This window comes from Pseudoalteromonas carrageenovora IAM 12662 (genome assembly GCF_900239935.1).
Classification (GTDB): domain Bacteria; phylum Pseudomonadota; class Gammaproteobacteria; order Enterobacterales; family Alteromonadaceae; genus Pseudoalteromonas; species Pseudoalteromonas carrageenovora.
The window spans coordinates 2,599,876-2,715,218 of record NZ_LT965928.1; the positions used below are offsets into that span (position 1 = coordinate 2,599,876).

101 protein-coding genes and 1 other annotated feature (2 of these 102 only partly in view) are annotated in these 115,343 nt (G+C 40.6%); of the genes, 20 read left to right on the forward strand and 81 right to left on the reverse strand.

Going from position 1 to position 115,343, the window contains the following annotated elements; all coding sequences use genetic code 11:
- Positions 1-300, forward strand: the 3' portion of a protein-coding gene (locus ALFOR1_RS11775; protein ID WP_058548498.1) for an SUI1 family translation initiation factor. It extends 30 nt beyond the left edge of the window; the window shows 300 of its 330 coding nt (coding positions 31-330); its start codon lies beyond the left edge, outside the window; the stop codon is at positions 298-300.
- A 131-nt stretch (positions 301-431) separates the two neighbouring features.
- Here the strand turns inward: ALFOR1_RS11775 and ALFOR1_RS11780 are convergent, their stop codons facing one another.
- A complete protein-coding gene (locus tag ALFOR1_RS11780) occupies positions 432-3,446 on the reverse strand; it encodes a bifunctional diguanylate cyclase/phosphodiesterase (RefSeq protein WP_104643086.1) in 3,015 nt (1,004 codons plus the stop codon).
- Positions 3,447-3,645: 199 nt separating this feature from the next.
- Positions 3,646-3,763 (forward strand) — a sequence feature (Phe leader region).
- Positions 3,764-3,807: 44 nt separating this feature from the next.
- Between ALFOR1_RS11780 and ALFOR1_RS11785 the strand changes: the two genes are divergently transcribed.
- Complete coding sequence (locus ALFOR1_RS11785; protein ID WP_058548500.1) at positions 3,808-4,965, forward strand: chorismate mutase; 1,158 nt, start codon at positions 3,808-3,810, stop codon at positions 4,963-4,965.
- Between the two features lie 70 nt (positions 4,966-5,035).
- Here the strand turns inward: ALFOR1_RS11785 and tyrA are convergent, their stop codons facing one another.
- The 6 genes from tyrA to ffh all read right to left on the reverse strand — a co-directional run bounded on the left by tyrA (position 5,036) and on the right by ffh (position 10,107).
- Positions 5,036-6,169 carry a bifunctional chorismate mutase/prephenate dehydrogenase gene (gene tyrA, locus ALFOR1_RS11790; RefSeq protein ID WP_058548727.1) on the reverse strand — a complete coding sequence of 378 codons (1,134 nt, stop codon included), beginning with the start codon at positions 6,167-6,169 and terminating at the stop codon, positions 5,036-5,038.
- A gap of 345 nt (positions 6,170-6,514) precedes the next feature.
- Positions 6,515-6,874, reverse strand: a complete 360-nt coding sequence (gene rplS, locus ALFOR1_RS11795; protein ID WP_058548501.1) for a 50S ribosomal protein L19 — start codon at positions 6,872-6,874, stop codon at positions 6,515-6,517.
- Positions 6,875-6,907: 33 nt separating this feature from the next.
- Positions 6,908-7,675 (reverse strand): tRNA (guanosine(37)-N1)-methyltransferase TrmD, encoded by a 768-nt coding sequence (trmD, locus tag ALFOR1_RS11800; protein ID WP_058548502.1) that lies wholly within the window; start codon positions 7,673-7,675, stop codon positions 6,908-6,910.
- Positions 7,675-8,211, reverse strand: a complete 537-nt coding sequence (rimM, locus tag ALFOR1_RS11805; RefSeq protein ID WP_058548503.1) for a ribosome maturation factor RimM — start codon at positions 8,209-8,211, stop codon at positions 7,675-7,677. Before rimM ends, trmD begins: the two co-directional genes overlap by 1 nt.
- A 17-nt stretch (positions 8,212-8,228) precedes the next feature.
- Positions 8,229-8,477 carry a 30S ribosomal protein S16 gene (gene rpsP, locus ALFOR1_RS11810; protein ID WP_058548504.1) on the reverse strand — a complete coding sequence of 83 codons (249 nt, stop codon included), beginning with the start codon at positions 8,475-8,477 and terminating at the stop codon, positions 8,229-8,231.
- Positions 8,478-8,727: 250 nt separating this feature from the next.
- Positions 8,728-10,107 (reverse strand): signal recognition particle protein, encoded by a 1,380-nt coding sequence (gene ffh, locus ALFOR1_RS11815; protein ID WP_058548505.1) that lies wholly within the window; start codon positions 10,105-10,107, stop codon positions 8,728-8,730.
- Positions 10,108-10,358: 251 nt separating this feature from the next.
- Here ffh and ALFOR1_RS11820 point away from each other — a divergent pair, with 251 nt between their 5' ends.
- Both ALFOR1_RS11820 and ALFOR1_RS11825 read left to right on the forward strand, forming a co-directional pair.
- A complete protein-coding gene (locus ALFOR1_RS11820; protein WP_058548506.1) occupies positions 10,359-11,165 on the forward strand; it encodes a cytochrome C assembly family protein in 807 nt (268 codons plus the stop codon).
- Positions 11,166-11,226: 61 nt separating this feature from the next.
- The gene (locus ALFOR1_RS11825) at positions 11,227-12,495 is read left to right on the forward strand and encodes an HlyC/CorC family transporter (RefSeq protein WP_131692458.1); all 1,269 of its coding nucleotides are present in this window, start codon (positions 11,227-11,229) and stop codon (positions 12,493-12,495) included.
- A gap of 48 nt (positions 12,496-12,543) precedes the next feature.
- Here ALFOR1_RS11825 and ALFOR1_RS11830 read toward each other — a convergent pair whose 3' ends face one another.
- Positions 12,544-13,155 (reverse strand): transglycosylase SLT domain-containing protein, encoded by a 612-nt coding sequence (locus ALFOR1_RS11830; protein WP_058548507.1) that lies wholly within the window; start codon positions 13,153-13,155, stop codon positions 12,544-12,546.
- 138 nt (positions 13,156-13,293) lie between these two features.
- Positions 13,294-14,868 carry a glutamate--cysteine ligase gene (gene gshA / locus ALFOR1_RS11835; RefSeq protein ID WP_104643661.1) on the reverse strand — a complete coding sequence of 525 codons (1,575 nt, stop codon included), beginning with the start codon at positions 14,866-14,868 and terminating at the stop codon, positions 13,294-13,296.
- A gap of 461 nt (positions 14,869-15,329) precedes the next feature.
- Between gshA and ALFOR1_RS11840 the strand changes: the two genes are divergently transcribed.
- The gene (locus ALFOR1_RS11840) at positions 15,330-16,877 is read left to right on the forward strand and encodes a methyl-accepting chemotaxis protein (RefSeq protein WP_104643662.1); all 1,548 of its coding nucleotides are present in this window, start codon (positions 15,330-15,332) and stop codon (positions 16,875-16,877) included.
- Between the two features lie 45 nt (positions 16,878-16,922).
- On the opposite strand, the gene clpB is transcribed toward ALFOR1_RS11840, so the two are convergent.
- The 3 genes from clpB to rluD all read right to left on the reverse strand — a co-directional run bounded on the left by clpB (position 16,923) and on the right by rluD (position 21,305).
- Positions 16,923-19,499 carry an ATP-dependent chaperone ClpB gene (gene clpB, locus ALFOR1_RS11845; protein WP_104643087.1) on the reverse strand — a complete coding sequence of 859 codons (2,577 nt, stop codon included), beginning with the start codon at positions 19,497-19,499 and terminating at the stop codon, positions 16,923-16,925.
- Between the two features lie 97 nt (positions 19,500-19,596).
- Positions 19,597-20,328, reverse strand: coding sequence for a peptidoglycan editing factor PgeF (pgeF, locus tag ALFOR1_RS11850; protein WP_104643088.1), 732 nt, complete (start codon positions 20,326-20,328; stop codon positions 19,597-19,599).
- Positions 20,328-21,305: a 23S rRNA pseudouridine(1911/1915/1917) synthase RluD gene (rluD, locus tag ALFOR1_RS11855; RefSeq protein WP_104643089.1), complete on the reverse strand. Its 978-nt coding sequence runs from the start codon at positions 21,303-21,305 to the stop codon at positions 20,328-20,330. The genes pgeF and rluD overlap by 1 nt, the downstream gene beginning before the upstream one ends.
- A 141-nt stretch (positions 21,306-21,446) precedes the next feature.
- On the opposite strand from rluD, the gene ALFOR1_RS11860 reads away from it, so the two are divergent.
- Positions 21,447-22,211: an outer membrane protein assembly factor BamD gene (locus tag ALFOR1_RS11860; protein WP_058548511.1), complete on the forward strand. Its 765-nt coding sequence runs from the start codon at positions 21,447-21,449 to the stop codon at positions 22,209-22,211.
- 208 nt (positions 22,212-22,419) lie between these two features.
- Here ALFOR1_RS11860 and glnB read toward each other — a convergent pair whose 3' ends face one another.
- Positions 22,420-22,758 carry a nitrogen regulatory protein P-II gene (gene glnB / locus ALFOR1_RS11865; protein ID WP_058548512.1) on the reverse strand — a complete coding sequence of 113 codons (339 nt, stop codon included), beginning with the start codon at positions 22,756-22,758 and terminating at the stop codon, positions 22,420-22,422.
- Between the two features lie 158 nt (positions 22,759-22,916).
- Here glnB and ALFOR1_RS11870 point away from each other — a divergent pair, with 158 nt between their 5' ends.
- Positions 22,917-23,468 carry a GspH/FimT family pseudopilin gene (locus ALFOR1_RS11870; protein WP_058548513.1) on the forward strand — a complete coding sequence of 184 codons (552 nt, stop codon included), beginning with the start codon at positions 22,917-22,919 and terminating at the stop codon, positions 23,466-23,468.
- Between the two features lie 79 nt (positions 23,469-23,547).
- Complete coding sequence (locus ALFOR1_RS11875) at positions 23,548-24,078, forward strand: GspH/FimT family pseudopilin (protein ID WP_058548514.1); 531 nt, start codon at positions 23,548-23,550, stop codon at positions 24,076-24,078.
- A 1-nt stretch (position 24,079) separates the two neighbouring features.
- Here ALFOR1_RS11875 and ALFOR1_RS11880 read toward each other — a convergent pair whose 3' ends face one another.
- From ALFOR1_RS11880 to murJ, 13 genes are all read right to left on the reverse strand, one after another.
- A complete protein-coding gene (locus tag ALFOR1_RS11880; protein WP_058548515.1) occupies positions 24,080-24,502 on the reverse strand; it encodes a type IV pilin protein in 423 nt (140 codons plus the stop codon).
- A 9-nt stretch (positions 24,503-24,511) separates the two neighbouring features.
- Positions 24,512-27,733, reverse strand: coding sequence for a PilC/PilY family type IV pilus protein (locus tag ALFOR1_RS11885; RefSeq protein WP_104643090.1), 3,222 nt, complete (start codon positions 27,731-27,733; stop codon positions 24,512-24,514).
- Position 27,734: 1 nt separating this feature from the next.
- Positions 27,735-28,238, reverse strand: coding sequence for a pilus assembly PilX family protein (locus ALFOR1_RS11890; RefSeq protein WP_104643091.1), 504 nt, complete (start codon positions 28,236-28,238; stop codon positions 27,735-27,737).
- Positions 28,226-29,209 carry a PilW family protein gene (locus ALFOR1_RS11895; protein WP_058548518.1) on the reverse strand — a complete coding sequence of 328 codons (984 nt, stop codon included), beginning with the start codon at positions 29,207-29,209 and terminating at the stop codon, positions 28,226-28,228. Before ALFOR1_RS11895 ends, ALFOR1_RS11890 begins: the two co-directional genes overlap by 13 nt.
- 1 nt (position 29,210) lies before the next feature.
- Positions 29,211-29,771: a type IV pilus modification protein PilV gene (pilV, locus tag ALFOR1_RS11900; protein WP_058548519.1), complete on the reverse strand. Its 561-nt coding sequence runs from the start codon at positions 29,769-29,771 to the stop codon at positions 29,211-29,213.
- A gap of 303 nt (positions 29,772-30,074) precedes the next feature.
- Complete coding sequence (locus ALFOR1_RS11905) at positions 30,075-30,779, reverse strand: LytR/AlgR family response regulator transcription factor (protein WP_104643092.1); 705 nt, start codon at positions 30,777-30,779, stop codon at positions 30,075-30,077.
- Positions 30,776-31,813, reverse strand: a complete 1,038-nt coding sequence (locus ALFOR1_RS11910) for a sensor histidine kinase (protein WP_104643093.1) — start codon at positions 31,811-31,813, stop codon at positions 30,776-30,778. Before ALFOR1_RS11910 ends, ALFOR1_RS11905 begins: the two co-directional genes overlap by 4 nt.
- Positions 31,814-31,853: 40 nt before the next feature.
- Entirely contained in the window at positions 31,854-32,783 is a 930-nt protein-coding gene (gene ispH / locus ALFOR1_RS11915; RefSeq protein WP_058548522.1) for a 4-hydroxy-3-methylbut-2-enyl diphosphate reductase, read from the reverse strand.
- A complete protein-coding gene (gene fkpB, locus ALFOR1_RS11920; protein WP_104643094.1) occupies positions 32,783-33,223 on the reverse strand; it encodes an FKBP-type peptidyl-prolyl cis-trans isomerase in 441 nt (146 codons plus the stop codon). Before fkpB ends, ispH begins: the two co-directional genes overlap by 1 nt.
- Positions 33,220-33,720 carry a signal peptidase II gene (gene lspA, locus ALFOR1_RS11925; RefSeq protein ID WP_058548524.1) on the reverse strand — a complete coding sequence of 167 codons (501 nt, stop codon included), beginning with the start codon at positions 33,718-33,720 and terminating at the stop codon, positions 33,220-33,222. The genes fkpB and lspA overlap by 4 nt, the downstream gene beginning before the upstream one ends.
- A gap of 12 nt (positions 33,721-33,732) precedes the next feature.
- Positions 33,733-36,561, reverse strand: a complete 2,829-nt coding sequence (gene ileS / locus ALFOR1_RS11930) for an isoleucine--tRNA ligase (RefSeq protein WP_104643095.1) — start codon at positions 36,559-36,561, stop codon at positions 33,733-33,735.
- A gap of 29 nt (positions 36,562-36,590) precedes the next feature.
- A complete protein-coding gene (gene ribF / locus ALFOR1_RS11935) occupies positions 36,591-37,517 on the reverse strand; it encodes a bifunctional riboflavin kinase/FAD synthetase (RefSeq protein WP_104643096.1) in 927 nt (308 codons plus the stop codon).
- An 82-nt stretch (positions 37,518-37,599) separates the two neighbouring features.
- On the reverse strand, positions 37,600-39,138 hold the full coding sequence (gene murJ / locus ALFOR1_RS11940) for a murein biosynthesis integral membrane protein MurJ (RefSeq protein ID WP_058548731.1): 1,539 nt from the start codon (positions 39,136-39,138) through the stop codon (positions 37,600-37,602).
- 294 nt (positions 39,139-39,432) lie between these two features.
- Between murJ and rpsT the strand changes: the two genes are divergently transcribed.
- Entirely contained in the window at positions 39,433-39,693 is a 261-nt protein-coding gene (rpsT, locus tag ALFOR1_RS11945; protein ID WP_002958225.1) for a 30S ribosomal protein S20, read from the forward strand.
- Positions 39,694-39,769: 76 nt separating this feature from the next.
- On the opposite strand, the gene ALFOR1_RS11950 is transcribed toward rpsT, so the two are convergent.
- Complete coding sequence (locus tag ALFOR1_RS11950; protein WP_058548527.1) at positions 39,770-40,153, reverse strand: response regulator; 384 nt, start codon at positions 40,151-40,153, stop codon at positions 39,770-39,772.
- A gap of 104 nt (positions 40,154-40,257) precedes the next feature.
- On the opposite strand from ALFOR1_RS11950, the gene ALFOR1_RS11955 reads away from it, so the two are divergent.
- The 3 genes from ALFOR1_RS11955 (at position 40,258) to smrA (ending at position 41,762) form a co-directional block, all read left to right on the forward strand.
- Entirely contained in the window at positions 40,258-40,701 is a 444-nt protein-coding gene (locus ALFOR1_RS11955; protein WP_104643097.1) for a hypothetical protein, read from the forward strand.
- 106 nt (positions 40,702-40,807) lie between these two features.
- Complete coding sequence (locus ALFOR1_RS11960; RefSeq protein ID WP_104643098.1) at positions 40,808-41,053, forward strand: hypothetical protein; 246 nt, start codon at positions 40,808-40,810, stop codon at positions 41,051-41,053.
- Between the two features lie 127 nt (positions 41,054-41,180).
- Complete coding sequence (smrA, locus tag ALFOR1_RS11965) at positions 41,181-41,762, forward strand: DNA endonuclease SmrA (RefSeq protein WP_104643099.1); 582 nt, start codon at positions 41,181-41,183, stop codon at positions 41,760-41,762.
- On the opposite strand, the gene ALFOR1_RS11970 is transcribed toward smrA, so the two are convergent.
- The gene (locus ALFOR1_RS11970; RefSeq protein WP_165491319.1) at positions 41,759-41,905 is read right to left on the reverse strand and encodes a hypothetical protein; all 147 of its coding nucleotides are present in this window, start codon (positions 41,903-41,905) and stop codon (positions 41,759-41,761) included. The genes smrA and ALFOR1_RS11970 overlap by 4 nt on opposite strands.
- A 96-nt stretch (positions 41,906-42,001) precedes the next feature.
- Positions 42,002-42,922: a 2-hydroxyacid dehydrogenase gene (locus ALFOR1_RS11975; protein ID WP_104643100.1), complete on the reverse strand. Its 921-nt coding sequence runs from the start codon at positions 42,920-42,922 to the stop codon at positions 42,002-42,004.
- Positions 42,923-43,051: 129 nt separating this feature from the next.
- On the opposite strand from ALFOR1_RS11975, the gene ALFOR1_RS11980 reads away from it, so the two are divergent.
- Positions 43,052-44,758, forward strand: a complete 1,707-nt coding sequence (locus ALFOR1_RS11980) for a GNAT family N-acyltransferase (protein WP_104643101.1) — start codon at positions 43,052-43,054, stop codon at positions 44,756-44,758.
- 35 nt (positions 44,759-44,793) lie between these two features.
- Here ALFOR1_RS11980 and dapE read toward each other — a convergent pair whose 3' ends face one another.
- Positions 44,794-45,981 carry a succinyl-diaminopimelate desuccinylase gene (gene dapE, locus ALFOR1_RS11985; protein ID WP_104643663.1) on the reverse strand — a complete coding sequence of 396 codons (1,188 nt, stop codon included), beginning with the start codon at positions 45,979-45,981 and terminating at the stop codon, positions 44,794-44,796.
- A 262-nt stretch (positions 45,982-46,243) separates the two neighbouring features.
- Between dapE and ALFOR1_RS11990 the strand changes: the two genes are divergently transcribed.
- Positions 46,244-46,897: an OmpW/AlkL family protein gene (locus ALFOR1_RS11990; RefSeq protein ID WP_058548533.1), complete on the forward strand. Its 654-nt coding sequence runs from the start codon at positions 46,244-46,246 to the stop codon at positions 46,895-46,897.
- Positions 46,898-46,927: 30 nt separating this feature from the next.
- Here the strand turns inward: ALFOR1_RS11990 and ALFOR1_RS11995 are convergent, their stop codons facing one another.
- The 31 genes from ALFOR1_RS11995 to ALFOR1_RS12145 form a co-directional block, all read right to left on the reverse strand.
- Positions 46,928-47,329: a DUF2802 domain-containing protein gene (locus ALFOR1_RS11995; RefSeq protein ID WP_104643102.1), complete on the reverse strand. Its 402-nt coding sequence runs from the start codon at positions 47,327-47,329 to the stop codon at positions 46,928-46,930.
- A gap of 17 nt (positions 47,330-47,346) precedes the next feature.
- On the reverse strand, positions 47,347-47,844 hold the full coding sequence (locus tag ALFOR1_RS12000) for a chemotaxis protein CheW (protein ID WP_058548535.1): 498 nt from the start codon (positions 47,842-47,844) through the stop codon (positions 47,347-47,349).
- A 24-nt stretch (positions 47,845-47,868) separates the two neighbouring features.
- Positions 47,869-48,651: a chemotaxis protein CheW gene (locus ALFOR1_RS12005; protein WP_104643103.1), complete on the reverse strand. Its 783-nt coding sequence runs from the start codon at positions 48,649-48,651 to the stop codon at positions 47,869-47,871.
- 3 nt (positions 48,652-48,654) lie between these two features.
- Positions 48,655-49,425: a ParA family protein gene (locus ALFOR1_RS12010; RefSeq protein ID WP_058548537.1), complete on the reverse strand. Its 771-nt coding sequence runs from the start codon at positions 49,423-49,425 to the stop codon at positions 48,655-48,657.
- A 12-nt stretch (positions 49,426-49,437) separates the two neighbouring features.
- Positions 49,438-50,397 (reverse strand): flagellar motor protein MotB, encoded by a 960-nt coding sequence (locus ALFOR1_RS12015; RefSeq protein ID WP_058548538.1) that lies wholly within the window; start codon positions 50,395-50,397, stop codon positions 49,438-49,440.
- Positions 50,398-50,399: 2 nt separating this feature from the next.
- Positions 50,400-51,164 carry a flagellar motor protein gene (locus ALFOR1_RS12020; RefSeq protein ID WP_104643104.1) on the reverse strand — a complete coding sequence of 255 codons (765 nt, stop codon included), beginning with the start codon at positions 51,162-51,164 and terminating at the stop codon, positions 50,400-50,402.
- A complete protein-coding gene (locus tag ALFOR1_RS12025; protein WP_104643105.1) occupies positions 51,157-52,305 on the reverse strand; it encodes a protein-glutamate methylesterase/protein-glutamine glutaminase in 1,149 nt (382 codons plus the stop codon). Before ALFOR1_RS12025 ends, ALFOR1_RS12020 begins: the two co-directional genes overlap by 8 nt.
- A 58-nt stretch (positions 52,306-52,363) precedes the next feature.
- Positions 52,364-54,586: a chemotaxis protein CheA gene (locus ALFOR1_RS12030; RefSeq protein ID WP_104643106.1), complete on the reverse strand. Its 2,223-nt coding sequence runs from the start codon at positions 54,584-54,586 to the stop codon at positions 52,364-52,366.
- 15 nt (positions 54,587-54,601) lie between these two features.
- Positions 54,602-55,369, reverse strand: coding sequence for a protein phosphatase CheZ (locus ALFOR1_RS12035; protein WP_058548733.1), 768 nt, complete (start codon positions 55,367-55,369; stop codon positions 54,602-54,604).
- 17 nt (positions 55,370-55,386) lie between these two features.
- Positions 55,387-55,770, reverse strand: coding sequence for a chemotaxis response regulator CheY (gene cheY / locus ALFOR1_RS12040; RefSeq protein WP_008132609.1), 384 nt, complete (start codon positions 55,768-55,770; stop codon positions 55,387-55,389).
- Positions 55,771-55,810: 40 nt separating this feature from the next.
- Positions 55,811-56,521, reverse strand: a complete 711-nt coding sequence (locus ALFOR1_RS12045; RefSeq protein ID WP_058548734.1) for an RNA polymerase sigma factor FliA — start codon at positions 56,519-56,521, stop codon at positions 55,811-55,813.
- A gap of 26 nt (positions 56,522-56,547) precedes the next feature.
- Positions 56,548-57,408, reverse strand: a complete 861-nt coding sequence (locus ALFOR1_RS12050; protein WP_104643107.1) for a MinD/ParA family ATP-binding protein — start codon at positions 57,406-57,408, stop codon at positions 56,548-56,550.
- Positions 57,401-58,885, reverse strand: coding sequence for a flagellar biosynthesis protein FlhF (flhF, locus tag ALFOR1_RS12055; RefSeq protein WP_104643108.1), 1,485 nt, complete (start codon positions 58,883-58,885; stop codon positions 57,401-57,403). The genes ALFOR1_RS12050 and flhF overlap by 8 nt, the downstream gene beginning before the upstream one ends.
- Positions 58,886-58,906: 21 nt before the next feature.
- Positions 58,907-61,018 (reverse strand): flagellar biosynthesis protein FlhA, encoded by a 2,112-nt coding sequence (gene flhA / locus ALFOR1_RS12060; protein ID WP_058548543.1) that lies wholly within the window; start codon positions 61,016-61,018, stop codon positions 58,907-58,909.
- 71 nt (positions 61,019-61,089) lie between these two features.
- A complete protein-coding gene (flhB, locus tag ALFOR1_RS12065) occupies positions 61,090-62,220 on the reverse strand; it encodes a flagellar biosynthesis protein FlhB (protein ID WP_058548544.1) in 1,131 nt (376 codons plus the stop codon).
- Positions 62,221-62,229: 9 nt separating this feature from the next.
- Entirely contained in the window at positions 62,230-63,009 is a 780-nt protein-coding gene (fliR, locus tag ALFOR1_RS12070) for a flagellar biosynthetic protein FliR (RefSeq protein WP_058548545.1), read from the reverse strand.
- Positions 63,010-63,011: 2 nt separating this feature from the next.
- The gene (gene fliQ / locus ALFOR1_RS12075) at positions 63,012-63,281 is read right to left on the reverse strand and encodes a flagellar biosynthesis protein FliQ (RefSeq protein ID WP_058548546.1); all 270 of its coding nucleotides are present in this window, start codon (positions 63,279-63,281) and stop codon (positions 63,012-63,014) included.
- A gap of 40 nt (positions 63,282-63,321) precedes the next feature.
- Positions 63,322-64,062 (reverse strand): flagellar type III secretion system pore protein FliP, encoded by a 741-nt coding sequence (gene fliP, locus ALFOR1_RS12080; protein ID WP_104643109.1) that lies wholly within the window; start codon positions 64,060-64,062, stop codon positions 63,322-63,324.
- A 4-nt stretch (positions 64,063-64,066) separates the two neighbouring features.
- Complete coding sequence (fliO, locus tag ALFOR1_RS12085; protein ID WP_058548548.1) at positions 64,067-64,450, reverse strand: flagellar biosynthetic protein FliO; 384 nt, start codon at positions 64,448-64,450, stop codon at positions 64,067-64,069.
- Positions 64,447-64,845, reverse strand: a complete 399-nt coding sequence (gene fliN / locus ALFOR1_RS12090) for a flagellar motor switch protein FliN (protein ID WP_058548549.1) — start codon at positions 64,843-64,845, stop codon at positions 64,447-64,449. Before fliN ends, fliO begins: the two co-directional genes overlap by 4 nt.
- 21 nt (positions 64,846-64,866) lie before the next feature.
- Positions 64,867-65,958, reverse strand: a complete 1,092-nt coding sequence (fliM, locus tag ALFOR1_RS12095) for a flagellar motor switch protein FliM (RefSeq protein WP_058548550.1) — start codon at positions 65,956-65,958, stop codon at positions 64,867-64,869.
- A gap of 9 nt (positions 65,959-65,967) precedes the next feature.
- Positions 65,968-66,495, reverse strand: coding sequence for a flagellar basal body-associated protein FliL (gene fliL, locus ALFOR1_RS12100; protein WP_058548551.1), 528 nt, complete (start codon positions 66,493-66,495; stop codon positions 65,968-65,970).
- A gap of 57 nt (positions 66,496-66,552) precedes the next feature.
- Positions 66,553-68,640 (reverse strand): flagellar hook-length control protein FliK, encoded by a 2,088-nt coding sequence (locus tag ALFOR1_RS12105; protein ID WP_104643110.1) that lies wholly within the window; start codon positions 68,638-68,640, stop codon positions 66,553-66,555.
- Between the two features lie 89 nt (positions 68,641-68,729).
- On the reverse strand, positions 68,730-69,176 hold the full coding sequence (fliJ, locus tag ALFOR1_RS12110; RefSeq protein WP_104643111.1) for a flagellar export protein FliJ: 447 nt from the start codon (positions 69,174-69,176) through the stop codon (positions 68,730-68,732).
- On the reverse strand, positions 69,176-70,510 hold the full coding sequence (fliI, locus tag ALFOR1_RS12115; protein ID WP_058548554.1) for a flagellar protein export ATPase FliI: 1,335 nt from the start codon (positions 70,508-70,510) through the stop codon (positions 69,176-69,178). Before fliI ends, fliJ begins: the two co-directional genes overlap by 1 nt.
- 18 nt (positions 70,511-70,528) lie before the next feature.
- Positions 70,529-71,335: a flagellar assembly protein FliH gene (gene fliH, locus ALFOR1_RS12120; protein ID WP_104643112.1), complete on the reverse strand. Its 807-nt coding sequence runs from the start codon at positions 71,333-71,335 to the stop codon at positions 70,529-70,531.
- Between the two features lie 3 nt (positions 71,336-71,338).
- A complete protein-coding gene (gene fliG, locus ALFOR1_RS12125) occupies positions 71,339-72,379 on the reverse strand; it encodes a flagellar motor switch protein FliG (RefSeq protein ID WP_058548556.1) in 1,041 nt (346 codons plus the stop codon).
- On the reverse strand, positions 72,372-74,087 hold the full coding sequence (gene fliF / locus ALFOR1_RS12130; RefSeq protein ID WP_058548557.1) for a flagellar basal-body MS-ring/collar protein FliF: 1,716 nt from the start codon (positions 74,085-74,087) through the stop codon (positions 72,372-72,374). Before fliF ends, fliG begins: the two co-directional genes overlap by 8 nt.
- 20 nt (positions 74,088-74,107) lie before the next feature.
- Entirely contained in the window at positions 74,108-74,440 is a 333-nt protein-coding gene (gene fliE, locus ALFOR1_RS12135) for a flagellar hook-basal body complex protein FliE (RefSeq protein ID WP_058548558.1), read from the reverse strand.
- A 157-nt stretch (positions 74,441-74,597) separates the two neighbouring features.
- The gene (locus tag ALFOR1_RS12140; protein ID WP_104643113.1) at positions 74,598-76,022 is read right to left on the reverse strand and encodes a sigma-54-dependent transcriptional regulator; all 1,425 of its coding nucleotides are present in this window, start codon (positions 76,020-76,022) and stop codon (positions 74,598-74,600) included.
- Positions 76,019-77,131, reverse strand: coding sequence for a sensor histidine kinase (locus ALFOR1_RS12145; protein WP_104643114.1), 1,113 nt, complete (start codon positions 77,129-77,131; stop codon positions 76,019-76,021). Before ALFOR1_RS12145 ends, ALFOR1_RS12140 begins: the two co-directional genes overlap by 4 nt.
- Positions 77,132-77,263: 132 nt before the next feature.
- Between ALFOR1_RS12145 and ALFOR1_RS12150 the strand changes: the two genes are divergently transcribed.
- A complete protein-coding gene (locus tag ALFOR1_RS12150; RefSeq protein ID WP_104643115.1) occupies positions 77,264-77,857 on the forward strand; it encodes a DNA-3-methyladenine glycosylase I in 594 nt (197 codons plus the stop codon).
- A gap of 90 nt (positions 77,858-77,947) precedes the next feature.
- On the opposite strand, the gene ALFOR1_RS12155 is transcribed toward ALFOR1_RS12150, so the two are convergent.
- Positions 77,948-78,121: a hypothetical protein gene (locus ALFOR1_RS12155; protein WP_158657445.1), complete on the reverse strand. Its 174-nt coding sequence runs from the start codon at positions 78,119-78,121 to the stop codon at positions 77,948-77,950.
- A 10-nt stretch (positions 78,122-78,131) separates the two neighbouring features.
- Complete coding sequence (locus ALFOR1_RS12160; RefSeq protein ID WP_104643116.1) at positions 78,132-79,568, reverse strand: sigma-54 dependent transcriptional regulator; 1,437 nt, start codon at positions 79,566-79,568, stop codon at positions 78,132-78,134.
- Positions 79,569-79,929: 361 nt separating this feature from the next.
- On the opposite strand from ALFOR1_RS12160, the gene fliS reads away from it, so the two are divergent.
- Together fliS and ALFOR1_RS12170 are read left to right on the forward strand one after the other, a co-directional pair.
- Positions 79,930-80,331, forward strand: coding sequence for a flagellar export chaperone FliS (fliS, locus tag ALFOR1_RS12165; protein WP_058548563.1), 402 nt, complete (start codon positions 79,930-79,932; stop codon positions 80,329-80,331).
- A 4-nt stretch (positions 80,332-80,335) separates the two neighbouring features.
- Entirely contained in the window at positions 80,336-80,632 is a 297-nt protein-coding gene (locus ALFOR1_RS12170; protein WP_104643117.1) for a hypothetical protein, read from the forward strand.
- Between the two features lie 72 nt (positions 80,633-80,704).
- Here the strand turns inward: ALFOR1_RS12170 and fliD are convergent, their stop codons facing one another.
- The 17 genes from fliD to ALFOR1_RS12255 form a co-directional block, all read right to left on the reverse strand.
- Positions 80,705-82,144, reverse strand: coding sequence for a flagellar filament capping protein FliD (gene fliD / locus ALFOR1_RS12175; RefSeq protein WP_104643118.1), 1,440 nt, complete (start codon positions 82,142-82,144; stop codon positions 80,705-80,707).
- 59 nt (positions 82,145-82,203) lie between these two features.
- Positions 82,204-82,638 carry a flagellar protein FlaG gene (locus ALFOR1_RS12180; RefSeq protein ID WP_104643119.1) on the reverse strand — a complete coding sequence of 145 codons (435 nt, stop codon included), beginning with the start codon at positions 82,636-82,638 and terminating at the stop codon, positions 82,204-82,206.
- Between the two features lie 167 nt (positions 82,639-82,805).
- Complete coding sequence (locus tag ALFOR1_RS12185; protein ID WP_104643120.1) at positions 82,806-84,212, reverse strand: flagellin; 1,407 nt, start codon at positions 84,210-84,212, stop codon at positions 82,806-82,808.
- A 306-nt stretch (positions 84,213-84,518) separates the two neighbouring features.
- Entirely contained in the window at positions 84,519-85,928 is a 1,410-nt protein-coding gene (locus ALFOR1_RS12190; protein ID WP_104643121.1) for a flagellin, read from the reverse strand.
- 275 nt (positions 85,929-86,203) lie between these two features.
- Positions 86,204-87,457 (reverse strand): flagellar hook-associated protein FlgL, encoded by a 1,254-nt coding sequence (gene flgL, locus ALFOR1_RS12195; protein WP_104643122.1) that lies wholly within the window; start codon positions 87,455-87,457, stop codon positions 86,204-86,206.
- A 2-nt stretch (positions 87,458-87,459) separates the two neighbouring features.
- Positions 87,460-89,472 (reverse strand): flagellar hook-associated protein FlgK, encoded by a 2,013-nt coding sequence (gene flgK / locus ALFOR1_RS12200; RefSeq protein ID WP_104643123.1) that lies wholly within the window; start codon positions 89,470-89,472, stop codon positions 87,460-87,462.
- Position 89,473: 1 nt separating this feature from the next.
- Positions 89,474-90,466, reverse strand: a complete 993-nt coding sequence (gene flgJ, locus ALFOR1_RS12205) for a flagellar assembly peptidoglycan hydrolase FlgJ (protein WP_058548571.1) — start codon at positions 90,464-90,466, stop codon at positions 89,474-89,476.
- 134 nt (positions 90,467-90,600) lie between these two features.
- The gene (locus ALFOR1_RS12210) at positions 90,601-91,695 is read right to left on the reverse strand and encodes a flagellar basal body P-ring protein FlgI (RefSeq protein WP_104643124.1); all 1,095 of its coding nucleotides are present in this window, start codon (positions 91,693-91,695) and stop codon (positions 90,601-90,603) included.
- A gap of 11 nt (positions 91,696-91,706) precedes the next feature.
- Positions 91,707-92,390: a flagellar basal body L-ring protein FlgH gene (gene flgH / locus ALFOR1_RS12215; RefSeq protein ID WP_104643125.1), complete on the reverse strand. Its 684-nt coding sequence runs from the start codon at positions 92,388-92,390 to the stop codon at positions 91,707-91,709.
- A 17-nt stretch (positions 92,391-92,407) separates the two neighbouring features.
- On the reverse strand, positions 92,408-93,196 hold the full coding sequence (flgG, locus tag ALFOR1_RS12220) for a flagellar basal-body rod protein FlgG (protein WP_002959420.1): 789 nt from the start codon (positions 93,194-93,196) through the stop codon (positions 92,408-92,410).
- A 21-nt stretch (positions 93,197-93,217) separates the two neighbouring features.
- A complete protein-coding gene (flgF, locus tag ALFOR1_RS12225) occupies positions 93,218-93,961 on the reverse strand; it encodes a flagellar basal-body rod protein FlgF (protein WP_104643126.1) in 744 nt (247 codons plus the stop codon).
- A gap of 142 nt (positions 93,962-94,103) precedes the next feature.
- Positions 94,104-95,474 (reverse strand): flagellar hook protein FlgE, encoded by a 1,371-nt coding sequence (gene flgE, locus ALFOR1_RS12230; RefSeq protein WP_058548575.1) that lies wholly within the window; start codon positions 95,472-95,474, stop codon positions 94,104-94,106.
- 59 nt (positions 95,475-95,533) lie between these two features.
- Positions 95,534-96,214 (reverse strand): flagellar hook assembly protein FlgD, encoded by a 681-nt coding sequence (locus ALFOR1_RS12235; protein ID WP_058548576.1) that lies wholly within the window; start codon positions 96,212-96,214, stop codon positions 95,534-95,536.
- Positions 96,215-96,227: 13 nt separating this feature from the next.
- Positions 96,228-96,659 carry a flagellar basal body rod protein FlgC gene (flgC, locus tag ALFOR1_RS12240; protein WP_058548577.1) on the reverse strand — a complete coding sequence of 144 codons (432 nt, stop codon included), beginning with the start codon at positions 96,657-96,659 and terminating at the stop codon, positions 96,228-96,230.
- Positions 96,660-96,664: 5 nt separating this feature from the next.
- Complete coding sequence (gene flgB, locus ALFOR1_RS12245) at positions 96,665-97,072, reverse strand: flagellar basal body rod protein FlgB (RefSeq protein ID WP_058548578.1); 408 nt, start codon at positions 97,070-97,072, stop codon at positions 96,665-96,667.
- A gap of 145 nt (positions 97,073-97,217) precedes the next feature.
- Positions 97,218-98,048 (reverse strand): CheR family methyltransferase, encoded by an 831-nt coding sequence (locus ALFOR1_RS12250; RefSeq protein WP_058548579.1) that lies wholly within the window; start codon positions 98,046-98,048, stop codon positions 97,218-97,220.
- 17 nt (positions 98,049-98,065) lie between these two features.
- Complete coding sequence (locus ALFOR1_RS12255) at positions 98,066-99,001, reverse strand: chemotaxis protein (RefSeq protein WP_058548580.1); 936 nt, start codon at positions 98,999-99,001, stop codon at positions 98,066-98,068.
- Positions 99,002-99,141: 140 nt separating this feature from the next.
- Here ALFOR1_RS12255 and flgA point away from each other — a divergent pair, with 140 nt between their 5' ends.
- From flgA to flgN, 3 genes are all read left to right on the forward strand, one after another.
- The gene (gene flgA / locus ALFOR1_RS12260; protein WP_058548581.1) at positions 99,142-99,849 is read left to right on the forward strand and encodes a flagellar basal body P-ring formation chaperone FlgA; all 708 of its coding nucleotides are present in this window, start codon (positions 99,142-99,144) and stop codon (positions 99,847-99,849) included.
- 76 nt (positions 99,850-99,925) lie between these two features.
- Positions 99,926-100,246: a flagellar biosynthesis anti-sigma factor FlgM gene (gene flgM, locus ALFOR1_RS12265; RefSeq protein ID WP_104643127.1), complete on the forward strand. Its 321-nt coding sequence runs from the start codon at positions 99,926-99,928 to the stop codon at positions 100,244-100,246.
- On the forward strand, positions 100,239-100,670 hold the full coding sequence (gene flgN, locus ALFOR1_RS12270; RefSeq protein WP_058548583.1) for a flagellar protein FlgN: 432 nt from the start codon (positions 100,239-100,241) through the stop codon (positions 100,668-100,670). The genes flgM and flgN overlap by 8 nt, the downstream gene beginning before the upstream one ends.
- A 404-nt stretch (positions 100,671-101,074) precedes the next feature.
- Here the strand turns inward: flgN and ALFOR1_RS12275 are convergent, their stop codons facing one another.
- A protein-coding gene (locus tag ALFOR1_RS12275; protein WP_104643128.1) for an Ig-like domain-containing protein crosses the window boundary here: on the reverse strand, positions 101,075-115,343 show its 3' portion. 2,069 nt of this gene lie beyond the right edge of the window; 14,269 of the gene's 16,338 nt are visible here — the last part of the coding sequence; the start codon falls outside the window, past its right edge — the gene reads right to left on this strand; it ends in the stop codon at positions 101,075-101,077.

A 115,343-nucleotide genomic window follows, 5' to 3' on the forward strand; every position in this document is an offset into this window, starting at 1 on the left:
AGTACAGGTCGAATTGACCAACCAAAACCTGAAAAAGAGCTAGATACTAAACTTTTTAAAGATGGCTCTGTACGTATAGAACGTCAAACAAAAGGGCGTAAAGGCAAAGGTGTCATGTTAGTGGTAGGTATTGACCCAAAAGAACACGATTTAAAAAAGTTAGCTAAAACCATTAAAAGCAAAATGGGCCAAGGCGGCGCAGTTAAAGAAGGCATTATTGAAGTACAAGGCGATGACCGAGATAAACTAAAAGCTATTTTAGAAGGGTTAAAGTTTAAAGTTAAAATTGCGGGTGGTTAACCCGCAATTTATTAGTTAGCCAAGCCCAAGTTTAACTATTTAACCTTATTACTTTTATAGCTACAAACTTTAGTAAATTCAGTGCAGTTAGCACTGAAAATAGCAGCTGAAATAGATTTACCATCTAAAGGCTAGTTAGTTACTTCACTTATTGAAAGCTCATTTAATTTTTCATATAAGTTAGGTAAGTCGTACTCAGGTATTGGCGGGCTATAATAATACCCTTGCACAATAAAGCAGTTGTTATTTTGTAAAAACTGCATTTGCTCTATCGTCTCAACACCTTCAGCAACAACATCTAGTTTTAACTTTTGCGCCATAGCAATAATAGCCGCAGTGATTTCCATATCATTTGTGTCATCTGGGATGTCTTTTACAAATGAACGGTCAATTTTGAGTATATCTACAGGGAAACGTTTTAAATAACTAAGTGATGAATAACCAGTACCAAAGTCATCAATAGAAATAGAAATACCTAATGCTTTAAGCTCGTGCAATTGCGTAATAGCCGCTTCAACATTGCCCATAAGCATACTTTCGGTCAGTTCTAAATGCAGGCGTTTTGCAGATACGCCTGAGCGAATTATCATTTTGCTCAATGTAGGAACCAAGTTTGAATCTTTAAACTGACGAGCAGATAAGTTAATTGAAATATTATTTTCAAGTCCCTGCTCACTTAGCCTAACAGCAAAGTCACAAGACTCCTGTAGCACCCACTCGCCTAACTCAACGATTAAACCTGTAGCCTCTGCGATTGGAATGAATTTATCTGGCGGAATTAATCCCTCAGTTGGGTGGAACCATCTTAATAATGCTTCATAGCCAATAACTTTTTGATTCCTGCTGTCTACCTGTGGCTGGTAGTGAACTACAAATTGCTTTTCTTTTAACGCTATACGTAATTCGTTTTCTATGAATAAGCGCTCATTAGCCGCAGCGTTTAACTCTTGGCTATAAAAGTGGTATGTATTACGACCCTTTGCTTTAGCCTCGTACATAGCTAAGTCAGCGTGTTTTAATAACTGGTCTTCCTCTAAACTATCGTACGGAGCCATAGTAATACCAATACTAGCGCTAACTATTACTTCGTTGTTACCAAGCTTAATAGGTATATTAAGTGTTTTTTGAATCGTATTTGCTACGTCACTTGCATGCTCTTGGCTTTCAATGCCACTGAGTAATACAGCAAACTCATCACCGCCTAAACGGGCAATAGTGTCTTCTGCCCTTAAGCGTTTTTTAAGCCTATTTGCAACTTCAATTAAAAGCTGATCACCAGCATCATGACCAAGCGTATCGTTAATTCGTTTAAATTCATCTAAATCAAAGTAAAATAGTGCAAATGCATAGTGTCCGCGCTCAGCGAGCGCCATTGATTTACGTAATTGCATTCTAAAAAAGGTTCTGTTTGCAAGGCCCGTTAAAGTATCAAAATAAGCAAGCTGCTCCATTTTTCGTTGGCTTTCTTTAACAAACGAAATATCTTGTGCTGATGCTACATAGCTTGTTATTTCTCCGCCGTCTTCACGAATTGGCGATACACTCAAAGATACCCAAATAGGTTCTTTGTTTAAGCCCTGAATTAGGGTATCTCCGCGCCAGTAATTGCGACTGCGTAAATCAATGTTTATATCATCAACTAAAATAGCCATTTCAGAGGCAATAATACTCAGTAAAGGCGCTCGATTGAAGTGGCTCTCTGGGTAGCCGGTCATTTCAAGCATTTTAGGGTTTACATACTCAATAACAAAATTTGCATCGGTTATAACCACACCAGTACCAGAGAACGCCACAGCTTTAGATAGGCGGTTTGCCGCTTTTTCTGCTATTTCTTTCTCTGTAATTCGCTGATTCAAGCCATCAATAAGTTTACGAATTTCAACTGTCATGTCTCTAAATGAGCCATTAAGTGTACCAATTTCGTCTTTATTTTCTGGCGGGAACTCAGTTAATAGCTGACCTTTACCAAATCCTGTTACTGCATGTACAAGCGTATGAATTCTGCGTAAAACTAACTGATATAACGCTTGATGTAATAGCAGCGCCACTAGAACAGCATAAAGGATAAATAAACCAAAAAATTTGAGCTTTAAATCTTGCAACGCAGAGAGCGTTGAAGAGCGCTTTTTATACACGCCGATATACCAATCTAAATCATCAATTTTTCTAATATTAATAATGTGAGCTTCATCATTCTTTTTAAACGAGTTGGCGTATTCGGGTAATTTAACTCTTATTACATCATCAATAATCGATTGTAGCTCTGGGTTTACCAACTCATTAGTGCTTAGTCCTTTGTTTTCACCAGCGTAATCTGCTAATAACGCAGGGTTTAAGTTAGGGTGCGCTAGTAACTGTCCTTTGCTATTAAATACAAGCAAGTGCTTTTCTTTATCGCCTACCGGTAAAAAAGAAATTAATTTATTTAAAGCAATATCACTACCAGTGACGCCTAAAAATTCGTTGTCTACATAAACAGGCACTAACAAGCTTATTACCCATTTATGCCATACCTTGTCGTAGTATACTTTTGACCAAGCAGGGCTTCGCTCAGTACCTAATTTACTTTTAATATATTTATAAGTAGAGCCATTTGTAACACTAAAATCAGCAGGTGCATTGAGTGCCCAATTAGGCGGAGATACACGAATAAAGTCATCATTTGTTATAAGGTAAAAGTTGAAAAAGTCATGTACAAGCGTTGGAGAAATAATACGCCAAAGCGTCTCTGAGTCATTAAACAGGCGTTTATAAAAAGGCGAGTAATTTTGCTGAGGTAAAAATGCAGCAGACAGACCATCAGCTGAAGCACTTCTGATCGTACCATCACTATTAAATTGTAGTTGCGATTTATTTTTTAAGTTAACAGATGAGTTTTCCTGAAAAAGCTGTTCAGTCACTACATTATTAGCTTGTTGGGCAATGTTTAATTTTGTTTGAATGCGTTCGTTAAACTGCTTAACCAATAAGTCTGTTGAGCTTTTTAAAACTTCATGTTCTTCAAAAACAAGCTGTTTTTCTTCTGACTTAAGCATTAAGGCAGCCGCACATACTCCTGCTATTAAACAAATAGCCGATATAAGCAGAGACAGTTTTACACTTAAAGAATTTAATCCAAAACGCGATGGCGGGCGTCTGTAAACCACGGGTCAACCTTAATTATTAATAATTGTTATTATTTGAACCAGTTAACGAAATATACCAGATCCACATTCATATTTATAAATTATTTGTGAACTTTTGATAAAAACCAATTTTGAGTAAATAAAATACACTCTGATGCGATTTAGAGGCGTATCTTTATTGACATTACTGGCAACTCTCCATACATTACCTACATGAACATATTTATCTCTCGCGCTTTTTTTTCTTTTTTTAGCTTCTTTATATAGAAGAGGCTTCCCTGTTTGTGAGATAAAATCAATCGAATAGTAAAGCCTCCCAACTGGGAGGCTTTTTTGTTTTTGCTGTTAAATAACAGCGTATTTTTGGAATGAGGAAACCAAAATGACAAACGATGTGTTAAACACACTCAGACACGACATTAATGAAATAGACTCTGACTTACTTGTGTTATTAGCAAAACGTCGCCGCATTAGCCATGGCGTAGTCGAATACAAAATTGCTAACAATAAGCCTATACGCGATGAAGCCCGCGAGCTCGCCCTATTAGAGAAGCTAATTGGTTATGGTAAGTCACTTGGTTTAGATGCTTATTACGTAAACAATGTTTTTCAGACCATTTTGGAAGACTCAGTATTACATCAGCAAGCAATGCTACAAAAAAATTTAAACCCAGATGCACTTAGCGAAACTCATCGTGTTACTTATCTTGGTGGCCAAGGCTCATACAGCCAGCTTGCTTGTCATAAGTACTTTAGTCGCCGCCCAGGAAAACTAATTGAAATTGGCTGTACTTCGTTTGATGAAATCACCGGTAAAGTAGAGAACGGTCAAGCCGACTTTGGTTTACTGCCAATTGAAAATACAAGCTCTGGTAGTATTAATGAAGTATTTGACTTGCTACAACATGCCCAAGTGTCTATCGTCGGTGAAGTGACTCACAGTGTAGAGCACTGCTTACTTGCCAATCCTGAGACGGAATTAGGCCAATTAACAAAAATATTTGCTCATCCTCAACCGTTTGCTCAGTGCAGTCGCTTTTTGCAAGGCTTAGGTGATTTACAACATGAAACATGTGACTCAACATCAAGCGCACTACAATCGGCGTTAAATACACCAAATAGTGCAGCCATTGGCTCAGCACAAGCTGGTAAAAACGTTGGCCTTGAGGTAATTAAGTCAAATCTTGCCAACCAAAGCGAAAACCACAGCCGCTTTATTGTTGTTGCGCGCAAACCTTTGCAAGTGTCTAACCAGATCCCAACTAAAACAAGCTTAATAATGTCAACTAAGCAACAAGCAGGTTCACTTGCTGATGCTTTAATGGTTTTTAAACAGCATCAAATTAACTTAGTAAAACTTGAATCGCGTCCTACTCCAGGCAATCCGTGGGAAGAAGTGTTTTATGTTGATTTAGAAGCAAACTTAGCTGATAGCCAAGTAAAAGAAGCGCTAGAAGAACTTAAAGAATACACACAGTATGTACGTGTTTTAGGCTGCTATCAGAGCGAGACATTACAAGCAGTTAGTGTTAACACTTAACCCCTCGCTTTATAACTAAAAAAGGGCCTGAACTGGCCCTTTTTTAGTTCATACAATTAAATTATAAAGGTTAGTCGAGTACTTTAGCGTCATTCGCTTTATTTAATAAGCTTCGGCTTTGCGTTAAAAAATGTGCCGTAGAATCTGAAAAATAAGATTTTGCATCAGCAAATGCATCTATAAGCGAAGTTTTATCGCCCGCCTTTAACTTTTCAAGCGTTTCAGCGAAAGTATCTTGATACTGTGCTAATAAGCTTTCTACGTCATCAAATTGCGCTAACATAATATCTGAGTAAAGCTCCGGTGATTGCGCAAACAAGCGGCCCACCATCATCAGCTCCAATTGGTATATAGGCGATGAACAACTACGTAGCTCTTCGAGTGTATGGCTTTGCTTAGCCAAAAACTGCCCATAGACAAATGTTGTTAAATGACGCATAACTTGAATAATTTGCATTGCTTCATCGTGCTTTTTAGCATCAAGTTCAACCAGCTGGCATCCCCATACTTGTAGTTGTTGTAATAACCCTTGAGCAGCTAAATGATCCCGCCCCTCACATACAACAACGGTTTGTTTAACCCAGTGAGAAATATCAGGTCCAAACATTGGGTGTAAACCAACTACCGGCCCACTATGCGCCGCTTTTAATGCTTTAATAGGTGATTGCTTCACCGACGTTATATCTACAAGCAAGCAGTCATCATCAAGTTTAGGCAATTTAGCGACTACGGAATCTAGTGCATTAATAGGCACGCTCACCATTACGAGTTTGGCACCTTTTAAAATACTTTGCGCCTCGTCTTGCTGATCTTTATCTAAGATTTTAACGTCGTAGCCAGAGCGAATAAACTGCTGCGCAAATAACTGCCCCATTGCGCCTTGGCCACCTACAATAACAATAGGTGAAAGCTGTGGCGCAGCACAAGCAAGTTTTGCTTGCTGATTTTGATAAGCCTCGCGCATCATACGTCTTAGTATATCTTCAACGAGATCAGGGCTTACATTTTGCTTGATAGCTTCTTGTCGTCTTGCTGCTAGCAGTGCGGCTTCGCGTTCAGGGGCATGTAAGGGCGCACCTGTTTGCTGTTTTACTTCGCCAATTTTTTGCGTAATGCTGTTACGTTTAGCTAGTAAAGCAACCAGCTGTGCGTCGCACTCGTCTATACCATCTCTTAACTGTGCTAAATCGCTAATGTCTGCCACGTTCATTTCACCTTAAAGCCAATATCGTAAATTTAAATTTACAAAAAAGTAAACTAATCAATACGATAAATACTAACAGGATCGCTTAACTGAGAAAAGGCTAATACTAAAATTTTACTGCGGCTGGGAGCCAATAACGGTGAGCGGTGAGCGGTGAGCGGTGAGCGGTGAGCGGTGAGCGGTGAGCGGTGAGCGGTGAGCGGTGAGCGGTGAGCGGTGAGCGGTGAGCGGTGAGCGGTGAGCGGTGAGCGGTGAGCGGTGAGCGGTGAAAATTATTCCAGAAACCAAAACGGGCTGCAACCCGAAGGATGCAACCCGTTTTTTTGCGTTGATAAACAGCGCGTATTAGTTAAGTTTTTCTCTAATACGTGCAGATTTACCAGAACGCTCACGTAGATAGTAAAGCTTAGCACGACGAACTGCACCGCGACGCTTAACTGTTACGCTATCAATAAGAGGGCTGTGCGTTTGGAATACACGCTCAACACCTTCACCGCTCGAAATTTTACGAACTGTGAATGCTGAGTGAAGACCACGGTTACGCTTAGCGATTACAACACCTTCAAAGGCCTGTAGACGCTCTTTAGCACCTTCTTTTACTTTTACCTGTACAACCACTGTATCACCAGGGCCGAATGTAGGTACGTCTGTTTTAAGCTGCTCATTTTCAAGCGCTTTAATAATATTTTGGTTTACTTTTGCCATTATGTTTCTCACTTTCCTAGGTGTAACTGTCTTCTAGCCACAAGCTTTTTGGTACTCTTGCTGAAATTGTGCGAGTAATACCGCTTGCTCCTCAGTCAGAGCTAGGTTATGCAACAAGTCAGGACGTCGTAACCAAGTTCTACCTAATGACTGCTTAAGCCGCCATTTTGCTATCTCTTGGTGGTTTCCGCTGAGTAATACAGCAGGCACCTGTTTGTCGTCCAATGTTTCTGGCCGTGTATAGTGAGGACAATCTAGCAAGCCATCCGAAAATGAATCTTGCTCTGCTGATTGGTTGTGACCTAATACACCAGGCACTAATCGCGCTACTGCGTCAATTAATGTCATGGCTGGTAGCTCACCACCACTCAAAATAAAATCACCAATTGACCATTCTTCGTCAACGTACGATTCTATTATTCTCTCGTCTATACCTTCATAGCGACCGGCAATTAAAATCAGTTTTTTAGAGTTTGCGAGTTCGCTCGCCCCTTGCTGATCTAATTTGCGCCCTTGCGGGGACATATAAATTACTTTAGCGCCATCACCAGCTGCCTGTTTGGCTTCGGTAATCGCTTTTTTTAATGGCTCAACCATCATTAACATACCCGGCCCGCCCCCGTAAGGACGGTCATCTACGGTTCTATGCTTATCTAAAGCGTAGTCTCGTGGATTAAAGCAGTTAAAATCAATTAAACCATTTTTTACTGCGCGACCAGTTACACCTTGGTGTGTAATAGCATCAAACATGTCAGGGAAAAGGCTTATCACCCCTACCCACAATGAACTAGTTTGAGTCATTAAAACCCAGGATCCCAGTCTACGGTAATTTCTCTTGCATCATGCTTAACTTCTTTGATAACTGAATCAGTTAAAAAAGGAATTAAACGCTCTGCCTGACCAAATGCGTCTTTACTGTTTGCTTTAACAACCAGTACGTCATTTGATCCTGTCTCCATCAGGTCATCAACAGTGCCTAAGCTATAACCTTTATCAGTTACAACCGACATGCCAATGAGATCTCGCCAATAAAACTCACCTTGCGGGAGTTCTGGTAATTGCGCTGAATCCATCGAAATTTCTGCATGGGTATAAGCCATTGCTTCGTCACGATCATTAATTTGCGCAAACTTGGCGATAAAGCCTTTGTTGTGGCGACGCCAGTCGACCACTTCTAAGGTCTGCCATTTACCTTGCTGCCCTATCAACCACGGGCTGAAATCGAAGATCCCTTGGGGATCATCAGTAAATGAATGTACCTTAAGCCAGCCCTTTATACCATATGGGGCACCGAGCTTTCCTACGACAATTATTGATGAGGTGTTCTCTTGACTCATGGTTACACTTACGCCTATTAAGCCGCTTTACGAGCGTCTTTTACTAACTTAGCTACGCGATCTGAAAGAGATGCGCCCTGACCTACCCAGTGATCAACACGTGGTAAATCTAAACGAATTTTTTCTTCTTGACCTGAAGCAATAGGGTTAAAAAAGCCTACTTTCTCGATGAAGCGACCGTCACGCGAGAAACGGCTATCCGCAACCACAATTTGATAGAAAGGGCGTTTTTTAGCGCCACCACGTTGCAAACGAATAGTTACCATACCGTCCTCTAAATAGATTGACTGTTTTCATTAATAAGATTTACTCCCCAGTATGGGGAGCTGGGGAATTGTACGAGTTTTTAGCAACAATGCAAGTAAGAAGTGATGCAAAATGGCAGATTAGTAGGTTAAACCGTGATCTGAGGAGGAAATCAAAGAGAACGCCCTGTTGTGCGCATAATTTATTCAACAAAAAAGGGCTATATAGCCCCTTTGTTATACATTATATAGCACTGTTTAAGTCGCAAGATTAAAATTTAGGGCCACCGCCACCCATCATTCCAGGTGGTAACATGCCTTTCATACCGCGCATCATTTTTTGCATGCCGCCTTTGCCTTTCATTTTTTTCATCATTTTTTGCATCTGCGTAAATTGTTTTAGCAACTTATTAATCTCTTGCACTTGAGTACCAGAGCCAGCTGCAATACGTTTTTTACGTGAGCCTTTAATAATTTCAGGGCGAGCACGCTCTTGTTTAGTCATAGAGCTGATAATAGCTTCCATTTGAACAAATGTCTTATCACCCATTTGGCCCTTAACAGCATCTGGTAAGTTAGCCATACCTGGTAATTTATCAAGCATCGACATCATACCGCCCATGTTTTTCATTTGCTTAAGTTGATCAGCAAAATCATCAAGGGTAAAGCCAGCTCCTTTAAATACTTTTTCAGCAACCTTAGCAGCTTGCTCTTTATCCACTTTCATCTCGACTTCTTCGATCAATGAAAGTACGTCACCCATTCCTAAAATACGTGACGCGATACGATCCGGATGAAAAGGCTCAAGTGCGTCAGTGCGCTCACCTACACCCATAAACTTAATAGGTTTGCCTGTAATGTGACGAATAGATAAGGCTGCACCACCTCGAGCATCACCATCGGTTTTTGTTAAAATCACACCGGTAAGTGGTAAGGCTTCATCAAAGGCTTTTGCTGTATTTGCCGCATCTTGACCTGTCATTGCATCAACTACAAATAAGGTTTCAATCGGGTTAATTGCTTTATGAAGGTCTTTAATTTCATCCATCATATCGCTATCAACATGCAAGCGGCCTGCGGTATCAACTAGCACCACATCAATAAATTTCTTTTTAGCATGTGAAATTGCAGCGGTTGCAATATCAACTGGCTTTTGAGAGATGTCACTTGGGAAAAAATCTACATCGACCTCGGTTGCAAGTGTTTCTAGCTGTTTAATTGCCGCTGGGCGGTAAACATCGGCACTTACTACTAGTACTGATTTCTTTTTTCTCTCTTTCAAAAATTTAGCAAGTTTAGCTACACTGGTGGTTTTACCCGCACCTTGTAAGCCGGCCATCATGACGACTGCTGGCGGTTGTGCATTTAGGCTTAGCTCTTCGTTAGCCTCACCCATTGCTTTTTCTAGCTCTTCACGCACTATTTTTATAAATACTTGACCAGGGCTTAGGCTTTTAGTTACCTCAACGCCCACTGCGCGTTCTTTAACTTGTTTTACAAACTCGCGAACAACTGGCAGTGCCACATCGGCTTCTAAAAATGCCATACGCACTTCGCGAAGTGTGTCTTTAATGTTGTCTTCAGTCAGACGGCCGCGGCCACTGATATTTTTTAAGGTTTTACCTAATCGTTCTTGGAGGTTCTCAAACATGTAACGGTTCCGATAAGACGTTTATATCAATCCTTTAAATACACTGTTAATTTGAGTTTTCAATTAACAAGGACTGACTTATTAAATTTCAATTAAAAGTAGTATACCGTATATGGCGCCTTACAATATAGTGTTCAAGTGCAGCTTGTTGAGTTTCTTTTTTTAAGGTCTATGCATTTGCTTTGCTATAAAATACAATGCCCATATAACAACAAGAATTATTTTGTCTCAAATTAAGTGGCCCAAGCACAATGCTGATTATTAGTTTAACTATTATTGCCAGTTTATTTTATGTGTTAGCAACGTCTCACGTGCTATCACGCCTGTTTCATCAACAAGGCCCTAGCCAAAAAGTAACGGTGATTTTAAGTACCGTAGCTATCGTGGCGCATATGCTGCTGTTGGTTAACTCTGTGTTTAGATCCGATGGGCAAGATTTAAGTATTGTTAATGTTGCTTTATTAACGTGCTGGGTGATTGTTGTTTCGGTAACCGCAGTGTCGTTAAAGTTCCCAGCTACGTTGTTACTACCGGTTGTTTATGGCTTTGGTGCACTCTTAACGATTGCCAGCTTGTTTATTCCGCATCATATTATGCTGCAAAGTATTAATATTGAAATTGGTTTAGTGACACATATTTCATTATCGTTACTCGCTTACTGTATTTTAATTATTGCTACTTTATATGGCGTACAATTTTACTTTATTGATAAACGTCTTAAACGTAAAGATTTAGCGATTGTACACAGCCACCTTCCGCCTTTAATGGTTGTAGAGCGCCAGCTTTATCAACTTCTTAATTTAGGCACTATCTTGCTTACATTTGCATTACTATCAGGGTTTGTATTTCTTGATGGCATGTTTGCTAAAGAGTTTATTCATAAAACAATTTTATCGTTAGTTGCATGGGCTATTTTTGCTGTTGTAGCAGTTGGCCACATGAAAAAAGGCTGGCGTGGTAAACCAGTGGTTGTTACGATCATGGTCGCTGCATTTGTCCTCACACTTGCTTATTTTGGCAGCCGTTTCATACAAGAAGTGATACTAAATAAGTTTTAACTTGACTCTGCTTGCTCACTCTAGCTTAATACGCATTGATTTATAAAAAAAGGATCCATCGTTGGACGACATATCGACAAGTACCCTGTTTATCATTTTAGGATTATTGGTACTTTTTTCTGCTTATTTTTCTGGTTCAGAAACCGGGATTATGTCAATCAATCGTATACGCTTGCGCCACCTTGCAAAAGAGGACCACCGTGCAGCGAAACGAGTCAGTAAACTTCTTAGCCGTCCAGATAGACTCATAGGCCTAATTTTAATTGGTAATAATCTAGTAAATATAGCTGCGGCCCAAGTTGCGACCATTATAGGTATTCGTCTTTATGGCGACTTAGGTATTGCTATTGCAACCGGTGTATTAACCTTAGTTGTACTTATATTTGCTGAAGTAACGCCTAAAACGCTTGCTGCTCTGTATCCTGAAAAAGTTGCTTTTCCGAGCTCTGTGATACTTAAAGGGTTACTTAAAATTCTTTTCCCGTTTGTTGTTATTGTTAACTGGATGACCAACGGTATATTAAGGTTATTTGGTATTAGTGCAGAACAAATTGATGAGCACAGCATGAGCAAAGAAGAGCTTAAAACTGTGGTAAATGAATCTGGTGCTTTATTACCTGCTCGCCATCAAAGTATGTTGACTTCAATTTTAGACTTAGAGCAAGTTACTGTTGAAGATATTATGATCCCACGAAATGAAATTGTGGCTATTGATATTAATGACGATTGGAAACTAATTAGTCGTCAATTAACTCACGCACAACATACACGTGTATTACTTTATAGAGACAACATAGATGATGCAGTTGGCTTTATTCACTCACGTGACGCGCTGCGTCTTCTTACTAAAGAGCAATTTGATAAACCTTCATTACTACGTGCAGTGCGCGAAATTTACTTTATTCCTGAAGGCACCTCGTTAAATACACAGCTACTTAAATTTCAGCAATCGAAAGAGCGCATTGGTTTAGTTGTAGACGAATATGGTGATATTCAGGGCTTAGTAACTCTTGAAGATATTTTAGAAGAAGTGGTTGGCGACTTCACTACTACACAAACTCGCACACCAAGTGAAGAAGTAACAACGCAAAGCGATGGCTCTTGCATTGTTGATGGTGGGGCAAACGTTCGCGATTTAAATAAAGAAATGGGTTGGGAATTTCCGCTTGATGGGCCTAAAACTCTCAGTGGTTTAATTGTGGAATACTTAGAAGATATTCCTGACGCTAATCTCAGTTTACGTATTGCAGGCTACCCTGTTGAAGTTCTTGAAGTAAAAGAGAACATGATAAAACAAGTAAAAATACAGCCTAATATGCGAACCAAATAAATTAAAAAAAGGAGTCAATTGACTCCTTTTTTTAATATCTACAAAAGCTTAACCAAATAATAAACGCTCAAACCAACCTTTATCTAGCTCTTCCTCACAGCGCTTTAACTGCACACCATAACGACTAGCGCGATGCTTAACTTTGTTAGCCACACTCATTAACCACTTCTTCTTTTTGTACGTGCCGCGCTTATATCCACCCCACCCTTCGTGATAATTAAGGTACTGTGCGTAAGCGTCCCACTTTGATATTTTGTTTACTTTGTGGGTTTTATAAACAAACCACGCCATAAAGTCGATTGCATCATCAAAGTCATCTCTATCTGCGCCATTGTTACCGGTTTCACGAATGTAGTCAGACCATGTCGGTGTTTTAGCTTGAGAATAGCCATACGCATCACTTGCACGGCCTGTAGGTATTATCCATAAAAAGTATTCCATTGGCGGCGCTGCATCATGCTTAAATGAGCTTTCTTGATACATCATGCTCATGAGTACATGTTTTGGTGATCCCCATTTTTCTTGAGCATCTTTTGCGTCAAAATACCAATCTGGCTTTTCTTCAAAAATCTTACATAAATCATTAGGCTGTTTGGGAGGAGCGGTAGCACACCCAGCTAAAGTGAGGGCAAGAGATAAAATAATTGCATTTTTTTTCATTTTTTTAATATCTCACTGAACTTTTTTAAAAAAGCGTGGGTCTGAGCTTATGAATGCAGCAGTACAGCATTGTTTCATCCCTGAAAAATATTTACGCAGCCACCTTGGGCTGCGTTTTTTTTAAACTTTAAAAAGTATTTACTTTTTAAAGTACGCATCTAAAAATGCAGTAAACGTTAAAGTGTCGGCGCTTTCAATTGCAGCTCTAGCTTCATTTGACACTATAACTTGCTGCTCAAGCCATGGCTTTAAAAACTCACTGTAATCGGTAGATTCATGACTTTGCTTATATTTATTAGCAAGTGCTAAAGCAAAATGCCCATTATCTAAGCCAGACTCTTTAAGCTGTGCTACATAACGCCCAGAATAAGTAAGCTCTGGATTATGAACCCACGTCGCCATGCGCTTAATAGTGTTTGAGTAATAATCAACACCATATGCAGTGTCCATCCACTTAGCAACATCAGCAAGCTGTGTGAATATTTCATCACCCCACGATTGCAAGCTACGAGAACCATTATTAAAATTAAGCATTAAACCTGCTTCTCTACCTTGGTTCACAACTGTATCAAGGTTTTCAGTACTGCGTGCTTGCTCTTTCCAATCCATTTCTGGTGAATCTTTTAATAAGCAGTACGTCAAAAATACATCTAAGAAGTGAATTTGCTCAAGATCAATACCTACTTCACTAAATGGATTAACATCTAAGGCACGAATTTCGACATACTCAATACCCGCTCTGAGTAAAGCATCTGTTGGTGTTTCACCACTTTTTGCATTACGTTTAGGACGAATTGGTGAATAAAACTCGTTTTCAATCTGTAATATATTTTTGTTTAGCTGCTTTGGCGTCTTACTAGTGTAGTCGTCAAGGTCGCCGTAAATATCTGAGGGTGTGTTGATTGCTTTTTTAAGACCTGCCACATACTCATCTAGTGAGTTGTACATAACACGTAATGATGACTGAGCGCTATTGGTATACCCTAAATTACCTAAACGAAGTGCTGTACCCACTTCTAAATAAAGCGTCCCTTTACCTAACTTTTTAAATGGTAAGTCAGTTTTTCGACCTTGTAAAAATGAGTTACATAGTGCAGGTGAAGCACCAAACATATAACTTATTAACCACAACTCACGTTTAAAATTACGAATTAGCGAAAGGTAACCATCTGAAATAAAATCTTGAAGGCTTGCATCGCTTTGTTTTAGTGTATGCAGCGACTGCCAAAGCGAGTCAGGAAATGAAATATTAAAATGCACACCAGCTATAGCTTGCATCATACTGCCATAACGGTTTTTTAAACCTTCACGGTACAGGGTTTTCATTTTACCCGTATTAGAATCACCAAACTGCGCAAGCACAATGTCGTCTTGGTGCTCGATAAAACACGGCATACTTATAGGCCAAAGTAATTCATCGCCCATTTTTTCAAGCGTAAACTTTTGCAGATCTTTTAATTGCTTGAGTGTTTGTGTAGAGGACTCACTAACTGGAGTAATAAATTCAAGTAGCGACTCTGAGAAATCAGTTGTGATATGTCCATTAGTTAACGCACTGCCCACCCCTTTTGGGTGACCTTTAGCTGAAATTACGCCATCGCTTTTAATTCTTAGCGACTCTCGCTCTATACCACGTTTAATGCCTTTAACTGCGTATTGGTGCTCATTTACAGATAACGCTTCAAGTGCGTTAGTTAAATCATGTGTTGTCAAAAAATCTTTCCTCGGGCCACGTGGCTTAATCATACGGTTATGGGGGCTAATTGCTTAGACTCAAGATTAAATTAATAAGAAGGGTGTAAATTATCAAAATTAATGAAATATTTACCCGGACCCTATATACGCTTGATATAACCAATATGATTAAATTAAGTCATAATCTTGCCACTGCTGTAGCTATTATACAAATGCTTAAGTGTATATTTACGCAAAAATTAAACTCATAAAACCTCTGTACTTATAAGTAGACCCAAACCAAGTAAAAAGAAGCACAAAATTCAGTTACCTTAATTTTAATTCGCACAGCCCAACAGCCTCTAGCCATTTTAAAATTTGATCTAGATCAATAAAAGCATTTATTTGAGTCGTTACGACTAACCAATTCTCTTCTTTTTTTGCTTTGTACCTACTAAGCAATATAATTGCGCCAACAGTAAAGGATGATAAAAAATATTATGCGCAATAATAAAAGCTTAAAAAATGAAGAAGTACATTTCGAACAATCGCAGGAGCTTGTCTCTACCACCGACCTAAGAGGGGTAGTCACATATGCGAACCAAGAATTTTGCTCAATTGCAGGGTACAGCGAACAGGAACTCATAGGTAAAAATCACAGTATTGTACGCCACCCTGATATGCCTAAAGCAGCTTTTAAAGAAATGTGGGAAACATTAAAGCAAGGCCATTCATGGCGAGGGATGGTAAAAAACCGTTGCAAAGATGGTCGTTATTACTGGGTAGATGCATTTGTAACGCCCATTTTTGCGCATGGCCAACTTATTGGTTACCAGTCGGTTAGAACAAAGCCCAGCGAAGAGCTAAAAAAGCGAGCACATTCACTTTATAATAAAATTAATGCAGGGAAATCAATATCAAGCATTCGTGAACACAGTCAGCTTCGACAGGTTATTAGTTTTATTTGCGCGTTAGTATGGCTTGTAGGTATTGCTATATTTGCCTCTATAAGTATGGCTTTAATCAGCTCATTAGTGTTTATAGTTGTTGTTGCCCTTAACTTTGATGAATTAATTACAACTCCTGCTATTTTACGAGAACAAAAAGCAAAAGCTGACTCTGTATCGCGTTATATATACAGTGGAAATACCCCTCACAGCGTCAGTGACTACAGAGAACAACTGCTTACTGCTAAATTACGCACCGTTTTAGGTCGCGTTAAAGACTCAACAGAAAGCTTCAACGGTATTGCAATTAATTTAGATGAGCAGTCAACCCTCACTGAAAAAGGAATTGCATCACAAGGTGAGCGTTTAGAGCAAATTGCATCAGCAATGACGCAAATGAGCTCTACAATTGGTGAAATATCAATTAATACCGCAGAAACTGCTGACAAGGTAAATTCAACACATCAAAGTTGTTCAGAAATAAAAGAACACATTGCTGATAATAGTTATATGGTTACTGATTTGGCTTCTCAAGTTGAACAGGCAGCTTCAACAGCAAGCAGTTTAGCTGATGAGGCTGATAAAATTGGGCAAGTTATGAGTGAAATTGAAGGTATTGCGGATCAAACTAACCTACTTGCACTTAATGCAGCCATTGAAGCTGCCAGAGCAGGTGAACATGGCCGTGGTTTTGCGGTTGTAGCTGATGAAGTAAGAACACTCTCCTCTCGAACTCAAAACGCAACAACTCAAATCCACAGCTCGATTAAAGAAATACAAGATACCTTATTCAACTGGTCAAAAGTAATGCAAAACACTAAAAACCAGGCTGATAACTGTGTTAATAAAACGGCGCAAACTCAGGTTGAGTTAGAGGGTATTTTTAATCAAATAAGTGAAATATCGCAATTAGCGATGCAAATATCTTCAGCTGCAGAAGAGCAGCAAATGGTGAGTAACGACATTAGTCATAACGTTACGCAAATTAAAAGCTTTAGTGATAACAATCTAAGTCTAAGCTTTAACGTAGCAACAGGTACAGCTGAACTTGTTGAGGGCTCTCGTAAAGTAAATGATTTACTGCTCACATTTAAAGTATAAAAAAAGCCGCTATATAAATAGCGGCTTTGTTTTATAGCTTAAAGGCTAACGATTCGCAAAAACTAAGCCTTCGTCATTTGCATCTATAGTGATAACACTACCTGATAAGTAATCTCCACTAAGTAGCTTTTGCGCTAATGGGTTTTCAATAGTTTGTTGAATTGCACGTTTTAGTGGACGCGCCCCATAAACAGGGTCAAATCCACTGGCTGCAATTCGCTCAAGCGCTGCATCACTTATTTCAAGTAAGTAACCCATTTCGGTTAAACGTTCACGAAGTTTCATCAACTGAATATCAGCAATTTCTTTTATGTGCTCGTTAGCTAATGGATGAAATACAACTGTTTCATCTATACGGTTAATAAATTCAGGCCTAAACTCGCTGATAAGCACATCCATCACTTTATTTTTGAGGGTTGCATAGTCGTTGTTGCCAGCCTGTTCTTGAATGATATCTGAGCCTAAGTTTGAGGTCATAATGATCACGGTATTTTTAAAATCAACTGTGCGGCCTTGCCCATCAGTTAAGCGTCCATCATCAAGTACTTGAAGTAAAATATTGAATACATCAGGATGTGCTTTTTCAATCTCATCAAGCAATATTACCGAGTATGGCTTACGACGAACGGCTTCGGTTAAATAACCTCCCTCCTCATAGCCTACATAACCAGGAGGTGCCCCTACGAGACGCGCTACTGAATGCTTTTCCATAAACTCAGACATATCAATGCGTACCATGGCATCTTCGGTATCAAACATAAAGCCTGCAAGCGCTTTTGTTAACTCTGTTTTACCAACACCTGTCGGGCCTAAAAATAAAAATGAGCCAATTGGGCGGTTAGGATCAGCAAGCCCCGCACGTGAGCGACGTATAGCATTTGCCACCGCTACAACGGCTTCGTCTTGTCCTATTACTTTACTATGAAGCTTATCTTCCATTTGAAGTAGCTTTTCACGCTCACCTTGAAGCATTCTTGATACAGGGATACCTGTCCAGCGTGAGAGTATTTCAGCTATTTCGTCTTCCCCTACTTGGTTTTTAAGTAAGGTCATTTCTTGCATTTCAGCTTGAGAAGCTAAATCGAGCTTACGCTCAAGCTCTGGAATACGCCCGTATTGCAATTCTGACATACGTTGTAAGTCGCTTGCTCTGCGTGCTACATCTAAGTCTAAGCGTGCTTGTTCGAGCTCAGCTTTAATAACTTGTGTGCCTTGCAGTGATGCTTTTTCTGCATTCCAAATTTCATCAAGCTCTCTGTACTGCGAATCAAGATCTGTGATCAACTCTTGCATTTCACTGCGGCGCTTTTGACTCGCTTCGTCCTTTTCTTTAGCAAGTGCATTATCTTCAAGTTTTAACTGAATAATTTTTCGCTCAAGCTTATCAAGCGATTCTGGTTTAGAGTCAATTTGCAAACGAATAGAAGAGCCGGCTTCATCTATTAAATCAATCGCTTTATCTGGCAATTGGCGGTCACTAATATAACGATGCGACAATTGCGCGGCAGCAACTATTGCAGGATCTGTAATTTCTACAGAATGATGCAACTCATAGCGCTCTTTTAAGCCACGTAAAATTGCGATGGTGTCTTCAACTGATGGCTCTTCAATTAATACTTTTTGAAAACGACGCTCAAGTGCTGCATCTTTTTCTATGTATTTGCGGTACTCATCAAGCGTAGTCGCCCCCACGCAATGTAGCTCGCCACGTGCTAGTGCAGGTTTTAGCATATTGCCCGCATCCATCGCACCGTCGCTTTTACCGGCACCTACAATAGTGTGTATTTCATCAATAAATAAGATGACTTGACCTTCTTCTTTAGCCAACTCGTTGAGAACTGATTTTAAACGCTCTTCAAATTCGCCACGGTATTTAGCACCTGCAACTAACGCCCCTAAATCTAGCGATAAAACACGTTTATTTTTTAATCCTTCAGGCACTTCACCATTAATAATACGTTGTGCTAGGCCTTCAGCAATTGCTGTTTTACCAACACCTGGCTCACCTATTAAAACAGGGTTATTTTTAGTACGTCGCTGAAGCACTTGAATAGTACGGCGAATTTCGTCATCTCGCCCTATTACAGGATCAAGCTTGCCCTGCTCGGCACGCTCAGTTAAGTCAATCGTAAATTTTTCGAGTGCTTGACGCGTTTCCTCAGCATTAGGATCATCAACCTTTTGCCCGCCTCGAATTGCTTTAATGGCATTTTCAATTTTTGTAGAAGTAATATTTAATGAGCGGAATATATCGCCAAGCGGCCCTTTATCATCACATGCTGCCAGTACAAATAGCTCACTCGAAATGTATTTATCTTTACGTTTTTGCGCATACTTGTCACATAAGTTAATAAGTGATGCCATGTTGTTTGACAACTGTACATCGCCTCCAACACCTTCGACTTTAAAGAGCTTTTCAATTTCTTGAGAAAGCTTAGTATTGAGCTCGTCAGCACTGACTCCTGTTTGCGCAAATAGCGCTCGCACACTTGAGCCACTTTGTTGTAGCAATGAATACATTAAGTGCACGGGCTCAATAAATTGATGGTCGCGACCAAGTGCTAAAGATTGCGCATCAGAAAGCGCAGATTGAAATTTGCTTGTAAATCTATCTAAACGCATGAGGGTTTACCTATTTAATAAACTAATTGTTTAATAAATGGGTATGTTAATAGAATTGTTCAAGGTGTGGGAATAAATATAATCACTAATGTACGCTTTACTTGCGCCAGATCAAACTTGCCATACGCCCTGTTTGACCATCGCGGCGATACGAAAAAAATTGCTCTTCTTGTAAAGCAGTACAGTGCTCACCGCCGCTAATATTTGTAACCCCTAACTGTTGTAACTGAATACGGGCTATGTGATAAATATCAGCAAGGTATTTTTTATTTTTTTGCAGCTCAAACGCATGAGTAAATAAAGCCGAATGTGCTTTAAATAAATTAAAAACCTCTTCACCTACTTCAAACTGAGTGGGTCCAATAGCAGGACCTAGCCAAGCATGAATTTTAATAGGGGTAGTTTTAAAATAGCTGAGGGTATTTTTAATAATCCCTCGTTCTAAACCACGCCAACCACCATGAATCGCCGCTATTTCTTCGCCATTTTCACTAGTAAGTAAAATGGGTAAGCAATCTGCGGTCATTATCGCTAAAGGCTGACTTTTAAGTCTTGTGAATAACGCATCGCCATCATGCAATTTACTAAAATCAAATCGCTCATCAACAACGATAACATCAGCACTATGTGTTTGATTTACCCATATAGCCGGGGCTGGCAGTTTTTTGGTGAGTAAAGCGCGATTTTGTAATACATGGTTTTTGTTATCACCAACATGAAGCCCCAAGTTCATATTTAAAAATGGCGCTTTTGATACACCGCCTTCACGTGTAGTACTGAGAGTATCTACACTATCAAGGCGTTGCCATGGAGCTGATAACAAATACATTATCTATCGATATCAGGGTTTGCTTTAGTATCTTCACGTAGAGCAACCGTCATAGCGACCATATCATCAGGAATAGGTGCCTGCCATGTCATCATTTCACCAGTAATTGGATGAGCAATGCTCAGTTTTACTGCATGCAGTGCTTGGCGTCTAAAGCTGCGAAGTAACTCAAATAACTCAGGTGTTGCACCTTTAGGTGGACGAGGGCGCCCGCCGTATGATTGATCGCCAATTAACGGATGGTTCAAGTGAGCCATGTGTACACGAATTTGGTGCGTGCGGCCTATTTCTAAGCGTAAACGTAAACGAGTGTGCGCACGAAACTTCTCAGCAACACGGTAGTGAGTAATCGCGGGTTTACCCATTTCATGTACTGCCATATGAGTACGCTGTGTAGGATGGCGGCCAATTGCTTTTTCAACCATACCACCAGCAGTCATGGTGCCATTACATAACGCTTCATATTCACGAGTGAAGTTTTCGCGCTTTTGTAGTGCTTTCACTAAATGTGTTTGAGCCTGAATCGTTTTAGCTACAACCATTAGGCCTGTAGTGTCTTTATCTAAACGATGGACAATACCCGCACGCGGCACATTTATGATTTCAGGATAGTAATGTAATAGTGCATTAAGCACTGTGCCATTTGGATTACCTGCACCTGGGTGTACCACTAATCCCATTGGTTTATTAATAACCAAAATATCATCATCTTCATAAACAATGTTTAATTTGATATCTTGTGCTTCGTATTCACGTGGTGCTTCAATTGTTGTTTCAACATTTACAACTTCACCACCTAGTAGCTTTTCGCGTGGTGTGTTGAAAATTTCACCGTCTACGGTGATTTTATCATCCAAAATCCACGTTTTTATACGAGAACGTGAATAATCAGGGAACAATTGTGCTAATACTTGGTCTAGACGTTTACCACCTAAGTCGGTAGGAACATCGGCTTGAAGAGAAATTTGCTCTGACATTAGTAACTTTACCCAATTTACCAGTGCAAGCTTTGCTCGACTGGGTTAGAATCGCTTTTAATAAAAGCATAATATAATACGCATAGTTTACTCGGTTTTACCGACTTGGCCTAGCCGAAGACATCGAAGGTAACAAATAAAATGATAAATAAAATAGGGAAACGTGCATTCGCCATTGTTTTTTCAGCTTCTGTACTTAGTTTAGGCGCATGTTCGTCTGCACCAGACCAAGAAGATATTCAACGTGTACCTAATAAATCTGCACACGCTCTATACGAAGATGCAAAAGAAACACTAGATTCTGGTTTATATGCTCGTGCAATTGAACTTTTAAGCGCTATAGATTCACGCTACCCGTTTGGCCCATTCTCTAAACAAGTACAAATGGATTTGGTATATGCACATTACCAATCAGGTAATACTGAACAAGCACTTGCAACAATCGATCGCTTTATTCGGTTAAACCCAAATCATAAAGATCTTGATTACATGTACTACATGCGTGGTTTAGTAAATATTAAAGCCGATAAAAATGCATTCCAAGAATACTTTGGCGTAGACAGAGCTGACCGTGACGCAAACCGTACACGTGTAGCGTTTACAGATTTATCTACTCTTGTTAAGCGTTTTCCAAAAAGCGATTACGCACCAGAGGCTAAACGCCGCTTAGTGTGGCTTTTAAACCGTATGGCGCGTTATGAGCTAAAAGTAGCAACTTACTATTACGAACGTGAAGCTTATTTAGCAGCCGCTAACCGAGGCAAGTATGTTGTAGAACATTATTCGCAAAGCAGTTACTTAGAGCCTGCTTTAGAAATGATGGAAAAGAGCTACGATAAACTTGGCTTAACAGAGCTAAGCGAACATGCTAAACAAACCAGAATGGTAAATAGCAGAAATAAATAAACAAAAAAGGCGCTTACTAAAGCGCCTTTTTCTATACCACATTGTCATTATACCAATCTGCTTATATGTGGGGTCTATTTAACGTCAAGAAAATTACGCTAGAACTAGGCAAAAGTTTTTTACCTAGTTGTTCTAAATAAAAAATTTTTAACAACGTTATAGTGCAATTTAATTCGTTAAATTGATCAAAGATTTATACAAGTTGGTATTAAATAGCTTCTTCATCTTCTTCAGCAGTACGAATACGGACAACACGCTCAACATCAGTCACGAAGATTTTACCGTCGCCAATTTTCCCCGTTTGCGCTGTTTTAACAATCACTTCAATTGCACGATCAACGTCTTCATCGCTTAGTACAATATCAAGTTTAACTTTAGGTAAAAAATCAACCATGTATTCTGCGCCGCGATAAAGCTCAGTATGCCCTTTTTGACGCCCAAAGCCTTTAACTTCACTAACAGTCATACCGGTAATACCCACGTCAGATAAGGCTTCGCGAACATCATCAAGCTTAAATGGTTTTATAATTGCTTCTATCTTTTTCATATTAATTACTTTTTAAAGCTTCAGTTGCCTCGATTTTAGACAATCAAGAAGCCCATAGCAAACAAAGCAATTGAATTTGATGATAAAACAATCAACCATGGTATAATTATTTTCATAAAAATAGCTATACTAAACTATTAGCAGTACATGAGATTAATATGAATAATAAGCAAAATGGATTCACCCTTTTAGAGCTTATGGTCACCGTTGCCATAGTCGGTATTATTGCATCAATCGCGCTTTGGAATAGCAGTGATATGCTTGAGGAAAACAGAGCGGAAAATTTTTTATTGGAATTAAAAAGAAATATTGCATATGCACGCTCACAAGCAGCAAGTACTGATGAAATAGTTGTTGTATGTCCTACAGGACAAGGTCGAATAAAAAACAATAAAGATACATTCAACTGCAACGCAAAGTGGGATGAGGATAAAATTATTGCTGTATTTATCGATGTAGATAATGACGGGCAATACAATAAAGCTACAGATACCTTACTTAGGGCAATGGAAGAAATATCAGACAACGATAAGTTATCGTTTGATGGTAACGATCGTCGCTTACGCTTTAACACCAGTGGTAGAATTACGACGAAGCCCGGAGACTTTATTTTTTGTCCTAATAGTACTAATGAAAATAATAAAGCATTAACCGTATCACAATCAGGTACAGCCTTTTACGTAGGCGATACAAACAAAACCTGCGGTTAAAAAACACACAGTTTATATTGTCATATTTTTATCATTTACTACACTGAGTTGATACATTTTAAAACTCAGGACTTCAAGGATGAGGGTAACAATATATAAAAATAAAGGTATGACACTACTCGAGCTGATGATTTCGTTAGCCATTGTGAGTATTATCAGTCAACTTTCAATGTGGTTTTATCCAGATTTTTTAGCAAATAATCGCTTAGATAACCACGTAAACCTTCTGCATAGAAACATTAATTACGGACGACTTTACGCTATTGAAAATGGAACCTATGTCACTCTTTGTGTTTTAAAAGACAACCAATGTAGTAAGGATGAGTGGGACGGGCAAATGTCGCTATTTATCGATAATGATAAATCAACCACCCTAGATGATGACGAGCTTCTGTTAAGTACATTTGAAGACGTTCATGATGCTGATAGCCTTGAATACCCTCGTAGCGCAATTACTTTTAGACCTGATGGTTCGTTGAATGGCTTTCAAAATGGGACTTTTATTTATTGCCCCAATAATGATAAAGCCAACCTGGAGGGGCTGGCTTTATCAGTAAGTCAAACTGGGCGTATCCGTATAAAATCAACAGATAAATGCCAGAAAAATTAAATTAACGCCCCCAGCAATATTCAACATCAGAATTACCTTTAGTGCCTTTAGCGCCTTTGTAACCGGTGTCTGTAATTGTAATTTGTTTACAGTCAGTATCCCCTTTTACAGCGCCAGCAATAGGTTTTGCGGTGATGGTGAATGTATTGTCGTCATCATCTACATCTATAGATAATTCAAAATGACCATTTTCGGTTTTATCTTGCAACCCTAAATCATCAAATGATTCTGTATATTCACGATTATCGACAAAGAATTGCTCCTCCCTGTTTGCTGCATCTAATAATGCAGCAGCAGCCTCAGCTCGTGATGCTCGCTTTACATACTCAGTGTAATTAGGCAACGCTACTGCTGCTAAAATACCGACAATAGCAACAGCAATCATTAGTTCAATTAGTGTAAAACCGCGAGTTAGTTTACTCATATATATTCCTTAATTACCCACTTCATCATTTTCTTCGCGTTTAAAGATATAGGTTTGCTGTGTTTTAAAACCAAATCCTACTGTATCAGAATCATTTACTAACTGTATTGTACCGTCCACAACCGTTAAGCCTGGGCCTACTACCTCTACAGGTTTCATAGGATTTTGCGCATCCTCACCTTTAATTCCAGGACCAATTAAATAAAATTGACTCTCCTGTGTTACTTCAATAGTTGGGTTGTCGTCGCACATGCCGTCGCCATTCCCATCAGCACATGACGGCCCCTCTCCAAAGTATAATTGAGGAGTATCAGGCACATCATAACTAGTTGTAAATTTCAAATCGTCATACACTTTGGTCCCATAGTGTAAGTGGAAAGCATATAACGAACCTCCACCGCCACTTAACGAGCACTGATTTTCAGTTGACGTGTCAGAAGATGGCGTAAAACTTGTAAAGTATGCTACCCCCCCTACCACTGTAGCTGCCGCTAATGATTTTTCACCCGAACCTAGCTCATACCGCCAGCCTTTAAATTTAGCTAAATCAACTTCTAAATCAACAAATTCATCAACATCATCTAATGCATTACCAAATGGGTCGCTATTCATTTGCATTAGATCCGTTGGCTTAATCGCTGTAGGCGAAGTAGTAAACGATTTAGTTACTGTATTTTCATCCCGGATCATAAATAACTGATCGTCTTCATTTGTACCGGTTGGTTTAGAGCGATTACCACTTCCAATCACAATTGCATCATAGGGTGTATCTAAACGAGTAATGACTGTTTCACCATTAATCGTTGTTTCACTTACTTTACTATAAAGCGTACGCGCTACTAGTGGTTGATAGAAAAAACGTCTATCCTGACTCGCTAATGAACTGCCTAACTCAGCAAGTTTAAAGTGTGTAAAATTACTTGTGCTACTACCAGGCATATCAATACGCCAAATATCTCCGCCAGTATCAGCTGCATATATTCTATCAATATAGCCATCGTAATCAGAATCTAATGTAGATACATTAGCTGCTATTGAGTGTTTTCCTTTAAAGCCATTCTCACTAGGCGTTAAAGCCCACACTTTTTTACCTGTTTCAGCTTCAACAATATAAATACCACGACCTACTGAATCTTCACTTCTTACAACAGCGTCTTTATTTGTATCATACCCTGCACCAAATACTAATAATGGTTTATCACCAAACGCTTTTATGTAAGCTATCTGTGGCTTTGACCACGTTTGTGCAAGCTCTGTAAAATCGCCTTTACCCCCTTCAATCGGATTATCCCATAATTTTTTTGGTTCATTAGGGTTTGTGATATCAAGCGCATAGTAGTTTCTCCCGCCACGTCGCATTCCTGCAAAGGCCCAAACATCGTCGCCATCGCTGGCATCAACAATACCATCGTTAACACCTTCATCATTTAAGCTTTTATCGCTAAAATAAACACTGATTGGGCCGTCCATACCATACACTTTACCAGTATCTTCGTTGCGTAAAGGCTGAATAATATCGTACAAGTCTGAAGGGATGAATGCCCAGCTTTCACTTACTTCGTTATTAGTATCGTCGTCTTTAAACATATGTAAAAAGCCGGCGTTAGTGCCAATAAGTATACGTATATCATCGTTACCGTAGTCTATGGCAACAGGTTTAGAGTGAAGAGGGTCGCCAAAAATATCGCTGCGTTGGTCTGTATTTGAACCATCGTTATCCTCGTCATCAACATCAATGCCCATAGCCCATTCAATATCTGAACTGGATAAGCTAATCGGGTTATTAGTTACTAAGTCTAAAATATCACTCACTATATTAGTGGTAAAATCTACAATATCGCCTTGTTTATCAGTGTAGAGGTTGCGCCTGTCTTCTGCTGGGGTACCTGTTAATGTAGCTAAATGGTAATTCACTCCACCTTGCGCTACTAAGTTACCATCGGCAGATTGGCCATCAGGTAACCAAAATGTTTTAGCATCGGTGTCAATTAAACCGTCAGAATCAAGCGCTGTATTATCTGCTGAGTCGACTATTTCACTGCCTGATACTTTTAATTTTTTTAAATTACCGCCCCATCTTGTGTTAGTTTCTGGGTAGAACATGGCAAAGTAAATAGCATCGCGGCTACGTGTTTGGTCTACGTTATTACTTGCTACTGAGGGAGATGAAAAGCTATCGTTTACTTCACGAATACGAGAAATTGCGCTATTTAGTGAGTTAGAGAGCTCATCGGGGGTACTTGCAGGTAAGTTTTCACCGCCACCTAAAGAGGCTGCACGCCTTAAAAGTTCCTGACCGCTTGCGCTCATACCCGAGCCAAAACCTATGGTATATAAGCGACCTGTTTCGTGAATATCGGGAGTAGAAGGGTATAAATCAACTGTTACATCACTTGTACCATGAATAATTTTAGCCATTTGGTGAAGGTAGCTGCTGTAGTAACTATCTGTATTCCAGTTTAGTCCTTCACCAAAGTATTTTTCATGCTCGGCACTAATTTGGCTATCACTGTCATTATCACCAGATGGGTCGCCATCAGTCATATAAATGATATTGATTGAATTATCACAGCGTATAGCTTCAGCATCGCTGTCTTCAAAAGGGGATATGTAAGTATATTGGTAGTTATCTTTTACTACATTTTCACACTCATATACCCATCCAGAACGTCGCCCTTTCCAAACCCAATCACATTCAACCTCTGTATACTGGCTACCGGTTCTTAATTCAGCGCTTGTATCGCGTTCAAGTGTGGTTGCTTCAAGACCATATTGAACTCCTTGTCCGGTAATATATAAATAGGCTTCCCATAAAGTCTCTGTAAGCGGGGTTCCGCCATCAGCTGGCAAAGCCGCTATGGAATTGCGTACTACTGAAGAGTCACTCCCAACACCGTTTACAATGTAGCCACCTGTAGTGCTCTTAAAACGCATTAAGCCAAAATCAATAGTGTCTTCGTTATCTGATACCACTTTATTCATTGCAAACTGGGCAGCTGCAAGTCGGCTATCCACACATAGGTTATACAATCCTAAAAAATTATTATAACCACAGTTATCTCCGTTTGAAGATGAAAAAGCCATACTTCCTGATGTATCAAAAATTAATAATACGCGGGGTTTTTCCTCTACATCAACATCATGGTTAACATACAGCTCTATATCTTCAGCAAAAGCAGATGCACTAAGCGTCAAACTAATTAATGAGGCAAGTATTTTGTTAAGTTTCATTTTAAATCCCCTTACTTGTGCTAGCCATTTCTTGAGCTACACCAGTCACTATGGTCAGTTCGTGCTTTGCTTTAGAGCCATACTTTATAGTGGTAGAGACTTGCAACATATTGCATGAAATACCTGCCGTAAAATTGAACCTGCGCGGGCATTCTAAATCAAGAGCGCCCTGATTGAGGTTAACCATTTTGCTTTTCATCTCATCGTGTTCGGCTATAACCATGCCTTCTGTACCAGCATCGGCCATAGTAGTGACTTCATCAGGCGATAAAAAAAACTGATTTGCAGCTCCCTTATTTGCCTCGTCAGAAATCATTCTTTGAACCTCTCCGATAAGCTCATTCTCAGCAACTTCTCGCTCTTGTGCAGCATTAGTAATTTTTATATCAATACTACTACTGCTCATTAAAGTAACCGCAATACCCGTTACTGCAATAACCATGATAAGAGCCGTAATTAGTACAACACCTTGTTGTTTAGCTCGTAGCTGTGTTAAATGCGCCATAAGTTGGCTCCTACATTATTCAATCGAATTGTGGTTGTGAACACTGTGCGTCTATAGTTATCGGTAAAGGAAAGCTCTCGCTTATCCTCATCTTCGCCCAAGGTGTATGTTTGATTTTTAATTGTCACTCCCGGATCTTCTTGTAACGACCTAATCAATAAAAATACTTGTACAGTTAAGATTCCTTTACGGTTTTCCCAATCTGTATGCTCCATATCATTAATACTTCTGTATGTATCAACTCGGCTATCACTATTTGTATCAAGACCAAAAACAAAGCGCATATTTTCAACGCCTTCCATTATAGTTTCGGTGGTAATATTGCCACCAACTAAGCGCTTTCTCATTAATGCCGGCACCTTGAGGCTTTTATTATTTACTGTATAAGTTTGCTCTGATAAGTAATAAACATGGTGGCTGTATGGCCATATAGATGCATTTACATTTATAGAGCCTGCACCTATTGCTCCACGTTTAAATTGAGCCTTTTCTTGCTCTGCTATAAAATAGTTTTCATCAGCTTGCGTATCACCTGCATCAAGCTGATTACCTTGTAAAAATTTTAACTGAATGATATCTGTATTTTTAATAGGGTTATTTGCACAGTTTAACTCTTTGGTAGAATCAGCCACTTTTGCATAAATAGTTCTAAAGTTACTCGCTGTCGCTAAATCAGGAAAGCTGCCGTTATTTAACCCCTCTGTACAATCAGCACTAGGGTTCGATAACGATGTTGTATTGGCTGATGTAAACGAATCATCATAATAAGTTCCCCAAAAGCCAATCTGTTCAATATCACGTTGCATTATATTTATGGCTAATCGACCTGACTCCTGAAGCTCACCAATGGTCATCGTATCCTTAGTGGTTACTTTCATTCCTATATAAGTGAACATGACGCCACCTAAAATTAGGCCACCTATAAATAACGAAATCATAACCTCTATAAGTGTAAAACCTTTTTGCTTCATGTTAGCTCCTAAGGTAAATGTAACTAGTTAAAACTACTAAGCGGCGTTTTTTATCCGCTGTACCACATTTTATAGCTGCGGTATCATCATTAGCGTTGAACTCCTGCCGTCCCTGCCATGAAACTATCACTTCTAAATTAAATGCCTTACCGCCTGAACCTGCCACAGCCGTTGGGGCTATACACACAGTTGCGTCGTCCAACGACCCCGTATTTTCACGCGCTCTGATTGCTCTTTTCCACTGTTCAAGATCTAATGCTGCAACCTGCGCTGCTGTACAAGTATTTGTAAAACACGTTTGCGAGGTAGATGTTGAAGTTTCACTATTAAATGTTTGCGTATATAGAGCGACTAATTGGGCGGTATCATTTGCACGAATACGCTGCACAATATCATTACCTAGCGCTACAGCAGCGGCTCGCTGCATAGAATCAAAGCTTGCTTGTTTAGCTTTTGCTTGAAGCGCTACGGCACCTAATAAACCAAAGCTTAAAATAATAAACGCAATGAGCACTTCAATTAAAGTGAAGCCTTTTTGTGTTTTAGTTTGAGGAGATTGCATAGTGAACCAAATAAAAAATTATCTGATTCTAAGTTTATGTCATTCTAACTTAGTTTCAATAATTACTAGGATAGGCGGTTAAATTTGTTGATAAACGGTTAATAAGCACTAAAGTCCATTTATCTTTAGAGGTTAAATTTACAGTCATATGATTGGAGTTTTAATAAGTCAGAGCCTATGTAATATAGTTGTTCTCATGAGTAGACGATATCGTAAGAACAGCTCCCAAAAACCCGGAGCTAGGAACCTCGTGCCGTTATCCACCTAGATTTAGCAAACCTCAATCCTAGATGATAATAGGCTCTAATTTAAAATCTTTTTTACTGTTTTTAGCTCTCGCCTGCTAACGGTTAAATGATCGTTGCAACCCATAAGCTCTACACTATGCAAACCTGGGCCATGAGTATTTAAAGATAAAAGTTTGCTTTTATTTACTAAGGTATTTCGGTGTATTCGTACCAATTGAGCTGGATACTGTGATTCCAGTTGCTTTAGGCTGGATTCAATAAATGCTTCCCCGCCTTCAAATACCATATTAGTGTACTTTTCTTGGGCATTAAAATAATAAACATTGTCAAGCTCAACACTTTTAATGGTTCCCCCTAATTGGTAACTAATTTTTGTTGATTGTTGTTTTTGCACATGCGCTTTATTCAAGCGCCCAACCTGCTCTAATACTTTTACTAATGATTGTTCTGTAACAGGTTTAACTAAATAACCTGCAGCACTTAGTTGCAGGGCATCAAGAGCATGCTCAGGGTGAGCGGTAATAAACACAACAGCTGGAGGTAAAGCTAAATTATTAAGCTCATTCGCAACCTGTAATCCATTTAAACCGGGCATATCAACGTCTAAAAATATTAAATCGGGGGTGTGCTTTTTAATGAGTAATAAGGCTTCATTGCCATTACCGGCTTCGCCTTTAATAACTATGCTTTTATCATGCGCTAGTAAACGAATTAAACGCATTCTTGCCAATGGTTCATCATCAACTATTAATACGTTCATAGACTACTCTCAGTATTATGTTTAGGAATAACTACTTTTACTCTAAATACATCATTTTTATTGGTGATGACAAGCTGAGCTTTATTTTTATAATAAATATTTAAGCGCTGACGAATATTATCAAGTGCCATGCCATTATTAGGCCGAGTTTGATTGTTAGTAATAGTGATGGGGTTAGTAACAATCATCGTTATATAACCGGTAGTAATATGCAGCTCAACATTAATAATTGCGCCACTTTCGCTTGTTTCAACTCCGTGACATACCGCATTTTCTATTAGCGGCTGCAGTGTTAAACATGGAATATGTAATATAGGAAGTTCATTCGGTATTTGCCAATCAACCTTTAAACGCTCTCCAAAGCGCCACGTTTCCAAGGCTACATATTGCTTACTCAGTGTTATTTCATCATTGAGTAATACACTTTTACCAGAGCGCATAGCTGCTTGAGATAAAGCTGCCAAGGCTAAAATAGCTTGCTCAGCGGCATCAGCATCATGATGAGTAAGTTCTGCTGCTGTATTTAAGCTGTTGTATAAAAAGTGAGGACGGATCCTAGCTTGTAAAGCGTCCAATTCCGCGCGAGAAAGTGCCTTCGTTTGCTGCTCTTTTTCAGTATAGATAAATAAAAACTGTACAAACAAAGCGGCTAATAAAAAAACTGTAAGGCAATTTCGCAATACAAAATAAATAAGGGTATCGGCTTTATTTATATCAAACGCAAAGTGAGAAAATAAAACACTATATATGCAGGTAAATAATAAAAACGAGGTAAAAAATAGCGTGAGCTGAAAAACGTCTGTTCGCTTTTGTAAAAAGCGCTTAAAAAGATACAGAGCTGAGGTGCTTGATAAAACAGTTAAGTGTAAAAATAAACTAATAACCCCAAGGCGTAACCAAATGTCACCTTGGGTATTTGGCGCAAACGCCAATACAACAGCTATAACTTGAGTAACAACTAGCGAGGCTAGCACCCCTCGCTCATTAAAAAGAGCTGAAAAAAGCAATGCATCAGATTGAAGCAACTTGCTCATGACAGCTCTCCTTGAAATCTAAATAATTAATTTATATAGATTAACGCAGCTCAACAGGAACGGCAAATACGATGTTTTCTTCTTCACCAGGGTTTTCTACTACCTGCTTGCCGCCAAGCTCTTTAAGGCGTGTTATTACTTGCTGTACAAGTACTTCTGGTGCAGATGCTCCAGCCGTAACACCAACAGACTTAGACTCTGAAACCCACTGCTCTTGTACATCAGTTGCATCATCAATTAAATAAGCCGTTGTGCCCATTTTATCTGCAAGTTCGCGCAAGCGATTAGAGTTAGAACTATTTTTAGCTCCAACAACTAAAAGCACATCAACTTTATCAGCTAAATCACGCACCGCATCTTGGCGGTTTTGTGTTGCATAACAAATATCGTCTTTTCGAGGGCCATCTATTGCAGGAAATTTCTCTCGTAGTGCGTCAATGACATCTGCCGTATCATCTACCGAAAGCGTTGTTTGGCTACAATAAAATAAGTTTTCGGCATTTTTTACATTGAGTGCAATAACGTCTTCCGCGGTTTCTACCAGGTAAATCCCGCCTTCATCGTTATCGTACTGCCCCATTGTACCCTCTACTTCAGGGTGTCCATGGTGCCCAATTAAAATACATTCAATACCCTTGCGGCTAGCGCGTGTAACTTCCATATGAACTTTAGTTACAAGCGGACATGTTGCATCAAATACTTTTAAGTCACGGCGTTTCGCCTCAGAGCGTACCGCTTGCGATACACCATGAGCACTAAAAATTACAATGCTGTCGTCAGGTACTTGATCAAGCTCTTCAACAAACACTGCGCCACGGCTTTTTAGCCCATCGACCACGTAGCGGTTATGTACCACTTCGTGACGAACATAAATTGGCTTTTCAAAAATATCTAAAGCACGCTCTACAATGCTGATTGCACGGTCAACGCCCGCACAAAAACCACGTGGGTTAGCTAATAAAATATCCATTAGCCTTCTACCTCAATAATATCTACTTCAAATGTTAGGCGCTGACCCGATAGCGGGTGGTTAAAATCGATAGTAACCGACTCCCCTTGCACTTCTCGAACAAGCCCAGGAAGTTCAGTACCATCAGGTTGTGTAAACGCAATGATAGCACCTACTTGAGCAGGTGTTTCTGGGCCAAACTTACTGCGGTCAACATAGTAAATATTATCTGGATTTGGCTGACCAAAAGCATCTTCAGGTTCTAATTCAAATGTTTTACTTTCACCAGCAGTTAACCCTAATAAACACTTTTCGAAGTTTGCCGTTAAGCTACCATCACCCATTGTTAATTTTGCAGGTTTGTTATGAACCTTTGTAGAGTCTGCGGCAGAGCCATCTTCTAACTTAATAGAAAAATGAAAAATAACTTGCGAGTTTTCACCAATTACAGCTTGGCTCATGCTTTATGCTCCTTAGGACTTTCGCCTGTAAAGGCATCAAATAATAATAACGCGGCACCAATACAAATAGCGCAATCAGCAATATTAAATACTGGAAAATGTGACTTATCGTAAAACACATGAATAAAGTCAATTACATAACCATAAGCTATACGGTCATATAAGTTACCTATTGCGCCTGCAAGTACTAACGCATAAGCACTGCACAATATTTTGTTGGTCGCTGGTAATCGCTTAAGCCACCAAACAAGTAACCCACTAATGGCAATAGCTATAAAGCTTAAAAACCAACGTTGCCAACCACCTGCTTCACTTAAAAAGCTGTAGGCTGCGCCATAGTTATGTACGTAAGTAATACTAAAAACAGGCAGTAAATTTATAGACTCTTGATAAGCCATGGTATTCACAACTAGTGTTTTACTGGCAAAGTCTATTACTAACAGTAATAGACTTAACCAAAGCCACACTAAACCACTTTTTTGGGCTAGTTTGCTCACTGAGTAAAGCTCCTAAGCGAATTGACGCTTTTCACCTTCGCCATCAACATTACTTACACAACGGCCACAAATTTCAGGATGAGCAGGATCAGTTCCTACATCGTCGCTATAGTGCCAACAACGCTCACACTTAGCTGCATCTGTTGCTGCAACACTAATGTATAAACCTTCAATTTCTGTTGCTTGCGTATCTGTTGGTTGGCTATCAACCTGCTTAACGTTTACTGCTGATGTTAACAATACAAAACGAAGCTCATCACCTAGTGAAGCAAGTGTGCTTGCAAGGTCTTTATCCGCAAATAAATTAACTGTTGCTTGTAGTGTTGCACCAATTACTTCTTCTTTACGTGCAGCTTCTAATAAGCGGTTAACTTCATCGCGTACATTTAAAATTGCTTGCCAATCATCGTTACTAAACTGACTGCTCGTTGGTGCTTGTAAGCCGTCATACCATACTGATGTAAATACGTAATCACTGCGCTCGCCTGGTAAGGCTTCCCAGATCTCTTGTGCTGTAAAGCTCATAATTGGCGCCATCCAGCGCGTCATAGCTTCTGCAATATGGTAAAGCGCAGTTTGACAAGAACGACGTGCATGGCTATCGCTTTTAGCTGTGTACTGACGGTCTTTAATTACATCTAAGTAAAATGAGCCAAGTTCACCGGTACAGAAGTTCATTAGCTTTTGCGTTACTAATAACATTTGGTAGCTATCGTAAGCGGCTAAAATCTCGTCTTGTAACTGTGCTGCACGGCCAACAATCCACTTATCAAGCTCAACCATGTCATCTACAGCAACTTGATCAGTTTTAGGATCAAAACCATTTAAGTTAGCTAATAAGTAACGGCTAGTGTTACGAATACGACGATAACGATCCGCAGAGCGTTTGAATATTTCATCAGACACAGTCATTTCTGCCGTGTAATCGGTAGAAGCAACCCACAAGCGTAAAATGTCAGCACCAAGCTTATTCATTACATTTTGCGGAGAGATAACATTACCCAGTGACTTAGACATTTTACGGCCGTTTTCATCAACGGTAAAACCATGCGTAAGTACTTGCTTATATGGTGCATGTCCATTAATCGCAACCGATGTCATCATTGACGACATAAACCAACCACGATGTTGATCAGAACCTTCAAGGTATAAGTCGGCTGGGCCAACTAAATCTTCACGTGCATCTACTACACATGCGTGCGACACACCTGAATCAAACCATACATCTAGCGTGTCTTGCACTTTCATGTATTGCTTAGCATCTTCTTCGCCAAGTAAAGTAGCTGGCTCTAGGTCATACCATGCTTGAATACCTGCCTTTTCAACAAGCTCTGCAGCTTGCTCGATAAGCTCTTGGGTATTTGGGTGTAAAGCACCGGTGTCTTTATCAACAAATAAAGCAATCGGCACACCCCATGTACGCTGACGCGAAATACACCAATCTGGACGGCCTTCAACCATGTTAGAAATACGGCTTTCGCCCCATTCCGGCAGCCACTGTGTATTTTTGATTTCTTTAAGAGAATCTTGACGTAAGTTAGCCTGATCCATACTTACAAACCACTGCGGTGTAGCACGGAAAATTATTGGCGTTTTGTGGCGCCAACAATGCGGGTAACTGTGGGTAAGTGCATGATGATGCACTAATGCACCACGCTCTTTTAGTACTTCAATTACACTCGCGTTTGCTTTAAATACATGCTGACCTGCAAATAACTCAGTCTCAGGTAAGTACACACCATTTGCGCCAACAGGGTTAGCGACTTCTAGGTTGTAATTTAAGCCTGCCACGAAATCTTCTTGGCCATGTCCTGGCGCTGTATGCACAACACCTGTACCTGAGTCAGTAGTAACGTGTTCAGCAACAATCACTGGTACACTAAAGTCATAAAAAGGATGCGCTACTTGCAAGTTTTCAAGTACAGCACCTTTTACGTAACCTAATACGTGGTAATGATCAAAACCAAAACGGTCCATTGCATCTTTAACAAGTTCTGAGCCTAAGATTAAACGCTGCTGTGCGCCTTCATCTTCAACTTGTACAAGCGCATATTCTAGATCGGCATGAACAGCAACAGCACGGTTTGCAGGAAGCGTCCATGGCGTTGTTGTCCAAATAACAGTTCCAACACTACCTTGGCCTTCATGGCCTTGGGCTAGGTCAAACGCATTTACTACTGCGTCTTGATCATCAAAAATAAAACGTACGTCAATTGCTGGCGACTGTTTATCTTGATATTCAACTTCTGCTTCTGCTAATGCAGAGCCACAATCTGTACACCAATGCACAGGCTTAGCGCCTTTGTGTAAGTGACCATTTTTAATAATACGACCAAGCACACGAATTGCATTCGCTTCAAAGTCAAAATTCATTGTTAAGTAAGGCTTATCCCAATCTGCAAATACGCCTAAACGTTTAAAATCAACCTTTTGGCCTTCAACTTGCTTTTTAGCATACGCACGACACTTTTCGCGAAACTCGCTCGCCGTCACTTTTACACCCGGCTTACCTACTTTTTTCTCAACCATTAACTCAATTGGTAAACCGTGACAGTCCCAACCAGGTACATAAGGCGAATCAAAGTCAGATAAAGTTTTAGACTTAACAATAATATCTTTTAAAATCTTGTTTACTGAGTGGCCTAAGTGGATGTCGCCATTTGCATACGGAGGGCCGTCATGCAAAATAAAGGTCTTTTTACCCTTTTTAGCGCTGCGAATTTGACCGTAAAGGTCGTCTTCATACCATGCTTTAAGCATTTTTGGTTCACGTTGTGCCAAATTGCCACGCATTGGAAACGGTGTTTCCGGTAAATTCAAAGTATGTTTATAGTCGCTCATTTATCCTACATTCCGTATCTATCGGCTGCCTAATTTAAACCAAAACACTGCTTAGCGGCGGCAACATCTGTTGCTATTTGCGCCGTGAGTTGTGTTAATGTCTCGAATTTTTTCTCGTCGCGGAGTTTTTGTATTAACTCCACGTGCATAAATTGTCCATAAATGTCTTGTGCAAAATCAAAAAGATGAACTTCTAGAAGTGCACGTGTTCCATTAAATGTGGGTTTGTTGCCTATATTTGCAACCCCAAAAATTTGTTTACCTGCAATTGTAGCTTGCACAGCAAACACACCATTAACAGGGCAAACTTGGCGTTTAAGCGCTATGTTTGCTGTTCTAAAACCAAGCTCACGGCCTCTTTTCCAGCCATGTATTACGCGCCCAGAGATAGCGTAGTTGTGGCCAAGCATAACTTTTGCACTGGCTAAATCACCAGCAGCTAATGCTTCACGAATCAATGTGCTGCTAACTCTAGCATTTAACTGGCGAAAACTCGCTGTGCTTTGCACATCCATTCCCGCCTGATTACCCATACTAACGAGTAAATCAAAATTGCCTTTGCGCTGCTGCCCAAATCTAAAATCATCACCTACTGTTAATGCTTTAACACCTAGTTTTTTTATAAGTATGTCGCTTACAAATTGTTCAGCTTGCATATTTGCAAATTGCTGATTAAAGCTAATACAAATTACACGTTCAATGCCTAAATCGCTCAACAAACGCAACTTATCACGTAATCGCGTAAGCCTTGCTGGGGCATTTTTTTTAGCAAAAAACTCTTGAGGCTGAGGTTCAAAAAGCATCACTGTACTTGGTAAGTTGTGCGCTTTAGCATCGGTTAGCAAACCTTTTAATACTTGCGAATGACCTAAGTGAACACCGTCAAAATTACCAATAGTCAGCACACACCCAAAGTGATGCGCTCGAATATTGTGTATACCTCTAATTAACTCCATGCCACCTAAAGCCTTTTTCAGCGAGTATTATTACGACTTATACCAAGGAAAAGCCACAAGGCTGCCGATTATAATCTTTTTTTTAGTTTGATTCAGTAATTGCTACACTTTTTATCGTATTTAGTCTTACGCCCATTAAAAAGAGCATTGCAAAGTAGCTAACTCCCGCTAATGCAACAAGAGCAATTAACAATATAACTTGCTGCATAAACGTCCATGAAGCCCAATAATAGTAACTACTTACATACCATGTAACACATCCCATAACTATACTTGCAACAATACACTTTATAGTGAAACGCAAACTCATAGAAGAAAACTGATAAACTTTTTCTTTTTTAAGCTGCCTGTAAAGTAAAAATGCATTACAACTGGCCGACATTGATGTAGCAAGGGCTAACCCTAAGTAACCTATAAAAGGGGCCAACATAATGTTAAACACCATATTTAGCACTAGGGTTATAATACCAATGCGTACAGGCGTTTTAGTATCTTGACGGGAATAAAAACCAGGCGCGAGCACTTTAATCAGCATAAAGCTAACTAACCCTACAGAGTAAGCAACAACACCTAAACTTACCGCTTTTACATGATCAACACTGTCTTCTTTAAAAGCACCATGATCGAATAGCACCGTAATTATAAGTGGGCTAATTATCATTAGGCCAACCATTGCTGGTATACCTAAAAATATTACAAAGCGCACACCCCAATCTAACGTATGCTGAAAATCGCTCAATTTTTTACTACTGTGCAATTTAGAGAGTGCGGGTAAAATAACCGTCGCAATACCTATTCCAAACAAACCAAGCGGAAACTCTATTAGCCTATCTGAGTAATAAAGCCATGCTATAGAGCCTGTCATTAATAGTGAGGCTATCATGGTATCTAGTAATAAATTAATTTGGCTTATCGATACGCCAAACAATGCAGGAAGCATAAGCTTACGAACTTTTTTAACATTTTCGTCTTGCCAAGCCCAACGCGGGCGCGCCAACATTTTTGCGCGATATAAAAACGGCAATTGAAATAACAATTGCACAATACCACCGACAAATACGCCTATAGCTAGAGCGTATGCACCAACACTAAACTTATCATGTAAAAAGATGGCGCAGCTGATTATTGATATATTAAGTAAAACGGGCGTAAAAGCAGCGACTGCAAAGCGGTTATAAACGTTCATTACTGCACCACTAAGCGCAACTAAGCTCACAAAAAATAAATACGGAAAAGTTAACTTTAATAACGAACTAGCAAGTTCAAATTTTTCAGCGTTTGGGCCACCCTGCCACCAATCTATAAACCAACCTGTACCAAATAAGGCCGCAATTACCGGTGAAGCAACGACACCAAATATGGTTACTATAAGTAAAATTGTACCGAGCGTACCGGCAGCTTGCGCCACAAAAAGTTTAACTTTGTCATCACCTTGTTGCTCTTTAATTTCACTAAGAACAGGTACAAACGCCTGTGCAAAGGCACCTTCGGCAAACAAACGTCGTAAAAAATTAGGAATACGGTTAGCAAATAAAAAAACATCGGCAGCGGCGCTGGCCCCTAATAAATTTGCAACTACTGCATCTCGTACTAGCCCTAATATACGTGAAATCATAGTCATACAACTCACAATCATACCTGAGCGAAATAAACCTTTTGACACCTTAAACCCACTTAAAAATCCCTAATATGGGCAATTATGCCACAGTCTTTTTTATAAATCGCTTTAAAGCACTAGGCTGGGAGTCTGTGCTTTGTTACAATATCGATATTAACTGCTAAAGCGGCAAATTGATGTTCGTTATAAGGAGCAGTTTTTCTTGGATTGTTAAATTTACATTGACATTCATGATAAAAACAGGCATATTCCACGGCCTTTAATTTAAGCTTTATTTAAGATTGTTAGGAGCAAACCTTGGCTAACATCAAGTCTGCAAAAAAACGCGCTATCACTAGCGAAAAAAACCGTCAGCACAACGCAAGCCGTCGTTCAATGATGCGCACTTACTTCAAAAAAGTAATTGTTGCTATTGAAGCTGGCGATAAAGAAGCTGCACAGCAAGCTTTTTCTGTTGCTACACCTATCCTAGACCGTTACGCAACTAAGGGTCTAATTCACAAAAACAAAGCAGCTCGTCATAAGAGCCGTATTGCCGCTAAAATTAAAGCGCTATAATTTGTTTTTGTAGAATATAAAAAACCGGCATTTGCCGGTTTTTTTTTTGCTTTAATTTTAACTGCACTTAACTTGCTTATGCATTTTCTAAATCTGGGTAAAACTTCTTCAACATTGCCGCTATTTTTTTAGGTGTAAATGGTTTTACAACAAACCCTTTAGCGCCTTTATCTATTGCATCCTTTACGTTATCAACACCTGAATGTGCAGATACCATCACCACATTTGTCTCTGGGCTTAATTCATTGATTTGCGAAATCAAATCTTTACCATCTCCATCTGGTAATTCAATATCTAAAAAAATCATATCGTAATTGGCAGCCTGACACTCACTAATACATTGCGAGGCCGTAGATGCTTCCTTTACATTGTCTATCCCTAAGTGCATGAGCGTTTGGCTCAAAAAACTACGCACCGTGCTAACGTCATCTACAATTAAAATTGATAGCTGCGTATTCATCTTTATTCCTCGTAGGCTATAAGCTAACTTTAAGTTATCATATTGATACATAAATTTATTCATTTAATTATAGAGACCTACGCCAAAAAGGCCAGATTTGCTTTATGTCTAAAACACCAAATAAACAATCACTGCTTGGTAAAGCACCAGCAAGAAAAAAAACACCCCAAAAAAGAAAGCCTCAGCCTTCAACCCAGCGTCCACAAACAAATAACGCAAATGCACAAACTCTCGATGATAAATGCAAACACACCAAACCTAAAAAAGGGTTATTTATAACACTTGCAGTTATAGCGGTGATTATTTTAGCGTTTCCAAAACCGACCTTACTCACCTATAAAAAATTAGGGATGGTAAGTGAAAGTATTTATTGGCCAGGTGTTTTTGGTAAAGGCGCAATGCTTATTGATTCAAACTTACACCCACAGCTTGATTCTAAGCGTAAATCCCTTTATTTATGCAGTGATTTACAAAAACCACAAAGCTGCCAAAAGTATCAAGTGATAGCTGACAATGGTTTATTTGCTGCAATAGGCAGTTACTTTTAGCATTAAAAAAACTAATCTGAAAATTTAAAATTACTTGGTTGAAAGGTGTGCAAAAGATCAACATAATGGCGCTCCTTTTTTCAACAACTGAACTATTGAAACGACCATGCTAAACGAGCTAGATTGGCTTTTAAACACGACACTACTTGCACTAGGTTTAGGTGCATTCTTTATTAACCAGATAACACTGCTGCGCATTGCCGCCATTAGTGCTTGTGGTTTGTTATTCTTATCATTTAGCTTAGATCTTATGTCGTCGAGTGTTATTTCAAATATGAGTTTAGTGTTGATCAACACTTTTTACTTGTTTAAAGTTTATACATTTGGGCAGTTTAACGTAACCCCAAATTAACAACTTCTCCTTAGAATATTTGATAGCCCAGCATTGCTGGGCTTTTTTATATTAAAATTTAAAGTTTGGGGTTCACAATGAACTGAGATAAAATTTATTACGTATTATTCTAAATTTAGGTCTTACTATGCCTTTATCTGACTTTGATTTATTTTTATCTTCTATGGAAGATGTAAAACCAATAAACCACGATACTGTTACTCCCATTTCAAATAGCCACAGTGCAACCCTAGCCCAACAAGAAAAACGTAAAGCAGCACAAACTAATCTAGCAAATGATGAAAATTACTTACAATCTGAGCATGTTGAAATATTAGACCCACTCGCTATATTAAGCTTTAAAAAAGATGGCGTACAAAGTGCGGTTTTCAAAAACTTACGTTTAGCTAAATACCAAGTAGATGCCACGCTTGACCTCCATGGGCAATTACTTAAAAACGCACGTAACACTTTATTTAGCTTTATTGCTGATTGTCACCAGCGAAATATACGTGTTGTATTAATACGCCACGGGATCGGCATAAAAAATAAAGCTAAACCAGGCATTTTAAAAAGCTATGTAAACAAGTGGCTACAAGAGTTGCCTCAAGTATTGGCTTTTCATACCGCACTTAGGCACCACGGTGGAAGCGGTGCTACTTATGTATTACTTAAAAAAAGTGAAGACAAGAAAAACGAAAACCGAGAAATACACAGTAAGCGGGGTTAATCCGCTACCGTTAACTCTTCCTTGGTTTGAACTTTTGAAGGGATATCTTCGGCATTAGCCTGATTAAACCAAGCAGAAACGCCAAGTACTACAATAGAAATGATAACTAGGCTTAATTTAACGCCACTTTGACTCGATTTCATAACACCCTCTTTGTAATTTTTATTAGTGAGAACAGCTTTACACTAATAAAAATTACAAATGTTAACAAGCTGTTTTTTAAACTAATTAGCTATCTCTTAATAACCTTTAGTTCTATCTATTGTATTATTAAGTGAAACGCCCTGATTTAAGCATTCAACATTTTTTGCTATTTGATCTATTACGCTATCAATATCAGATAATGCTGCACAGTGCGGAGTTAAAGTAACTTTAGGATGGCACCAGTATGGATGTTCTTGTGCTAGCGGCTCTTGCTCAAATACGTCAAGCGTTGCGCCGCGCAAAGTATTATTATTTAAGGCGTTTAATAAATCTGGTTCTACGACATGTCCTCCTCGAGCCACATTAATAACTACAGCATGTTCAGGTAATTTAGATAGCAAGGAGCCATTAATAATACCTTGCGTTGCCTGTGTAAGAGGAAGTAAACACACTAAGTAATCAACGTTAGGAAGCATATTGCTAAGGCCTTGCTCAGCGTAAAAAATATCTACACCAGTTACATTTTTACCACTTTGTGCCCACGCACTTACCTTAAAGCCATTATTAATAAGTTTTTGTGCACATGCTTTGCCTAGCTCTCCATAGCCAAGAATACCAACATGCTTATTTTTGAATGCGCGTTTTGGTTTCCACGTTTGCTGCGCTTGTTTTAGGTAATACTCTTTTAAACGAAGCTTTTGAGCTAACACATGTGTTAGCACATATTCAGCCATATCCTCTGCAAGTTGCTCATCAACAATACGAACAACGTCCACCTTATCATTTAAAAGTGATAAATCTATACTATCTACACCGGCACCAAATGACGACACAGCTTTTAAATTAGGTAGCTGTTGCCACATAGCCTCAGGTGCATTCCAAGCAAGTACAAATTCAACACCTTCTACATTTTTACACGCGGGCCATTGCTCTATCAGGGTATTGGGCAAACGCTGTTGTAACTTGGTTATCAGTTTTGTGTTATCTCGTCCAGTTATAGCCACTAATACCGACATAAATTCTCCTAGCAATACAAAGTTTATAAACTAACACTTTAAAAAGTCACACAACTGCAAAGTAATTGTCACACCCTTTTTTTAATCTTATAGGTATGGCGAATAGGCCAAATTGAAGATGAGGTTAATATGATAAGTGTTGATAAAGTAATTGCTGCAAATTTACCACAACTAGATAACTCTCCAAAGGTAAAAGGGTTAGTAAAAAAAGGCCTTGGTTATTTGCTACATGAACAAGAGTTTGTTGCTTTTGGCGATGCATATCCTCACCTACAAGGATTAGAGTTTGTTGAGCAAGTGCTTGATGAGCTCAATTTTGATACTCGTTATAAACCAAAGCAAATAGAGCATATACCAACAGAAGATAAGTTAGTCATTGTTGCTAACCACCCTATTGGCTCATTAGACGCATTAGCGCTCATTAAAGTACTCTCAGGTGTTAGGCAAGATTTAAAAGTAGTAGCTAACCGTATGCTAATGTCGGTAACGCCGATGCACTCTCTTTTACTGCCTGTAGATAACTTATCTGGGATGAGTAAAAAACAAGAGCTAAACAACATACAAAATCATTTAAAAAGCGAGGGAGCCTTGCTCATCTTTCCTGCTGGTGAAGTATCTCGTTTAGGGCCAACCGGTATAAAGGACTGCAAATGGAATAGTGGCTTTTTACGCATGGCAAAAAAAGCTAACTGCCCTATTCTACCTATTTATATTAAAGCTAAGAACAGTCCTCTGTTTTATGGCACTTCGATGATTTACAAGCCTTTGGCTAGCTTGCTATTAGTAAAAGAAATGTTTAAGCAACGTCAAAAATCATTAGAGTTTGAAATAGGTGCCTCAATCCCTCCAGAGTCATATTTAATAGAAAACTTAAAAGACAAAGAGGTTGTAAACCTAATTCGCAAGCAGCTATATCGCCTTACCACTAAAAAAACATTACCACTAAAAACACAAACTCCTATTGCAGTGCCGGAGTGCAGAAAAGAGCTTAAAAAAGCCATAGAACAATGTAAGTTACTGGGTAAAACCTTAGATGGTATGCATATCCACCTATACCAATATACAGGTAGTTCACCTATTTTTAGAGAGCTTGGGCGCCTTAGAGAAATTGCCTTTAGAGCCGTGGGTGAAGGAAGTGGTAAACGCCGCGACATAGATAAATATGATATGGACTATCAACATTTGGTACTTTGGGATCCCACCCAGTTAGAACTTGTAGGTGCTTATAGGCTTGCATGTGCAAAAGACATTATAGATAAACATGGGAGAGAAGGTTTATACACCGACAGCTTATTTAGCTATACCGATGCTATGAAACCTTATTTAGAACAAGGCATAGAGTTAGGCAGAAGCTTTGTACAACCTAAATATTGGGGGCGAAAAAGCTTAGATTATCTGTGGTATGGGATTGGTGCTTTTGTAAAAAACTATCCGCAATACCGTTATTTATTTGGCGCTGTAAGCGTTCCAAATACGTTACCAGATCAAGCAAAAGCCATGTTAATTCATTATTACCAACACTATTATAAAACTGATGAAGCGCTTGCAAGCCCTAATAATGAGTTTAAGCCTAGCGAGCAAGAGCTCATACAATGTAATAATGTTTTTAGCGGTAACGACGTAAAAGAAGACTTTGTTGAGCTTAAACACGTTCTTGCAAATATGAGTGTGCAAGTACCTACTTTATTTAAACAATATACTGAGCTTTGTAAGCCTGGCGGGGTAAAATTTTTAAGCTTTAGCATCGATCCCGATTTTAATAATTGTATCGATGGACTAGTACTCGTAGATATGCAAAACGTGAAAGACAACAAAGCAAAGCGTTACCTAGGCTAATTAGCATTAACTTAACTGCGAGCATGTGCTCGCTGTTAGTTTTCGTTTATAAAAATACGCGATAATAGATTAGTATAAATACCCTCAATCTTAATTAAATCATTAATTGAAACATGTTCGTTAGTTTGGTGAATCGTTTTATTTAGTACACCACACTCTATTACTTGGGTATGGTTATTTGAAAAAAAACGCCCATCTGATGTGCCACCGCTGGTACTTAAAAGAGGGTAACTGCCTGTTTGCTCATAAATGGCCTCCTCTACTTGCGCTATTAAGCACCCGTTAGTATTAGCGCTGGTGTAATATGGCTCGCATGGACGCTCCCATGTGATAGATATTTTCTCTAAAAATTCATTTAATGTATTTAGTAATAATGCTTTAACAGCCGTACTGTTATAACCGTGACTATAGCGTACATTGAATGTGATTTCGCACTCACTAGGTACTAAATTATCAACCACGTTATTTATATTTATACCGGTTACTTGCAGTGTTGTTTTAGAGCTTGCTTCATCTAGAAGCCAAACTTGCTCACTTAACAAATTTACTATTTTTGCGCCCAAATGCGCGGCATTAAGTGTATTTTGAGGATACGCGACATGCCCAGCCTTACCTCTTACGGTTATACGCGCAGAGAGCGCGCCACGGCGTCCGTTTTTAATTGTATCGCCAACTTGTATTGAGCTTGTAGGCTCTCCTACAATACAACCGTCTAATACTATGCCTTGACTAATTAGCCTATTTACTATTTCTAAAGAGCCAAACTCAGCTTCACCTTCTTCATCAGACGTAATAAGCCAATAAAGTGTGCCTACTTTTGTAGATGTATTAGTAATTAAATTTTTTGTAGCGCTTAACATCGCCGCTACACCGCCCTTCATATCAGCAGCGCCTCTGCCAAAAATAGCACCATTTACTATTTTACCTTCAAAAGGAGGGCTTAACCACGCGTCACCTGTTGCTGGTACAACATCAATATGGCCAGAGAAAGCAATGCTCGGACCCTCTTTAAACTTAATACTCGCTATTAAGTTTGTTACGCCATTTATAGTAAATTTTTCATAATTAAAGCCCAACTCTGTTAATTGCTTAATTAGCCAATCTATTGCACCCGCTTGCTCAGGTGTTACTGATTTAAAGCGAATGAGCGTCTGTAGGTACTCTACAACATCGGCTTTACTATCTGTGTGTTTTATTTGTGATTCAAGTGCCGCTAAAAACATATTAAACATACTATGTGGCCTAAGGAGCTTTTATTAAAACGTGGTTTCATGACTCCCCTATGTCAGCCCTAATACATTCTTGTGACGATGAGTAAAATAAAATGTCAATATTTGCGATTAACGAATAACGCTAAAATTAATCTAAATCAATAAAGTGCTTCACAAGGTTCAAACATTTTTGAAACTTTGATCTAGAACAGTTTTTTAAATTTTTTATTCGTCAATAATAGCGGCAATTAAAAAGTCGTTCTCGGAGAACAGCATGAAAACTCAAATTAGCATTGCATTACTTACTTCTTTACTAGCACTCTCTCCTGCTGCACACGCTAACTTTAGCGTAAATGTTGGCGCTATTAACGTTAACCCTGACAACAGCAGCTCAGCAATTAACGAAGCGCCAACATTGGGCCTTAAAGGCGATTCAGATACACAATTAGGTATTACTATCGATTACGCATTTAACGATAAATGGGTGCTAGAACTTATAGCAGCTACACCATTTTCTCATGATGTAAACGGCGCTGGTGGTTTGGCTGGTAATAAAATTGCGGATATAAAACAATTACCACCTTCACTTGTCGCTCAATACCACTTTTTAGATACGAGTTATGCGCTAAGACCTTTTGTAGGTGTAGGTATAAACTACACTGCATTTTTTGACGAACAGCCATCTCAAGCTCTTAAAACAACACTGGGCACAGATGATGTAGAAGTAAAATTAGATGATTCTTTTGGCTTTGTAGCTCAAGTAGGCGCTAACTATAAAATTGATAAAAACTGGGGCTTGCACGCCATGGTATCGCTGATGGATATTGATACTGATGCGACGGTATACGCTAATGGTGCAAAAGCACTTACCTCAACGGTAGAGCTAGACCCTGTAGTGGCAATGTTTGGTGTTAGATATAGTTTTTAGAAAGTAGTATATGTGTGTGTTAAAAAGGCGCTATGCGCCTTTTTGTTTATGTAGTGAAAAAAGTAATTCAGCTTCAGCTCTTGGTAATTCGCATTCGCGTATAACTTCATCTAATTCAGCACCGAGTTCAACCATTTTCACAGCACGAGAGTAGATCTTAGCATCGGGATCATCGTACTTTTGAGCCGCTTGTTGCTGAATTAAGTCTTGGTTTTGTTGTTCAACTTCAAGTACTCGCTTACCAATACTCAGCAATCCGGTTCTTAACTCTGACACTTCACTTCTTAAAATATGAGTTTGCTCAGATGATTCTTTAAGCTGCTGCGAAATGGCATCGATTTCTGCAGTGTGTTTATTTTTTAATGCAATAATTAACGCCAGCGATATAAGACCTACCGCTAGCGCCGATATAGCTATACTAAGTAACAGCATAATTTATTTGGTAAAGCTTATATATCGCTTAACTCATCCCATTCATCATCACTAAGTAGTTTATTTAAATCAACTAATATAAGTAATTCATTATCGCGATTACAAACACCTTGAATAAACTTAGCACTTTCTTCAGTACCCACATTAGGAGCACTGTCTATTTCAGAGCTTCGCAGATAAACAACCTCAGATACGCTATCGGCTAAAATACCAATGACTTGCTCTTCTGCTTCAATAATCAAAATTCGAGAATTATCAGTAGTATCAGCTGCTGGTAAGCCAAAACGAGAGCGAGTATCAATAACCGTTACCACGTTACCGCGAAGGTTAATAATACCAATAACATAAGAAGGCGCACCAGGTACTGGAGCAATTTCTGTATAACGAAGTATTTCTTGTACTTGCATTACATTTACGCCGTAGGTTTCTTCCTCAAGCTTAAACGTAACCCACTGTAAAATTTCATCATTATTATCTGCATTTTTATTTGCTGACAGTAATTTATCTTGATTCATGCTATTACCCCGTAATGGTCATTACTACTGACGGCTGTCTAAGCCTTTCTCTAATAATATATTTAAGTTGTCTACATCAATTAAAGCACACATTTTTTCTTTTATAACGCCCGCAAGCCATGGACGCTTGCTTTGGTTGGTACGCCATTTTACATCTTCTTTACTCAATGTAATGTTATTTATCAGCTTTTCAGCTAATAAGCCCCACTGACTATCGCCTAGTGTAATTAAATATTGATAGTCTAATGACGCTTCTAATTTTTCATCGTACTTCTCTGGCATTACCCAACGAGCGGTATCAACAACGTTGAGTTTTTCCTCTCGGTTAAGCATGACACCTTTAAACCACTTAGGTTTACCAAACAAATGATTTACTTCACCTAATTGATGAATACCACCTAATGCCTTTAATGGCACGGCAAGTGTGAGCCCTGCCACTTCAAAAAATAACGCCTGAAACTCACCTTCAAAATAATCAGCCTTACCATCAATTGAAAGCTGCGGCTCAACACTTTCAAGTGCGGTAGTGGTTGTTTCTACATTGTCGTTACTAACAACCTCACTAACATTTTCGGTATCAGATATTGGCACTACATCTGAAGCGAGTAAATCTTGATCGAATACTTTTTCTGCTGCTTTTAATTGCTCTTTAGGTTTTAAATGAACTTGCTCAGGCTGTGTGCCATCTGGTAGCTGCTCGAGTAACTTTGCTACTGGCTCAAGGCTATCTACAGGCTCGTCTTCACAAAGCAAAGCCCCTAGGTATTGTTTCATTACTTTTTCATTAGCAAATAATTGCTTACTCATTCATTAACCTTGTTCAATTAAATACTCCAATAGAGCTTTGTATGCATATACACCACGCGAGCGGGGGCAAAATTCTATTGGCACTTTTTGCGCTAAGCTTGCATCTCTAAACTTAGTATCCACCGGAATGACACCCGGCCATACTTTATTGGTATATGTATTTTGTAATGTTTTATATGCCTCTAACGATGCTTTAGTACGCTTATCATACATAGTAGGAATTATAGTGTATTGATAATCTTTCGCCTGAGAGGTTTGCATTAATTCCATTGTACGCATCATTCTATCCAGCCCTTTAAGCGCTAAAAACTCAGTTTGTACCGGAACTAAAATACGCTCACTGGCGGCTAAAGCGTTAACCATCAACACACCTAAAACAGGAGGACAATCTAAAATGGCATAGTCGTAATGTTCACTGATTTTTGCAAGCGCTTTTTTTAATATTAGTCCCATTCCCGTTTTATTACCCATACTTCTATCAAGCGTGGCTATGGCCATTGTTGCGGGTAAAATATCTAGGTTTTCGAGAGTTGATGGACATAATGCTTGGAGTATTTCTTCGCTTTGCATATTCGTACCACGTGCAAAAATATCGTACACGCTGACTTCTAAGTCTTCAGAGTCTATACCAAAGTAATATGTGAGTGATGCATGAGGATCGGTATCTATAAGCAGCACACGTTTACCCTGCAAAGCTAAAATACCAGCAAGGCTAACAGCAGTGGTTGTTTTTCCAACCCCTCCCTTTTGATTTGCGACAGTCCAAATCTTCACATTTTATCCTAATTACTGTTCATTGCGTGTGGTTATGCGAATACCACCATGAGGCAATCGAATTATTTTTATAGTATCGTCGTCCGACGGTAGCTCGACTTCGTGCTCTACCGCTTCAGGCTCACTTTCTTGCTCACCTTTTTTAACTTCTTTTTTAGGTGGTAGGCCATACTTAGAAAGTGCAATTACAACTTTACGATTTTCAGCTCGCCCTTCGGCGGTACTGTTATCTGCAAACGGAGAGTATTGACCATATCCCTCTATAGCCATTCTCGCCGAGTTAATACCTAATGCCTCAAGCTCCACTAAAATAGAGGTAGCTCTAGCAACCGACAGTTCCCAGTTAGAGCGAAAAATTTCATTACGAATAGTTTCATCGTCAGTATAACCGCGCACTCGTACATAGTTATCTACAGGAGCAATAATATCTTTAACTATTTTAACTACTTGCTTTGCTCTTGAGTGCGCAACTGAGCTTCCACTTGAGAACAACATTCCAGAACTAAGCTCTATAATCAACCAATCTTGGTTAAGCTCTAAGCTAGCCTCGCCATCACGAATTTCATCAATTAGTGCTGACTGTAATTTAATTAAAAGGCTATCAAGTGGTTTGCCTAAGTACTTTTGTTGAATATTACTTGTATCACTTTGCCCATCAAGAAGCTCAGGACCTTGCTCTTGCTTTTGAATACTTTCGCCATAAAGAACTTCCTGCTCTGGCGTCACTCTATCGGTCAAAATTCCATTGCCGTTAACACCTTCACCTTGCTGCGAAAATTGGCGTGCAGACTTATCAAAAACATGTTCAAGTGAGTCAGATAAAACCTGAAAGCTTTCTTCTTTATTAATGGCAATAGCGTATAGCACTACAAAAAAGGCAAACATTATGGTCATGTAATCAGCATACGACACAAGCCAACGCTCTGTGTGTTGGTCTTTAGCAGCTGAATGACGAAGGCGCCTACGCAGCATAGTTACACATCCACTAAATTAGGGCGCTCAACACGATAAGCTTCAAGCTTTAATTCTATATTCATAGGGCTTTCGCCAACGCTTATAGCAATCACACCTTCAGCAAGCATTTCATGGTATAGCATTTTTTGCTCAACTCGCTGTTTAAGCTTATTTGCCATTGGTAAAAACAGTAAATTAGCGAGTCCAACTCCGTAAATTGTCGCTATAAAAGCAGTTGCAACACCTGCGCCCAACATTTGTGGGTCAGTAATAAAAGACATTGCCTGAATTAATCCAAGCACAGCTCCTAAAATCCCAATGGTAGGACTGTAACCTCCCATGGCTTCATAAACACGAGCCGCTTCTAATAAGCGATCACGTTCAAGTAGTAAATCAATTTCGAGTGTGTCGCGCAGCTTTTGCTCTGAACAGCCATCAATCAGTAAGCTTAAACCTTTTGCAGCATAAGCATCTGAGTGTGTTAGTGCTTCGTTTTCAAGCGCTAAGTAACCTTCTTGTCGAGCTTTATGGGACCAGCGCTTAACTTGCTCTATCGCTTCGTCAATATCATAGTGAGGAGCAACAAAAACCCAGCTACTCATATTCAGCATTTTTTTAAATGTACTGGCAGAGGTTTGTAGCATAACCGCACCAATCGTGCCGCCTAAAACAATAATTAATGCAGGCCCATTAAAAAGAGCTGAAACAACGCCACCCTCTAAAGAATAACCAATAGCTATTGCACCAAGCGCGACGACTAACCCAAGTATTGAGAGCTTATCCACACCCAATCTCTCTTTTAATTCTCATAGCAACATCATCAAGTGCTAAATTTTCACTTGCAAGTCCTGCGTTTGCGATCGCTTGTGGCATACCATACACTACGCAACTTTTTTCATCTTGAGCCCAAATTGTGGCACCAGTTTGCTTCAACATCCGCGCACCATCACGCCCATCAGCGCCCATCCCTGTTAAAACAATTGCCAGCACATCACCTTGATAAGCCTTTGCTGCACTAGCAAAAGTAACATCTACACTAGGTTTGTAACTTATGCGTTCGCTATTATCTTCAAATACACGCAGTGTTCTATTTGAGCCGCGCCCTTCAACCATCATTTGTTGACCACCTGGCGCTAAGTAAGCCGTTCCAGGTTGTAAACGATCCCCTTGCTGAGCTTCTTTTACTTTAATTTGGCACAATCCATTTAGACGTGCAGCAAATGCTGGCGTGAACGCAGCAGGCATGTGTTGAATAAGTAAAATTGGGTGAGGAAAATTTGCAGGTAACTGAGTTAAAATAGTTTGTAGTGCAACAGGTCCCCCTGTTGATGTACCTATTGCGACAAGTTGGTAGTGTTTACCACTTGCTCGTATTGACGCATTATTTGAGTGAGCTTTTGCAGGCTCAGCACGTTGAAAGCTTCTATCAGGCTGCTTTACAGTGCTAGCCCCTGAAAAACTAGAGCGTACAGACGTTGCTCTTTCTACTGGTTTACTTGTAGTGATTGGCTTAAACGCTCTTGGCGCCCGCCTTCTTCCTATTTCTTTTACTTTTGTTTGTAGTAACTTAATAGCATCTTCGTTATTACGCGCAATATCTTCGAATTTTTTTGGTAAAAAATCCATTGCTCCAGCATCTAGTGCATCTAGTGTTGCTGTTGCACCATCACGTGTTAGCGACGAAAACATTAATATCGGCGTTGGATTACTCGCCATTATTTCTTTCACAGCACTAATGCCATCAAGCACGGGCATTTCTACATCCATAGTGATCATGTCAGGGCGTAGCTGCGCTGTTTTTTCTACAGCTTCTCTGCCATTTACAGCAAAACCTATAACGTGTATGTCGCTATCTTGTTCAAGTATTTCGCTTACTCTACGGCGAAAAAAGCTTGAATCATCAACAACTAAAACTTTAACGGCCATTTAGCTCTCTTATTAAGTTTATGCGCAGGTAAGTATTCACTACATACCTGCATTATTATTAGCCTGCGTAATGTTTTAACATGCTTGGAACATCAAGAATAAGTGCAATACCACCATCAGAGGTAATTGTAGCGCCTGCCATGCCTGGCGTGCCTTGAAGCAATGCATCAAGCGGCTTAATTACCACTTCCTCTTGGCCTATTAATGAATCGACAACAAAACCAACTTGCTGCGTTCCAATTTGAACAATAACAACATGTCCTTGGGCTTTTCGCTGAGAGCGGTCTGCACCTTTAACTAGCCAATGCTCTAGATAAAATAACGGAATCGCTTTTTTACGCACAATAATTGTTAATTGACCATCAACAACATTTGTCTTAGTTAAATCTAAATGGAATATCTCACTTACCCCAGCCAGTGGTAAGGCAAATGTTTGTGCCCCAACAATAACCATTAGAGTAGGTAAAATAGCTAAAGTTAGAGGAACTTTTATTTCTAAAATAGTGCCTACACCTAGCTCAGACTGTATGCTAACCGAACCATTCAATTGAGTGATTTTAGTTTTTACTACGTCCATCCCTACACCACGGCCAGAAATATCTGAAATTTCTTCTTTGGTAGAAAAACCTGGAGCAAAAATTAGGTTATAAGCTTCAGTGTCAGAAAGTCGACTAGCTTGGTCATGATCGAGAACGCCTTTACTAATCGCTATTTTTTTGAGTTTCTCAGCGTCCATACCTGCACCATCATCTTTAATGGTTAACAAAATATGATCGCCTTCTTGCGATGCAGATAACGTTACATTACCTGTTCGTGGTTTGCCTGCGGCTTCACGGGCGGCTGGCATTTCAATTCCATGATCGACTGAATTACGAACTAAATGCACAAGAGGATCGGCAAGCGCTTCAACTAAGTTTTTATCTAAATCAGTTTCTTCACCAACAAGTTGTAGATTTATATCTTTATTCAAACTACGCGCTAAATCACGAACAACACGAGGGAAACGGCCAAAAACCTTTTTGATTGGCTGCATTCGTGTTTGCATAACCGCACCTTGAATATCAGCAGTTACTACATCAAGATTAGATATTGCTTTGCCCATGGCCTCGCTATCAGAGTTAGTGGCAAGACTCACTAAGCGATTTCGAACAAGTACTAGCTCACCCACCATATTCATAATTTGATCAAGACGCTTAGTATCTACACGTACTGTAGTTTCAGCTGGGGGTGGTGCTGCCTTTTTAGGTGCAGGAGGTGCTTTTGCTGCAGGCTTTTCAGGTGCTTTTTCAACTGGTTTTGATACAAAGGCTTTAGCTGGTTCCGCTTTTTTTACCGGCTCAGGCTGTTTTGCAGCTGGCGGTGAAACAGGCTCAGGTTGTTTTGCAGCTGGTGCGCTTTCTGTCGATTTAGGAGCAGTCCCTTTGCCATGAAGCTCATCAAGAAGCGCTTCAAACTCATCATCACTAATTTCATCATCTGACGATGAACTCACATCGCTTGGTGTTGCTTTAGCATGTTCAACAGGAGCTTGTGCAGTGTTACTTTTTTCTGGTTCTGAGTTTGCTACAGCACCAAAACTACCAACACCATGTAATTCATCTAATAAACTATCGAATTCATCATCTGTTATATCGCCGCTAAAATCAGCACCGCTTGCTGTTGCTTCTTCAGCAATAGGACCTTGTCCTTTACCATGAAGTTCATCAAGCAGGTTTTCAAATTCGTCTTCGGTAATTTCATCTATTTGTGCATCAGCTGCGCTAGGTGCACCACTAAACAATTCATCAAAAGCAAATGGGTCTTCTTCGTCTATATCATTCGCTTCTACAGACTCAGCTTGAGGTTGCTCTGGTTCATTTTGGGATGCTGCACCGGCTAGTTCAGCCTCTGTCGGCGGTAAACCAAGTATATGGAGAGTTTCGAGTAACTGAGGGTCTGCAGGTTCAGGTTTGTCTCTATTTTGAATAGTCGCAAACATTTCGTTAATGGTGTCGAGGGCTTGTAATATAACATCCATCAACTCAGAGTTGACAGTTCGCACTCCTTGACGCAGTAAATCGAATACGTTTTCTGCACCATGACACGCATCAACAAGCTCCGTCATTGCTAAAAAGCCGGCACCACCTTTTACGGTATGAAAACCTCTAAATATAGCATTTAGTAGTTCGGTATCTTCTGGGTTATTTTCCAGCTCAACTAACTGTTCAGATAAAAGCTCTAGGATTTCTCCAGCTTCTACAAGAAAGTCTTGTAAAATATCTTCATCGACTTCAAAGCTCATGCAGTTACTCTCCTCTTAGAAGCCCAAACTTGATAAAAGATCATCGACTTCATCTTGATCAGATACAACATCATTACGTGAATCTTTATCAATAATAGGGCCTTCAGGACCTGCTAAAGTTTGTGTGGCAACTGGTTCTTCTGTTTTTTGTTGTTCTATTATTTCAGCTGTGCTGTCATCTTGTGCAGCAAAGGCTGTTAAAAGATGGAGTAAGCTCTCTTCAACTTCTCTTACAAGTTCTATAACACGACGAATGACCTGTCCGGTTAGATCCTGATAGTCTTGAGCCATTAACACGTTGGTCATTAAGCTCTGTAACTCATCAGTTTTATGATGAGAATTGTTCATAAACTTATCGATGCTATGACACAGCGTCTTAAACTCACCTAACTCAATTTCGCGACTCATTAAGCGATCCCAAGTCGGTTTAATATGAGATATTTCATCTGCTAATTGCTGAGCAATAGGCAAACTTGCTTCAACGGCATCCATTGTTTTATTAGCTGCATTTTCAGTCATTTCCATAACATAATTAAGCCGCTTTTTAGCATCAGGAATAGCGTCGGTAGTTAAGTCAGTTAAACGTGTATCAAGTTCAAAGCTTTTAAGCGCTTCGTGCAATTGACGGGTTAACTTTCCAACTTCAGCAAATAATTCAGATTGCTCTTGTGAAGCGGTTTCTAAAATTAACTGATTGGCTTTCTCTTGCTCACCGTTTTCTAAAAAAACGACGAGTTGTCGAGCTTGTTCTAAAGTTATTTGAGGCGCAGCAGGTGCTGACATAAGCCTCTCCCCCATCATTAACCTAAACGTTCAAATACTTTTTCTAATTTAGTTTTTAATGTTCCAGCCGTAAAAGGCTTCACAATATAACCATTAACGCCAGCTTGAGCTGCTGCAATTATTTGTTCTTTTTTCGCTTCAGCTGTCACCATTAGTACAGGGATATGTTTTAATTTATCATCTGCACGAATCGCTCTTAAAAGGTCAATACCTTGCATTCCCGGCATGTTCCAATCTGTAACCACAAAGTCAAATACTTGATTTTGTAACATAGGCAAAGCTGTAGAACCGTCATCAGCTTCTTGAACGTTAGTGAAGCCTAAGTCACGTAACAGATTTTTAATAATACGTCTCATCGTTGAAAAATCATCAACAACAAGAATTTTCATGTTTTTATCCAAAACATCCTCCAGTGAGGTTTTAACCTTAGTTTACTTACTACTAATTTATCCAGTCATTGATTTTAGCTTTAAGCTTAATCATCGCCTGACCATGTATTTGACTTACACGCGATTCACTTACATCGAGTATATGTCCTATTTCTTTTAAATTCATTTCATCGTTATAGTACAAAGAAAGTACCATTGCATCACGCTCTGGTAATGATTTAATTGCACTAAGCAAAGACTCATTAAACCGTTCATTTTTAACATTATTAAAAGGTTTGTCTAGTGATAAATCTTGCCCTACAGGAGTGATAACATCTTCATCAACTCCAAGATCCTCAATACCTAATACTTTACTTGCGTTAACATCATTTAAAATATGATGGTACTCATTTAACGAAATTTCAAGTTTTTCAGCAACTTCTGTATCTGATGGTTCACGATTTAAGCTACTTTCAAGCTCTGTGATGGCCTCAGCTACTTGCCTACTTTTACGGTGTACTGAGCGAGGGGCCCAATCACCCCGGCGCATTTCATCGAGCATAGCTCCACGAATTCTTATACCTGCGAAGGTTTCAAAACTTGCGCCTTTGGTTGCATCAAAGTTTTTTGAAGCTTCAATTAAACCTATCATTCCTGATTGAATTAAATCATCAAGTTGAACACTTGGCGGTAATCGAGCAATTAGATGGCATGCCACTTTTTTTACAAGCGATGCATGCTTTTCAACAATCACATTTAAGTTTTGTGTTGTTTGATATCCCATAGCTCTATTCACCAATGTTGTCATAATTAGCCGTTTACTAGTTTTTCAATGAAAAACTCTAAATGCCCAGATGGTTGGTTTGGTATTGGCCATTTAACTGCTTTTGTTGCCAGCGTTTTAAATGCAAGGGCTGCTGGCGAATTCGGAAAGAGTTCTACAATTACTTTTTGGCGACGCGTTGATTTACGCATATTTTCATCATATGGAACGGTGGCAACAAGCTCCATTGAAATATCTAAAAACCGATCCGTTACTTTAGATAGCTTTGCAAATAACTCTTGGCCTTCTCGCATACTGCGGACCATATTTGCAACAATTTTAAATTTATAAACACCATGCTCACGGCTTAATACTTTAATTAACGCATATGCATCAGTTATTGATGTTGGCTCATCACAAACAACAACCATGACATCTTGTGCAGCTCGAGAAAAACTTAGCACCATGTCAGAAATACCGGCGGCAGTATCTACAATTAAAATATCAAATTCAGTGTTGAGTTCACTAAAAGCACGAATTAAACCAGCGTGCTCTGAAGGCGATAGTTCGACCATACTCTGCGAACCCGACGTAGCAGGTACAATTTTTATTCCTGCAGGGCCTTCAACTAAAATTTCATCCAGCTCGCATTCGCCAGATAAAACATGTGACAAGTTGCGCTCTACGCGCAAACCAAGCATCACATCACAATTTGCTAAGCCTAAGTCGGCATCAAGCACTAATACTCGATTACCTTGCTGCCCTAATGCAATAGCAGTATTTAGAGAAACGTTTGTTTTCCCTACTCCACCTTTACCACCAGTAACAGCGATAACTTTTACGCCGTTGTTATTGTTTTGACTCATTTTGCGCAGGCCGCTTGCTTGATCTAATACTGTGTTAATCATACATCCCTACTGTGCTTGGCGCCACTGCTTGGTGCCTTGAATGTTGTGCTTTTGTTCTTTTTAAATACAATTGCTCAGCCTTTTTAACTAGTTTCTCAGCATTTGCAACTCGAATATCTTCTGGTACTCGTTGCCCGTTAGTAAGATACCCTATTGGAAGGCGATTTTGAATCGCAATACTAATAATCTCACCCAAACTTAAAGACTCGTCTAACTTGGTGAAAATACAACCACTTAACTGTACTTTTTTAAAGTGACGTACGGTTTCTTGTAGTACATTAATTTGTGCTGTTGCACTTAATACTAAATAACTACGAATATCAACGCGTTGATTACGCATTAATGTATTTAACTGCTCAGTTAAACGCAAGTCTCGCTGGCTCATACCTGCTGTATCAATTAATACTAGACGCTTATTACGTAAATGATATAAAACTTCAGCTAATTCATTAGCATCTTTTACTTGTTTAACTCCACAACCAATGATTCGTCCGTATGTGGCAAGCTGCTCATAAGCACCAATTCTGTAAGTGTCAGTTGTAATTAATGCGACTTTATCAGCACCATATTTTTGAGCGCCTAAAGCTGCAAGTTTAGCAACCGTTGTTGTTTTACCTACGCCTGTTGGGCCAACTAACGCATAAACACCACCTTGGCGAAGTATCTCGTTGTTAGTTGTTTGCATTTGATCTTCGACCATAGTTAATAATGCTTTCCAACCTTGTTGGCGAGATACATCGTCAGGCACAAAACAAGCCATTTGCTGAGCGACTTCTTTATCTATACCCATACCAACTAAACGGTCAACCATACACGCACGTGTTGGATCGCGACGCGCCATATCTTGTTGCATTAAACCCGATACTTGATGCTCAAGTAATTGACGAATTGCGTTCATTTCCTCGCGCATATTTGTCATTTCTTCGCTTTCATTATTTTTAGTTTGTGGGCGAGAATTTACAGGCGCTTCTAAATCATCAAAATCACGGTCTAAGTCGTCAAAACCTAAGCTATCAGCTTGCGTATGCGGACGCTGCGGGGCTACATCATCACGTGCAAACATATTATTGGTAGGACGCGCTTTAGCGACTGGCTCTTGGTAGTTGTCGGTAGTATCAATACCCGATTGTGAAAACATTGAAGCAAGCTCTGGAGAACGAGGACGTGGAGACTGGCGCTCTAATAACGCTTGTAAGCTGTCTGCAACTTTTGCTTGAGGCTCTGGTTTAGCACGCTGAGGCTCTGGTTTTACAAAATTATGCATACTTTGTTGTGGTGCTTGAGCACGTGTATTTTGAGCTGTTTGAGGCTGCGAAGCTACTTTAGGGGCTGCCTTGTCATAATCAACCGCTGCTACAATTTCAACACCGTTAGCAAGCTTCTTATTTGACATAATAACCGCATCAACACCTAACTCTTCTTTAACTTCTTTAAGTGCTGTGCGCATATCTTTAGCGAAAAAACGTTTAATTTTCATGGTTTAACCCCTGTTAAAATCTTATTGTTGGCCTACCGAGCTTACAATCTTGATCTGTCTTTCATCTGGTACCTCTTGATAAGACATCACCCTTAAACCAGGTATTGTGTACTTAACAAAACGAGATAACACAGTGCGTAACATTCCTGACGTTAGCAATATCGAAGGTTCACCAGCCATTTCTTGATTTTGATGCGCTTCGGTTAATGACACTTGAAGTCGCTCTGCAAGTCCTGGCTCTATACCGGCACCTTCGTCGCCTGCATTTTGCAATGACTGATGCAACATCTGTTCCAACTCGGGCGCCAAGGTTATGACAGGGATTTCTGATGACATACCCACTGCGTCTTGAACAATCAATCTACGCAGAGAAATGCGCACGGCAGCCGTTAAAACATCAGGGTCTTGGCTTCGCGGGCCATATTCAACAAGGGTTTGTACAATTGAGCGCATATCGCGAATAGCGACACCTTCGTTTAGTAAATTTTGCAGTACTTTTACAATTACAGTCAATGGCAATACATCTGGCACTAGCCCTTCAACTAAGCGAGGGTGGCTTTTAGCAAGCATATCAAGTAGGTTTTGAACCTCTTCGTGACCAAGTAATAATGCAGCGCTATTTGTAAGTAATTGGCTTATATGCGTCGCAACAACGGTGGCTGAATCAACAACGGTGTAACCAAGAGATTGAGCTTCATCTTTTTGATCGGGCTTAATCCAAACAGCATCAAGTCCAAATGCAGGGTCTTTTGTGTCTACACCTTTAATTGGCCCAAATACTTGACCTGGATTTATAGCAAGTTCGTCACCATGCTTAAGCTCACTTTCACCGGTAGAAACACCCATCAAGGTTATTCTGTAAGCGTTTGGATCTAGCTCTAAATTATCGCGAATATGCACAGGCGGCACTAAAAAACCAAGCTCTTGAGAAAGCTTTTTACGCACCCCTTTAATTCGATTTAGTAGCTCGCCGCCTTGCGACTGATCAACCAATGGAATTAATCTGTAACCGACTTCTAGCCCTATAACGTCAATTTGTTGTACGTCATCCCAACCAAGCTCTTTTTGCTCTTGTTTATTAGCAACGCCTGTTGCTGCATTATTTCCATTAGCAGCGGCTTCAGCCTCTAAAGCGGCTGCTTTTAATTTACTTTGTTGTGTGTAATACGCTACATAGCCTAATAAACCACCTAGGCTCAAAAAGGCTAAGTGAGGCATACCGGGTACAAGCCCCATTACAATTAAAATACCTGATGCAATAAATAATGACTTTTCGTTACCAAGTTGCTTCTTAAATTGGTCGCCCATATTAAGCGATTCATTTTGACGCGTTACAACAATTGCGGTACCAATTGAAAGTAGTAAAGAAGGAAGCTGAGCAACTAGGCCATCGCCAATAGTAAGTAATGTATACACTTCCATCGCATTGCCAAAACTCATATTGTGTTGGATCATACCTACAAATAAGCCACCAACAATATTGATGATTAATATAACAATACCTGCAATTGCATCGCCTTTAACAAATTTACTAGCACCATCCATAGAACCGTAAAAATCAGCTTCGCGAGTAACTTCTTCACGGCGATCTCGCGCTTGCTCGGCACTAATAAAACCAGCATTCAAGTCTGCATCAATAGCCATTTGCTTACCCGGCATAGCATCAAGGGTAAAACGTGCTGACACTTCAGATATGCGCCCTGCACCTTTGGTAATTACTACAAAGTTAATAATAATCAGAATTAAAAACACCACTAAACCAACGGCGTAATTTCCGCCAATAACCACCGAGCCAAAAGCCTCAATTACTTTACCTGCAGAATCCCCCCCGTTATGTCCTTCAAGTAATACTACACGTGTACTGGCAACATTTAGGGCTAATCGCATTATGGTTGCAATAAGTAACACGGCCGGAAACATACCAAATTCAACGGGCTTCATTGTATAAACAGTCACAAGCAGAACAACTAACGCAAGTGCTATATTGAACGAAAAGAGTATATCGAGAAGAAAAGGTGGGAGCGGTAAAATAACCATACCAAGCGCAGCTAACACCAACAGTGGTGTTCCTACGCCTTTGGCGTACTCTTTTTTATCTTTATTAAGTTGTTGTAATACAGCTTTAAAATCCATAAATCTACAATTTCAAAAAATTGACACTGCGCTGAAATTGCAATAACTATTCCAAGTTATAACCTTAACGACTAATACTTGTAAGCATCTGGAATTGGGAGTTTTTTGTTGAGTGGAACAGGACGTTTACCACGCCCTTTATTAAAGCGTTTAAGCTGAAATACATACGCCAAAACTTGCGCAACAGCGGTAAATAATTGATCGGGTATTTGATCGCCCACCTCAGCGGTATGATAAAGCGCACGGGTTAGCATTGGCGACTCCACAATAGGAACTTCGTTACCTATTGCAACTTTACGAATTTGCATTGCCATTTCATCTGCGCCTTTGGCAAGCACAATAGGTGCGCCTGCACGCTCCGTATCGTATTTTAACGCTACAGAATAATGTGTAGGGTTAGTAACAATAACATCGGCATCTGGGACATCTTGCATCATTCTATTTTGCGACATTTGCCTTTGCGTTTGCCTAATTCGCGCTTTAATTTGTGGATCACCTTCAGAGTTTTTATACTCGTCTTTGACCTCTTGCATGGTCATTTTAAGTTGTTTGTTATGGTTATAACTTTGAAACGGTGCATCTATCGCTGCAATCACAATTAAAGTGCATGAAAGGCCTAAAAACATCCACCCTAAAATTTCTAGCGCGTGGATTATATTACCGGGTGCACTTTCTAAACTTAAATGCAGTATTTCATCAAAGTAAGTATTAATTAAAAAAACGGCGAAAGTAGCAACTAAGCCAAACTTTAAAAGTGATTTAACAAGCTCAACACCAGCTTGTGGGCCAAACATACGTTTAAAGCCTTTCATCGGCGACATTTTACTTGCTTTAGGTGTGGCAGCTTCCCAGCTAAAGTTAAAGCCTCCTAGTAAGGTATTACCAATAAATGCAGCAAGTACGATAATTAATACAAACATTGCCATTGGGAACATTAAGGCATCAGCAACTTCACCCCACACCGCAAACATTTTTGTCGTATCAAATGCTTCATTTCGGTTTAAACTTAGGGTTCGGCCCATTACGTTGTATAAACCTTTACCAATTTCAGGCCCATACATCAATAAAGAAATAGCTGAAAATATGAGTACAAACATAGTCCCTAACTCTTTTGAGCGGGCTATTTGGCCTTTCTTTTTAGACTCATCCAATTTTTTGGATGTGGGTTCTTCTGTTTTTTCTTGACCGGAATCTTCTGCCATTATTTCCTCCTACGGCGAACAGCCAACTAAAGTACACATTAGCTCAACCATTTTAAGCCATTGAAACTCAAATTGAGTCACAAAATTGCCCAGCGTAGCCCAAATAATAATAAGCCCAGCCACCAAGGTAAACGGGAAACCAATAGAGAAAATATTCAATTGAGGGGCTGCACGCGTCATAATACCAAACGACATGTTAATAACGAGCATCGCAGTTAATGGCGCAAGAGACAGCACTAAAGCAGTTGTAAACATCCACCCGCCCCACGTTACTATGTCCCAATAATGATCAACAGACCACCAATTACCATCAATTGGCAACACCTGAAAACTATGCACCACCATTTGAATCATCATTAAATGGCCATTAAAAACAAAAAATAATAGAGTGGCTAAAATCAGAAAGAACTGACCAACTGCCGGTACGCTTGCACCATTCGAGGGGTCGATTACAGAAGCAAAACCTAAACCGGTTTGCATTGCGAGTATTTGACCTGCTAAAACAAACGTATTTAGTAAAAGGGTTGATGCAAAGCCAATAGCAACACCTATCAACATTTGCTGAATAACCACTAAAATCATTTCAAACGAAAATAGGTTAGTAAATGTAGCAGGCGGTAATACGGGTACTACTAAAAATGTAACAACAACCGCTAAGCCCATTTTAATTCGAGTAGGTACATTTTTAGCACCTAAGCCTGCCATTATCATGATCATTGAGCTTATACGCACTAAAGGCAATAAAAAGTCGCTTAACCACTGAATGATAACGGCAAATGGATATTCCACAGTTAACCTGCAATTTCAGGAATAAGCAAAACTAAGCGCGTAAAAAAGTCCATTAGCTCCTGCGTTAGCCAATGGCCTCCAACTATAAGTGCACTAATTGTTATTAATAGGCGAGGTAAAAAACTTAGTGTTTGTTCGTTTATAGAAGTTGCAGCTTGAAATACAGCAACCACTAAACCCACAATTAAACCAGGGACAACGATTGCAGACACCAATTTAATCACTAAAAATAATGCGTCACTTAGAATATCAACAAAAATTTCCGGTTCCATGTTGTACTCCTATTTTTGTATTACAGCTAAACTTTGCATTTTAAGTCCCTAAGCCAAAACTTTTAGCTAAAGTGCCCATTACTAAGCTCCAACCATCAACCAATACAAATAACATTATTTTAAATGGTAAAGATACAATCATTGGCGATAGCATCATCATACCCATCGCCATAAGAACCGAAGCCACGACCAAATCTACTATTAAAAATGGGATGAAAAACATAAACCCAATTATAAAAGCAGTTTGCAGCTCGCTGGTTACAAAAGCGGGTATAAGCACAATTAGCGGTGTATCTTCTGGCGAATCTAACTGATCGTAACCCGCTATTTTGGCAAATGTTTCTAAGTCTTTTAGGCGCACTTGCGAGAGCATAAATGCTTTCATTGGTTCTTTTGCAAGTTCTAGCGCTTGTACCGAGGTAACCTGTTCGTTTAAGTAAGGCTCAATGGCTCGCTCATTCACTTGCTGATAAATCAGCGACATTATAAAAATACTTAAAAATAACGACATACCTAGTAGCACTTGGTTTGATGGCGTTTGCTGCAAACCAATTGCTTGGCGCAAAATAGCAAGTACTACAATAATGCGGGTAAAAGAGGTCATCATAATGATGGCTGCTGGTATAAAACTCAGCGCCGTCATAATGGCTAAAACTTGTAATGTTACCGAGTAATCCTGAGTACCGTCGGCATTTGTTGTAATGGTCAGCGCATCAATTCCTTCTGCGCTTACATTTGGTACAAACACCATGGCAAAAATAATAAGCAGCCACTTTGTCATAGGTTTAATTCTTTTTATTTTGGTTTGATTGCGTGTTTAAAAGCTTACCAAATCGCTTTGCAAGCTCTGGTAATTCTTTTTCACTTAATGGGGTTTCTAGCTTATGCAAATAATTAATACTGTGCGGAGTTACACCTAATAAATGCTGTGCGTTATCTATCTCAACAACCATTAAGCGCTCACGAGAGCCCAGTGGTAAGCTTCGCACTACTTTAAACTCATCACTATTTGCTAAATTAGGGTTAAGTTTTTTAACAAAAAATGCCAGTACTATAATCAGCACTAGCACCATTATTAACGACAACACCATAGAGAGAATATCTCCGGTAGGTGTTACCGCATCTGCTTTTGTAAAAACCGAATTCGTTAAAGCTACTAGCGTGTTCATCGTAACTTTTTGATCCGCTCTACTTGGCTAATAACATCAGTTAAGCGAATACCAAACTTATCGTTTACTACAACTACTTCACCATGCGCAATGAGCGTACCATTAACTAATACATCTAACGGCTCACCAGCAACACGGTCAAGCTCTACAACAGAGCCTTGGTTTAGCTGAAGTAAGTTACGAATATTAATTTTAGAGCGCCCAACTTCCATAGAAATAGTGACAGGTATATCTAATATAGTATCGAGTTTGCGCTTTTCTTCGCCACTCATTTCGTGTTTAGAATCACTTAATTCATCAAGTTCGGCTACTTGCGCTTCGCCACCTTCATCAGTACCCTCAGCCTCAGCTAGTGCTGCTGCCCACTCGTCCATTGTATCTTGATCATCGCTCATACTTTTAACCTTTTAAATCAATTACCAGTCTAAGTCTACACCGTCAGAAAGGTGTAAATCATCTTCTAGTTCTGCTAATTCTGCATCTGAGTCAATTTTCTTGCCGCCTTTGGTAAATACATGCAGCTCAGATTTAACTGAATCAGGTCGTTTAATTTTTTCACTAATTTGTAGCGCAACATTATCGCGAGAGCGGCCCATTTTAGCCCTAAAGGTAGGAAGCTCTTCAACAAATACCGTAATATGCTCCGGCATTTCTACCGGGATAATGTCACCCGCTTTAAGCTCCATAATTTGCTTAAGAGAAAGATCGACTTCAAGTAGCTGAGTCGACATATCAACTTCAACATCCATAATCTCATCGCGAAGCGCTTTACTCCAACGTAGATCGGTATCTTCAGTATCTGATTGCACACCGGCGTCAAGTAATTCTCTAATAGGCTCAAGCATTGAATAAGGAAGTGCAATATGAAAGTCGCCACCGCCGCCATCAAGCTCAATATGAAAAGAGCTAATAACTACAACTTCTGTTGGGCTTACAATGTTGGCCATTGCAGGGTTTACCTCTGAGTCGAGGTATTCAAACGACACGTCCATAACCGGTGCCCAAGCTTCTTTATAATCTTCAAAAATTATTTTAAGCAGCATTTGCACTATTCGGCGCTCGGTTGGAGTAAATTCTCGACCTTCTATTTTTGCATGATAACGTCCATCACCACCAAAAAAGTTATCTACCAAAATAAACACGAGTCGTGCTTCCATGGTAATAAGGCCTGTGCCTTTTAATGGTCTAAAACGCACCATGTTTAAGCTAGTCGGAACAAATAGAGTATGGATATATTCGCCAAATTTAATCATTTGAACGCCGTTAATCGACACCTCAGCGGTGCGGCGCATCATGTTAAATAGGCTAATTCGCATGTGACGAGCAAAACGCTCATTAACAATTTCCAGTGTCGGCATGCGACCACGCACGATCCGATCTTGCGAAGAAAAGTCGTACTGAAGCGTACTTCCTCCGCCGTCTTCACCTTCGTGTATATCTTCCTCTTCAACGTCATCAACACCATGTAATAGCGCATCAATTTCGTCTTGGGATAATAAATCGCTCACACTAACCCCTTATTGCATCACAAAGCCGGTAAACAATACCCGCTCAATTACTTTACTGCCTTCAACATCATTTAAAGCTGTTTGTACTTTTTCAAGCGCTGAAAAACGAAGTGTTTCTTTGCCAGCACTGGTGCTTAACTCATCAGCAGTTGTAGTAGAAAACACGCTTAACAAGGTACCTTCAATAAGTGGAATATGCTTTTTGGCTGTCTCTTCATTTACATCACCACGGACTAATAACTGCACTTTAATTTGAACAATTCTATCGCGGCTTGAGCCCGGTACATTAAATACAAAAGGCCTAGGCATAGCAACGTACAAAGCACTCCCCATTTGAGCTGACGAACCAGACGCTTCAGGAGCTTCTTCAGACATAGCCGTTTCTTCATCGAGTGTTTCAACAGGCGCATCAGAACCCGACATAAAAAAGTAACCACCAACGCCACCCGCAATAAGTAAAACAGCCACTATTATAATTATTAGCTTCTTTTTACTTTTACCGGTTTCTTCTATTTCTAAACTTGCTTCTTCAGCCATTATGATTCCTTTATTTGTAAAGGTACTTGCTTGTTTTAGTTATTATAATAGCAGTACTTAGGCATAGTAATCTATTGATGATGAACTTTGTTGTCGAGAACTTTGTGAAGCACTGTTTGCTTGCTCGTCATTTTCACCATTTACCGATTCGTTATTAGCTAAACCCGCTTGACTACCGCTATCACTTTGCTCTGGGTTTTCACCGCCCGATTGCCCATAAGAAATAGTACTTTCGCCAAGCTCTAACCCCTGCTGAGCTAACATCTCACGTAGTCGTGGCATTGACTGTTCAAGCGCTTCTTTGGCTTGTTGGTTTTGCACTACAAAATTAATTTGAGCTTGTTCTGCATCACTTCTAATACGTATTTGCATACTGCCCATTTCAGGTGGATCTAGGCGTATTTCAGCCTCTTTATTGTTAATGCTGAGCATAGAGCTTACTCGCTCTTGCAAAAGTTTAGCTGCATCACTTTTTACAATGTTTATTGCTTGCATAACACCGGGGTCAATACTTACTTGCTTTACTTGTGCCGCACTTTGTAATTGCTGGCTTTGCAAAAGCTGTGTATCTACAAGTCCTTGCTCAAAGTTAAGCCCTTCATATAAGCCGATACTATTAGCTTGCACTGTATTAAACGCAGCCGTAAGTTGAGTAAATATTTGTGCTACACGTGGTGAGCTTTGCTCCGCTGTTGTACTTTTAAGCCCTTCTTTAGAAAGTTGCTCCAATTGCTTAGCTAAATCATCATCGTTTGACACTGTAATTTTACTTATTTCGGCATCCGCTTTATTGACAGATTTTGAGCTGGCTTGAGCAACTGTATTTACCGTATTTGGGGTTTCACCGGCAACAAATGTGCTTGGCTTGATTTTAGCGCTATCAACTAACTTTATTTCAATTGACGCTTCAAGTTCACTAACCGTTTGCTTAAGGGCTTTTAACTGCTCGCCTTGGGGTTGCTCCGTTTTAATGTATGCGTTTAATTGTGTTAACAATGTTTGTTTTTCGCTTGTATTAAGCGTATTAATTTCTGAGCTTACACTTTGCTTTACGGTTGTATTTTGAGTTTGTTCATTATCTGTAATAAATTGCGCAAGCATCTCTTTTAAACTTGAAGTATTACTTACATTAGCCGTATCAGAATTTGTAATTGCTTGCGCTTGCGTATTAAGTTGCAAGCGCTGCCCAGGGGCCAAACTAGCAATCACTTTATCAGCAGTAGTTGATCCGATCTCTTTAGTTAAAAAGTTAGTTAATGCTGTACTTTGTCCATTTTCAGAAGCTAATTTAGTTGATTGGTTTACCGCTGATTCTGATGTTGTTGCTTTTGTTGAATCTACTGGCATTTGCGACTGTGAAACAGAAACTGAATTTGTTACTAGTGAAGGAGACACTATATTTTTGTCGCTTTGAGCCACAGCCTTATCTTGCGCTATTTGCTTCTCAGCAGCCATTGGTGTTAATTCAGGCTTATTTATAATTGGGCCTACGCTATCCTCAGGCTTTTTATTATCCAAAAACTGCCCTTCTATAGCTTGCGCTACAGAACTTTTTAAATGTTTATTTTCATTGAGTAACAAAGAGTTTTCGTTATCATTTTTTGAGTCAGTTGATTGAGCCGTTTTAGGATCGGTATTAGCAGAAATTGTATTTTGTATTGAAGATGACTGATCACCTTCCTTAGCAACCAGTAAAGCTGCTTTAACGTCTTCACTAAGCACTTTAGCGCCTGTATTAGCAGAAAACTGTGAAGGATTTTTTAACTCGGTATTGCTTAACGTATCAGTAGGTTTACTAACGGATGTACTCATAGTTTGTGCAGAGCTAATCTGCGCAAGCATACTATCTCCAGATACAAATACTGTATCAGTGTCTTCCTCACCCAACTCTATGCTTTGCTCTTCATTTTGAGCTTCATTTTCTTGTGGCTGTTTGTGTTTAGGAACGGCGATAGAGTTTTCAGTTTCAGTCTGAGCTTTGGCATTGCCTTTTTTTTCAGACTCAATAGAATTGTGAGCGTTGTGGAGTTGGCTTAAAAATTCAGCACCTGAGTCTTTGTCACTTTTTGCCAAGTTACTGTCTTTAAAAGCTAATAAAGCGTCTTGTTCAGTAGTAGCCAAAAAAGAAATATCATTCATCGCCATAAATCACCTAATACTATTACGGCAATACACCACCGCATATTGCCAAAAGTTAAATACCACCAAGTAATAAAGCAATTAACGTGCCTAACTTATAAAACTTTACGACGTTGAAAAAATTGGTTAGCTGAAAACTCATCTAACATCTTTTGCTCATTTTTTGCGATCAAAACACTGGCTTTAAGCTTTTGCTTTTCGATTAATTTAGCCACCGCTTTTGCCTTAATTTGCTGCTTTAACCATAGTGCTTTTCGCTGGGTAACAACTTGCTTTGCTGTATTTACTGTACTTGCTTGCTGACGAATAGCCTCTTCAATTTTAGCTATAAACGCATGATACTGACCAAATCCGGCACTCGATAAACCCGATTTACCTTTTAAGTGTAATTGCTGTGAATACTCCAACCTAAAGTTGTTTAGCCCTTGAAGCTTTTGTTGGTTTGCTTGCAAGTTTTGATTTGCTTGTAAGTAATTCATTCGCAAACTTTCTTCTTTATCGTTTTCTAGCTTTAGCAATAAATCGAGTTTATTTTTAGCCATTATGCTTGTCCTAATAACTGCGCAAGACCCTGTAAGCCATCGTCGTAACTAATTACATCTCGCATGCCTTGTTGTAAAAATGCATTTACTCTTGGCATCATATTTATCGCTTGATCAAGCATTTGGTCGGTCCCTTTTTGGTAGGCGCCAAGAGTAATCATATCTTTGTTTTGCTGATACATTGAATACACTTGCTTTAACACGCGAGCTTGCTGCATATGAGGTTCAGACACAACTTGCGGCATAACACGCGAAATCGACTTTTCGATATCTATTGCGGGGTAATGTCCGCTGTCGGCTAAATCTCGAGAAAGCACAATATGTCCATCTAAGATAGCGCGGGCAGCATCGGCAATTGGGTCTTGCATATCATCGCCTTCACTCAGTACGGTAAAAAAGGCGGTAATAGAGCCTTGTCCTTCCCCTCCATTACCTGCACGCTCAACCAATGCAGGAAGCTTTGCAAATACTGAAGGCGGATAACCCTTCGTTGCAGGTGGCTCACCTACAGCAAGCGCTATTTCGCGTTGCGCCATGGCATAACGCGTTACCGAATCAAGTAACAACAATACGTTTAGTCCTTGATCCCTAAAATATTCAGCAATGGTAACCGCACTTTCACAGCCTTTTAAGCGCATCAGGGGTGAAGCATCAGCAGGGGCTGCAACAACAACAGAGCGTTTACGTCCTTCTACACCTAGTATTTCTTCAATAAATTCTTTTACTTCTCGGCCACGTTCACCGACTAAACCAACAACAATTACATCGGCTTCGCTGCCTCGGGTCATCATTCCTAATAATACCGACTTACCAACACCGGAGCCTGCAAACAAGCCCATACGCTGGCCTTGCCCTACTGTAATTACGGAGTTAATAGCACGCACACCAACATCCATAGGTTTACTGATTGGTCTTCTTGAGAGGGGGTTTATTGTGTTTTGAGCAAACTTTAAGTGATGTTCGGCATTTATTTTACCCAGCCCATCAAGAGGACGGCCTAAACCATCAACTACGCGACCAAGTAGGCTCATTCCCACCGGTAAACCAGTGTCGTTTACTTGAGGAATGACTCTAGCGCCAGGTAACACGCCCGAAATATGATCATTTGGCATTAAATAAAGTGTTTGATCATTAAAACCAACAATTTCAGCATCAACAAAGCCGTGCATTGTTTCAATTTTGCATTGGCTACCAACAGGTGCACGCAAGCCTTTAGCTTCTAAAGTAAGGCCTACCACTCGCGTTAAAATACCGGCCACAGCCGGCGCTGGGGTTTTAATATGTTGTTGGTATTGAGATAAGCGTTCGCTTAAAGGTGCACGTTGCTGTGACATAACACGCCAAAAATGAAATTAGATACCACTATTATGCAAAAAACTATCCAACGTTTCTTTGACACGCGTTTTTAGGGTCATATCGAGTGACGATTGTGCTGTTTTCACCTCGCAGCCGCCGCGTTCAAGTGTTGGCTCTGCAACTAACTGCCAATTATTATCAGCAATAGTTTGCTCGCCGTAGCTCTCTTTAATAAGAGCTAGGTCGTCTGGGTGTAAATGTATGCGTACTTTTTCTTGCTCAGCATTAAGTGAATCAATGCTTTGCTTTAAGGTATGTAAAATAACATCGGGCGATGTTTTTACTTCTTGATAAATAACTGCTTCGGCTAACATACTCGCTAACTGTACTAATTGTTTTTCTGCTTGTTCATCTACTTTATTGAGTGGTGTGGTTAAGCTCTCTAAAATACTTTTTAAACTCGTTAATTGCTCTTCAACTAGCGGTTTAACTTCTTCATGGCCTTGTGTTTTGCCAAGCTCAACGCCTTCTTTGTAGCCAGCTTCTTTGCCTTCACCCACACCTTTTTCAAAGCCATCTATGTAACCTTGCTCATGACCCTGTTTAAGCCCTTCCTCATAAGCGTCTTGCCTAATACGCTCAAGCTCAACCATAGTTAATGAAGGTAGTTCTGGTTCTTGGGGTTCATCAGCGGGCATTTCCTCTTCAAGCTCTTTTTTATAAAGCTCACTAAGCGGTGTGCCATAAGCAGTAGAGCGGTTTCCAAAACTACTTTCATCGGGGGCTACATCAGGAATAGCCCAGTTTTTTAATAATTCATCGGCTTCATCAGCGCGAAGTGTACGGCCTTTGAGTTTGCTCATGGTTTACAAGAACTCCTCACCACCACCGCCACCAAGCTGAATTTCACCTGAGTCAGATAATCTGCGCGCAGTTGATAAAATCTCTTTTTGTGCAGCTTCTACTTCACTTATACGCACAGGTGCCATTGCCTCTAAATCATCAGCAAGCATTTCGGCTGCACGCTTAGACATATTGCCAAGTATTTTATCTTTCAATGCATCATCTGTGCCCTTAATGGCTTTCATTAATACGTCTTGCTGAACTTCACGTAATATTGCTTGAATACCGCGATCTTCAACGTCCATTAAGTTTTCGAACACAAACATAAGATCTTGAATTTGTTGCGACATTTCTTCGTCATGCTCACGAATAGAGTCCATTAACTGCCCTTCTACGTTTGTATCTAGGTAGTTCATAATATCTGCCGCAGCCTTTAAGCCACCCATTTTAGCTGCTTGCGCACCTGCTTGGCCGGCAAATTGTTTTTCCATAATTTCGTTAAGCTCTTGTAGAGCAGCTGGCTGTACTTCTTCAAGGTTGGCAATACGCATAGTTAAATCAAGGCGCACTTTTTCAGGAAATTGCGCAATAATTTCAGCGGACTGCTCAGGCTCTAAGTACGACAGTACAATAGTTTGAATTTGCGGATGCTCATTACGAATAATGTTAGCTACCTGTTTAGAGTCCATCCATTTTAATGAATCTAAACCTTTAGCCCCTGAGCCCATAACAATTTGGTCAATAAGACTCGCGGCTTTATCTTCACCAAGGGCGGCTGTAAGCGCTTTTTTAATAAAGTCTTCAGACTGAAAACCTATAGTACTAAAGCTTTGAATTTGTTCTATAAACAAATTATGTACAGCACTTATTTTAGCCTGCGATAAATCATCTAACGCAGCCATGGCCATACCCACTTTTTGCACTTGCTTTGGCTCTAAGTGTTTAAGTATTTGCGCGGCATCTTCCTCTGATAAACTCAAAAGTAATATGGCGGCTTTATCTACACCGTCTAGCTTATCAACATCAAACGCTGGCGGGAGTTGTTTTTGTTCTTGATCAGTCATCTTCTGTTAACCACGCTTTCACTACTTGTGATGATAGTTCTGGTTCGTTAGCTACAAGGGCACGAATTGCTTTAAGTAAGTCTTCATCGCCATGTAAATCTGGTAACTGCAGTGTACCATCACTTGAGAAACCAACCGAAGCAGAATCAAAGTCTTTATTTAGCATATCTAACGTACTGTCGCCAATATCTACACCAGAACTTAATGCATCTTCGTCGTACTCTTCAAGGGTATCGTCTGGGTAAATTAAGCGTTTAAGCATAGGTTTAACTACAGCCATTATTAATACAATAATAACTAGGGCACCAAGAACAAGGCGGGCTATTTTCATAAACCAGTCTTGCTCCCAAAGCGGTACTTCAATATCTAAATCTGTTGCTTCTCTTACAAACGGTACGGTGACTACTTCAAGCGCATCACCTCGTTGCATATCAAAACCAACACCGCCTTGTAATAAACGACGAATATTTGATAATGCCTCAACTGAGCGAGGAGCCATTGTTGTCTCGCCGTTTTCACCTACTTTAGGTAAATAATCAACAGCAACCGACACACTAATTCTACGTATTACACCGGTTTGTTGGCGCTTATGCGAAATAGTTGTATCGAGTTCGTAGTTACGCGTTGCCTCTTTATGGCTGCGTGTTGGAGAAGTGGCAGTGCCTGCTCCGCCTTGCCCTGCGACCTCAGGAATATTTGAATTAACCGGAGGCTGATTAGTCAGCGCACCAGGAATACCCACAGCTAAACCACCTATGTTACTTTCTTCAAATGTGGTTTCGCTACGTACAGCGGGTAAGTCGGGGTTGTAACGTTTTTGGGTTTCTTCTACAGCGCTAAAGTCCATACTTAAATCAACTTGGGCGGTATAATTACCTAGCCCTACAACCGGGATAAGTATGCTATCTATTTTTTCTAAGTATTCTTGTTCGCGCTTACGCTCAAGGTCGTACTCTTTACGAGAACGCGCTGCCAATGAACTTTGAGAGCCTGAATTTAATAAGCGGCCATTTTGATCGGTTACTGTTACACGAGCAGGCTCTAACCCTTGAACGGCTGACGCTATCATATCAACAACGGAGTCAATTTCTTCACCATCGAGCATTCTGCCGCGTTTAAGAGTAAGTACCACTGTGGCTGATGGCTTTTTTTCTCTACGTGCAAAAACGTTTTCTTTTGGTATAGCGAGCAATACTTTAGCGCGAGTTACATTGTTAAGCTCTTCAATGGTACGCGCAAGTTGTTGCTCTCGGCCATGCTTTAAACGTTCACGTTCTAAGCGTTGGCTTACACCAAAGCCCATATCTTGCATAATAATATCGCTACCCGATGTAGGCCCTTGCTCTAGCCCTTCGCGTGCCATTAATAGTTTAATATTTTGGTATTCGCTTTCATCAACCGATACGACATTTCCGTCTAGTTGGTATTCAATTTTTTGTGCATCTAAAAAATCAAGCGTTTGAATAAGCTCTTCTGTAGGCATTTTACCTAACGGACGCATATCTGGCTGGCGAGCCCAAATAATCACAAAAATAGCGATAGCTAAACAAATCGCTAATGCAATAACAAGCGTAACTTGGCGTAATACATCAACACCATTTAACGCACTTAAATAGCCCGATTTTTGCTCTTGTTGACTATCGCCATCGCTTTGCTCGAGTGTGCCACCAGCAAGTGCAAGGTCTGTAGATTGATTAGATTGCGCCACAATAATTCTCCACTACCTAGTTAAACAGGCATGTTCATGATTTCTTTGTAAGCTTCTACAAGTTTGTTACGAACCTGTACTGTTGCTTCAAATGCGACTGATGATTTTTGCGAAGCAATCATTGCATCGGCAAGCGATACACTGCGATCGCCCATTTCAACTGCTTTTACTTTTTGGCCTGTGTCTTGTTGTAGCTCATGCACTGTATTTAATGCATTACTTAACATATCGCCAAACTGTGCGCTTGAAGGTGATTGAACCTGAGTAGGCAGCTTATTTGCTTGATTACTGCGGCCAGCTTCTAAGGCCATTGATTGCATTTCTTGAAATACAGCGCTGTTTTGAATTTTCATAATTTTTCTCTGACGGTGCAGTTAACTCTTAAAGGTAATAAAGCACAAAGCATGCCAAATAAATAACCCTTTAAATACATACGGTTAACACTTAGATTGGTGAGTCAGAGTTTTGACAACCCTAAATTCGCAGTACGAATTTAGGGTTTATAGGAAGCTATGCTGGAAGTGAAATACCTAAGTCGCGCATTTGCGCTAATTTATAACGTAAAGTTCGCGGACTAATACCGAGTGTTTCGGCTACGTCTTTTCGCTTACCTTGGCAACGCGCTAACGTTTCTAAAATTATTCGATGCTCTTTATCTTTTAGTTCGTCTTTATAGCTGCCGGTATCTGGTGTTGGCAAATCTTGTTGAGGAATTACATCAGCACTTTTCTGATCGTAATAAGCGTTACTCAACGACTTTTTCTCTACTGTTTCACTTTTTTCAGGCTGTGGAATAACAAAGTTGCTCGGTGCTAAATTTTCAATAAAAATTGCATGCTCATTTATTGTATCGCCACTTCGCAGTATAAGTGCACGTTGAATCACGTTATCAAGTTCGCGCACATTGCCAGGCCACGCATGCGCAAGTAACTTTTGCTCGGCCACGCTATCTAAATACGCCATTGGCTCTTTGCTTTTAGCTATGTGGCGCTCTATTAAGTGTTTAGCTAACACAATTATATCACCAGGGCGCTCGCACAAAGGTCGCCACATAAGCGGAAACACATTTAATCTGTAATATAAATCTTCTCGAAACTGATTATCTGCCACTGCTTCTTTTAAGTCGCGGTTACTTGTTGCAAGTACACGTACATTTAACTGAATTGTTTTACGACCACCTAAACGCTCCACTTCGCGCTCTTGCAAAACGCGTAATAATTTAGCCTGTAGGCCTAAATCCATTTCGGTTATTTCATCAAGCAAAATAGTGCCGCCTTGTGCTTGTTCAAATTTACCAGGACACGCTTGAATAGCACCTGTAAAGGCGCCTTTTTCATAGCCAAACAAGGTTGCTTCAAGCATATTTTCAGGTATTGCCGCACAATTAATTGCTACAAAAGGCTCATTGCAGCGGTTTGATTTATCATGAATATAGCGTGCTAATACTTCTTTACCTGAGCCACTAGGGCCAAGCACCATAACACTTGCATCAGAGCGCGCAACTTTACTTGCCAGCTCTAGGAGTTGAATACTCGTTGGATCGGCAACAATGGGGCCATCAGTGTCTTTAGGTTTTTCAGGTAGGTAACGGCTCACCATGTTTAGCAGCACTTCGGGGGCAAATGGTTTTGCCATGTAATCAATAGCCCCTAAGCGCATAGCCTCTACTGCATCGTCAATTGTTGCATAAGCGGTCATCATCAATACGGGTAAATCAGGGTGATTTAATTTAATACTACGCAGTAAATCAAGGCCACTCATTGCGCCCATTTGTACTTCACTTACCACTAACGAAAATGACTCTTTTTTAAGTAATAGCATTGCTTGCTCTGCACTATTTGCAGCAACACATTCAATACCCGACATTTCAAGCGTATCAATCAAGGCTTCGCGTAAGCCCGCATCATCCTCGACAACTAAAATAGTGTTACTCATGATGATTCCTCTAATTTAGATGTTGTTTTAATGGGAAGTAACAAACTAAAGCAGGCTCCCCCGTGTTCATTATTAGCCACGTCAACACGACCTTGATGCGCATTAGCCACCGAGCTTACAACCGCAAGCCCTAAGCCTGTGCCTTGGCTTTTTGTAGTAAAAAATGGCTCGAATATTTTATCGCCTTGGCTTAAATCAACGCCTGGGCCATTATCACTAACACTAATTCGTACCATATTTGGGTCGTGTGAATCTGTTTGCGCCGTTATTTTTACCGCTGCGCCATTACCAATAACTTGAATACTGTTATGCACTAAATTTTGAATCGCGCTCGCAAGCGCAGTTTTATTACCAACAATTTGTATGTCGGGCTCAGGTAGGCTTACATCTAGCTCACTGTTATTTAGGGCTACCATAGCGTCCGCGCCGGTTTTAACCTCTGTTAATAACTGCTGCATAGAAACTTGCTCAACAACCTGCTGATCACCACTTTTTGCAAATAGCAGCATGTCGTTAACTTGGGTTTCTAAGTCTTTTAATCGCGACATTAATTTAGTTTGAAAGTTATCACGAGAGGCTTCTGGTAAGCGTTTTGAGCCTAAATTAGCAGCGTATAACATAGCCGCAGAAAGTGGCGTACGGACCTGATGCGCCAATGAAGCAACCATTTTACCCAGCGCACTTAAACGCTGCATATGAGCAACCCTTTTTTGCAATCGGCGGGTTTCTGTTAAATCGGTCATTAATATAAGCTGACCAGGCTCTGGAGCGAGTGCGGTTATATCAAGCTTTATTAAACGCCCATCTTTAAGCGACACTTCGTGCCCATCATCTTGATGCGGACGAAAAGAGCGCTGGATCACATTAAACCACTTCTCACCCTCTAGTGGTTCACCAAGCATATCTATCGCTATTTGATTCGCTTTCGCTATCATACCTTTGCCATCTAGTACCACCACACCTGCGGGCATAGTGTCTACTAAATGCGAAAGCCAGCTTGCTTGCTTACGCAGATCGCTTAACTCACCAATGTACTCCTCTTGAAGTAAACATGGGTTATACTGATTTGCAGAAATAAACTGTGGTTTTAACACGCTTGCAAGAGCCATAATCAAATCTCGAATTGATGTAGATACAGGGCTAAATGCACAATTTATACCAAATTTTATTTATATATTTTTCATTAAGTTACACACTAATTTTAAGCGACATAAAAATGACGCACACTAAAAGGGATCATAATGAGTGAGCAAAAAAAGTGCCGTTGTCCGTGGCTCGACACCACTAAACCAGACTACGTTATTTACCACGATGAAGAATGGGGCGTGCCACTTTATGATGATACAAAACTATTTGAATTTATTACGCTAGAGTCGGCGCAAGCGGGTTTAAGTTGGTACACCATTTTAAAAAAGCGTGAAGGCTACAAAAAAGCATTTGCTAATTTTGATGTGCACAAAGTAGCTAAATATACAGCACAGGACATCGAGCGACTCATGCTTGATGAAGGTATTGTGCGTAACCGCTTAAAAATTGCAGCAACTGTAAATAACGCTAAACGATTTATAGAAATTCAAAAAGAGTTTGGTAGTTTTAGTAATTACCAATGGCAGTTTGTAGACAACAAGCCAATTATCAGCAACTTAAATAGCATAGATGACTACCCTGCAATAACAGAGGCCTCTACCGCGTTTGCAAAGGATTTGAAAAAACGTGGTTTTAAGTTTTTAGGGCCTACAACGGTGTACGCACATATGCAGGCCTGTGGCATGGTTAACGATCATAGTAATGATTGCTTTAGAAAAGAAGAAATTATTAAGGCTTTTGGTGAATAAGTGACTTATAACCATAAAAGTGATCTGTTCACAAAGAGGGTAAGAGACGCTTCGCTTTAGAGAAGTAACACGTAAGTTAACTATGGCTCCTCATTTGCCCTCGTTTTTAAGATACGTGTTTAAGTAATTAAAAGCTGCGCTTTTCACGCGAGCAAGCTCAGCGTCTACCATCGTGGCTAGACTTACTTGTAGACGCGCTGCTTGCAGGCGTTCAAAAACATAGTTTCGAGGTGAGTGTTTAAATAACGAAAAGTCTTTCACCATTTGCATACTGCTAATCTCGCGACAAGTTATACTTTTTCATTTTTTCGACGAGCGTTGTACGCCTTACACCTAATATTTCCGCTGCGCGTGCCACAACATAATCAAAGCGTTCAAGTGCTTGGGTAATTAAGCTAATTTCAAGCTCTGCTAAATAGTCTTTAAGCTCAATACCGTCTTCAGGTAGTAATCCGCTGCCTTGTTGATTAAATTCAGCTTCGGGTTCAGAATCATAATCACTAAAACCAGTGCTAAAAATATCGTTAAAGGCATCTTTTTCTAAAAGCTCTTCTGGGTACTCTGGCTCGTAGGCATCGACTTCTATGTAACGATATTTATTTGGTAAATCAGGTACATCAACCACCTTTTCAGGAAACATAATAACCATACGCTCAACTAAATTAGCAAGCTCACGAATATTGCCTGGCCACGCATGTTCTTTTAAGCTCTCAACCGCGCGTTCTGTAAATTTAGCGGTGGTGCCACTTTGCTCATTAACACGGCGCATTAACTCTTTTAATAGCAGTGGAATGTCGTCAGCGCGCTCACTTAGCGAAGGGTTTTCAATAGGGAATACATTCAAGCGATAATATAAATCTTCTCTAAAACTCCCCTCTTCTATCATGTTTTCGAGGTTGCGGTGAGTAGCGGCAATAACCCGCACATCAGCCTGTATGGCTTTTGTGCCACCCACTCTCTCGTAGCTGCGTTCTTGCAACACCCTTAGTAACTTAACTTGCATTTGCAGCGGCATATCACCTATTTCATCTAAAAATAGTGTACCACCTTGAGCAAGTTCAAAACGTCCTTTACGCGCCGATATAGCCCCTGTAAACGCCCCTTTTTCGTGCCCAAATAACTCACTTTCAAGCAACTCCCCAGGTATTGCACCACAGTTAACCGGCACAAACGGCCCTGTATTACGCTTAGACAATAAGTGCACGTTGCGCGCAACAACCTCTTTACCTGTGCCCGACTCACCTAAAATAAGCACGTTTGCATCGGTTTTAGCCACTTGCTCAATTAAAAAGCGTACGTCTTTAACTGCATCAGTTTCACCTACTAAACCATCAAATGATTTATGAGGTTTATGGCCTTTATGGTCAGTTGGTAACATACGTTGATACTGCTGGCAATCGTGCAGCAATTGCGTGGTTACTTCGTGATTAAAAGGCTCACAAATTAAGCCTACAACATTTGCAATACTTAGTAGTGGCTTAAGTGTTTCACCAATTAATAAAAAAGGGAGTATTGGGTAGCGTTTAATTAAGCTTTCGTGATCTAAGCTTTGCAATGCACCTAAAATGACTATGCATTCTTGCTGCTGATACTTACTGCATATTTGCTCAAAGCTAGATTCATCTAGCAATTGTACAGCCTCACCTATAAAGGTAAGTGATGCGTTTAATCCTATTGAGCGATTGTTATTATTATCTAAAATCAAGATCATAGTTAGCGAGCCGTACTTTCACTAATTTATTTAATTAGTTAAATTGTAAGCCAGTTAAGCGTGGATGCAAGCGATAGCGGCAGTTTTTTGACATAAACGCCAAAAAACAGACGGACTAGTAAAATCAATCATACTTAAGAATTAATCATTAAGTATCAATTTATAAAAACCTTATATAAAAGCTAACTAAAAATTTTAAAGTACAAATTACCCAATATACAAAATATATAAGCTATTATTTACTTAAGTTGAAAGTAACAATGCCGATAACTATACAAATGTAAAACGCTTGGCATTAATATTGCTTTTATTTTGGTATAAGTTTTACATAATTTTAGTAGTTAAATTTTAGGATTTTCCCATGGCACATGTCTCACTGAAAAAATACAGTCAAGTTCGTGCAAGTAACATTGCAGAAATGGCGCCGTATGAACAAATAAACCTTATTTTTAGTAATATTATTGGTCGCTTAGCTGCTACTAAGGGTTTTATTGAACGCAAAGAAATAGAAAAAAAAGGCGAAAACCTCTCAGCATGCATTTTATTATTAGGTGCACTGCAAGATGCGCTTAACTTAGAAGTAGAACAAGATCCTAGTATTTCTGATAATTTATTGGCGCTATACGCCTACTGCCAGCGCAAATTAACGCAAGCGAATATAAATAATGATATTGAAGCAGTTGTTGAAGTTTCAAGCATCATTAAAGAAATAAAAGAAGGTTGGGATAGTATTCCAGCAGATCAACGCAGTCCTGCGGTATAAGGCTATGGGTCAAAGCCTTTCAGTTAAAGCAGAGCATATTCATGCGCTGCTTAATAATATTGAAGCATTAGTACAAAGCAATAAAGCAGATGAAGCCAAGCCAATTATGGATACTTTAAATAGTGAACTTAAAAGCTGGTGCGAAAGTGATACACCACCAAACACTCAAGAATTAGAGACTATACAAGCTGTTATAAACGCTATAAGCAAGCAGGCTATAGCTGCAAAAAATGAATCATCTAAAGCTATAATTAAGCAAAAAAAATCGGGCAAAGCAATCTCAGCATATAAATCGGTTTAATTGCTCTCATGTAAATAGCAGGCATAAAAAAACCGTTTTTTTTAAACGGTTTTTTTGTGATCACAACTAGTATTAAGAGTTATTACTCACTACACCAGGCATATTTTCAAGCTGAGCTTGCACATAGCTACTAGTAGAGTTTAGGCTCGCTACCAATAAGTCCATGGCGTTGTATTGAGCGTATAATCTATCAGATAACGACTCCATCTTGCTAGCAAGGCTGAGGCGCTGATCATCTAAATCGTCTAATTGATTTGTTTTACTGTCTATACGGTTTTGGATAATACCATCTGAGTCTGTATAAAAGCTCATTAGCTCATCAAACGATTGGGCAAAACCACCTTCGTCTTCATCTGTGCCAATAAAAAACTGCTGCACTAAATCTACATTTGAGTCTATTTGCTCATTTAGTGTTTCTGTATTAAGTGTTAAAACACCGTAGCGGTCCGTTTCGACACCTAATTGAGATAGGGACAATGAATTACCATCACCTAAATCAACTGATTCAGTTATTTCACTACGTAGTTTTGACATAACACCACGAAGGAGTGAATCACCCGCCATTACACCTGCGCCAGCTTCACTAGATGCGCCTAAATTGTTACTAAGTTCTAGCAACTCATTATAGCTTTCGATAAAGCTATTTAAACCTGCTTGTATATTATTATTATTTTCAGTGACTGAAATATCACTTATATCGTCATCAGCATCATGCAATTTTTTAGCGGTAATATCCACGCCATCAATTACATTACTAAACTCATTCGTATTGCTTGATACCGTTAATGTGCCATCAATCGTTATTTGGGCATTTTGTGCAGCGTTTACTTCAGTCAAGTTGGTAGTATGGTTTAGCGGGTCTGCGTCAGATACATCGTAAGCTAACCGTGAAAGCCCGCCAGTGTCAGTATTATTACCATCGTCATCTTGTACGGTAATAGTAATTGCATTGTCTTCACCAGTTTCTTTACTAGTAAGTACTAAATGCTGGCCTGAGTCACTGGTTACTATAGTCGCCACCACCGAGTCGTTACTGTCATTGCCTGTAAAAGGGCCGTTATTAATTTGGTCGCGTAAATCTTCTAAAGTATTAGTTGCCGATAAAACAGTAGAAAAACTGTTTTCACCAGAGCCTATTGTAATTATACCGGCGCCAATAGCTTCATCGACTGCAAATGCAGGAGATGATAATTTATGCGCTTGTGCTAATGCATCTACCTTTACATTGTAGCTACCTGGTTGAGCGTCTTGATCAGCACTTATCGATATAAAATCATCATTACCAGATGCTGTACGCTTTTGATAATTATCGCTGTCGCCTAAAGCTTCCATTGATGTTTGTACTTTTTCAAGAGCAGATTTTAATGCTCCAACGGCCGATATATCAGTAGTTAAATTACTTTCGGTAGTATTTAAACGAGCTTCAGCAGGGGCCTGCTCAGCATTAACTAATGCATCCACAATGTCTGATACCGCTAAGCCAGAGCCCAAACCATTAAACGAAATAGACATACTTCACCTCTTTAAATACCTAAAAATAAGCTAACTAAATATACGAGTAACAATAGCCGCTAAACAGTTTGATCTATCAAAATACCGGCTGACTCAGAAAGCTTTGACACTAAACTCAACACTTCTTCCGAGGGGTACTGCTTAATTACATCACCACTGGTTTTATCTAGTATTTTAATTACATCACGCCCTGAATCTTCATCAACTTGAAACTGCAGGCTACGGTTCATTTCACCCATAAAGTCTTGCAATTGCTGCGCCACTTTTTCAAGCTGTTCACGCTCAAGCTGTTGGTTTTGCGAACTATTAGTCTTAGTTCCTTGTTGTGCGTATTGATTGTTTAACTGATTTTGTGGGCCTTGTTCATCCGTTTTATTTACGTCATCAACAGCTCGCTGAGTCAATACTGAGCCAGCCTGCCCTATTTGTTTATCTTCACCAGCTAACGGTGTTGATGCTATCGTAACTTCTGCGTTTGAAGTAATGGTATTCATAACGCCTCCTAACTTTGCCGAACTTGTATAGTTATTAGACTAACAATAGCTTAATTTATACCCTTAAACCACAAAAGGAGGTAGCTAAAGCCACCTCCTTGTTTTTTAAAACTAATACTGACTTTTTGTACTAGCTAGCTACCCATTAAGCTATAAGGTTTTACTTATTAACCTAATAAGCTAAGTGCTGTTTGTGGTAACTGATTCGCTTGCGATAAAATTGACGTACCTGCTTGTTGCAAGATTTGGTTTTTAGTCATCTCTGCTGTTTCAGTTGCAAAGTCTGTATCTTGAATACGGCTACGAGAAGCAGATACATTTTCAGAGATATTAGATAAGTTACTTATCGTGAAATCAAAACGATTTTGAATAGCACCTAGATCTGCTCTCTGACTATCGATTTCTGCAATGGCAGAGTCAATTATAGATAATGCTCTTTGAGAACCAGCCTGAGAAGATATATCAACTGAATCAACATACTGCTCTGTAGATTGTGCCGTGATGGCTCCCGTCGTTTCTGTGCCTCCACTTACAGTGAATGATTTCTCAGATGAAAACTCTAAGCTTGAGGTCAGACTGGCTGCAGCACTATCCGTACCAACTGCTGCAATAGTCCCACCTCTTTCGGTAAGCGAAACTGTATTAGTAGCAACACCGTCTGCATTTTTTTGGATTGCTATACCATCCACACCACTAGCGTTTAATTGTACAACCGTGCCACTTACTTCTGCATCATAACCCAAATCTTTTAATTTTGCGGCTAAACCATCATTATCAAGGCCATCTAAAGCTATTTCTTTATCTCCAACAGTAAGTACCCCTGTAACTGAGCCACCCAAAGCAATATCCACTTTAGCAACAGCTGCGGCGTTAACACCTGATGCTGATGCATTAATTACACTAGCTGCCTCTGTTACCGTTGAGTCTGCTTCAATCAATACACTAGAAGAATCTATACCTGACGCAAAAACTAAAGTTTCATCAACTGTGCTTTTATTAAATTCAGCATCTGCACCTGTAACACCAAATACGCTACCCGCAGCAGTGTCACTAGCAAAAGAACCTCCAATTTCTTCCGCTGCTACACTTTTTAATGAAACATTAATTACCTCGTTGGCATTAGCACCAATTTGGAATGACTTAGTGCCGAAACCACCATCAAGAAGTTGTTGGCCACCAAATGAAGTAGTATCGGCTATGCGTGTTAATTCAGTTTGTAAAGCTGATACTTCTTTTTGCAATGAGTCACGGTCTTCTTTAGAATTTGAGCCATTAGCAGATTGTAGCGCTAGTTCACGCATACGTTGCAAAATATTGGTTGACTCACTCATAGCACCCTCAGCAGTTTGTGCCATTGAAATACCATCATTAGCATTACGCTGTGCTACTGCTAATCCGTTTACTTGTGAAGTTAAACGGTTTGAGATTTGCAGGCCTGCCGCATCATCTTTTGCGCTGTTAATACGCATACCCGATGACAAGCGTTCCATTGACGTTGCAAGGTCTGAACCTGATTGAGACAAGTTACGTTGAGCATTTAGTGAAGATACATTTGTATTTACTGAAATCATAATAAAACTCCTGATTACTTTCGTAATGTTTCTGTTTAGATTTAACCAAGAGCTGTCACAATTGTATGTTCAAGCTCTGTACTGATTAAGTTAACGGCAGGAGAAAATTTATCTTTAGCGTTATTTTGATTTATTCTTAAAGTAATTTATAAAATAAACCTAAACACCTAATTTTAAAAAGAATAATAAAACCACCTCCCCCTAAAAAAGTTTTTCATTCACGTACAGCGTACTATTTTTCGTCAAAAACTAAAAAGCACACCTAAAAAAGCGTGCTTTTTATTATAAGCTTTATTAGCTTGTTTGTTACTATCCACCCAACAAGCTAATTGCTGCCTGTGGAATTTGGTTTGCTTGAGATAGGATTGACGTACCAGCTTGCTGTAATATTTGATTTTTTGTCATCTCTGCTGTTTCAGTTGCAAAGTCAGTATCTTGAATACGACTTCTAGAGGCCGATACATTTTCTTCAATATTAGCAAGATTGCTGATTGTGAAACTAAAACGGTTCTGTACAGCACCAAGATCAGATCTTTGTCCATCAATATCAGCAATTGCAGAATCGATTAATGAAAGCGCTCTTTGTGAACCTGCTTGAGTAGATACATCTATTGAGTCAACATACTGCTCTGTAGATTGTGCCGTGATGGCTCCCGTCGTTTCTGTGCCTCCACTTACAGTGAATGATTTCTCAGATGAAAACTCTAAGCTTGAGGTCAGACTGGCTGCAGCACTATCCGTACCAACTGCTGCAATAGTCCCACCTCTTTCGGTAAGCGAAACTGTATTAGTAGCAACACCGTCTGCATTTTTTTGGATTGCTATACCATCCACACCACTAGCGTTTAATTGTACAACCGTGCCACTTACTTCTGCATCATAACCCAAATCTTTTAATTTTGCGGCTAAACCATCATTATCAAGGCCATCTAAAGCTATTTCTTTATCTCCAACAGTAAGTACCCCTGTAACTGAGCCACCCAAAGCAATATCCACTTTAGCAACAGCTGCGGCGTTAACACCTGATGCTGATGCATTAATTACACTAGCTGCCTCTGTTACCGTTGAGTCTGCTTCAATCAATACACTAGAAGAATCTATACCTGACGCAAAAACTAAAGTTTCATCAACTGTGCTTTTATTAAATTCAGCATCTGCACCTGTAACACCAAATACGCTACCCGCAGCAGTGTCACTAGCAAAAGAACCTCCAATTTCTTCCGCTGCTACACTTTTTAATGAAAGGTTTATGATTTCATTAGCATTTGCACCTACTTGAAATGACTTTGTACCATAACTTCCATCAAGTAATTGCTGACCACCAAATGAGGTTGTATCTGCAATACGTGTTAGCTCAACTTGAAGGGCTGACACTTCTTTTTGCAGCGCTTCGCGGTCTTCTGTTGAGTTTGAACCATTTGCCGATTGCAGAGCAAGTTCACGCATACGCTGAAGTATGTTAGTTGACTCACTCATTGCGCCCTCTGCTGTTTGCGCCATTGAGATACCATCGTTGGCATTACGTTGAGCAACTGATAAACCATTAATTTGTGATGTTAAACGGTTTGAAATTTGCAGGCCTGCCGCATCATCTTTTGCGCTATTGATACGCATACCTGATGACAAGCGCTCCATTGAGGTTGCTAGGCCTTCGCCAGATTTTGTTAGGTTACGTTGTGCGTTTAGTGACGACACATTAGTATTTACTGTTAATGCCATTTTACCATCTCCTAGGTTTAAACAGAGTGTGGTTCAACACGTTTTAACAGGAACCACTATTCGATAATTTCTTACTATTAGAAAAGCATTTACTGTGCCAACTTTTAAATGAATATAACCACATGTTTTTAAAGTGTTTTCAATAAAAATATCAAACGTTAATAATAAGTTATCTATTTAGCGGGAGTGACGACAATTTATTGCCGCTATTTTGAGGGAGGTTTTTGCCGCTTTGTATTAACTAAAGCGGCAAGGTATTTCTGCTTATAATCAGTTTATAAGTAATCAAATAAAGAAAGGTTAGTTAAACGGCCAAACGTGGCTTGTGATGCTTGTAGTGCAGTTTCTTGTTTAGTGAGCTCACTAATGGCTTCTGCCATGTCTACTTCAACTAAGTCAGAGAGATTACTTTTGTTTTGAATATCTTGTGCAAGGTTAGACTCGCTAACTCTTTCAAGTGCATTCATACGCCCACCTAAACTTGCTTGCGTAAAAACAACTTGCTCGCTGGCGTTTTGTAATTGCACTAAACCATCGGCTAAAACTTGCTGAAAGTCATCACCTTCAAGTGTGCCGTCATTTAAACCTGTAATAAGCGATTGCAAGGTATTAAGTACATTTTCTTTACCTGGCTTTTCAAGGCTAAAATCGAGTTGGCCTGGTGCTGTGCCTTCAAATTCAATTTTCATACCTGCAAAGTCGATAGGCTCATCAGTAACTTCACCCGTTACTGTTGGTGTTAGTGGAGCACCATCTCTGTATATTTCGTAAGTTTGGGGATCGTCAGCCGTAGCACCCGGGCTTACAAGTACACTATATGTATTTGCAGTCGCTGAGGCTGTTGGGTCTGCGTTGTAATTTGCTTGATGGAAGCTATCAAACTCAGTTTGGCCATCAACATAAACACTTGCCGCTGTAATAGAACCCGAAACTGTGGCTGCATTTGACGCAACATTCAAGCGTGCATCAGTTTTCTCGAACGTATCAAAACCGTTATCGCTAGATTTAATACTTACGCCTTCAGCAATGGTAATTACATGCTGGCCTTGATCTCCGTTATAAGTATATTCACCCGTAGTAGAGTCAAATTGGTAAGGTTGGGTACTGTCTTGGTAGCCTGAAAAAATAAACTTACCGTCTTCTGAGCGAGTATTCATTAAATTGACGAGTGTTTTTTGTATTTCGCTCAATTCGGCGGCAATAGACTCTAAATCATCTTGTGTATAAGCACCATTACCTGCTTGAATAGTCAGCTCTTGTGCTTGTTGAATATTAGTATTTACACTTTGTAAGATGGTCTCTTCAGTTTCTAGGCGGCCATTTAATTGGTCAATATTTTTAGTGTATTGCTCATTAGTTTGTATTTTATTTGAATACAGCATCCCTTGCGAAACAGCAGCAGGCGCTTCTGAGGTGGTTAAATACTTCTCCCCTGTCGTTACTTGCTCTTGTGCATTAGCAACACTTTGTTGGTTGTCGAGTATTTTATTTATGTTGTTTTGGTACATTAAGTTATTTGATAAACGCATAATTACCTCGCCGCACTTAATAAGGTGTCAAAAATTTCTTGAGCTGCAGCCAGTACTTGCGCTGATGCTGAATATGATTGCTGAAAACGCAGTAAATTAGCGGCCTCTTCATCTAGGTTTACACCCGAGAGCGACTCATACCACGCCTCTGATTGCTCTGCTAGCGCATCAAATGCACTTGCACTGGTAATTGCTTGGCCGGTTACTACGCCAATATCGCTCACTAAACCTGAGTAAGCTTGATTAAATGTGTCGTGATTATCGGCCGTGGCCGTAGTTACTACATTTTTACGCACTAATTCGCCATTTTGTAAATCAGCTAGTTTTAAACCATTACGGTTATCATCAAAGCCGCCTTCATTAAATTCAAGTGTAAACGTGTCCCCAGTGGCTGGCGTGCCTTCAATGTCAAAGTCAAAGCCGTAGCTATCATAAGGTGCGCCTGCTTGTGCTAAAACACCTTCAGCTGGTGGTACTATGGTTATTGGTACATTAGTGCCATTACCGTCGCTAATTAAATAATCATTGGTACCTGCAGCTTTAACAAGGGTTATTTCACCGTTTGTTAAGCCTGGCGCCGAAGTAAAACCACCAGAGGTAACACTTGTTACCTCTCCTGCTGAAATAGTTGCTGTACTTGTATTGTCGATACTATTTGCTGTACGAATTGGTGAAGCAAGCGCTAGGTCTTCACCGCGACTGGTAGCAAGTGTAATGCTGGTAGCGGCTTCTGAGTTTAATTTTATTTGAAACTGATCGCCTTCAACACCACTCCCTGAAACGTTAATTTGTAAACCAAATGACTCTCCACTTGTAATGTCATCAGAGTTAATAACACCTGATGCTGGTATAGTAGCTAAAGAGGCGCTACCTACTGGTTCACCTTTATTGTCAATAGGTTGAATACTTACTTCATCAGCATTGGCGGTGTAGGTAATAATAAAGTCACTAGCCGGTAATTCACTGCCTTTACCGGGTTCTACTGTGGCTGTCATATTCGTAACACCACCGCTATTATCTTTATACGCATAAGCACCGACAGTAGGTATATTAAATATATCACCGCCTAACTCGCCATTAGCATCCATACCCAATTTATTTTGTTCGTTAAACGCATCGGCAATTGCCAACCCCATTTGGCCTATTTGGTTTTGTGCTGGCACTAAGATGTCATCTCTAAATGCGAGTAAGCCGCCAATTTTGCCCTTTAATTTACTTGAATCTATTTCTAGCGGCACAGCTTTGCCGCCATTTACGTCAAGTGTGAGTTCTTTAAAATTAGGATCAGGGTCGCCCGACAGTGAAAACAAGTTAAAAGTACCGTTCTCCATAACTAAAGACTCGCCAGTGCCCATAAATACAAGCTTTTCGCCATTTGGGCCATCAAGAGTTTCTATATCAACTAATTCTGATAGCTCACGAATTGCTAAATCTCGTTGATTGTAAATAGAGCTTGCGTCTGATGCGTTATTTGTTCCGTTTACTACCGCTATCTCTTGGTTTAACGTATTAATATTTTGAATTAATGAATTTGCCTCGTCAGAAAAAATCTCGAGTTGTTCGTTCACTATGCTTTGCTGCTCAAGCACTATGCCTGAAAGTCTATCCATTTGATCAACTAGGCTTTGCGCATCAGTCATTACCAATGAGCGAGCAACAGATGAAGAAGGCTGGTTTAATGCCTCTTGCACGTTGTTGAAAAGCGAATTGATACCAGTTGATAAATTATTAGATTCTTCAGAAAAAATGGTATCTACACGGTTTGCCTCAGTAACAAACTGATCAAAAAATGATTTATTAGAGGTATCGCGATTTAATTGCGATTGGGCAAACTCGTTCAAAAGCCTATATGTTTCGCCCCGCCCTACTTGATTATCAACCATAGTGGTAAATTCAGTTCGCTCACGTACGTAGCCCTCAGTATTTACATTGGTGATATTTTTACTGGTCGTTTGCAAAAGCTCAGAGCTTGAACGTACCCCAGCACTGGCAATATTTAATAAACTAAACGACATATTACTTCACTCCTTGGGCAAACGCGCTTGTTGCAATATTTTTAAGCTCACTGCTATTTAGCACTTTTTTAATTTTACTCGCGTAATTAGGATCGGTTGCGTAGCCTGCTTTTTGTAGTGAATCTAAAAATTCATTTGGCTTTGCGGTATTTTGTAGTGCTTCTTCGTAACGTGGGTTTTGCGTTAAAAAATCAACAAAGTCGTTTACGCTATCTTTAATAGAATCGTAGGCTCTAAAGCTTGCTTGTTTTTTAACAGCTGTACCTTGCTCAAACTCAAGTGTTACTTTACTTGCTTTGTCGCCTTCCCAGCTTTTATCTGACTTAATATTAAATAAGTTATTTGAGCTGCCACCATCACTTTTACTAATGATATGCTTACCCCACCCCGTTTCAAGGGCGGCCTGAGCCACCATTACAGCTGGGTTTAAGCCAATTTTTTGTGCTGCAGTTTTAGCGTGTTCCCACACTGAACTTACAAACTGCTCTGCTGTTTCAAAATTAGTGCTACTCGCTTTAGGCTCATTAATATTGGCTTGAGTACTATCAATAGCAGCTGCTTGTTGCTCGTTTTTTTCATGCGCAAGTGTTGACCCAGCACGCTTGTCACTAAAAAAGTCATTTGTTGTTCTTAACACTGAACCGGGCATAAAGTTATCTGCTTCTGGCGAAAGCTGCTGCACTATTAAATCAGCTAAACCTAGAGAGCCGTTTGATGAAAGCTCAGAGGAAAGCTGCTGATCGTGCATTTCTTCAAAAAACTTTACACCACTTGAATTAAAAGGACTGTCTTCGTCTTCGAAAGCTTCATTTGCTTTGCGCATTCCTTTTAGCAGCATTTGCGTAAAAATAGCTTCAAATTGTGCAGCCGCTTTTTTAAGCGCAGCTTTTGAGGCATCAGTTGATGCATCACCGCTGTTTAAAGCGTCTTGACGTAATGTATTTAAATTACTTAAATCAAAAAAGTTTTGCTTATCGAGGTGATTTGTTTCCATCAGCTTTTTGACACAAAAATGAATAATGCTTTAACAAATGCAAAAATTGAGCCAAAGAAGGGGAAACAATAAAAAGCTTAAGTCCCTTTTGTATACTTAAGCTTTGTTTGGAAGGAGTAACAACCTGCAACTAATTAAATAACAACAAGCTGACCGTTAATGGCACCCGCTTCTTTTAGGGCTTCTAAAATAGCCATTAAATCGCCAGGCGCTGCACCTACTTCGTTTATTGCACGCACTAAATCGTCAAGACTAACGCCCGGGTTAAAAACAAACGCACGAGAATCATCTTGGTTTACATCAATAATGCTTTGCTGCGTGACAACAGTATCGCCGTTTGCTAGCGGATTTGGTTGAGAGACATTTTGTTGCTCTGCAATTGTTACAGTTAAGCCACCATGCGTAATTGCCGCTGGCTGAAGCTTTACGTTTTTACCAATAACAATGGTACCTGTTCGCGAATTAACAATAATTTTTGCTGCTGTATCAGCGGGTTTAAACTCAAGGTTTTCAAGCGTAGATAAGTAAGACACACGCTGCGAGGCATCCCGTGGCGCTAAAACTCTTATAGAAGCAGCATCCAGTGCTTGTGCACTATTAGGGCCCACTAAATCGTTAATCGTTTTTTCTAAGCGTTTAGCAGTTGTGAAGTCTGGGCGATTTAAATTAAAAGTAATGTAATCACCTTGCATAAACGGGCTTTCTACGGCGCGCTCTACAGTAGCACCATTTGGCACTCTGCCAACTGTAGGTGTATTAATAACAACTTTACTGCCATCAAGCCCTTGGGCGCCTAAACCACCGACAATTAAGCTACCTTGTGCAATTGCGTACACGTTGCCATCTACCCCTTTTAAAAAGGTTTGCAGCAACGTACCACCACGTAAACTCCCTGCACTACCAATAGACGAGACAGTGATGTCAATTGTTTGCCCTGGTTTTCTAAAAGCGGGTAACTCAGCATGAACAGCTACTGCAGCTACATTTTTAATTTTAGGACTTTGCGTAGAAGGAAGCGTAATACCAAAACTATTTAGCATGCCTCTGAAGCTTTGTTGCGTATATGAGTTTTGCTCTCCAGTGCCAGGTAGGCCAACAACTAAACCATAACCAACTAATTGGTTAGACCTTACGCCTTCGACCATAGACACGTCTTTAATGCGCTCGGCGCTCGCAGTAAACTGCAAGCTTAGTAAAACGACTAAACATAAAGCTTTTAGGCTCTTCATGTTGCTACCCTCTAAAATGGAAACAGCGAACTGCTAAAGAAGCGTGTAAGCCAACCTGGACTTTGCGATTCTTGTGTTTGACCTTTACCCGAGTACTGAATACGAGCATTTGCAATGCGGTTTGACTCTACTGTGTTATCAGCACTTACATCTTGCGGGCGAACTAAGCCTTCGAGCCTAATAAATTCTTCACCGGTATTTAAGGTTAGCCATTTTTCGCCGCGAATAACTAAATTACCATTTGGTAAAACACGCATAACATTTACCGAAATATCGCCTACTAAACTGTTTGATTGATTTGATTTAGAATCACCCGTAAACGATGAATCGCTGCCAATACCAAACTGAATACTGTCGCCACCAATATTTACAGGTAAACCACCTAAGCCGATAACAGGATCGAGGCTTGCGTCAGTTTCTTTATCTGTTTCTGTTTTAGCGGCTTTAGTAGCTTGGGTAGACTCTTCAAGTTTAACCGTAATTATATCGCCAGTACGTAGTGCTTTTTTGTCTGAATATAAATCGTTAGAAGTATGAGTATTAAATAAAGACCCAGTTGCTACCAGGGGCTCTACAACGGGCTCTGGGTACATAGGTGCATAGTACGGATCGTCTTGTACTACTTCACTATTTTGCGTAGACATACAGCCACTTAAAAATAAAGCACCTGCTGAAATAAATAAAATTTTACGCATAAAAGTCCCCTTACTCTTTAAAGCTGTTGATTAATGTAACTCATCATTTCGTCAACGGCCGAGATAACCTTGGAGTTCATCTCGTAAATACGCTGCGTTTCAATTAGGTTTACCAGCTCTTCGGTTACATTTACATTTGATGTTTCAAGTGAACCTTGAATAATACTTCCAAGTCCTTCAACTCCCGGGTTACCTTGTACCGGTGCACCACTAACAGCAGTCTCGGTGTAAAGGTTTTGCCCAATTGGTTCAAGGCCTGATGGATTAATAAAGTCACTAATTGTTAACTGCCCAATAACCACGTTATCAGCTTGACCTGCAACACGTACCGACACTTCGCCATCTTGTGAAACGGTTATTGATTGTGCGTCATCTGGTACATTCATTTCGGGCTGAATTACGTAGCCAGCTCCAGAGGTTACAATTCGTCCATCGCCATCAGTTGTAAATTGGCCATTGCGTGAGTAGGCAATATTGCCATCTGGCTGAAGTACTTCAAAAAAACCTTCGCCAGAAATCATCCAATCTAAAGAGTTCTCGGTAGTTAACATATTACCTTGAGTAAACTCTTTTTGGTTGGCAACCACCTTAGCACCCGCACCTAACATTAAACCTGACGGCATTTCGGTATCTTGCGATGAACGACCACCCGGCTGATTAATATTTTGATAGAGTAAATCTTCAAATATAGCGCGGCTTTTTTTGTAACCTACGGTGCTGGCATTCGCTAAGTTATTTGAAATAACCGATATATCGGTTTGTTGAGCGTCTAGCCCTGTTTTACTGATCCACAATGCTGGATTCATAATTATGCCCTCATTTTAAAGTTAAACTATGCGCATGAGCTGATCTTGACGTTCGTCAATTTCTTCAGCTGTTTTCATTAGTTTTACTTGTAATTCAAATTGACGCTGGTGACTTATCATGTCGACCATTTCGTGAACAGGGTTCACATTAGACATTTCAAGCGAACCACTTAATACTTTTACATTTGCAGAGGTGTCAACAGCTTGCCCTGCTACAGGCCTAAATAAGCCATCGTTACCTTTTTCAAGTTGCGAGCTGTTAGCTTCTACAACTCTTAGCGTGTCCACTTCTTCTAAGAAGTTAGCCGGTGCACCCTGCGGGCGTACTTGAATGGCACCATCTTCACTAAAACCAATTTTTTCGACCGGTACAGGTAAAATAACAGGGCCACCCTCGCCAATTACTTGACGACCATGACTTGTTACTAACATGCCTTGCGCTGTGATATTAAGCGTACCTACTTTTGTGTAAGCTTCGTTGCCCGATGCATCCTGTACTGCAAGCCAAGCGTTATCGCTCATCGCAATATCTAAATCGCGTCCGGTTTGTATTATGCCACCCGATACCATGTTTGAGCCTGGGCGCTCTTGCATTGAAAATACACGTGTCGGCAAACCTTCGCCAAACGCTTGCATAGAGCGCGCCTGAGCAAAGTCAGCTTTAAAGCCAGTTGTATTTGCATTCGCCAAATTATTGGCTTTGAGCGCAAGCCCCTGCAGGCTTTGCTTAGCGCCAGAGGCGGCAATGTAGACCATTTTGTCCATAGTATCGACTCACATAAAAATCTCTGAGTTGATAAATGCAAAATAGATGCCAGATTAAAATTGACGCAATAAACAGGAAGGTTTTATACAGGAGATCATAAAAAAGGCTGCAAAAATGCAGCCTATTTGAATTAAATTTAACTTATCGAATCTGCAAAATGCTTTGCTGAATGGTTGAGTTAACTTCAAGCGCACGTGAGTTGGCCTGATAATTTCGTTGGGCTGTAATCAAATCTACAAGTTCGTTTGTCAAATTTGTATTTGATTGCTCAAGTGCAGAGGAGTTAATACTACCAAAAGTACCTGATCCTGCTTCACCTGCAACAGGCTCTCCAGAGTCAATACTTTGCTTCCAACTTGTATCGCCTACTTGCGATAAACCTTGTGAATTAGGGAAGCGAACCATAGCAACTTGACCTAGGTAAGTTGAATCGCCATTACTGTATGAAGCAACAAGTTTACCATCGGTGCCAATATCGATCCCGGCTAAACGACCTACTGTTGAGCCATCTTGATCAAGTGCTTTTACTTCAAAACCACTCGAGTACTGAGTAGGAATACGACCAGCTGTGTTATTTTCATCACGCCAGTTCAGCTCAATACCTGTGCTAGGAAATGTTGCACCGTTATCAAGCATGGTAGATAGCCCAGTGCCTGCACCTGCTGGTAGGTTTATTTCGTCAAACGTTGTTAAGTTCGTGTTAGCTACACCGTCTGTTGTAGACGGCAAACCGCTTGAGTCGAAACCTAGTGTAGTGATAGGTGTATATGGCGTTGTAGTTTGTTCTGCGCCCGTTGTACCATCAACTACTTTACCATCAAGAGTGGCATATACTTCCCAGCTGTTGTCTGTGCCACCAGAAGCCGCATCTTCTTCTTTAACAAAGAAGTATTGTAAAATATGTGGCTCACCTAATGAATCATATACAGTTGTTGATGTTGAAGAGTTGTACGTACCATTTGATGTAGGGTCAAAATCTATACCCGTTGGATCTGCAGTTGCATCCAAGTTAAAAGATAGATATACATTTTCTGTTGCTCGAGGAGAACCCGACGAATCCGGAATTTGTACTGGGTTAGTTGTACTTAAACTCACAGAGGTAGTATCACCTGTTGATGAATCAACTGGAAAGGCTTGTAAATAATTACCTTTAGCATCTACCATAAAATTATCTTGGTTAAGCTTAAATGCACCCGCACGTGTGTATGTTAAATCTTGCGATGAAATATCATCAGTCATTGCAAAATAACCTTCACCCGTAATCGCTAAGTCTAATGAGTTATTAGTAAACTGTAACGACCCCTGATGAAACTGTTGTGCAACCATAGTGGTTTGTACACCATCACCATTTTTAGTTTTACCTGCACTAAATACTGATGATGCATATACATCAGCAAACTCAGCACGTGACTCTTTAAAGCCCGTTGTATTAACGTTTGCAATATTATTTGCTGTTACGTCTAAATCTTTTTGTGCGGCAGCAAGGCCGGTTAATGCAATATTGAAGCTCATAATTCACCTCTAACCTTTAAATATGTGGCCTGCTGGCAGGCAAAAAATACTAAATTTTATTATGCGATTTCTGCAACATCTGTCAGTCTAACCGCGCCTTCTTTAGTGTTAATAATAATGCCGCTTGAGCCATTTATATTAACGCTTTCAATGTTCTTAAATGTCGCTATTGGTAAGCTTGAAAATTCACCGTCGGTACTTCCTTCAGCTGATACAGTGTATTCACCTTCAGGTAAGCGCTCACCGTCTTCGTTGGTACCATCCCAAGTAAAACGAACCGCTCCAGCAGGCTGAGAGCCCATATCAATTGTTTTCACTAATTGACCTGACGCATCAGTTACCTTAATTTTTAAATTATCAACCGCGGCTTCTGCAACTGCAGACCCTTTAGCATCACCTGTTTCGTTTAAATCTAAACTGTTAGATTCTAATAGCGCCTGCTTACCTACAAGTGTTGAAGCTTGCAAAGCAGAGTTAGAAGTCATTGATGAAGCTAAAGATTCAAAGTTTGTGTTTAAATCAGTAATGCCTTGCGCCATCGTAAAATTAGTCATTTGTGCAATCATTTGATCATTATCCGCAGGGTTACTGGGATCTTGATACGATAATTGCTGAGTTAACAAAGAGAAAAAGTCTTCTTGCGTTAACGCGTCACTTTCCTCATCAGCTGTTGCTACTTGGGTGTCTTGCCAAGTAATAGAGTCTAAATAGGATGAACTGGTACTAATATCGTTACTCATAACCTACCCTCGGTTATCGCTGCCCAAGTAACAGCGTTTTGCTTAACATTTGCTTAGCTGCATCTGCAACTTGCACGTTTGTTTGATAAGAGCGAGAGGCTGAGATCATATTTGCCATCTCCTCAACAACATTAACGTTGGGTTTATAGATATAGCCGTTTTCATCCGCGCTCGGGTGATTTGGGTTATATTCAATCTGTAATGGCTTGTCACTTTCAACAATTCCCAAAACTTTAACACCAACAGCGGAGCCCTGAGGATTACTAGCCGATGCTGACGCTTTAGTCAGTTCTGCTGCAAATACAGGCTGGCGCGCTCGGTAAGTTTGGTCTTGAGATGAACTAATCGTATTAGCATTAGAGATATTACTTGCGGTAGTATTTAGGCGAACATTTTGTGCGCTCATACCACTAGCTGAAATATCAAATACATTATATAAACTCATAATTTTTATCCTTGACTACCGAGGGCTTTGTTCAGACCTTTAAATCTGCCGCTTAAAAATTGCAAGCTGGCCTGATACTCCATCGCATTCTGTGTATACAAGTTTCGTTCCACCTGTATATCAACCGAGTTACCATCACCTGTATCTGTTTGATTTGGCATACGAAATAATTCAGAACCACCTACACTTCTAGTACCACCGGCAATGTGATTTGCATCTGTTGTAACCATTGAATTGCCGCTTTGTTGGGTTGACCTTGCCGCTTTTAATGCTGAGGCAAAATCGATATCTTTTGCTTTATAGCCAGGCGTATCAGCGTTCGCTATATTAGTGGCAAGTAACTCTGCTCGCTGTGAACGGATCAACATGGCTTGCGGATGCACACCCAAAGCTTTATCAAAACTGATAGCCATAACCTTTCTCCAAAAAATTGACTTACCTATAGTTAAAGCAAAAAATAAGCCATTAATCTTAGAAGTTATGTTATTTTTATAGAGCTATGTTTTTAAATGAAAAACGACGCAAATAGCGTCGTTAAAAAGGAAGGAATTAACTTAATTATTTCTTTTGGTAAATGATACCAGGGTTGCACCGTACCATATCAAATTCATTACTTAAGCCAGTCATCGATTCCGAAGCACCTAAAAATAGATACCCTTTAGGATTTAAGGCTTGAGCAAATTGACTAATAATTTTTGCTTTTACTTCTGGTGCAAAATAAATAAGTACATTTCGACAAAAAATAATATCAAACTTACCCATAAGTGCATAAGAATCAAGTAGGTTTAAGTGCCTAAAGTTAACTTGTTTTTTTACCGAATCGTTAACTTGAGCCATACCATTACCACTATCTTTGAAGAACTTTTTACGACGCTCTGCAGACAAACCTCTTGCTAACGCAAGTGAATCGTACTCTGCATTTTTACACATATCGAGCATGGTATTAGATATATCAGTACCGGTAATTTGCGCTCCCATGCGCAGTACTCCAGGCTGCTTTGCCTGAAACTCCGCAACAGACATAGCAATAGAGTATGGCTCTTGCCCTGATGAACTTGCCGCAGACCAAATTTTCAATGGCCTCCTTAGATCTTTAAATTCAGGGAATAATCTATTTTGTAAAAGCTCAAATGGGTATTGATCTCTAAACCATAACGTTTCGTTTGTGGTCATTGCATCAACAACTGCGGCTCTTAATTGCCGCTCATGTGGCCCAAGTGTTTTACTGACTAGTTGCGATAAAGATTCCACATTAAATCGAGCCATTAATGGAGCAAGTCGGCTTTTAACTAAATACTGCTTGTTTTCACCTAAAACAATGCCACATTGCTGCTCTAAAAACGAACGGAACTGATCGTATTCACTTTGCTGCAAATCTTTATTATTCAAATTAATAACACCTATAATTATTCGTCACTATGAACCCATTTTTTAACCGCTGTAGCTAATTCATCAGGGTTAAATTTAGCAATAAAATCATCTGCGCCTACTTTTTCGATCATTGCTTGGTTAAATACACCACTTAAAGATGTGTGTAAAATAACGTGCAATGGCGCTAATTTTGGATCTGCTTTTATTTCTGCAGTTAATGTATAGCCGTCCATTTCAGGCATTTCAACATCTGATATTAATAAACCTACTCTTTCTGTAATATCGTTTTTACAATCAAGCTCGGCTATTTCTTTAAGTCTGATTAGTGCTTCTTTACCATTTTTAGCAAGCTCAGTTTGTACACCTAGTGGTTCAAGAGCACGCTTTACTTGGTTACGAGCAACGGCAGAGTCATCAGCAATAAATACGATACGCTCGCCTAAATCTTTTTGGATATCACCACCGGCAGCTACTTCAGCGCTCACTTCTGTATTTACTGGGCAAATTTCGTTAAGAATTTTTTCTACATCAAGAATTTCTACTAATTCATTTTCGATTTCGGTCACAGCGGTTAAATATGAATATCGCCCAGCTCCTGATGGAGGCGGCATTATTTTTTCCCAATTCATATTTACTATTCGCTCTACACCACCCACTAAAAACCCTTGAACAGAACGGTTATATTCAGCAATGATAATAAAACTGTCTTTAATGTTTTCTATTGGACGCCCGCCTACAGCCATCGATAAATCTATAACTGAAATAGTTTGGCCACGAATATGCGCTACACCACGAATGTACGCATTCGATTTAGGCATACTAGTAAGAGGCGGACATTGTAGTACCTCTCTTACTTTAAATACGTTAATACCAAAACGCTGACGCCCTCTGAGCTTAAATAAAAGTAATTCTAGGCGGTTCTGCCCAACCAACTGTGTGCGTTGGTTTACTGAGTCTAAAATGCCTGCCATTCAAATCTCCTAAAGAAAACAAATAATGCGGAACGATAATTGCTTTCTAATTATAAAGCTACATAACATCGCGGGAGCGTCTAAGTTTTGACGCAAAATATTTATACCCTGTTTGAAACCATAAGCATAGTCGAAACATTATGAGTTTGTTAAAAAAAGTCAGAAGATACAGTGTTTTTTATTTTGTTGCCAGCCTCTGCTTAGCAACACCTTTGCATGCAAAAGTGTTTAGCAAAGATTTATTACAAGAGATAGCCGTTAGTTACGTAGCTAATCAAATAAACACAAATGATAGTGATAAAACTCAATTAAGTGCCCTACCACTTGATAGCCGCATACCTGATCGCATCTGTAAATCCCCCCTTGAGCTAACGTCTGCTAGTGAGCCTCCTTTTAATAGGCAGGTCACTATTCAGGCTAAGTGCCAAGATGAGCAAGCGTGGGCGCAATACGTACATGTAAGAGTTGTCGAAATGGCCCCAGTAGTAGTTGCGAATGCAAACCTAGCTCGTGGTGAAGTAATTACTAAGTCACATTTAAGTATACAAATGAAGCCTTCGCACTTTGTGAGAGTCCAATACTTAGATAACCCTGATATGTTGATTGGTAGCAGAAGTAAACGGAACATTAGAAGTGGTATGCCAGTACTACTTAATCAAATTTGCATGGTATGTAAGGGAGATTCTGTTAATATTTACGCAAACCTCAGAGGCCTTAGAATTAAAACCACGGGCATAGCCCTTGAAGATGGTACTTTAGGCGAACAGGTTCAGATTAAAAACAAAAAATCAGGTAAAATTTTAAATGCTCGAGTAGATGGTGTAGAGTCTGTTCAAGTAAACATTTAATTTAGATTTATACTAAAGTATCCTACGTATATGCCGATAACTAGGCATTAGTTGGGTAATATACAGGTTTATTATTATGGTCAGTCAAGTTAATGGTAGTAATCAACAAACGAATGCGCTTACAAACGCAAAGCAACAACAAGTTGATTTAAAAAAAGATAATGCAAATACACAAGCTGCACAGTCGCAATCTCCAAAAGCTGCGAGTGATTCTGTAAGCTTGACGCCACAGGCACAACAATTAAAAACATTGCAAGATAAAGCGCAACAGTCGCCTGGTTTTGACAGTGAAAAAGTAGCTGAACTTAAAAAAGCAATTACCGAAGGTAAATACCAAATTGATGCTGAAAAGCTAACAAAAAAGTTAGCAGATTTTGAGTTTAACGTTTATGGCTAATCATAACGGTTTAATTTGCGTAAAATTAAATGAGCAAGTAGATTGCTTAGACTCATTACACGCGCTGTTAAACGAAGAGCTTACAGTTATAGCATCTCGAAGAGGTGAAGGTTTAAAAGAGCTTGCCCAACAAAAAATGCCTTTTTTAACCAAGCTAACTAAGCTCGATAAAGAGTTAAACAAACTTTTTGTCGCTAATGATGAGAATTCTCCTGAAGTGAATGAGCTTGTTGACCAAGTCAAATCACAATTAGCACAATGCCAAAAGCAAAATAAAGTTAATTCACATGCAGCTCGCCAAGCTCATTTAAGTGTTAAACAACTTAAAGAGATTTTAATTGGCGCACCAACCAGCATGACTTACGATCAAGGCGGTAGCGTAGTGAATACTGATAACAAGTTAGTCCGTAACTTAAAAGCCTAACCATACTTTATTTATAGCCATATTTTGCTAAAAGGCCCTTATTGAATATTTTCAATAAGGGCCTTTTAAATATAGATAGCTTAGTAAGCTGCGCTTTGAATAATAAACCAATCTGAACTTGCTACCTTCCGTACTAACATACTTACAATCACTTTGAACCTATAATACCAACGCCAATAAATAGCTGTTCTATTTTACTTGCTAAAACAACCCATTTCTTTGTTGTAAATTTCGTAAAGGGAACAACCACTTACATCAATTTACGCCTTGAACTGAATTGTTTTTCGGCGTGAAATTTAGAACACATATTTAATGGAGTTGGTATAAATAAATCGCTTTATCAAACATTAGATTAAGTACATTTTATAGCCCATCTCAATACTAAACTGAGATGGGCAATTTATTTAAATGTCTGTTTGGTTATTACCATTTTCGATTAAGTGCTTAATCATCTCCTCTGACTGATTTTGTACATCAACCGCTGGCGCTGCTTCATCAATACTTCCTCCGCTTTGTGCTGGGCTATAAGCAATCGCAGAGCCTTCGTCTTCAACCAGTGTATTTAGCGCTATAAGCTGCTCTGCATCTTCGTTAATGAGCACATCATCAATATTAAGCGGCTCCGCCGAACTCATTTGCACCGTTTGCTCAGGTGTTGATAGGCTACTCAAGTTACCTAAATCAATCGATTCAGTGCTTAATACGTTGTTGCTTGAAACTTCATTCGGGGTTGTATCGCCTAAAGCTGAATCTTCGCTAAATGATTCTGCAATACTATCCCCTAATCCGAATGTACTTTCAGCTGTACTCAAATTATTTTCATCTGAAACTAACTCGGAGTTATATCCTTGGTCAATAACATTATTGTATAAATCTTTAACTAAGTAGTTACCGGCTTCATCAATGGTGATAAAACGATAGTCGCTCCAAGAACCTAAATCGAGTACAGACAATAAGTGACTCCACTCACCATTCGCATCCGATTGAACCTCTGTAGAACTTTCTAATACATTAAGGTTAATATTTAGCACATCAAGACCAAGCAAGTTATTCCCCACTACGTATACACTACTCCCCTCTTCTACGGTACCAAAAGCCGTCAGGCCTAAGCCTAGCAATCCATGATAGTAACTGACCTGAAAACTTATTGGCGTAGTATCAACAACCAATCCAGATAAGCTTCCACTTGAAGTAACATTTCCAGATTCATCAGTAGCGGTAGCCGTTACAGTGTATGTTCCATCGAGTAAAGCGTTGTCTGGTGATACGCTCCATACACCTGTCTCACCCGCTGTTGTATCCTTGGTTACAACAGTACCGCTTTCATCTATGAAGCTTACGGTAATATCTTCATTTGCTCCTGCGGTACCGGTGAGCTTAGGTGTGCTATCGGCTGTTAATTCTAAACCAGAGTTAATTACTATGCCTGAATCAACTATGCTGCTTATTGATTGCTCGCCAATATTACCTGCATTATCAAGTACGCTTACATCAACGCTGTAGTTCCCTTCACTAAGAGGCTGCGAAGCTGTAACACTCCACGACCCGTCTGTGTTTACTGTTGTCGAAACATTGTGTGTTTCACCTAGTGCGTCAGTAAACATCACCATAACTGAAGCCCCCGCAAAGCTTCCAGTTACTGACCCTGTAACAGTAGGCGTAGTATCTTGACCTACCACAATTGGATCTATGACTACAGTTGGTGCAGTGTAGTCTGTGCTTGATATCATTGTATCGCTTGAAGAGTTACCTGCAGCGTCGCTTATTGATGCTGTTGCACTAAAGCTACCTTCACTCAGTGCTGTAGTCGCTGTTACTGTCCATATGCCATTTCCTGCAACTTGGGCAGTAATAGTTTGTGAGTCGTTATTAGCATCAGTAATAATCACACTCAGCGTTGTACCTGCTGGTGCATCACTTGTACCTGTAATCGTAGGTAGTGGATTGTTAGTAACTGCTAACTGGTCAACTTCAATTGTTGGCGGTGTTAAATCAACAATACCACCTAGACTTGTAGTACTGGTAAGCCCTGAGTTTTCTACAGTTGCATCCACTGTAAAGGCACCTTCAGCTAATGGAACGCTAGGTGTTAACGCCCACACTCCCGCAATAGCCTGTGTGTTGTAAGTAGTTGCTGTACCACTACTATCGGTTATTACAACTTCTACATCACCATTTAATACATCGGTAGTACCATTAATAGTAGGGGTTGTATCGCTTGTGTCTATTATTGGGTTGATTAATAGGCCCGGTAAAGTAGTGCTAACAGTGCCCGTTTGTGTCACTGTTGCTATATTTCCTGCATCATCAATACTAATAGCCTCAACGGTTAAATCACCTTCAGCTAGAGCCGGAGTAACAATAAGCCATGTTCCATCGCCTAATACCGTTGTGGTAACTTCATAAAGCGTACTTGTAGAGTCTGTAATATTAACCGTAATTAAGCTACCAGCCTCTTCGTCACTGGTGCCTGTAATAGTTGGCGTTAGCGTGTTAAGTACACCAAAGGCATCTATTCCTAGCGCTGGCGGTATAGTATCAATGGTCACTTGCTCAGTAACAGACTGGCCTACGTTGCCTGCAGCATCAGTAATGCCTGCAAATACGCTATATACACCATCGGGTAGGCTAGTAGTTACTAAAGACCACGTGCCATCGCTACCAACAAGGGCATCAAATACTGTTGCGTTGCCGTTACTATCAACCACTGTTACGTCAATATCTGTACCTGGTGCTTCTTCTGATGAACCTGAAATTGTTAATATATCAGTGTTGCTAATGCTCAATGGTAAAATGTCTACCACAGGCACTAGCGTATCAACTACAAACTCGAGCGTTTGCGTTACTACATTGCCCGACTCATCTGTAATACTAACATTAGCAACGTGCTGGCCTTCAGATAATGCATCTAGTTGTAGTGTGAACAACCCTAGAGCATCGACAGTAGTCGTTAGTACAGTCCCGCCATCTAATTGTATTTCTACTACACCATTAATTAAATCACTGGCACCTTGAATTATTGGCGATGAATCAGATGTTGACCCAATAACATCTAAGACTAATGTTGGCGATATGGTATCTACAACATCTGTGATTAATTGTGTTGCAGTAATACCAACCTCACTAAGCACATTAACGGTTACACTAAATAAGCCTTCAGCAAGAGACTGAGGCACTTGTACAGCCCATGATTGATCGGCTTGTACTATTGCAACGAGTTCTTGTACTACGTTATCGCTATCAATCACTTCAACTAATACTTCAGTACCAGGTGCTTGGTCTGTTGACCCACTAATTATTGGTAAGTCCCCCTCACCAGTAACAAAGTCAACCACCGCATTTAGTAATGGGGTTGAGGCATCTACATCAGCCGTAGTTATAGTGGTTGTATTACCAGCATCGTCAGTTGCAGAAGCTTCAACAACCGATAATCCTACTACGTTCACTGCTAAACCCACTAACTCCCAATCACCATTTGCATCTGTGGTTACATCGTATGTTAAATCAAGTAAGTCACCTGCAAGCTCTAGAGTAACCGTAACGGTTTTACCTTCGCCCAAATCGGATGTACCAGATAAAGAAATCAACTGACCTAATAAGAACGAAGGCACAATTGTTAGTTCTGGTCCTACTGTATCAACCTCACCACCTGTTTTACTATCTGTAGAAGTATTGCCTGCAACATCGCTAATAGTTGCACTTACACTGTAAACACCGTCAGCCAAAATATTATCAGCAGCCGCTTGCCAGTCTCCATTAGCATCGGTTTGAACGGTCATTTGATGAGAAGCTCCTGCAGAATCAGTAAAGGTAACAATCACATTAGTGTTGGCCTCGTTTGATGTGCCCGAAATCAGAGGTGTGTTGTCTTGTGTTAGTACCAGTGAGCTTTGATCAATACTAATCTCTGGTGCAATGCTATCTATGGTCGCGCTTACAAGTGAATCACCGGTATTTCCTGCATTATCGGTAATAAACACCTCAACAGAATAATCTCCTTGTGAAAGGCTATTACTGGCCTCTACTGTCCATGTACCACCGGCTTGCACTGTTGTGTTTACAGAGTGCTCGTTACCTTGTGCATCAATAAATACGACAACAACGCTATCGCCTACTGTTGCTCCAGTAACAGTACCTGAAACACTTGGGGTTAAATCGCTACTTCCAACAATATCGTTAATAGTTACTATTGGTGCTGTTATATCAAGCGTACCTGTTGCGATCGTACTTACAGGGTTGCCTGCGGTATCTGTTGTTGATGCATTTACACTAAATACCCCTTCACTAAGCGCAATAGGTGCAGCAACTGACCAAGTGCCATTGGCTCCCACTGTGGCATTAACTGTTTGCTCAGCCCCTAAGCTATCAGTAATTAAAATAACAACTATTGCGCCTTGCGGTGCCGTTGTTGTGCCCGAAATGGTAGGGGTTGTATCGTTTGCTGTAATAAGCGTATTGATACTTAGTGCTGGTGCTGTTAAATCGATAACACCACTACTCGTAGCGTTACTTGTTAAGCCATCTTCAGTAACACTTGCAGTAACAGTAAACTCTCCCTCAGGAAGTATATCTGTCGCATCTACACTCCAAGCACCGCTTAGCACATTAGTAGTAACTGTGTGTGAAACATTATTAATATCCGTTATAACTACTGTAATTTCAGTGCCATCAGCCGCACTGCTTGTACCCGAAAGTGTTGGGGTTTGATCGTTCGTATCAACAATGGTGTTTATATTAATAGTAGGCGCATTAGTATTAAGCGTTGCAGTCGCCTCTGCTGATGAAGTGTTTCCTGCCGTATCAGTAATACTTGCTGAAACTGTCACTTGTCCATCAGTTAATGGGGTCGTTACATCAAAGCTCCATCCTCCGTTGGCAGCAACAGTTGTTGTATATGTATCAACGCTATCACCATCAGTAATTGTGACGGTGATTGTAGTACCTTCAACCTCATTAGATGTACCTGAAATAGTAGGCGTACTGTTATTAATTGTACCTAGGGCATCAATAGTAATATTAGGCGCTTGGGTATCAACAAAACTTGACGCAGAATCAGAGCCTGTATTGCCAGCATCATCAGTAATACTTACTACAACATCGTAATTACCATCAGGTAAACTTGGTGCCGTAGCTTGCCAGTTTCCACTTGCATCAACCGTTGCTAATAGCGTGTGGGTATCACCATTACTATCTGTAATAACAATATCTACATTTGTGCCAGTAGGCTCTGTTGATGTGCCGCTTATAACTGGGGTATCTGTATTAAATACTGTGATATCAGCTAGTACTACAACTGGAACTTGAGTATCAATAGTTAGATCTATTGTTGTGTTAGTGATGTTATTAGCTTCATCGGCAACATTTATTTGCGCTGTATAGCTCCCATCAGTAAGTGCCGTAGGTACTTCTACTTGCCAGTTCCCCTCTGCACCAACTACAGCAAAGAACGTTTGTCCATCAATACTAATAATTACATCAGCACCAATTGCATCACTGGTGCCTGAAATAATTGGCGTCGTATCTACTGTAGTATCAATAGGATTAACACTAAGGGTTGGTGCAATACTGTCTATTTCACCTTGTGCTTGCTCAGTAGTTAAATTACCAACGTCGTCTCTTACCTCCGCAGTTACAGTGTACTGACCTTGCGAAAGTTCGGTTGGTACTTCAACAGACCAACCGCCATTTGCTTGAGCAATAGCCGTAAACTCTTGACTCTGCCCTGCACTATCTACAACGGTAAGTTTTATCTCTGTACCCGCTTCCATATCAGTGACACCAGAAACTATAGGCGTAGCATCGTTCGATAAGGCATCAACAGTCACAGTGAGCGCAGGTGCTTCGTTATCAAAATCAAGCGAGTTAACAGTAACAACGTTACCAGCGGCATCACTTGCACTAGCTGTAACATAGGCAAGGTTAAGTAGAGGTACTGTTATATTTGCAAGCCCCCATGTGCCATCAGCATTTGTTGTAGCTGTGTAAGTCGCGCCTACCAAGCCGTCAACTAAATACTCAGTAATGGTAATTACAGACCCTTCAGGTAAATCAGAATCCCCTGAAAGAGAAACCAAATTCCCCAGCAAGAACGAAGGAATGATCTCTAAGGTCGGTGGCGTCACATCTACTTCGCCCGTATCACTGCCTGTGCCGGTGTTGCCCGCTGCATCGGTGATGCTGGCGCTAACACTGTAGTTCCCTTCTGCTAAGTCTGTCGCTGGGGTGGCACTCCAGTTACCGCTGGCATCGGTTTGTACATCAATGGTTTGAACTGCGTTGGCCGCATCCGTAAAGGTTATCGTAACGGTGCTGTTTGGTGCATCACTGGTGCCCGTAACCGTTGGCGTGCTGTCGTTGGTGAGCGCTGGTGCATCCACACTCACACTTGGCGCGGTCGTATCGATGTTACCGCTGCCGGTGATATCAGTGCTGTTACCTGCATCATCGCTAATGCTGGCCTCAATGCTGTAAGGCCCTTCTGCAAGTGCCGTCGGTACTTCCACTGAGAAGTTGCCGCTCGCATCCACGGTGGTGGTAAAGGTTTGCTCTGCCCCTAAATCATCGATAACCGTAAAGGTGATCACGGTGCCTTCAACCGCATCACTGCTGCCGCTTAGGGTCGGTGTAACATCGTTACTTGAACCTGGGCTGGTTAAATCAAGCGTTGGCGCAATGGTGTCCACTTCCCCTGCGCCTGTGGCAGTCGCGGCGTTACCCGCGGCATCGCTCACGCTTGCACTTACTGTAAAGTTACCTTCAGCAAGGGCTGTTGTAACAGGAACTGACCACGTGCCACTTGCGCCCACTGTGGCGGTAATGGTTTGCGCTGCACCGGCACTGTCTGTCACTATAATTGTGACTTCACTGCCTTGTGGCGCATCGCTTGTGCCCGAGATAGTCGGTGTTGTGTCATTCCCCACACCGTTGTCGGTAATAGCAAGGCTTGGTGCGGTTAAATCAATCTCACCGGTTTCGCTCGCACTGCCAATATTCCCTAGGCCATCGTCTACTTCTGCGGTAACCGTGTACTCGCCTTCAGCTAAATCCGTTGGGGCATCAACACTCCATACACCACCCGTTACGGTCGTATCAACAGTCGTAATATTCCCTGCACTGTCTTCAAACGTTAGGCTAATGGTGGTGCCATCGGCTGCATCACTTGTCCCATTGATGGTTGGCGTGGTGTCGTTGGTATCCACCAAGGCATTAATGCTAATGCTTGGCGCGGTGGTATTCAGTGTCGCGGTTTCGCTTAATGTGGTGGTGTTACCGGCGTTATCGCTTACGCTTGCTTCAATGGTGAGCTCACCATCGCTTAAGGCGTTCGGCACATCCGCTGACCAGCTGCCATCGGCTTGTACTGTGGCGGTGAAGGTTTCGGTTGTGGTGCCATCGCTTACGCTGATGTTTATCACTGTGCCCGCTGGCGCATTGGTGCTTCCGCTGATTGTCGGGGTGCTGTCGTTGGTCGCACCCACAGTATCAAGCACAAGAGTTGGCGCGAGGCTATCAATGGTGCCCGCTTGCACGGCGCCTCCGGTATTGCCTGCCGCATCCGTAATACTGGCTTGCACACTGTAGCTGCCCTCAGGTAATTCTGGGCTGGTTGCTTGCCAGTTGCCGTTGGCATCAACCGTGGCGGTAATGGGTGTTTCATCGCCATTACTGTCGGTAATAACAATGTTTACAACCGTGCCTTCAGGCTCTGTTGAGGTACCGCTGATCACTGGCGTGCTGTCGTTACCAAGTCCCAGTGCATCCACGCTCACAACTGGGGTGATGGTATCTACATTACCGCTGCTGTTTGCAGTGGTGTCATTGCCTGCGGCATCAGTAATACTGGCCGTTACAGTAAAGTCACCTTGTGCGAGTGCACTGGGGATTTCAATGTCCCAATGCCCATCACTGCCAACAGTCGTGGTAATGGTTTGCACAGCGCCATCACTGTCGGTCACTCTGAGTGTTACCGTGCCGCCAATTTCGTTACTGGTGCCTTGTAATGTCGGGGTTAAGTCGTTTATATCGCCTACATTTTGTATCGTAAGCGTTGGCGCTTGCGTGTCGATAGTCGTGGTTTCACTCACGGTGGTTTCGTTGCCTACACTATCGCGTACGCTCACTTCAATCGTGCTTTCACCTTCACTGAGTGGTGTCGCTGGTGTGGCGCTCCACTCGCCGTTGGCATCAACAAGGGCGGTAATGGTTTGTGGGTTACCGTCACTGTCGGTCACCACAATCGTCACTTGTGCGCCTTCGCCTGCGTCACTTGTGCCGCTGATTATAGGCGTGTTGCTATTGCTTTGTGCATCCACCTCAACAGTAAGCGTAGGCGGTGTGTTATCAAAGTCATCTGAGCTGATTGTGCGTGTGTTCCCTGCTGCATCTGTGGCTGTGGCAATCACAGAGCCTACATCCAGTAGTGATACATCAAGCCCCACCAAAGACCAATTACCGTTGGCATCGGTTGTGGTGGTGTAAGTTACACCGACTCCCCCGCCAATAAGTTGCTCGGTGATGGTGATTTCACTGCCTGCTGGCAGGTCAGACGTACCACTGAGGGTAACCAATAAACCAAGCTCGAAGGTTGGCGTAAAGGCAAGAGCCGGTGGAGTTACATCCACTTCACCGCTGTCTGTCCCTGTGCCCGTGTTACCCGCTGCATCCGTGATGCTAGCACTGACACTGTAGTTACCTTCGGCTAAATCAGTCGCTGGGGTGGCACTCCAATTACCATTCGCATCGGTTTGTACATCAATAGTTTGTACGGCATTGGCCGCATCGGTAAAGGTTATCGTAACGGTGCTGTTTGGTGCATCACTGGTGCCCGTAACTGTTGGCGAGCTGTCGTTGGTGAGCGCTGGTGCATCCACACTCACACTTGGCGCGGTGGTATCGATGTTACCGCTGCCGGTGATATCAGTGCTGTTACCTGCATCATCGCTAATGCTGGCCTCAATGCTGTACGGTCCTTCTGCAAGTGCCGTCGGTACTTCCACTGAGAAGTTGCCGCTCGCATCCACGGTGGTGGTAAAGGTTTGCTGGGCCCCTAAATCATCGATAACCGTAAAGGTGATCACGGTGCCTTCAACCGCATCGCTGGTGCCGCTTAGGGTCGGTGTAACATCATTACTTGAACCTGGGCTAGTTAAATCAAGCGTTGGCGCAATAGTATCAACCTCCCCTGCGCCTGTAGCGGTCGCTGTGTTACCCGCTGCATCGCTTACGCTTGCACTTACGGTATAACTGCCTTCAGCAACTACTTGTGAGGCAGCCACACTCCACGTACCATTAGCTCCTAGGGTCGTTGTAACCGTATGGGTCACATTATTACTATCGGTGATTTCAACGGTTACGGTGCTGCCTTGCGGTGCATTCGCGGTGCCGGTGATCGTTGGGGTTGTATCATTGGTAACAACTAGCTCATTCACTTCAATCGCTGGCATAGTGGTGTCAATAATACCGGTTTCTGTGGCGCTGCCGATATTACCCAGACCATCGTCTACCTCGGCGGTCACTGTGTATTCACCTTCAGCTAATTCACTCGGCGCATCAACGCTCCACACGCCACCGGTTACGGTGGTGGTTGTGGTGGTTTCAGCGCCTGAACTGTCTACAAACGTTAGGCTAATGGTGGTGCCATCTGCTGCATCACTTGTTCCATTAATGGTTGGCGTGGTGTCGTTGGTATCAACCAAAGTGTTAATGCTAATGCTTGGCGCGGTGGTGTTCAGCGTGGCGGTTTCACTAACCGTAGTAGTGTTACCGGCGTTGTCGCTCACACTGGCTTCAATGGTCAGCTCACCATCAACCAGTGCATTTGGTACATCCGCTGACCAGCTGCCATCGGCTTGTACCGTGGCGGTGAAGGTTTCGGTTGTGGTGCCATCGCTGACGCTGATGTTTATCACTGTGCCCGCTGGCGCATTGGTGCTTCCGCTGATTGTCGGGGTGCTGTCGTTGGTCGCGCCCACAGTATCAAGCACAAGAGTTGGCGCGAGGCTATCAATGGTGCCTGCTTGCACGGCGCCTCCGGTATTGCCTGCCGCATCGGTAATGCTGGCTTGCACACTGTAGCTGCCTTCTGGTAATTCAGGGCTGGTTGCTTGCCAGTTGCCGTTGGCATCGACGGTGGCGGTAATGGGTGTTTCATCGCCATTACTGTCGGTGATGACAATGTTTACAACCGTGCCTTCTGGCTCTGTTGAGGTACCGCTGATCACTGGCGTGCTGTCATTGCCAAGGCCCAGTGCATCCACGCTCACAATCGGGGTGATAGTATCTACATTACCGCTGCTATTTGCTGTACTCTCATTGCCTGCGGCATCGGTAATACTGGCGCTTACAGTAAAGTCACCTTGTGCGAGCGCACTGGGGATCTCAATGTCCCAGTGGCCATCACTGCCCACGGTCGTGGTAATGGTTTGTACAGCGCCGTCGCTGTCGGTGACGGTGAGTGTGACCGTGCCGCCAATTTCGTTACTGGTACCTTGTAATGTCGGTGTTAGGTCGTTTACATCGCCCACGGTTTGAATGGTTAATGTGGGTGCTTGTGTGTCTAACGTAATTGTATCTGTAACTGTTGTTGTATTACCGGCTTCATCAGACACACTTACTTCTATGGTGTTATCACCTTCATTTAAATCTGTTTGAGGCGTTACTTCCCAATTACCATTTGCATCTACTGTGGTGGTAAGTGTTTGTTCTACCCCATTTTCATCTGTAATAACAACCGTGATACTGGTACCAACGTCTGCATCACTAGTACCTGAAATAGTAGGCGTTGAGTCGTTGGTTACAGCTTCAAAGTCAACGGTTAAGCTCGGTCCTGATGTATCTATGTTACCGGTAGCCGTAGTTGAAGCGCTATTTCCTGCAGCATCAGACACTTCAGCTTCTACAGAGTAATCTCCCGAGGCCAGCCCTTGAGAAAGCTCTACACTCCAATTACCTTCGGCATCTGTTGTTGCGCTAAATGAGCGGACAACGCCTTGAGAGTCAGTAACTGTTAAATTTATAACTGTGCCTGATACGACGCCTGTTGTGTTACCAGAAATAACCGGTGTTGTATCATTACTTGTTTCTAGTTCATTTACTTGTATGGTTGGAGGCGTAATATCAATTACAGCATCAAGCTCTGCATTTGCAGTTCCACCACCTAGGTCTGTTACTGTTGCACTAATTAAAATTGTGCCCTCAGCCAAATTGGCAGGCGGAGTCACACTCCATAGCCCGTTTTCATCAACAGTTGTAGTTAAAGTGATTACTGCCCCCGCAGAGTCAGTGATCTGAACTTCAACCGACGAGCCGGCTTGTGCATTAAAAGTATCACCATTTATTTGAGGTGTTTGGTCGTTAGTTTCACCAATAACATTAATGGTAATAGTCAACGCGCTTGTATCAATTGTACCTGAAGCATTTGCAGTGCCTTCATTACCAGCGCTATCACTAATACTTGCATCTACAGAGTAGCTCCCTTCAGCTAAAGCCACAGGCACTTCAACAGTCCAACTTCCATCTGCAATTACTTGTGCCGTAATAGTTTGAACAGCACCATTAGCATCAGTCACAGTTAAAGTAATAGTTGAACCAGCAGGCTCACCGCTAACCGTACCTGAAATGGTAGGTGTTGTATCACTTGTATCACCTAGCGCGTTAATAGTCACTATTGGCGCTGTGGTATCAACTTCGCCGGTTGTGGTTGCAGTGGTTTCATTCCCCGCAGTATCGGTAACCGATACCTCGACCGTAAATTCACCTTCGCTTAATTCATTCGGTACATCCACACTAAAGGTGCCATCGGCTTGCACTTCAGTAGTGATGATTTGTGGGTTACCTGCTTCATCATTGACGGTAATCGTAACTAGTGTACCTTCTGGCTCACCTGCCGCCGTGCCTGAAATTGTAGGCGTAGTATCGTTAGTATCGCCAACAGGGTCGATTATTACTGATGGCGCAGCCGTATCCAATTCACCGGTTGTGGTTGCAGTGGTTTCATTGCCCGCAGTATCGGTAACCGATACTTCAACGGTGAATTCACCTTCGCTTAATTCATTCGGTACATCCACACTAAAGGTGCCATCGGCTTGCACTTCAGTAGTGATGATTTGTGGGTTACCCGCTTCATCAGTCACAGTAATGGTAACAACGGTGCCTTCTGGCTCACCCGTTGCACTGCCTGAAATTGTAGGTGTGGTATCGTTAGTATCGCCAACAGAATCAATTATTACTGATGGCGCAGCAGTATCCACTTCACCCGTGGTCGTTGAAGTCGTTTCATTGCCCGCAGTATCGGTAACCGATACTTCAACGGTGAATTCACCTTCGCTTAATTCATTCGGTACATCCACACTAAAGGTGCCATCAGCTTGCACTTCGGTAGTAATTATCTGTGGATTACCCGCTTCATCAGTCACAGTAATGGTAACAACGGTGCCTTCTGGCTCACCCGTTGCACTGCCTGAAATTGTAGGTGTGGTATCGTTAGTATCGCCAACTGGGTCGATTATTACTGATGGCGCAGCTGTGTCCACTTCGCCGGTTGTGGTTGCGTTGGTTTCATTGCCCGCAGTATCGGTAACCGATACTTCAACGGTGAATTCACCTTCGCTTAATTCATTCGGTACATCCACACTAAAGGTGCCATCGGCTTGCACTTCAGTGGTAATAGTTTGTGGGTTACCCGCTTCATCAGTAACTGTAATGGTAACAACGGTGCCTTCTGGCTCACCCGTCGCGGTGCCTGAAATTGTAGGTGTGGTATCGTTAGTATCGCCAACAGAATCAATTATTACTGATGGCGCAGCAGTATCCACTTCACCCGTGGTCGTTGAAGTCGTTTCATTGCCCGCAGTATCGGTAACCGATACTTCAACGGTGAATTCACCTTCGCTTAATTCGTTAGGTACATCCACACTAAAGGTGCCATCGGCTTGCACTTCGGTAGTAATTATCTGTGGATTACCCGCTTCATCAGTCACAGTAATGGTAACAACTGTGCCTTCTGGCTCACCCGTTGCACTGCCTGAAATTGTAGGTGTGGTATCGTTAGTATCGCCAACTGGGTCGATTATTACTGATGGCGCAGCCGTGTCCACTTCGCCGGTTGTGGTTGCAGTGGTTTCATTCCCCGCAGTATCGGTAACCGATACTTCAACCGTAAATGCACCTTCGCTTAATTCATTCGGTACATCCACACTAAAGGTGCCATCGGCTTGCACTTCAGTAGTGATGATTTGTGGGTTACCAGCTTCATCAGTAACTGTAATGGTAACAACGGTGCCTTCTGGCTCACCTGTTGCGGTGCCTGAAATTGTAGGCGTTGTATCGTTAGTATCGCCTAAAGGATCAACAGTAACCGTTGGCGCGGCAGTATCAATAATGCCTGTAGTTGAAGCCGATGCTTCATTACCTGCTGAGTCAGTTGCCGTGGCTGTAATAGTAAACTCACCTTCAGCAATTTCATCCGTTGCGCCTACTTGCCAAGAGCCATCTTGTGCAACAACTGCAGTTAATGTTTGTGAATCGCCATTTGAATCTGTCACTAATACGGTGATCAAACTACCAGGCTCAACTTCGCTTGTTGTGCCACTAAAGCTAGGGGTCGTGTCGTTAGAATCTGTAAATGGATTTACACTGATTGTTGGAGCCGTAAGGTCAATATTGCCTGCTTGAGAATCTTGTGCTGTATTCCCCGCGCTATCACTCACATTTGCTACAACAGTAAACTCACCTTCAGCCAGCGCTTGTGGCACATCAATATTCCATGTGCCATCGCCATTTATTGCAGTTACAAACTGTTGTTCAGCACCTGCACTATCGGTAACAATAACCGTCACTACACTGCCAGCAGATAACCCTTGGGTTGAACCTGAAATAGCAGGCGTTGTATCGTTGCCATCGCCTAAAGTATCTATGGTAACGCTAGGCGGTGTTAAATCAACGGTGCCCGTAACAGTTGCAGTACTGCTATTACCCGCTTCATCACTCACACTTGCAGTTACTGTAAAATCACCTTCACTAAGCTCGTTTACAATATCGGCGCTATAGCTTCCATCAGCATTAGTCACCGCGGTAATTGTTTGTTGATTACCGTTACTATCGGTAATTACCAGCGTTATTTCTGTACCTTGTGGTACATCCACTACACTACCGGTAACGCTTGGTGTAGTGTCGTTTGTATCCTCAATAGGGTTTATAGTAATTGCAGGATCTGTTAAATCTATTTCGCCAACTTCACTTGCAGAAGCGGTATTACCTGCCGCGTCAGTAACCGTTGCAACCACAGTAAACTGACCTTCCACCAGCTCATCAGTGGCTTCTATTGACCAACTACCGTCTGCATTAGTTGTTACTTGTACGGTTTCTGTTGCGCCATCGCTGCCTGTAAAAGTAACGGTAACTACCGCCCCGGCATCTACATCTTGTGTAGAGCCACTAATTGTTGGTGTGGTATCGTTTGTATCTATTATAAAGTTAATACTTACTGTTAAATCTACATTACCTACTGTACTTGCTTGCGCTTCATTACCTGAGTCGTCAATTACCGCAGCAACAACGGTAAAATCACCTTCTGGTAGCGGCTGCGTAACTTGCGCAGTCCACGAGCCATCGTCTTGAGTTACCGCTAATAGAGTAAATGTGCTGCCATCACTTGCTGTAATGGTTAGTGTAATG

Bases quoted from the DNA above. Each gene is read 5' to 3' on its own strand.
- ALFOR1_RS12025 (WP_104643105.1), bottom strand. From the start codon at position 52,305: ATGGCCGTTAAAGTTTTAGTTGTTGATGATTCAAGCTTTTTTCGCCGT.
- ALFOR1_RS11860 (WP_058548511.1), top strand. From the start codon at position 21,447: ATGATAAATAAAATAGGGAAACGTGCATTCGCCATTGTTTTTTCAGCT.
- ALFOR1_RS11830 (WP_058548507.1), bottom strand. From the start codon at position 13,155: ATGAAAAAAAATGCAATTATTTTATCTCTTGCCCTCACTTTAGCTGGG.
- ribF (WP_104643096.1), bottom strand. From the start codon at position 37,517: ATGGAGTTAATTAGAGGTATACACAATATTCGAGCGCATCACTTTGGG.
- fliD (WP_104643118.1), bottom strand. From the start codon at position 82,144: ATGTCTATTTCGTTTAATGGTTTGGGCTCTGGCTTAGCGGTATCAGAC.
- ALFOR1_RS12030 (WP_104643106.1), bottom strand. From the start codon at position 54,586: ATGAGCTTTGAAGTCGATGAAGATATTTTACAAGACTTTCTTGTAGAA.
- fliH (WP_104643112.1), bottom strand. From the start codon at position 71,335: ATGAGCAAACTCAAAGGCCGTACACTTCGCGCTGATGAAGCCGATGAA.
- ALFOR1_RS11955 (WP_104643097.1), top strand. From the start codon at position 40,258: ATGTCTAAAACACCAAATAAACAATCACTGCTTGGTAAAGCACCAGCA.
- flgJ (WP_058548571.1), bottom strand. From the start codon at position 90,466: ATGGAAACAAATCACCTCGATAAGCAAAACTTTTTTGATTTAAGTAAT.
- ALFOR1_RS11990 (WP_058548533.1), top strand. From the start codon at position 46,244: ATGAAAACTCAAATTAGCATTGCATTACTTACTTCTTTACTAGCACTC.
- ALFOR1_RS12145 (WP_104643114.1), bottom strand. From the start codon at position 77,131: ATGGCTCTTGCAAGCGTGTTAAAACCACAGTTTATTTCTGCAAATCAG.
- rpsP (WP_058548504.1), bottom strand. From the start codon at position 8,477: ATGGTAACTATTCGTTTGCAACGTGGTGGCGCTAAAAAACGCCCTTTC.
- glnB (WP_058548512.1), bottom strand. From the start codon at position 22,758: ATGAAAAAGATAGAAGCAATTATAAAACCATTTAAGCTTGATGATGTT.
- flgL (WP_104643122.1), bottom strand. From the start codon at position 87,457: ATGCGTTTATCAAATAACTTAATGTACCAAAACAACATAAATAAAATA.
- fliS (WP_058548563.1), top strand. From the start codon at position 79,930: ATGGCACATGTCTCACTGAAAAAATACAGTCAAGTTCGTGCAAGTAAC.
- flgF (WP_104643126.1), bottom strand. From the start codon at position 93,961: ATGGACAAAATGGTCTACATTGCCGCCTCTGGCGCTAAGCAAAGCCTG.
- flgN (WP_058548583.1), top strand. From the start codon at position 100,239: ATGGCTAATCATAACGGTTTAATTTGCGTAAAATTAAATGAGCAAGTA.
- clpB (WP_104643087.1), bottom strand. From the start codon at position 19,499: ATGCGTTTAGATAGATTTACAAGCAAATTTCAATCTGCGCTTTCTGAT.
- ALFOR1_RS11910 (WP_104643093.1), bottom strand. From the start codon at position 31,813: ATGAGCAAGTTGCTTCAATCTGATGCATTGCTTTTTTCAGCTCTTTTT.
- flgB (WP_058548578.1), bottom strand. From the start codon at position 97,072: ATGGCTATCAGTTTTGATAAAGCTTTGGGTGTGCATCCGCAAGCCATG.
- ALFOR1_RS11980 (WP_104643101.1), top strand. From the start codon at position 43,052: ATGATAAGTGTTGATAAAGTAATTGCTGCAAATTTACCACAACTAGAT.
- fliI (WP_058548554.1), bottom strand. From the start codon at position 70,510: ATGTCACAGCAACGTGCACCTTTAAGCGAACGCTTATCTCAATACCAA.
- flgA (WP_058548581.1), top strand. From the start codon at position 99,142: ATGAGTTTGTTAAAAAAAGTCAGAAGATACAGTGTTTTTTATTTTGTT.
- ALFOR1_RS11995 (WP_104643102.1), bottom strand. From the start codon at position 47,329: ATGCTGTTACTTAGTATAGCTATATCGGCGCTAGCGGTAGGTCTTATA.
- trmD (WP_058548502.1), bottom strand. From the start codon at position 7,675: ATGACTCAAACTAGTTCATTGTGGGTAGGGGTGATAAGCCTTTTCCCT.
- ALFOR1_RS11885 (WP_104643090.1), bottom strand. From the start codon at position 27,733: ATGAAACTTAACAAAATACTTGCCTCATTAATTAGTTTGACGCTTAGT.
- ALFOR1_RS12210 (WP_104643124.1), bottom strand. From the start codon at position 91,695: ATGAAGAGCCTAAAAGCTTTATGTTTAGTCGTTTTACTAAGCTTGCAG.
- ALFOR1_RS11895 (WP_058548518.1), bottom strand. From the start codon at position 29,209: ATGAAGCAAAAAGGTTTTACACTTATAGAGGTTATGATTTCGTTATTT.
- ALFOR1_RS11890 (WP_104643091.1), bottom strand. From the start codon at position 28,238: ATGGCGCATTTAACACAGCTACGAGCTAAACAACAAGGTGTTGTACTA.
- ALFOR1_RS12255 (WP_058548580.1), bottom strand. From the start codon at position 99,001: ATGGCAGGCATTTTAGACTCAGTAAACCAACGCACACAGTTGGTTGGG.
- ALFOR1_RS11960 (WP_104643098.1), top strand. From the start codon at position 40,808: ATGCTAAACGAGCTAGATTGGCTTTTAAACACGACACTACTTGCACTA.
- flgE (WP_058548575.1), bottom strand. From the start codon at position 95,474: ATGAGCTTCAATATTGCATTAACCGGCCTTGCTGCCGCACAAAAAGAT.
- fliE (WP_058548558.1), bottom strand. From the start codon at position 74,440: ATGAAAATTCAAAACAGCGCTGTATTTCAAGAAATGCAATCAATGGCC.
- flgK (WP_104643123.1), bottom strand. From the start codon at position 89,472: ATGTCGTTTAGTTTATTAAATATTGCCAGTGCTGGGGTACGTTCAAGC.
- ALFOR1_RS11870 (WP_058548513.1), top strand. From the start codon at position 22,917: ATGAATAATAAGCAAAATGGATTCACCCTTTTAGAGCTTATGGTCACC.
- ALFOR1_RS11820 (WP_058548506.1), top strand. From the start codon at position 10,359: ATGCTGATTATTAGTTTAACTATTATTGCCAGTTTATTTTATGTGTTA.
- ALFOR1_RS12140 (WP_104643113.1), bottom strand. From the start codon at position 76,022: ATGAGTAACACTATTTTAGTTGTCGAGGATGATGCGGGCTTACGCGAA.
- ALFOR1_RS12170 (WP_104643117.1), top strand. From the start codon at position 80,336: ATGGGTCAAAGCCTTTCAGTTAAAGCAGAGCATATTCATGCGCTGCTT.
- ALFOR1_RS12190 (WP_104643121.1), bottom strand. From the start codon at position 85,928: ATGGCATTAACAGTAAATACTAATGTGTCGTCACTAAACGCACAACGT.
- ffh (WP_058548505.1), bottom strand. From the start codon at position 10,107: ATGTTTGAGAACCTCCAAGAACGATTAGGTAAAACCTTAAAAAATATC.
- ALFOR1_RS12235 (WP_058548576.1), bottom strand. From the start codon at position 96,214: ATGAGTAACGATATTAGTACCAGTTCATCCTATTTAGACTCTATTACT.
- ALFOR1_RS12000 (WP_058548535.1), bottom strand. From the start codon at position 47,844: ATGAATCAAGATAAATTACTGTCAGCAAATAAAAATGCAGATAATAAT.
- fliG (WP_058548556.1), bottom strand. From the start codon at position 72,379: ATGACTGATCAAGAACAAAAACAACTCCCGCCAGCGTTTGATGTTGAT.
- fliO (WP_058548548.1), bottom strand. From the start codon at position 64,450: ATGAACACGCTAGTAGCTTTAACGAATTCGGTTTTTACAAAAGCAGAT.
- ALFOR1_RS11875 (WP_058548514.1), top strand. From the start codon at position 23,548: ATGAGGGTAACAATATATAAAAATAAAGGTATGACACTACTCGAGCTG.
- ALFOR1_RS11970 (WP_165491319.1), bottom strand. From the start codon at position 41,905: ATGAAATCGAGTCAAAGTGGCGTTAAATTAAGCCTAGTTATCATTTCT.
- fliQ (WP_058548546.1), bottom strand. From the start codon at position 63,281: ATGGAACCGGAAATTTTTGTTGATATTCTAAGTGACGCATTATTTTTA.
- rplS (WP_058548501.1), bottom strand. From the start codon at position 6,874: ATGGCAAAAGTAAACCAAAATATTATTAAAGCGCTTGAAAATGAGCAG.
- ALFOR1_RS12015 (WP_058548538.1), bottom strand. From the start codon at position 50,397: ATGCTGCGTAGGCGCCTTCGTCATTCAGCTGCTAAAGACCAACACACA.
- ALFOR1_RS11975 (WP_104643100.1), bottom strand. From the start codon at position 42,922: ATGTCGGTATTAGTGGCTATAACTGGACGAGATAACACAAAACTGATA.
- flgG (WP_002959420.1), bottom strand. From the start codon at position 93,196: ATGAATCCAGCATTGTGGATCAGTAAAACAGGGCTAGACGCTCAACAA.
- dapE (WP_104643663.1), bottom strand. From the start codon at position 45,981: ATGTTTTTAGCGGCACTTGAATCACAAATAAAACACACAGATAGTAAA.
- ALFOR1_RS11905 (WP_104643092.1), bottom strand. From the start codon at position 30,779: ATGAACGTATTAATAGTTGATGATGAACCATTGGCAAGAATGCGTTTA.
- ALFOR1_RS11785 (WP_058548500.1), top strand. From the start codon at position 3,808: ATGACAAACGATGTGTTAAACACACTCAGACACGACATTAATGAAATA.
- fliP (WP_104643109.1), bottom strand. From the start codon at position 64,062: ATGACAAAGTGGCTGCTTATTATTTTTGCCATGGTGTTTGTACCAAAT.
- fliN (WP_058548549.1), bottom strand. From the start codon at position 64,845: ATGAGCGATGATCAAGATACAATGGACGAGTGGGCAGCAGCACTAGCT.
- ALFOR1_RS11880 (WP_058548515.1), bottom strand. From the start codon at position 24,502: ATGAGTAAACTAACTCGCGGTTTTACACTAATTGAACTAATGATTGCT.
- ALFOR1_RS12105 (WP_104643110.1), bottom strand. From the start codon at position 68,640: ATGGCGATGAATGATATTTCTTTTTTGGCTACTACTGAACAAGACGCT.
- murJ (WP_058548731.1), bottom strand. From the start codon at position 39,138: ATGACTATGATTTCACGTATATTAGGGCTAGTACGAGATGCAGTAGTT.
- ALFOR1_RS12050 (WP_104643107.1), bottom strand. From the start codon at position 57,408: ATGATTAACACAGTATTAGATCAAGCAAGCGGCCTGCGCAAAATGAGT.
- ileS (WP_104643095.1), bottom strand. From the start codon at position 36,561: ATGAGCGACTATAAACATACTTTGAATTTACCGGAAACACCGTTTCCA.
- flhF (WP_104643108.1), bottom strand. From the start codon at position 58,885: ATGAAAATTAAACGTTTTTTCGCTAAAGATATGCGCACAGCACTTAAA.
- ALFOR1_RS12160 (WP_104643116.1), bottom strand. From the start codon at position 79,568: ATGATCTTGATTTTAGATAATAATAACAATCGCTCAATAGGATTAAAC.
- ispH (WP_058548522.1), bottom strand. From the start codon at position 32,783: ATGGATATTTTATTAGCTAACCCACGTGGTTTTTGTGCGGGCGTTGAC.
- rimM (WP_058548503.1), bottom strand. From the start codon at position 8,211: ATGAGTCAAGAGAACACCTCATCAATAATTGTCGTAGGAAAGCTCGGT.
- pilV (WP_058548519.1), bottom strand. From the start codon at position 29,771: ATGCAATCTCCTCAAACTAAAACACAAAAAGGCTTCACTTTAATTGAA.
- fkpB (WP_104643094.1), bottom strand. From the start codon at position 33,223: ATGAGCCAAGCTGTAATTGGTGAAAACTCGCAAGTTATTTTTCATTTT.
- fliJ (WP_104643111.1), bottom strand. From the start codon at position 69,176: ATGGCTAAAAATAAACTCGATTTATTGCTAAAGCTAGAAAACGATAAA.
- pgeF (WP_104643088.1), bottom strand. From the start codon at position 20,328: ATGTATTTGTTATCAGCTCCATGGCAACGCCTTGATAGTGTAGATACT.
- ALFOR1_RS12180 (WP_104643119.1), bottom strand. From the start codon at position 82,638: ATGAATACCATTACTTCAAACGCAGAAGTTACGATAGCATCAACACCG.
- ALFOR1_RS12045 (WP_058548734.1), bottom strand. From the start codon at position 56,521: ATGGGATATCAAACAACACAAAACTTAAATGTGATTGTTGAAAAGCAT.
- flgM (WP_104643127.1), top strand. From the start codon at position 99,926: ATGGTCAGTCAAGTTAATGGTAGTAATCAACAAACGAATGCGCTTACA.
- flhA (WP_058548543.1), bottom strand. From the start codon at position 61,018: ATGGATTTTAAAGCTGTATTACAACAACTTAATAAAGATAAAAAAGAG.
- flgC (WP_058548577.1), bottom strand. From the start codon at position 96,659: ATGAGTTTATATAATGTATTTGATATTTCAGCTAGTGGTATGAGCGCA.
- ALFOR1_RS12155 (WP_158657445.1), bottom strand. From the start codon at position 78,121: ATGGTGAAAGACTTTTCGTTATTTAAACACTCACCTCGAAACTATGTT.
- fliL (WP_058548551.1), bottom strand. From the start codon at position 66,495: ATGGCTGAAGAAGCAAGTTTAGAAATAGAAGAAACCGGTAAAAGTAAA.
- ALFOR1_RS11950 (WP_058548527.1), bottom strand. From the start codon at position 40,153: ATGAATACGCAGCTATCAATTTTAATTGTAGATGACGTTAGCACGGTG.
- rluD (WP_104643089.1), bottom strand. From the start codon at position 21,305: ATGTCAGAGCAAATTTCTCTTCAAGCCGATGTTCCTACCGACTTAGGT.
- flhB (WP_058548544.1), bottom strand. From the start codon at position 62,220: ATGGCAGAAGATTCCGGTCAAGAAAAAACAGAAGAACCCACATCCAAA.
- smrA (WP_104643099.1), top strand. From the start codon at position 41,181: ATGCCTTTATCTGACTTTGATTTATTTTTATCTTCTATGGAAGATGTA.
- ALFOR1_RS12035 (WP_058548733.1), bottom strand. From the start codon at position 55,369: ATGTCAGCACCTGCTGCGCCTCAAATAACTTTAGAACAAGCTCGACAA.
- ALFOR1_RS11840 (WP_104643662.1), top strand. From the start codon at position 15,330: ATGCGCAATAATAAAAGCTTAAAAAATGAAGAAGTACATTTCGAACAA.
- flgH (WP_104643125.1), bottom strand. From the start codon at position 92,390: ATGCGTAAAATTTTATTTATTTCAGCAGGTGCTTTATTTTTAAGTGGC.
- ALFOR1_RS12005 (WP_104643103.1), bottom strand. From the start codon at position 48,651: ATGAGTAAGCAATTATTTGCTAATGAAAAAGTAATGAAACAATACCTA.
- ALFOR1_RS12150 (WP_104643115.1), top strand. From the start codon at position 77,264: ATGAGTGAGCAAAAAAAGTGCCGTTGTCCGTGGCTCGACACCACTAAA.